This window comes from Dyella jejuensis (assembly GCF_044904675.1).
In the GTDB taxonomy this organism is placed as follows: domain Bacteria; phylum Pseudomonadota; class Gammaproteobacteria; order Xanthomonadales; family Rhodanobacteraceae; genus Dyella_B; species Dyella_B jejuensis.
The window spans coordinates 115,343-228,598 of record NZ_JADIKJ010000012.1 but is presented as its reverse complement, the minus strand read 5'-3'; the positions used below and the strand labels follow the sequence as shown (position 1 = coordinate 228,598).

Annotated in this window: 104 protein-coding genes and 1 tRNA gene (2 of these 105 only partly in view); 40 read left to right on the top strand and 65 right to left on the bottom strand. The window is 62.6% G+C overall.

Annotated features, from left to right (window positions below):
- The 4 genes from ISP15_RS12075 to ISP15_RS12060 form a co-directional block, all read right to left on the bottom strand.
- Window positions 1-671 carry the 5' portion of a class I fructose-bisphosphate aldolase gene (locus ISP15_RS12075; protein WP_404547620.1) on the bottom strand. 334 nt of this gene lie to the left of the window's left edge, so 671 of the gene's 1,005 nt are visible here — the first part of the coding sequence; it begins with the start codon at window positions 669-671; its stop codon lies off the left edge, out of view.
- A 140-nt stretch (window positions 672-811) separates the two neighbouring features.
- Entirely contained in the window at window positions 812-1,258 is a 447-nt protein-coding gene (locus ISP15_RS12070; protein ID WP_404547618.1) for an energy transducer TonB, read from the bottom strand.
- A 187-nt stretch (window positions 1,259-1,445) separates the two neighbouring features.
- The gene (gene pyk, locus ISP15_RS12065) at window positions 1,446-2,918 is read right to left on the bottom strand and encodes a pyruvate kinase (protein ID WP_404547617.1); all 1,473 of its coding nucleotides are present in this window, start codon (window positions 2,916-2,918) and stop codon (window positions 1,446-1,448) included.
- 295 nt (window positions 2,919-3,213) lie between these two features.
- Window positions 3,214-4,029, bottom strand: coding sequence for a S1/P1 nuclease (locus ISP15_RS12060; RefSeq protein WP_404547615.1), 816 nt, complete (start codon window positions 4,027-4,029; stop codon window positions 3,214-3,216).
- Between the two features lie 234 nt (window positions 4,030-4,263).
- On the opposite strand from ISP15_RS12060, the gene gap reads away from it, so the two are divergent.
- Window positions 4,264-5,277, top strand: coding sequence for a type I glyceraldehyde-3-phosphate dehydrogenase (gap, locus tag ISP15_RS12055; protein ID WP_404547614.1), 1,014 nt, complete (start codon window positions 4,264-4,266; stop codon window positions 5,275-5,277).
- 113 nt (window positions 5,278-5,390) lie between these two features.
- Complete coding sequence (locus ISP15_RS12050; RefSeq protein ID WP_404547612.1) at window positions 5,391-6,293, top strand: hypothetical protein; 903 nt, start codon at window positions 5,391-5,393, stop codon at window positions 6,291-6,293.
- A 221-nt stretch (window positions 6,294-6,514) separates the two neighbouring features.
- Here the strand turns inward: ISP15_RS12050 and tpx are convergent, their stop codons facing one another.
- The 4 genes from tpx to hppD form a co-directional block, all read right to left on the bottom strand.
- Window positions 6,515-7,015: a thiol peroxidase gene (gene tpx / locus ISP15_RS12045; protein ID WP_404547611.1), complete on the bottom strand. Its 501-nt coding sequence runs from the start codon at window positions 7,013-7,015 to the stop codon at window positions 6,515-6,517.
- Window positions 7,016-7,121: 106 nt separating this feature from the next.
- Window positions 7,122-8,105 carry a fumarylacetoacetate hydrolase family protein gene (locus tag ISP15_RS12040; RefSeq protein ID WP_404547609.1) on the bottom strand — a complete coding sequence of 328 codons (984 nt, stop codon included), beginning with the start codon at window positions 8,103-8,105 and terminating at the stop codon, window positions 7,122-7,124.
- A gap of 138 nt (window positions 8,106-8,243) precedes the next feature.
- Window positions 8,244-9,542, bottom strand: coding sequence for a homogentisate 1,2-dioxygenase (hmgA, locus tag ISP15_RS12035; protein WP_404547678.1), 1,299 nt, complete (start codon window positions 9,540-9,542; stop codon window positions 8,244-8,246).
- Between the two features lie 169 nt (window positions 9,543-9,711).
- Window positions 9,712-10,806 carry a 4-hydroxyphenylpyruvate dioxygenase gene (hppD, locus tag ISP15_RS12030; protein WP_404547607.1) on the bottom strand — a complete coding sequence of 365 codons (1,095 nt, stop codon included), beginning with the start codon at window positions 10,804-10,806 and terminating at the stop codon, window positions 9,712-9,714.
- A gap of 113 nt (window positions 10,807-10,919) precedes the next feature.
- Between hppD and ISP15_RS12025 the strand changes: the two genes are divergently transcribed.
- Window positions 10,920-11,396: a MarR family winged helix-turn-helix transcriptional regulator gene (locus tag ISP15_RS12025; RefSeq protein WP_404547606.1), complete on the top strand. Its 477-nt coding sequence runs from the start codon at window positions 10,920-10,922 to the stop codon at window positions 11,394-11,396.
- A gap of 72 nt (window positions 11,397-11,468) precedes the next feature.
- On the opposite strand, the gene ISP15_RS12020 is transcribed toward ISP15_RS12025, so the two are convergent.
- Window positions 11,469-12,926 carry a peptide MFS transporter gene (locus ISP15_RS12020; RefSeq protein ID WP_404547676.1) on the bottom strand — a complete coding sequence of 486 codons (1,458 nt, stop codon included), beginning with the start codon at window positions 12,924-12,926 and terminating at the stop codon, window positions 11,469-11,471.
- A gap of 204 nt (window positions 12,927-13,130) precedes the next feature.
- Window positions 13,131-13,979, bottom strand: coding sequence for a tryptophan 2,3-dioxygenase (locus ISP15_RS12015; protein ID WP_404547605.1), 849 nt, complete (start codon window positions 13,977-13,979; stop codon window positions 13,131-13,133).
- Window positions 13,980-14,184: 205 nt separating this feature from the next.
- Between ISP15_RS12015 and pdhA the strand changes: the two genes are divergently transcribed.
- The 3 genes from pdhA to ISP15_RS12000 all read left to right on the top strand — a co-directional run bounded on the left by pdhA (window position 14,185) and on the right by ISP15_RS12000 (window position 17,713).
- Window positions 14,185-15,270, top strand: a complete 1,086-nt coding sequence (gene pdhA, locus ISP15_RS12010) for a pyruvate dehydrogenase (acetyl-transferring) E1 component subunit alpha (protein WP_404547604.1) — start codon at window positions 14,185-14,187, stop codon at window positions 15,268-15,270.
- 3 nt (window positions 15,271-15,273) lie between these two features.
- Window positions 15,274-16,254 carry an alpha-ketoacid dehydrogenase subunit beta gene (locus ISP15_RS12005; protein WP_404547602.1) on the top strand — a complete coding sequence of 327 codons (981 nt, stop codon included), beginning with the start codon at window positions 15,274-15,276 and terminating at the stop codon, window positions 16,252-16,254.
- Between the two features lie 79 nt (window positions 16,255-16,333).
- Complete coding sequence (locus ISP15_RS12000; RefSeq protein WP_404547601.1) at window positions 16,334-17,713, top strand: dihydrolipoamide acetyltransferase family protein; 1,380 nt, start codon at window positions 16,334-16,336, stop codon at window positions 17,711-17,713.
- A 151-nt stretch (window positions 17,714-17,864) separates the two neighbouring features.
- Here ISP15_RS12000 and ISP15_RS11995 read toward each other — a convergent pair whose 3' ends face one another.
- The 4 genes from ISP15_RS11995 to fae all read right to left on the bottom strand — a co-directional run bounded on the left by ISP15_RS11995 (window position 17,865) and on the right by fae (window position 22,457).
- A complete protein-coding gene (locus tag ISP15_RS11995; protein WP_404547599.1) occupies window positions 17,865-19,262 on the bottom strand; it encodes an MFS transporter in 1,398 nt (465 codons plus the stop codon).
- Between the two features lie 167 nt (window positions 19,263-19,429).
- Window positions 19,430-20,866, bottom strand: coding sequence for an NAD-dependent succinate-semialdehyde dehydrogenase (locus ISP15_RS11990; RefSeq protein ID WP_404547597.1), 1,437 nt, complete (start codon window positions 20,864-20,866; stop codon window positions 19,430-19,432).
- On the bottom strand, window positions 20,863-21,900 hold the full coding sequence (locus tag ISP15_RS11985) for an aldo/keto reductase (RefSeq protein WP_404547596.1): 1,038 nt from the start codon (window positions 21,898-21,900) through the stop codon (window positions 20,863-20,865). Before ISP15_RS11985 ends, ISP15_RS11990 begins: the two co-directional genes overlap by 4 nt.
- A 35-nt stretch (window positions 21,901-21,935) precedes the next feature.
- Window positions 21,936-22,457 (bottom strand): formaldehyde-activating enzyme, encoded by a 522-nt coding sequence (fae, locus tag ISP15_RS11980; RefSeq protein ID WP_404547594.1) that lies wholly within the window; start codon window positions 22,455-22,457, stop codon window positions 21,936-21,938.
- 257 nt (window positions 22,458-22,714) lie between these two features.
- On the opposite strand from fae, the gene ISP15_RS11975 reads away from it, so the two are divergent.
- Window positions 22,715-23,098, top strand: a complete 384-nt coding sequence (locus ISP15_RS11975; RefSeq protein ID WP_404547592.1) for a VOC family protein — start codon at window positions 22,715-22,717, stop codon at window positions 23,096-23,098.
- A 15-nt stretch (window positions 23,099-23,113) separates the two neighbouring features.
- Here the strand turns inward: ISP15_RS11975 and ISP15_RS11970 are convergent, their stop codons facing one another.
- Both ISP15_RS11970 and ISP15_RS11965 read right to left on the bottom strand, forming a co-directional pair.
- The gene (locus tag ISP15_RS11970; protein WP_404547591.1) at window positions 23,114-24,496 is read right to left on the bottom strand and encodes a sensor histidine kinase; all 1,383 of its coding nucleotides are present in this window, start codon (window positions 24,494-24,496) and stop codon (window positions 23,114-23,116) included.
- On the bottom strand, window positions 24,493-25,185 hold the full coding sequence (locus ISP15_RS11965; RefSeq protein ID WP_404547588.1) for a response regulator: 693 nt from the start codon (window positions 25,183-25,185) through the stop codon (window positions 24,493-24,495). The genes ISP15_RS11970 and ISP15_RS11965 overlap by 4 nt, the downstream gene beginning before the upstream one ends.
- Window positions 25,186-25,349: 164 nt before the next feature.
- Between ISP15_RS11965 and ISP15_RS11960 the strand changes: the two genes are divergently transcribed.
- Window positions 25,350-25,856, top strand: coding sequence for a Spy/CpxP family protein refolding chaperone (locus tag ISP15_RS11960; RefSeq protein ID WP_404547587.1), 507 nt, complete (start codon window positions 25,350-25,352; stop codon window positions 25,854-25,856).
- Window positions 25,857-26,332: 476 nt separating this feature from the next.
- Window positions 26,333-26,746 carry a BON domain-containing protein gene (locus ISP15_RS11955; protein WP_404547586.1) on the top strand — a complete coding sequence of 138 codons (414 nt, stop codon included), beginning with the start codon at window positions 26,333-26,335 and terminating at the stop codon, window positions 26,744-26,746.
- 76 nt (window positions 26,747-26,822) lie between these two features.
- Here the strand turns inward: ISP15_RS11955 and ISP15_RS11950 are convergent, their stop codons facing one another.
- From ISP15_RS11950 to ISP15_RS11925, 6 genes are all read right to left on the bottom strand, one after another.
- Window positions 26,823-28,199 carry a tryptophan--tRNA ligase gene (locus ISP15_RS11950; RefSeq protein ID WP_404547584.1) on the bottom strand — a complete coding sequence of 459 codons (1,377 nt, stop codon included), beginning with the start codon at window positions 28,197-28,199 and terminating at the stop codon, window positions 26,823-26,825.
- A 79-nt stretch (window positions 28,200-28,278) separates the two neighbouring features.
- Window positions 28,279-29,202, bottom strand: coding sequence for an arginase (gene rocF, locus ISP15_RS11945; RefSeq protein ID WP_404547583.1), 924 nt, complete (start codon window positions 29,200-29,202; stop codon window positions 28,279-28,281).
- 140 nt (window positions 29,203-29,342) lie between these two features.
- Window positions 29,343-29,418 (bottom strand) — tRNA-Thr (locus tag ISP15_RS11940).
- Between the two features lie 35 nt (window positions 29,419-29,453).
- Window positions 29,454-30,164, bottom strand: coding sequence for an SPOR domain-containing protein (locus ISP15_RS11935; RefSeq protein WP_404547581.1), 711 nt, complete (start codon window positions 30,162-30,164; stop codon window positions 29,454-29,456).
- A 30-nt stretch (window positions 30,165-30,194) separates the two neighbouring features.
- Window positions 30,195-30,953 (bottom strand): type III pantothenate kinase, encoded by a 759-nt coding sequence (locus ISP15_RS11930; protein WP_404547580.1) that lies wholly within the window; start codon window positions 30,951-30,953, stop codon window positions 30,195-30,197.
- Entirely contained in the window at window positions 30,950-31,921 is a 972-nt protein-coding gene (locus tag ISP15_RS11925) for a biotin--[acetyl-CoA-carboxylase] ligase (protein ID WP_404547578.1), read from the bottom strand. The genes ISP15_RS11930 and ISP15_RS11925 overlap by 4 nt, the downstream gene beginning before the upstream one ends.
- 174 nt (window positions 31,922-32,095) lie before the next feature.
- On the opposite strand from ISP15_RS11925, the gene ISP15_RS11920 reads away from it, so the two are divergent.
- Complete coding sequence (locus tag ISP15_RS11920; protein ID WP_404547576.1) at window positions 32,096-32,446, top strand: hypothetical protein; 351 nt, start codon at window positions 32,096-32,098, stop codon at window positions 32,444-32,446.
- 54 nt (window positions 32,447-32,500) lie between these two features.
- Here the strand turns inward: ISP15_RS11920 and ISP15_RS11915 are convergent, their stop codons facing one another.
- The 5 genes from ISP15_RS11915 to ISP15_RS11895 form a co-directional block, all read right to left on the bottom strand.
- The gene (locus ISP15_RS11915) at window positions 32,501-33,910 is read right to left on the bottom strand and encodes an ATP-binding protein (RefSeq protein ID WP_404547575.1); all 1,410 of its coding nucleotides are present in this window, start codon (window positions 33,908-33,910) and stop codon (window positions 32,501-32,503) included.
- The gene (locus ISP15_RS11910; RefSeq protein ID WP_404547573.1) at window positions 33,882-34,568 is read right to left on the bottom strand and encodes a response regulator transcription factor; all 687 of its coding nucleotides are present in this window, start codon (window positions 34,566-34,568) and stop codon (window positions 33,882-33,884) included. The genes ISP15_RS11915 and ISP15_RS11910 overlap by 29 nt, the downstream gene beginning before the upstream one ends.
- Complete coding sequence (locus ISP15_RS11905; protein WP_404547572.1) at window positions 34,568-34,885, bottom strand: hypothetical protein; 318 nt, start codon at window positions 34,883-34,885, stop codon at window positions 34,568-34,570. Before ISP15_RS11905 ends, ISP15_RS11910 begins: the two co-directional genes overlap by 1 nt.
- 157 nt (window positions 34,886-35,042) lie before the next feature.
- Complete coding sequence (gene dusA, locus ISP15_RS11900; protein ID WP_404547570.1) at window positions 35,043-36,029, bottom strand: tRNA dihydrouridine(20/20a) synthase DusA; 987 nt, start codon at window positions 36,027-36,029, stop codon at window positions 35,043-35,045.
- Window positions 36,030-36,356: 327 nt separating this feature from the next.
- Window positions 36,357-36,644, bottom strand: coding sequence for a hypothetical protein (locus ISP15_RS11895; RefSeq protein ID WP_404547568.1), 288 nt, complete (start codon window positions 36,642-36,644; stop codon window positions 36,357-36,359).
- A 443-nt stretch (window positions 36,645-37,087) separates the two neighbouring features.
- Here ISP15_RS11895 and ISP15_RS11890 point away from each other — a divergent pair, with 443 nt between their 5' ends.
- The gene (locus ISP15_RS11890; protein ID WP_404547566.1) at window positions 37,088-37,597 is read left to right on the top strand and encodes a hypothetical protein; all 510 of its coding nucleotides are present in this window, start codon (window positions 37,088-37,090) and stop codon (window positions 37,595-37,597) included.
- A 257-nt stretch (window positions 37,598-37,854) separates the two neighbouring features.
- On the opposite strand, the gene ISP15_RS11885 is transcribed toward ISP15_RS11890, so the two are convergent.
- Window positions 37,855-38,343 (bottom strand): methyltransferase family protein, encoded by a 489-nt coding sequence (locus ISP15_RS11885; protein WP_404547565.1) that lies wholly within the window; start codon window positions 38,341-38,343, stop codon window positions 37,855-37,857.
- 55 nt (window positions 38,344-38,398) lie between these two features.
- The gene (locus ISP15_RS11880) at window positions 38,399-39,037 is read right to left on the bottom strand and encodes an HAD family hydrolase (protein WP_404547563.1); all 639 of its coding nucleotides are present in this window, start codon (window positions 39,035-39,037) and stop codon (window positions 38,399-38,401) included.
- 228 nt (window positions 39,038-39,265) lie between these two features.
- Between ISP15_RS11880 and ISP15_RS11875 the strand changes: the two genes are divergently transcribed.
- Both ISP15_RS11875 and ISP15_RS11870 read left to right on the top strand, forming a co-directional pair.
- The gene (locus ISP15_RS11875; RefSeq protein WP_404547562.1) at window positions 39,266-39,715 is read left to right on the top strand and encodes a hypothetical protein; all 450 of its coding nucleotides are present in this window, start codon (window positions 39,266-39,268) and stop codon (window positions 39,713-39,715) included.
- Between the two features lie 137 nt (window positions 39,716-39,852).
- Window positions 39,853-40,473 (top strand): hypothetical protein, encoded by a 621-nt coding sequence (locus ISP15_RS11870; protein ID WP_404547561.1) that lies wholly within the window; start codon window positions 39,853-39,855, stop codon window positions 40,471-40,473.
- 83 nt (window positions 40,474-40,556) lie between these two features.
- Here the strand turns inward: ISP15_RS11870 and ISP15_RS11865 are convergent, their stop codons facing one another.
- The 3 genes from ISP15_RS11865 to ISP15_RS11855 form a co-directional block, all read right to left on the bottom strand.
- Complete coding sequence (locus tag ISP15_RS11865) at window positions 40,557-41,687, bottom strand: FAD-dependent oxidoreductase (protein WP_404547560.1); 1,131 nt, start codon at window positions 41,685-41,687, stop codon at window positions 40,557-40,559.
- Between the two features lie 138 nt (window positions 41,688-41,825).
- Window positions 41,826-42,443: a rhomboid family intramembrane serine protease gene (locus tag ISP15_RS11860; RefSeq protein WP_404547557.1), complete on the bottom strand. Its 618-nt coding sequence runs from the start codon at window positions 42,441-42,443 to the stop codon at window positions 41,826-41,828.
- Between the two features lie 372 nt (window positions 42,444-42,815).
- On the bottom strand, window positions 42,816-43,316 hold the full coding sequence (locus ISP15_RS11855; protein WP_404547556.1) for a nuclear transport factor 2 family protein: 501 nt from the start codon (window positions 43,314-43,316) through the stop codon (window positions 42,816-42,818).
- Window positions 43,317-43,545: 229 nt separating this feature from the next.
- On the opposite strand from ISP15_RS11855, the gene ISP15_RS11850 reads away from it, so the two are divergent.
- Window positions 43,546-44,430 carry an EamA family transporter gene (locus ISP15_RS11850; RefSeq protein WP_404547555.1) on the top strand — a complete coding sequence of 295 codons (885 nt, stop codon included), beginning with the start codon at window positions 43,546-43,548 and terminating at the stop codon, window positions 44,428-44,430.
- A gap of 172 nt (window positions 44,431-44,602) precedes the next feature.
- Entirely contained in the window at window positions 44,603-45,379 is a 777-nt protein-coding gene (locus tag ISP15_RS11845; protein ID WP_404547554.1) for a ferredoxin--NADP reductase, read from the top strand.
- Between the two features lie 71 nt (window positions 45,380-45,450).
- Here the strand turns inward: ISP15_RS11845 and ISP15_RS11840 are convergent, their stop codons facing one another.
- Complete coding sequence (locus ISP15_RS11840; RefSeq protein ID WP_404547674.1) at window positions 45,451-46,026, bottom strand: protein kinase family protein; 576 nt, start codon at window positions 46,024-46,026, stop codon at window positions 45,451-45,453.
- Window positions 46,027-46,208: 182 nt separating this feature from the next.
- On the opposite strand from ISP15_RS11840, the gene ISP15_RS11835 reads away from it, so the two are divergent.
- Both ISP15_RS11835 and ISP15_RS11830 read left to right on the top strand, forming a co-directional pair.
- The gene (locus ISP15_RS11835) at window positions 46,209-46,697 is read left to right on the top strand and encodes a DUF456 domain-containing protein (RefSeq protein ID WP_404547553.1); all 489 of its coding nucleotides are present in this window, start codon (window positions 46,209-46,211) and stop codon (window positions 46,695-46,697) included.
- A gap of 97 nt (window positions 46,698-46,794) precedes the next feature.
- Window positions 46,795-48,579, top strand: a complete 1,785-nt coding sequence (locus ISP15_RS11830) for a DUF885 domain-containing protein (RefSeq protein ID WP_404547551.1) — start codon at window positions 46,795-46,797, stop codon at window positions 48,577-48,579.
- Between the two features lie 58 nt (window positions 48,580-48,637).
- On the opposite strand, the gene trhA is transcribed toward ISP15_RS11830, so the two are convergent.
- A complete protein-coding gene (gene trhA / locus ISP15_RS11825; protein WP_404547549.1) occupies window positions 48,638-49,306 on the bottom strand; it encodes a PAQR family membrane homeostasis protein TrhA in 669 nt (222 codons plus the stop codon).
- A 269-nt stretch (window positions 49,307-49,575) separates the two neighbouring features.
- Window positions 49,576-50,013: a hypothetical protein gene (locus ISP15_RS11820; RefSeq protein ID WP_404547672.1), complete on the bottom strand. Its 438-nt coding sequence runs from the start codon at window positions 50,011-50,013 to the stop codon at window positions 49,576-49,578.
- Between the two features lie 454 nt (window positions 50,014-50,467).
- On the opposite strand from ISP15_RS11820, the gene ISP15_RS11815 reads away from it, so the two are divergent.
- On the top strand, window positions 50,468-51,130 hold the full coding sequence (locus tag ISP15_RS11815; protein ID WP_404547548.1) for an energy transducer TonB: 663 nt from the start codon (window positions 50,468-50,470) through the stop codon (window positions 51,128-51,130).
- Between the two features lie 49 nt (window positions 51,131-51,179).
- On the opposite strand, the gene ISP15_RS11810 is transcribed toward ISP15_RS11815, so the two are convergent.
- Window positions 51,180-51,464, bottom strand: coding sequence for a hypothetical protein (locus tag ISP15_RS11810; RefSeq protein ID WP_404547546.1), 285 nt, complete (start codon window positions 51,462-51,464; stop codon window positions 51,180-51,182).
- A 225-nt stretch (window positions 51,465-51,689) separates the two neighbouring features.
- On the opposite strand from ISP15_RS11810, the gene ISP15_RS11805 reads away from it, so the two are divergent.
- The 3 genes from ISP15_RS11805 (at window position 51,690) to cls (ending at window position 55,340) form a co-directional block, all read left to right on the top strand.
- Window positions 51,690-52,268 carry a cysteine dioxygenase gene (locus ISP15_RS11805; RefSeq protein ID WP_404547545.1) on the top strand — a complete coding sequence of 193 codons (579 nt, stop codon included), beginning with the start codon at window positions 51,690-51,692 and terminating at the stop codon, window positions 52,266-52,268.
- A 42-nt stretch (window positions 52,269-52,310) separates the two neighbouring features.
- Window positions 52,311-53,678: an FAD/NAD(P)-binding protein gene (locus tag ISP15_RS11800; protein WP_404547544.1), complete on the top strand. Its 1,368-nt coding sequence runs from the start codon at window positions 52,311-52,313 to the stop codon at window positions 53,676-53,678.
- Between the two features lie 261 nt (window positions 53,679-53,939).
- Window positions 53,940-55,340, top strand: coding sequence for a cardiolipin synthase (gene cls / locus ISP15_RS11795; protein WP_404547542.1), 1,401 nt, complete (start codon window positions 53,940-53,942; stop codon window positions 55,338-55,340).
- A gap of 18 nt (window positions 55,341-55,358) precedes the next feature.
- Here the strand turns inward: cls and ISP15_RS11790 are convergent, their stop codons facing one another.
- Window positions 55,359-55,742, bottom strand: coding sequence for a hypothetical protein (locus tag ISP15_RS11790; protein WP_404547541.1), 384 nt, complete (start codon window positions 55,740-55,742; stop codon window positions 55,359-55,361).
- A 93-nt stretch (window positions 55,743-55,835) separates the two neighbouring features.
- Here ISP15_RS11790 and pncA point away from each other — a divergent pair, with 93 nt between their 5' ends.
- Entirely contained in the window at window positions 55,836-56,471 is a 636-nt protein-coding gene (gene pncA / locus ISP15_RS11785; protein ID WP_404547539.1) for a bifunctional nicotinamidase/pyrazinamidase, read from the top strand.
- Window positions 56,472-56,604: 133 nt separating this feature from the next.
- Here pncA and ISP15_RS11780 read toward each other — a convergent pair whose 3' ends face one another.
- Both ISP15_RS11780 and ISP15_RS11775 read right to left on the bottom strand, forming a co-directional pair.
- On the bottom strand, window positions 56,605-56,793 hold the full coding sequence (locus ISP15_RS11780) for a CPXCG motif-containing cysteine-rich protein (RefSeq protein WP_404547538.1): 189 nt from the start codon (window positions 56,791-56,793) through the stop codon (window positions 56,605-56,607).
- Between the two features lie 5 nt (window positions 56,794-56,798).
- Window positions 56,799-57,518, bottom strand: a complete 720-nt coding sequence (locus tag ISP15_RS11775; RefSeq protein WP_404547537.1) for an HAD family hydrolase — start codon at window positions 57,516-57,518, stop codon at window positions 56,799-56,801.
- A 122-nt stretch (window positions 57,519-57,640) separates the two neighbouring features.
- Between ISP15_RS11775 and ISP15_RS11770 the strand changes: the two genes are divergently transcribed.
- Together ISP15_RS11770 and ISP15_RS11765 are read left to right on the top strand one after the other, a co-directional pair.
- Window positions 57,641-58,552, top strand: coding sequence for an ion channel (locus ISP15_RS11770; RefSeq protein WP_404547536.1), 912 nt, complete (start codon window positions 57,641-57,643; stop codon window positions 58,550-58,552).
- Between the two features lie 214 nt (window positions 58,553-58,766).
- The gene (locus ISP15_RS11765; RefSeq protein WP_404547535.1) at window positions 58,767-60,962 is read left to right on the top strand and encodes an alpha-N-acetylglucosaminidase; all 2,196 of its coding nucleotides are present in this window, start codon (window positions 58,767-58,769) and stop codon (window positions 60,960-60,962) included.
- 47 nt (window positions 60,963-61,009) lie between these two features.
- On the opposite strand, the gene ISP15_RS11760 is transcribed toward ISP15_RS11765, so the two are convergent.
- The 5 genes from ISP15_RS11760 to kaiC all read right to left on the bottom strand — a co-directional run bounded on the left by ISP15_RS11760 (window position 61,010) and on the right by kaiC (window position 66,460).
- Entirely contained in the window at window positions 61,010-61,678 is a 669-nt protein-coding gene (locus tag ISP15_RS11760) for a TylF/MycF/NovP-related O-methyltransferase (RefSeq protein WP_404547534.1), read from the bottom strand.
- Between the two features lie 306 nt (window positions 61,679-61,984).
- Window positions 61,985-64,081 (bottom strand): ATP-binding protein, encoded by a 2,097-nt coding sequence (locus tag ISP15_RS11755; RefSeq protein ID WP_404547533.1) that lies wholly within the window; start codon window positions 64,079-64,081, stop codon window positions 61,985-61,987.
- Window positions 64,078-64,413 (bottom strand): circadian clock KaiB family protein, encoded by a 336-nt coding sequence (locus tag ISP15_RS11750; protein ID WP_404547532.1) that lies wholly within the window; start codon window positions 64,411-64,413, stop codon window positions 64,078-64,080. The genes ISP15_RS11755 and ISP15_RS11750 overlap by 4 nt, the downstream gene beginning before the upstream one ends.
- Window positions 64,410-64,763, bottom strand: coding sequence for a circadian clock KaiB family protein (locus ISP15_RS11745; RefSeq protein WP_404547531.1), 354 nt, complete (start codon window positions 64,761-64,763; stop codon window positions 64,410-64,412). The genes ISP15_RS11750 and ISP15_RS11745 overlap by 4 nt, the downstream gene beginning before the upstream one ends.
- Window positions 64,760-66,460: a circadian clock protein KaiC gene (gene kaiC / locus ISP15_RS11740; RefSeq protein WP_404547530.1), complete on the bottom strand. Its 1,701-nt coding sequence runs from the start codon at window positions 66,458-66,460 to the stop codon at window positions 64,760-64,762. Before kaiC ends, ISP15_RS11745 begins: the two co-directional genes overlap by 4 nt.
- Window positions 66,461-66,703: 243 nt before the next feature.
- Between kaiC and ISP15_RS11735 the strand changes: the two genes are divergently transcribed.
- Both ISP15_RS11735 and ISP15_RS11730 read left to right on the top strand, forming a co-directional pair.
- On the top strand, window positions 66,704-67,315 hold the full coding sequence (locus tag ISP15_RS11735; protein ID WP_404547529.1) for a hypothetical protein: 612 nt from the start codon (window positions 66,704-66,706) through the stop codon (window positions 67,313-67,315).
- Window positions 67,316-67,526: 211 nt separating this feature from the next.
- Window positions 67,527-67,856 carry an EF-hand domain-containing protein gene (locus tag ISP15_RS11730; protein ID WP_404547528.1) on the top strand — a complete coding sequence of 110 codons (330 nt, stop codon included), beginning with the start codon at window positions 67,527-67,529 and terminating at the stop codon, window positions 67,854-67,856.
- A 73-nt stretch (window positions 67,857-67,929) separates the two neighbouring features.
- Here the strand turns inward: ISP15_RS11730 and ISP15_RS11725 are convergent, their stop codons facing one another.
- The 7 genes from ISP15_RS11725 to ISP15_RS11695 all read right to left on the bottom strand — a co-directional run bounded on the left by ISP15_RS11725 (window position 67,930) and on the right by ISP15_RS11695 (window position 77,113).
- Complete coding sequence (locus ISP15_RS11725) at window positions 67,930-68,355, bottom strand: response regulator (RefSeq protein WP_404547527.1); 426 nt, start codon at window positions 68,353-68,355, stop codon at window positions 67,930-67,932.
- Window positions 68,300-69,703, bottom strand: a complete 1,404-nt coding sequence (locus tag ISP15_RS11720; RefSeq protein ID WP_404547526.1) for an RAD55 family ATPase — start codon at window positions 69,701-69,703, stop codon at window positions 68,300-68,302. The genes ISP15_RS11725 and ISP15_RS11720 overlap by 56 nt, the downstream gene beginning before the upstream one ends.
- A 483-nt stretch (window positions 69,704-70,186) precedes the next feature.
- Complete coding sequence (locus ISP15_RS11715; protein WP_404547525.1) at window positions 70,187-71,446, bottom strand: ABC transporter permease; 1,260 nt, start codon at window positions 71,444-71,446, stop codon at window positions 70,187-70,189.
- A 10-nt stretch (window positions 71,447-71,456) separates the two neighbouring features.
- Window positions 71,457-72,779 carry an ABC transporter permease gene (locus ISP15_RS11710; RefSeq protein ID WP_404547524.1) on the bottom strand — a complete coding sequence of 441 codons (1,323 nt, stop codon included), beginning with the start codon at window positions 72,777-72,779 and terminating at the stop codon, window positions 71,457-71,459.
- 673 nt (window positions 72,780-73,452) lie between these two features.
- Window positions 73,453-74,184 carry a TSCPD domain-containing protein gene (locus ISP15_RS11705; protein ID WP_404547523.1) on the bottom strand — a complete coding sequence of 244 codons (732 nt, stop codon included), beginning with the start codon at window positions 74,182-74,184 and terminating at the stop codon, window positions 73,453-73,455.
- Window positions 74,185-74,366: 182 nt separating this feature from the next.
- Window positions 74,367-74,870, bottom strand: coding sequence for a histidine biosynthesis protein HisIE (locus tag ISP15_RS11700; protein ID WP_404547522.1), 504 nt, complete (start codon window positions 74,868-74,870; stop codon window positions 74,367-74,369).
- Between the two features lie 95 nt (window positions 74,871-74,965).
- A complete protein-coding gene (locus ISP15_RS11695) occupies window positions 74,966-77,113 on the bottom strand; it encodes an adenosylcobalamin-dependent ribonucleoside-diphosphate reductase (protein WP_404547521.1) in 2,148 nt (715 codons plus the stop codon).
- Between the two features lie 379 nt (window positions 77,114-77,492).
- On the opposite strand from ISP15_RS11695, the gene ISP15_RS11690 reads away from it, so the two are divergent.
- The 5 genes from ISP15_RS11690 to ISP15_RS11670 all read left to right on the top strand — a co-directional run bounded on the left by ISP15_RS11690 (window position 77,493) and on the right by ISP15_RS11670 (window position 84,590).
- Window positions 77,493-78,866, top strand: coding sequence for a DegQ family serine endoprotease (locus ISP15_RS11690; RefSeq protein ID WP_404547520.1), 1,374 nt, complete (start codon window positions 77,493-77,495; stop codon window positions 78,864-78,866).
- 201 nt (window positions 78,867-79,067) lie between these two features.
- Complete coding sequence (locus ISP15_RS11685) at window positions 79,068-80,462, top strand: LysM peptidoglycan-binding domain-containing protein (RefSeq protein WP_404547519.1); 1,395 nt, start codon at window positions 79,068-79,070, stop codon at window positions 80,460-80,462.
- 36 nt (window positions 80,463-80,498) lie between these two features.
- Complete coding sequence (locus tag ISP15_RS11680) at window positions 80,499-81,215, top strand: HAD family hydrolase (protein WP_404547518.1); 717 nt, start codon at window positions 80,499-80,501, stop codon at window positions 81,213-81,215.
- A 187-nt stretch (window positions 81,216-81,402) separates the two neighbouring features.
- On the top strand, window positions 81,403-82,779 hold the full coding sequence (locus ISP15_RS11675) for a leucyl aminopeptidase family protein (RefSeq protein ID WP_404547517.1): 1,377 nt from the start codon (window positions 81,403-81,405) through the stop codon (window positions 82,777-82,779).
- Window positions 82,780-82,865: 86 nt separating this feature from the next.
- A complete protein-coding gene (locus ISP15_RS11670; RefSeq protein ID WP_404547516.1) occupies window positions 82,866-84,590 on the top strand; it encodes a M1 family metallopeptidase in 1,725 nt (574 codons plus the stop codon).
- Window positions 84,591-85,044: 454 nt separating this feature from the next.
- Here ISP15_RS11670 and ISP15_RS11665 read toward each other — a convergent pair whose 3' ends face one another.
- From ISP15_RS11665 to ISP15_RS11610, 12 genes are all read right to left on the bottom strand, one after another.
- Entirely contained in the window at window positions 85,045-87,342 is a 2,298-nt protein-coding gene (locus ISP15_RS11665) for a carboxy terminal-processing peptidase (RefSeq protein WP_404547515.1), read from the bottom strand.
- Window positions 87,343-87,348: 6 nt separating this feature from the next.
- Window positions 87,349-88,359 carry a lipoyl synthase gene (gene lipA / locus ISP15_RS11660; protein WP_404547514.1) on the bottom strand — a complete coding sequence of 337 codons (1,011 nt, stop codon included), beginning with the start codon at window positions 88,357-88,359 and terminating at the stop codon, window positions 87,349-87,351.
- A 9-nt stretch (window positions 88,360-88,368) separates the two neighbouring features.
- A complete protein-coding gene (gene lipB, locus ISP15_RS11655) occupies window positions 88,369-89,037 on the bottom strand; it encodes a lipoyl(octanoyl) transferase LipB (protein ID WP_404547513.1) in 669 nt (222 codons plus the stop codon).
- 196 nt (window positions 89,038-89,233) lie between these two features.
- Entirely contained in the window at window positions 89,234-89,524 is a 291-nt protein-coding gene (locus tag ISP15_RS11650) for a YbeD family protein (RefSeq protein ID WP_404547512.1), read from the bottom strand.
- Between the two features lie 30 nt (window positions 89,525-89,554).
- Entirely contained in the window at window positions 89,555-90,778 is a 1,224-nt protein-coding gene (locus tag ISP15_RS11645; RefSeq protein ID WP_404547511.1) for a D-alanyl-D-alanine carboxypeptidase family protein, read from the bottom strand.
- Between the two features lie 61 nt (window positions 90,779-90,839).
- Complete coding sequence (locus ISP15_RS11640; protein WP_404547510.1) at window positions 90,840-91,760, bottom strand: septal ring lytic transglycosylase RlpA family protein; 921 nt, start codon at window positions 91,758-91,760, stop codon at window positions 90,840-90,842.
- A complete protein-coding gene (gene mltB / locus ISP15_RS11635) occupies window positions 91,757-92,701 on the bottom strand; it encodes a lytic murein transglycosylase B (RefSeq protein WP_404547509.1) in 945 nt (314 codons plus the stop codon). The genes ISP15_RS11640 and mltB overlap by 4 nt, the downstream gene beginning before the upstream one ends.
- Before the next feature lie 153 nt (window positions 92,702-92,854).
- Window positions 92,855-93,970, bottom strand: coding sequence for a rod shape-determining protein RodA (rodA, locus tag ISP15_RS11630; protein WP_404547508.1), 1,116 nt, complete (start codon window positions 93,968-93,970; stop codon window positions 92,855-92,857).
- Window positions 93,967-95,991: a penicillin-binding protein 2 gene (gene mrdA, locus ISP15_RS11625; protein ID WP_404547670.1), complete on the bottom strand. Its 2,025-nt coding sequence runs from the start codon at window positions 95,989-95,991 to the stop codon at window positions 93,967-93,969. Before mrdA ends, rodA begins: the two co-directional genes overlap by 4 nt.
- A 133-nt stretch (window positions 95,992-96,124) precedes the next feature.
- On the bottom strand, window positions 96,125-96,613 hold the full coding sequence (gene mreD, locus ISP15_RS11620; RefSeq protein ID WP_404547507.1) for a rod shape-determining protein MreD: 489 nt from the start codon (window positions 96,611-96,613) through the stop codon (window positions 96,125-96,127).
- Entirely contained in the window at window positions 96,610-97,635 is a 1,026-nt protein-coding gene (gene mreC, locus ISP15_RS11615) for a rod shape-determining protein MreC (protein ID WP_404547505.1), read from the bottom strand. Before mreC ends, mreD begins: the two co-directional genes overlap by 4 nt.
- A gap of 203 nt (window positions 97,636-97,838) precedes the next feature.
- The gene (locus tag ISP15_RS11610; RefSeq protein WP_404547504.1) at window positions 97,839-98,885 is read right to left on the bottom strand and encodes a rod shape-determining protein; all 1,047 of its coding nucleotides are present in this window, start codon (window positions 98,883-98,885) and stop codon (window positions 97,839-97,841) included.
- A gap of 352 nt (window positions 98,886-99,237) precedes the next feature.
- Here ISP15_RS11610 and ISP15_RS11605 point away from each other — a divergent pair, with 352 nt between their 5' ends.
- From ISP15_RS11605 to fusA, 4 genes are all read left to right on the top strand, one after another.
- Window positions 99,238-100,173, top strand: coding sequence for a carbohydrate kinase family protein (locus tag ISP15_RS11605; RefSeq protein ID WP_404547503.1), 936 nt, complete (start codon window positions 99,238-99,240; stop codon window positions 100,171-100,173).
- A 20-nt stretch (window positions 100,174-100,193) separates the two neighbouring features.
- Window positions 100,194-100,556: a DUF1304 domain-containing protein gene (locus tag ISP15_RS11600; RefSeq protein WP_404547502.1), complete on the top strand. Its 363-nt coding sequence runs from the start codon at window positions 100,194-100,196 to the stop codon at window positions 100,554-100,556.
- Between the two features lie 5 nt (window positions 100,557-100,561).
- Entirely contained in the window at window positions 100,562-101,233 is a 672-nt protein-coding gene (locus tag ISP15_RS11595) for a M24 family metallopeptidase (RefSeq protein ID WP_404547501.1), read from the top strand.
- Window positions 101,234-101,355: 122 nt separating this feature from the next.
- Complete coding sequence (gene fusA, locus ISP15_RS11590; protein WP_404547500.1) at window positions 101,356-103,512, top strand: elongation factor G; 2,157 nt, start codon at window positions 101,356-101,358, stop codon at window positions 103,510-103,512.
- Window positions 103,513-103,572: 60 nt separating this feature from the next.
- Here the strand turns inward: fusA and ISP15_RS11585 are convergent, their stop codons facing one another.
- Window positions 103,573-103,824 carry a hypothetical protein gene (locus ISP15_RS11585; RefSeq protein WP_404547499.1) on the bottom strand — a complete coding sequence of 84 codons (252 nt, stop codon included), beginning with the start codon at window positions 103,822-103,824 and terminating at the stop codon, window positions 103,573-103,575.
- A gap of 156 nt (window positions 103,825-103,980) precedes the next feature.
- Here ISP15_RS11585 and ISP15_RS11580 point away from each other — a divergent pair, with 156 nt between their 5' ends.
- From ISP15_RS11580 to ISP15_RS11560, 5 genes are all read left to right on the top strand, one after another.
- A complete protein-coding gene (locus ISP15_RS11580) occupies window positions 103,981-105,582 on the top strand; it encodes a peptide chain release factor 3 (protein WP_404547498.1) in 1,602 nt (533 codons plus the stop codon).
- A gap of 154 nt (window positions 105,583-105,736) precedes the next feature.
- A complete protein-coding gene (locus ISP15_RS11575) occupies window positions 105,737-109,369 on the top strand; it encodes a response regulator (RefSeq protein ID WP_404547497.1) in 3,633 nt (1,210 codons plus the stop codon).
- Entirely contained in the window at window positions 109,354-110,229 is an 876-nt protein-coding gene (locus ISP15_RS11570; RefSeq protein ID WP_404547496.1) for a CheR family methyltransferase, read from the top strand. The genes ISP15_RS11575 and ISP15_RS11570 overlap by 16 nt, the downstream gene beginning before the upstream one ends.
- Complete coding sequence (locus ISP15_RS11565) at window positions 110,226-110,795, top strand: chemotaxis protein CheB (protein ID WP_404547495.1); 570 nt, start codon at window positions 110,226-110,228, stop codon at window positions 110,793-110,795. The genes ISP15_RS11570 and ISP15_RS11565 overlap by 4 nt, the downstream gene beginning before the upstream one ends.
- Window positions 110,792-111,787, top strand: a complete 996-nt coding sequence (locus tag ISP15_RS11560; protein WP_404547494.1) for a diguanylate cyclase domain-containing protein — start codon at window positions 110,792-110,794, stop codon at window positions 111,785-111,787. The genes ISP15_RS11565 and ISP15_RS11560 overlap by 4 nt, the downstream gene beginning before the upstream one ends.
- A 296-nt stretch (window positions 111,788-112,083) precedes the next feature.
- Here ISP15_RS11560 and ISP15_RS11555 read toward each other — a convergent pair whose 3' ends face one another.
- On the bottom strand, window positions 112,084-113,256 hold the end of the coding sequence (locus ISP15_RS11555; RefSeq protein WP_404547493.1) for an acyl-CoA dehydrogenase. The gene runs 1,296 nt beyond the window's last position; the window shows 1,173 of its 2,469 coding nt (coding positions 1,297-2,469); its start codon lies off the right edge, out of view — the gene reads right to left on this strand; the stop codon is at window positions 112,084-112,086.

The window sequence follows — 113,256 nt, the reverse complement described above, 5'->3', positions numbered from 1 at the left end:
ATGACCATGCTCACCTTCAGGATGGTGCCTTCCAGCAACACGTTCTGCTCGTACAGCGCATTGAACAGGCTGCGCAGCACGGCTTCGTGCACCTCGTAGCTGACCTCGATGCTGTGATCGCCGTCCATGATCACTTCCGGCTCGACCATCGGCACCAGGCCGGCTTCCTGGCACAGCGCGGCGTAACGGGCCAGCGCGTGGCAATTGGCCTCGATCGCGGTGGAGCTGGGATTGTCTTCGCTGATATTGATCACGGCACGCCACTTGGCAAACTGCGCGCCCAGCTTCACGTACTCGGCCAGGCGCTCGCGCAGGCCGTCCAGGCCTTCAGTGACCACGTCGCCCGGGAAGCCGGCCAGCGACACCGGGCCTTTGTCGACCTTGATGCCAGGGATGATGCCGTTCTTCTTCATGAGCTGGGTAAACGGCACGCCGTCCTTGGTGGACTGGCGGATCGTTTCGTCATACAGGATCGCACCCGAAATATGCTCAGAGAGGTTCGGCGCGGTGAGCAGCAGTTCCCGATAGGCGCGGCGGTTCTCTTCGGTGTTTTCGATGCCGACCGCCTCGAAGCGCTTCTTGATGGTGTTGGTCGACTCATCGATGGCGATGATGCCCTTGCCGGGCGCGACCATCGCCAGGGCGATGCTCTCGAGATCTTCAATGCTCATTGGACGACTCCGTAAAACTTTGGCGGCTGCGGCCGCAAGAGAGAGGGGTGCCGCCCCACGGGGCAGACAGTTGGAAACGCGCGATTATAGCGCCATCCGCCCGCAGCGATGCCCGAGCAACCCGCCCAGGCCGGCGCCGGTCAGCCCTGGCCGTAGCCAGGCAGCTGGCATGGAGCCATGACCTGGGCTTGCTGGGCTTTATCGTCAGGAGCGTTGAACGGCACTACGTAGTAGGTGGCCACCGGATTTTCGCCCTTGTTGGTCAGCGACGGTCCATAGCGGAATTTGGAGACCGCGCTTATCGCCGCCTTGCCCAGGTCGCTTGCCGGCACGACCTTGGCCACCTGCAGGTTCATCGGCACGCCATCGGTGCCGATGGTGTAGGTCACCGCCACGCAGCCGGGCTTGTAGATATTCGCGCCACTGTTGGGCACGTCGACCGAAATGCTTCCTTGGTTGAGCAGCACCCAGTCATTGGGTAGTTGCTGCGGCGCGACCCTGCGCGCCTGCTGGGCCAGAGCGGGCACGCTCGCGGCCAGCAGGCCGGCCACCAGCAGGGATTGCCCGAAACGGATCGACATACGCATGGCGATACCTCCGATGTATAGCGGTAAGGATGGGGGAAACCAGTCTAGGGCCTGTTCGCACTATTGGCGTAGCCCGCGTTGGCGTTGCATGTCTGTCAGCCGTGCGCTGCCGCATGGCAGGCACGCGCGATGCGAACAGGCCCAAGCCAGCCCGCGGCCATGCGAGCGCTGCCATGGGCCGGCACATCTACAGATCCCGCAGGCTTTCCACCATGCCGTCGGCGCCCACCGAGAGCAGCTTGAGCGTATTGGTGCCGCCACCGCGCCCGATGTGATCGCCGTGCGTCAGCACCACGCGGTCGCCTTCCGCCAGCTTGCCGGCGGCAAACAACTGCCGCACGGCCTCGCGCGCGGACACCGCCGGATTGAGGGTGTCATGGGTAAACTTCACGGGCTGCACATCGCGCAGCACCAGCATGCGGCGGCGTGCGTCATCGAAGGGCGACAGCGCGTAGATCGGCACGGCGCTGCGATAGCGCGACAGCCACTGCGCCGTAGCGCCCGATTCGGTCAAGGCAACGATCGCCCGCACGCCGATTTCGCCCGCCAGGATCATGGCCGCCAAGGCAATGGCCTGATCCGTGCGATCCAGATGGTGCCCATCGGCTGCCAGGTCCTCTTTGGGCTCGAACTGACGTTCGGCGCCGAGGCAGATCCGCCGCAGCGCAGCAACCGCCTTGTCCGGATGCGCGCCGGCCGCGGATTCTTCCGACAGCATCACCGCATCCGTGCCATCGATCACGGCATTGGCCACGTCGAGCACTTCGGCGCGAGTCGGGATCGGCGAACGCACCATCGACTGCAGCATCTGCGTGGCCGTAATGACGGCGCGGTTGCGTTGCACCGTTTCGCGGATGATCTTTTTTTGCAGGCCCGGCAATTCGGCGTCGCCGATTTCCACGCCCAGGTCGCCACGCGCCACCATCACGACATCGGAAGCATCGATGATTTCGCCAAGCACCGGGATGGCATCCGCACGCTCGATCTTGGCCACCAGCGACGCATTGCCGCCGGCCTCTTTCAGCAGGCGCCGCGCCTGCTCCATGTCGGCACCGGAACGCACAAACGACACCGCGAGGAAATCCGCCCCGATTTCGGCAGCGAGCTTGATATCGGCCTTGTCCTTATCGGACAACGCGGACACCGACAAACCGCCGCCCTGGCGATTCAGGCCCTTGCGATCGGACAACCGTCCGCCGATCAATACCTGGCAACGCACTTCGGCACCCACTACATCAAGCACGGTCAGCGCCACCAGGCCGTCGTCCAGCAACAGGATATCTCCGGCCTTGACGTCATCGGGCAAGCCCAGGTAGCTCACGCCGACCCGCGTTGCGTCGCCAGGCGGCGCATCCACGCGGCAGTCGAGCACGAATGGATCGCCATCGCGCAGCTCGACCGGACCGTTGGCGAAACGCTCGACCCGGATTTTCGGGCCCTGCAAGTCCGCCAGGATCCCCACTTCGCGCCCCACTTTTTCGGCTGCCTTGCGTACCGCCGCCGCGCGCGCGCGGTGATCGTCGGACTGACCATGCGACAGGTTGAGGCGTACCACGTCGACGCCTTCGGAAAGTATTTTTTCGAGCATGCCAGGCGCGTCGGTGGCGGGCCCGAGGGTGGCAACGATTTTGGTGCGGCGGGAATGGGTTTCGGTAGTCATCGCTTGAGGTTTCGCAGTCGTGCACGGAGCCTAGCAGAACTGCGCGCCAACTCGGCAACCTTGTGGCATTGCAATCGATTGCAAAAAAACATGCCTGCCGCCATGCCACAAATAGGTCGGTCCCGGAAATGGACGGATAGACGTAAATGGGGCTCGATGATCGCCGGAACCTTAGCGTGCTCGCCAGATACCAACCCCGCTGGCTGCACGCTTCGCGTCGGCATGTCCGGCGCGCGCTGTCATGCCATGTGCCACACACCCCGGCCAAGCGGCGCGCGGCGCATGAAACTCGCCATCAGCCGTTCTGCAGCGCGATATTCAGCACTTCGGCCAAGCGCCTGCCTGCTTCGCGCAGGCGCATGTCCGCCGTCGGCAATTCGGCATTGACATAGCGCTGGTCGATCGTGTGGCCGCTGGGATAGATGTCGCGCGTGATCCGGCAGGATTCTTCCGCCCACTGGGCGGCCGGGTTCTCCAGCGGCGCGATCGGCGGCGGCAGTGGCGCGAAGCCTTCGGAATCCAGTAGCGCGGCATAGGCTTTCCAATCCAGGCCGCGCGTGCCGAGCAGACCCGAATCCCACACGCGATGCAGGTTCGTGCCTTTTCCCTCGAACTGCACCTGGTAAGTGTTGCCGCCGGCATCGTCTTTGTAGCCGGCATGCAGTGGCTGATGCACGTCGCCAATGAAGTGCACCACGAATTTCAGCGCCTGCAGTCTGGTTTGATCCGACTGGCTGCGGTCGCTGAGAATGGCAATATAATGCGGTATCGCTTCGACCGCGCACTTGCCGCCCCGGCAATCGCGCGGCGGCGTGTAGATGCAATCCGGGCTGCGGAAATCGATGTAGTGCAGCGCACGGGTTTCCTTCCAAAGCGCCTGCTGCCTGGGATCATTGCGAATCTCGTCCGGCCAGCTGGCAATGTCGGCCAGCGATTGGGTGTGATCGAGCGCCAGCAAGTGTTCCACCTCTTTTTCCGCGGCAGGGCTCAGGTGTCGCTGCGCCAGTTCGGCCACCACGCTATGCCCGAGCGGCCCCCAGGCCTGGGCCGCCGGCGCGATGACCAGGGTGGCGCTCAACAAGACGGTGGCAGCGCGGCGTAGTGGAAGCATTGCAAAAGTCCCTGGATCGAGTGGGCTGGCATCTTGCCATAGCGCTTGTGACATTGATGCGGTTCACCATGCCGGGCAGCGGTGACCGGCAGGCAGGGATCTGCTCCATACCCGGCCGGACAGTCCGAATCGTCCCCGGTGAGGGTTGGCTCCATTCGCGCTAAAATGCGGGATTCGGCGGCCCATCGTGGCCGCCGCTTTGCTGCCCCATCATCCTTTGGAGGACGCTGTCCCATGGCCATCAAGGTCGCCATCAACGGTTACGGTCGCATCGGCCGCAATATCCTGCGCGCGTTGTATGAAGCCGGTCGCACCGACGAGTTCCAGATCGTCGCGATCAACGACCTCGGCAATGCCGAGACCAACGCGCACCTCACCCAGTACGACACCGCCCACGGGAAGTTTCCCGGCGAGGTCTCCGTGGACGGCGGCGACCTGATCGTCAACGGCGACCGCATCAAGGTCTGTGCCGAGCGCGATCCTTCCAAGCTGCCATGGGGTGCGCTGGGCGTCGATGTGGTGCTGGAATGCACCGGCCTGTTCACCTCCAAGGCCAAAGCGGGCGCGCACCTTGCCGCCGGCGCCAAGAAGGTGATCATTTCCGCGCCCGGCGACAAGGACGTGGATGGCACCTTCGTGTTCGGCGTGAACGACGACAAGATCACGGCCGCGCACCAGGTCATTTCCAACGCCTCGTGCACCACCAATTGCCTGGCGCCGCTGGCCAAGGTGCTGCACGACAAGATCGGCATCGTGCATGGCCTGATGACCACCATCCACGCCTACACCAACGACCAGGTACTGACGGACGTCTATCATTCCGATCTGCGCCGCGCCCGCTCGGCGACCCATTCGCAAATTCCCACCAAGACCGGTGCCGCCGCCGCGGTAGGCCTGGTGTTACCGGAACTCAACGGCAAGCTGGATGGTTTCGCCATGCGCGTGCCGACCATCAATGTGTCGGTGGTCGATCTTTCCTTCGTCGCCGCCCGCAACACCAGCAAGGAAGAAATCGACGCTGCGATCAGCGAAGCCGCCAACGGCGCGCTCAAAGGCATCCTGGCTGTCAACACCAAGCCGCTGGTATCGATCGATTTCAACCACAACCCGGCTTCCTCAACCTACGACGCCACCCAGACCCGCGTCATGGGCGGCACGCTGGTGAAGGTATTGAGCTGGTACGACAACGAGTGGGGTTTCTCCAACCGCATGCTCGACATGACCAAGGCGCTGATGGCGGCCAACTGAGCTTGGCCCTCCTTAGCCGACCGTGCGGCCACCTTAGGTGGCCGCATTTATTTTCGGGCGAGGGCAAGTAATACTTGGCGCCAACATCCAGGCTATCGAGGGGATTTGCCGCGATGAAAAGGAATGCCGCGTTTTTTTGGCTGGCAGCAGCGCTCAGCCCTTGCTATGGATATTTGCCGGTCGCCTCGGCGATGGAAAGCGGCAGCCTCGCCGCGGCGGAAACAGCACGCCACCGCCTCATGTCCGATGCGCAATGGGCTGCCTTGTTCGATCAACATCTGCCGCTTGCCGATCGCCAGCATGCCGTCGCGGCGCTGGAGCACTCTTCCGATCTGACCGATCCCCACGATCTGTACATGCTCGGCTCGCTCTACCACATGGGCCAGCGCGCGCCCGGTTCACCCGTGCAGCAGAATGCCGAAAAGGCGAGTTTGTACCTCGGCAATGCCGCGATACGCGGCAGCGTGTTGGCGATGGCGAAAATGGCGGAACTGAAACTGGCGGCGGGCCAATATCGCGAAGCGATGAACTGGGCCCAGATCTATGCGCACTATGCGCTGCTGCCGAGCAACGATAGGCAATCCCGGGAAAGCTACACCGCAGAACTGGTCCAGCGCATCATGGACCATGTGGATGATTCCCAGATGACCGCGATCATGTCGGACGTAAACAGCTTTATCGCCAATTACGACACGCGCATTCGCCAGGGCATGGCCGAAGGCGCCATGTCCGACCAGTTGCGACCGACATCCCCTCGACACCGCTATAAAGGCGCGTCCCTTGACGAGCGTGCTTTCGAAGCGGGCATTGCTGACTTCATCGTAACCTTCCGGGCCGATGGCACCGCGGCGAACGTGCAAATCATCGATGCCGTGCCACGTCCGGAAGTGGCCGGCATGTTGCGCGAGTTCGCGATCAACAGCACCGTAAAGCCGTCGACAAATAGCGGGCTACGTTATGGCTGGATGCCCATACTCATGAATGACAACCGTTATCGTGCTACCACTCGACACTGATACCGCGCGCACCGCCAACCTCGTGCGTCATGCTTGCACACGACGGCACGAGGCGGCTTAGGGCCTGTTCGTACTATTCGCTTGGCTCGCGTTAGGCCGGGTCTGCTTGCCCGCCAGACGGCGTCATTACTCAGTCATGTACGGACGTACACTCCCTCGCTCTTCCTTGTCTGGCGAGCAAACCGTTTCCGGCGCGGGTCACACGAAGACCTCAACAGGCCCTAGTTGAGCGCGTGCAGCGCTTTCTCGTAATCCGGCTCGTCGGCGATCTCGCTCACCAATTCGACATGCAGCACTTTGTCGTGTTCGTCGAGCACCACCACTGCCCGTGCAGCGAGACCGGCCAATGGACCGGAAGCGATCGCCACACCGTAATGCTTGAGGAAGTCGTGCCCGCGCATGGTCGACAACGTGACCACGTTGCTCAGGCCCTCGGCGCCACAGAAACGGGCCTGTGCGAACGGCAGGTCGGCTGAGATGCAGAGCACGATGGCGTTATCCAGTTGGCCGGCCTTCTCGTTGAAACGACGCACCGAGGTGGCGCACGTCGGCGTATCGATGCTGGGAAAGATATTCAGCACCTTGCGCTTGCCGGCGAAGCTTGCCAGCGTGGCGTCGGACAGATCCTTGGCGACGAGGCTGAACGCAGGCGCCTTTCCGCCCACCGATGGCAACTGTCCCTCGACCTCGACCGAGTGACCCTTGAGGGTGACTTGTGACATGCAAAACTCCTGGCGCTTGAGAGAAACGTATCCGGGCGAAGATAGCGCCGCCGGCCGGCTCCGTCATCCTCGATGCCCGTCTGGTTTAGCGCCCGGAGCGCAGCCTTTATGTCAAAGCCGTAATCGCCTGCTCGATCGCGCCAAAAATCGAAGCGCCGCCCTCGTCGGTAATATCGATGCGCAAGGTGTCGCCGAACTTCAGGAACGGTGTGCCCGGTTTGCCGTCGCGCAGGGTTTCCACCGTGCGCTGCTCGGCAAGACAGGACGCGCCCTTGCTGGTGTCTTGATTGGCAATGGTGCCTGATCCGACGATGCTGCCGGCCGTCAGCGGACGGGTCTTGGCCGCGTGCGCGATCAACTGAGCGAAGCTGAACTGCATGTCGACGCCGCACTCCGCTTCGCCGAACCATTGGCCGTTGAGCCAGGTGCGCATCGGCAAGTGCAGCTTCTCGCCCCGCCAAGCATCGCCAAGCTCATCGGGCGTTACCAACACGGGCGACAGGGCCGAGCGCGGCTTCGACTGCAGGAAGCCGAAGCCCTTGGCCAGCTCGGCGGGAATCAGCCCACGCAAGCTGACATCGTTGACCAGGCCGATCAGCTGGATATGTCCGGCGGCCTGCTCGGGGGTCGCGGCCATCGGCACGTCGTCGGTCACTACGATGACTTCCGCTTCCAGGTCGATACCGTAGTCCTCGCTCGGCACCACTACCGCATCGCGCGGCCCCAAAAAACCCGCACTCGTCGCCTGGTACATCAGCGGGTCGACGTAGAACGATTCGGGCACCTCGGCGCCCCGCGCGCGGCGCACGCGCTCGACATGCGGCAGATAAGCGCTGCCGTCGACGAACTCATACGCGCGCGGCAATGGCGCGGCGAGCGCCGCCATATCCAGCGCGAAGGCATTTTCCGCTTTATTGGCATTGAGCTCACCGGACAAGGCATTCAAGCGCGGCGCAACGTTCGACCAATCATCCAGTGCCGCCTGCAGGGTTGCCGCGATGCCCGTAGCCTTGACCGCCCGCTTCAGGTCACGGCTGACAACGATCAGCGTACCGTCGCGACCGCCTTCCTTGAGACTGCCCAGTTTCATGCCTTTCACTCCGTCGGCCGCCTTCATGCGCGGCCTCTATGTCATCGAGGTGGCGGCATGATCCGTATGCCTCCACGTTATTTTTCAGTAGCGCCTTAACCCGCCAGCCATGCGTTACCCGCCACGGGGCGGCGGGCATCACCGCTTGTTCGGATCGAAATGCTTGGCGATGCCCTGCCAGCATTGATAGTAATCATGCTGCAATTGCGGCGCCTCAAGCGCCTGCCTGGTCGGATGAATGACCCGGCGCGTTTCGAACATGAAGGCCATCGTGCCGGCAAGGTGATCCGGCTTGCTGACATCGGCCACGCTCGCCTTCTCGAAACTGGCTGCATCGGGACCATGGCCGCTCATGCAGTTGTGCAAACTGGCGCCACCCGGCGCGAAGCCTCCGGCCTTGGCGTCGTACACGCCTTCGATCAGGCCCATGAATTCGCTGGCGACGTTGCGATGAAAATACGGTGGACGGAACGTGTGCTCGGCCACCAGCCAGCGCGGGGGAAAGATGACGAAGTCGAGGTTGGCCGTGCCGGGCGTATCGCTGGGCGAAGTGAGCACCGTAAAGATCGACGGATCCGGGTGATCCACGCTGATCGAGCCAACCGTATTGAAGTGCGTCAGATCGTATTGGTAAGGCGCGTAATTGCCATGCCAGGCCACCACGTCCAGCGGCGAGTGATCGATGCGCGCGGACCACAGCGCCCCCTGGAACTTGGCGATAAGCTCGAAGTCGCCTTCCACGTCCTCGTAAGCAGCATGCGGCGTGAGGAAATCGCGCGGCAGGGCCATCGAATTGGCGCCAATCGGCCCAAGGTCGGGCAGCCGCAGCAGGCTGCCGAAGTTTTCCGCGACATAGCCGCGCGCTTCGCCATCGGGCAATTCCACGCGAAAGCGCACGCCGCGGGGAATGACCGCTACCTGCAATGGCTTGATTTCCAGCACGCCCAGTTCGGTGGCGATATGCAATCGCCCCTGCTGCGGCACGATCAGCAATTCGCCGTCGGCGTTGTAGAAGAAACGGCCCTGCATCGAACGATTCGCGACATAAACGTGGATGCCGCAGCCAATCTGTTCGGCCGGTCCACCATTGCCCGCCAGCGTTACCAGGCCATCGACGAAATCCGTCGGTGTCGGCGGCATCGGCCATGGATCCCAGCGCAACTGGTTCGGCGTCGCCGGCATGTCATCGAAGCGGTTATGCAAGGTGGCATGGGCGAGAGGCTCGAACGGCCGGTGCATCGCCGCCGGACGAATGCGATACAACCAACTGCGCCGATTGCAGTGGCGGGGGGCAGTGAAGGCGGTACCGGAAAGTTGTTCCGCATAGAGGCCATGCGCGACACGCTGTGGTGAATTCTGGCCAGCCGGCAACACGCCGGGAATGGCCTCGCTGGCACATTCGTTGCCGAAACCGGATTGGTAGCCCTTCGATTCCATCATCAAGCTCACTTTGCCTGGTTTTAACGCTCTCATTCCCGCGGGGTAAGGGTCGAGGCGAGGGACCCATCTTGCAAGGAAATAAATTCAACGCGAATTGCTGTCGAAGCTTGCGGCCAGCCTCATTCCCGCACCAACCCCTCTCCACCGGAGACGGGCTTTGAAAGCCTTACAGCACGCCGCGCTTCATCTGATCACGCTCGATCGATTCGAACAGCGCCTGGAAGTTGCCTTCGCCAAAGCCTTCGTTGCCCTTGCGCTGGATGATCTCGAAGAAGATCGGCCCGATGTTGTTCTGGGTGAAAATCTGCAGCAGCTTGCGCTGCTTGGTTTCCGGGTCGGCGTCGATCAGGATCTTGTTCTTGGCCAGGCGCGGCACGTCTTCGCCATGATTGGGGATGCGCATGTCGATCACGTCGAAATACGTATCCGGCGTATCGAGGAATTCCACGCCCCTGGCGCGCATCGCTTCGACCGTATCGTAGATATTGTCGGTGAAGCAGGCTATGTGCTGGATGCCTTCACCCTGATAAGCGTCGAGATATTCGTTGATCTGGCTCTTCGGATCGTTCGATTCATTGAGCGGAATGCGCACGATGCCATCGGGCGCGGTCATCGCCTTGGACACCAGGCCGGTCTTCGCGCCCTTGATGTCGAAGTAGCGGATCTCGCGGAAGTTGAACAGGCGCTCGTAGTAATCGGACCACTTCTGCATGTTGCCGAAGTAGAGATTGTGCGTGAGGTGGTCGATAAAGGTGAGACCAAAACCGGATGGGTGCTGCTCCGCACCCGGCACCGGGGCGTAGTCGCCTTCGTAGACGCTGCCGGCATCGCCGTAACGGTCGACCAGATAGAGCATGCAGTCGCCGATACCCTTCACTACCGGCGTATTCACGGCCTTGCTTTCGGCTTTGTCGCTGATCGCTTCACCGCCATTGCCCAGCACCGTGCTCAACACCTCGCTGGAGGGCTTCTTGAAGCGGATGGCGAAGCCGCATGCGCAGGGACCATGCTTGGCGGCAAAGTCGGCCGCGAAGGAATCTGGATCCTCGTTGACGAGGAAATTCACGCCGCCCTGCCGATAGACGGTGAGCGGCCGGGTCTTGTGCTTGAGTACGGCAGTGAAACCCATGTTCTGGAACAGCGCATGCAATTCGCCGCCACGGCCTGCCGGCGCGGCAAACTCGACGAACTCGAAGCCGTCGATCCCCATGGGGTTCTCGAAGGTGGTGACTTGCATGCCGAGATTGGGTTGGGCGTTCATGGCGCTCTCCTGATGTAATCAATGCACGACGACGGCCAATTCAGCGTGCCACCATCGGGATAAGCCCAACGTTATAGTTACATGTGAAACTAATTGCAAGGAACACTGCCGCAATGTCTCATCCGCGCACGCCCGCCCCCGCCGGCGCCGAACATGCTCCCCTGGAACTGGAACATTTCCTGCCCTACCGGCTGTCGATCCTTTCCAACACGGTGAGCCAGGCGATCGCGGACGACTATCAGCGCCGCTACGACCTGAGCGTGACCGAATGGCGCGTCATGGCGGTGCTGGCTCGTTTCCACGGCCTGTCCGCGCGCGAAGTGGCTGAACGAACTGCCATGGACAAAGTCGCGGTCAGTCGTGCGCTGGCCCGCCTGGTCGCCGCCGGGCGCGTGCATCGCGATACCCACGACGGCGACAAGCGCCGCTCCGTATTGAGCCTCACCGAAGCGGGCTGGCTCATCCATGACGATGTCGCCCCGATGGCCCGCGCGCGGGAGCGCGAAGTGCTGTCCAAACTGGATGGAGACGAACAACAGTGGCTGACGCGAATCCTGGACAAATTGATGGCGGACAGCGGGAAACGTTGAGATTCCCGCCAAAGGGTCTGCTGCCTGTGCGAAGGACCGCGGAGCACGCCTGTCTGGGCGTGCTCCCACCCTTCATCGCACTCCGTGCATCAGCCGGTTGATCAGCGGCGAGACCAGCAACAGCACGACGCCTGCACCGACCAGCAGCCAGAAGCTGAAAGTGAAACCGCTCAGCGCGGATGCCGCCGTCATGCCGTTTTCGCCGCTGATGTGCCCGGCCAGCAGGCCCGACAGGTTGCCGCCCTCCGCCAGCGAGAGGAACCAGCCGCCCATCGCCAGGCCCACCAGCCGCGGCGGCGCCAGCTTGGTCACCATCGACAAGCCAATCGGCGACAGGCATAGCTCGCCTACGGTCTGCAGCACGTAGCAGGTGGTCAGCGGCCAGAACGGAATCATGCCGTGCGGATCGATCAGCCGTGACAACGCATACACCAGCACCACGAAACCCAGCCCGTTGAAGATCAGGCCCAGGCCGAACTTGCGCGGAATCGACGGTTCCATGTGGCGCCTGCCCAGGAACGCCCACACCTGCGACACCACCGGCGCCAGCACGATGATCGCCAGCGGCGTTACCGACTGAAACCAGCCCACCGGAAATTCCCAGCCGCCGAACAGTTTGCGGTCGACCAGGTTTTCCGCGAGGAAATTGAACGAGGTGCCGAACTGGAAATAGAACATCCAGAACAGCAGGTTGAAGGCAAAGATAATCAGCATGGCGATCACCCGCTGCACCTGGACGGTACCGTGGCGCATCGCTTCCATGATCAGCATGACCGCGACCGCGACGAACAGCAGGCCAAGCAACCACTGCAGGCCAATCGCCCCGATCTTGGAAAGCACCAGGTACACGAGCGGCACCGCCACGATTACACCGAGGAACACCCAGAGCACCCGCAGGCGGCTGGTGGCCTGCGGCGCGGGACGTCCCACGCCGCGCAGGCTGCGCCGCCCGAACCAGAACCAGAGCAGGCTCAGCACCATGCCTACGCCGGCCGCCGCAAATACCGCGTGGTAATTCTGCTGCAGCGGCGTGTCGGTGTAGTAGCTCGCCAGCCAGCCGGTGATCAACGGCGCGACGAAGGCGCCCGCGTTGATGCCCATGTAGAACAAGGTAAAGCCGCGATCGCGGCGATCATCATTGAGCCCGTACAGCTGGCCGACCATCGAGGAAATGTTCGGTTTGAACAGGCCATCGCCGACCACCACCATGGCCAACCCATAGAGCATCGCCGTCTGGCTCGGCAGCATGATCGTGAACAGGCCGGCCGACATCACCAGTGCCCCGAGCAGGATCGAACGCTGGTAGCCGATCAGCCGGTCGGCGATGTAGCCGCCAAAAATGCCGGTCGCGTAGATCAGCGCGGTGTAGGCGCCATAGATCTTGCTCGCCCAGGCCTGGCCGGAGGGATCGCCGTGATAGAACTGCGCCACGATGTACAGCACCAACGCCCAGCTGACGCTGTAGAACGCGAAGCGTTCCCAGAATTCGGTCATGAACAGCATCCATAACGGACGCGGATGGCCGAGCATCTGCGGAAAGTCGGGCGCGTTCTCGACGCCGGCTTCAGGACTGTGGCTCACGAATTTCCCCTTGGCTTTGGACTCGACAGATGTAACCAGCCACAACCGTGCCGTCAAATGCGACGCAACATGTTTCGTTCGCCACGACACCAGCGCAGGCCGCACGCACAGGCCTGCCATGGAGCGAAGCCCTCAGGCCGTGCAGGCAGCGAATCAGCTCCCGAGCACCGTGCGCACGTCCAGCAATTCCGGAAAGAATTCCAGTTCAAGCGCCTTTTTCAGGAACGCGACACCGGAGGAACCCCCGGTACCGCGCCGGTGTCCGATGATGCGCTCCACCGTTTTCATATGGCGGAAACGCCAAAGCTGGAAACTTTCCTCCACATCCACTAACTGCTCGCACATGTGGTATTCCGGCCAGAACGTTGCACGTCCTTCATAGATGCGCTTGAACACCGGCACCAAGTCGTCATGGCGACGATAGGGCTCGCTCCAATCGCGCTCGATCCGCGCCGCCGGTACCGCATGCCCGTGGCGGGCAAGGTAGCGCAGGAATTCATCATAGAGACCCGGCGCTTCCAGTACCGCGCGCAGTTGCGCCTGCGCCGCCGGGTCGTAGTCGAAGACCTGCAACATCTGCGCGTTCTTGTTGCCCAGCAGGAACTCGATCATCCGGTACTGCAGCGACTGGAAGCCGGAAGACGGACCGAGCACGTCGCGGAATTCGAGATATTCCGCCGGAGTCAGCGTTTCCAGCACCGCCCACTGCTCGAACAGCTGCCGTTGCACCTGCTTCACGCGGGCCAGCACCTTCAGGCAGGCATTTACATCGTCGACACGCAAGTGCGCGATGGCCGAACGCAGCTCATGGATGATCAGCTTCATCCACAGCTCGGCCACCTGGTGCTGCACGATGAACAGCATTTCATCGTGCCGTGGGGGCTGGCTGAGGGGGTGCTGGGCCGTAAGCAACTGGTCCAGCCACAGATAGCCGCCGTAGGTGATCCGGCCGTTCAGGTCAAGCTCGATGCCCGCCTCGAGATCCCGCTGGTTATCTGCCATAGCGCCCGCAAACCCGCAAAAAGACTGATGTTAACCGGTTGGCGAGCACGCACGCGCGAACTCGCATGCTGCAGTGTACCTTGCGGCGCAACATGGCGGCCTGCTATCAAATGCGGTCTCATTTGGGTCCTTATGTGCGCTTGGCTCCGCTGGATGGGCCGCGCCTCCCCCGCCGATTTTTTCCTACCCCACCCGGGAGCGAGTCGTGTCCATCGCCGCCAAGTTTGAAATCGAATACCTGCAGTATCTAGACGCCGAAGGCAAGCAGGTCCGTGACGACCTGCCTGAGTTCGCGAAAAACCTCGATCACATGGTCGAGCTGTACAAGCTGATGATGTCCACGCGCGTATTCGACGCGAAGTCCGTGGCACTGCAACGTACTGGCAAGCTCGGTACCTATGCAAGCTGTCTCGGCCACGAGGCGGCGCACGTGGGCATTGGCAGCGCCATGAAGCCCGAAGACGTGTTCGCTCCCAGCTACCGTGAATACGGCGCGCAGCTGTATCGCGGCGTGCAGCCGCGCGAGGTCTACATGTACTGGGGCGGCGACGAGCGCGGCAACGATTACCAGAAGGAACCGGCGCGCCACGACTTCGCCTGGTCGGTGCCGATCGCCACGCAGTGCCTGCACGCCGCCGGTTCCGCCCTGGCGTTCAAGATTCGCAACGAACCGCGCGTCGCCGTGTGCACGATCGGTGACGGCGGTTCGTCCAAGGGCGACTTCTACGGCGCCATCAACATCGCCGGCGCGCAGAACCTGCCGCTGGTCGCCGTGATCGTCAACAACCAGTGGGCGATCTCGGTGCCGCGCAAGATCCAGTCCGGCGCACCGACGCTGGCACAGAAAGGCATTGCCGCCGGCCTGTATTCGATCCAGGTGGACGGCAACGACATCATCGCCGTGCGCAAGGCGATGGAAGATGCGCTGGAACGCGCCCGCACCGGCAAGGGCGGCAGCGTGCTGGAGCTGGTCACCTACCGCCTCAGCGATCACACCACCGCGGACGACGCCCGCCGCTACCGCGGCGAGCAGGAAGTAAAGGACGCCTGGGCCAAGGAACCGATGAAGCGCCTGCGCAACTGGCTGGTAGCCAAGAAAGTGTGGGATGACAAGAAAGAAGAAGCCTGGAAGGCCGAGTGCGACGAGTGGATGGACAACGAGGTCAACGCTTACCTCGAAACCAAGACCCAGCCCGTCACGGCGATGTTCGACTACACCTTCGCCGAAGTACCCGCGGACCTCGCCAAACAGCGCGACCTTGCGCTCTCGCTCGACAAGAAGGCCCACTAAGCCATGGCACAAATCACTCTCATCGAAGCCGTTACCCAGGCCCTTGCTTACGAAATGGCCCACGACGACAGCGTCGTGGTGCTGGGTGAAGACGTCGGCGTGAACGGCGGCGTGTTCCGCGCCACCCAAGGCCTGCAGGAAAAGTTCGGCGAATTGCGCGTGCTGGACACGCCGCTGGACGAAACCACCATCGCCGGCGTTACCGTCGGCCTGGCCGCGCAAGGCATGAAGCCGGTCGCCGAAGCGCAGTTCGAAGGTTTCATCTATCCGATGATGGAACAGATCGCCTGCCATGCCGCGCGCCTGCGCAACCGCACCCGCGGCCGCATCACCGTGCCGGCCGTGTGGCGTGCGCCTTGGGGCGGCGGTATCCGCGCGCCGGAACATCATTCCGAAGCGAACGAACATCTGTTCACTAATATCCCGGGCCTGCGCGTGGTGATGCCCTCCTCGCCGGCACGTGCCTATGGCCTGCTGCTCGCCGCGATCCGCGATCCGGATCCAGTGATGTTCTTCGAACCCAAGCGCATCTATCGCCAGTACAAGGAAGAAGTGCCGGATGACGGCGAAGCGCTGCCGCTGGACGTGTGCTTCGTGCTGCGCGATGGCACCGACGTCACCATCGTGACCTGGGGCGCGCAGGTGAAGGAAGCGCTGGAGGCCGCCGATGCGCTGGCCGAGGAAGGCATCAGCGCCGAAGTCATCGATGTCGCCACGCTCACGCCGCTGGATTTCGACACCATCGCCGAATCCGTACAAAAGACCGGCCGTTGCGTGATCGTGCACGAGGCGCCCAAGACCGCCGGGTTCGGCGCGGAAATCGCCGCGCGCCTCGCCGAGGAATGCATGTACGACTTGCTCGCACCGGTCGAACGCATCACCGGCTACGACACGCACATTCCGCTGTTCCGCCTCGAAATGAAATACCTGCCGAGCGCGGAGCGCGTGGTCGAGGCGGCAAAGCGCGCGCTCGCCCACTCCTGACGCATCACGCCACGCCATCCCGGCGCAGGCCGGGATGGCTGCAAAGAAGAACATCAAGACTGATTACGGAAACCCACTCATGGCCGACATCAAGACGTTCTACCTGCCCGACCTGGGCGAGGGCCTGCCCGACGCTACCATCGTCGAATGGCACGTAAAGGAAGGCGACACCATCAAGCTCGACGCTCCGTTAGTGTCGATGGAAACCGCCAAGGCGGTAGTCGACGTGCCATCGCCCTACACCGGCAAGGTCACCAAATTGCATGGCGCCACCGGCGACGTGATCGAAACCGGCGCCGCGCTGGCCGAGTTCGAACCCGATCCGAACGCCAAGCAGCGTGCGGAAGCCGAAGCCACTGGCCACCACCATGGCCCCAAGAAAACCGCGACTCCGGCAGCCGAGCCGAAGAAAGTCGTCGCTTCCGACGAAGGCGGCGAACTGGAGACCAACGGCAAAGCCGACCGCGAAGACGAGGGCACGGTTGTCGGCGCGATGATCAGCGGCAGCCACGTTCATGTGGAACAGGCGGCCAGCGTGGGTGGCGTAAAAGCCGTACCGGCCGTGCGCGCCCTGGCCAGGAAGCTCAAGGTCGAGCTCGCCCGCGTAACGCCTACCGGCGCAGACGGCGTAGTGACCATGCAGGATGTGAAGAATGCCGCGGCCAACGGCAGCGCCCCGCTGGGCGCAGCGCCAGCCCGCGCGGTTCCCGCTTCCGCCGGACGCCACCTGGCACCCGAACTGCCGCAACCGGAACCAGCCCGTACTGCTACCTCGCTTGCCGGCAAGCCGGTACGCACCGCGCCGCCGAGCATGCAGGCCAGCGGCCAGCCGGAACAGCTCAAGGGCGTTCGCCGCAACATGGCGCGCGTCATGGCCGACGCACACGCCAACGTGGTGCCCACCACCCTGGTCGACGATGCAGACCTGCACGCCTGGATCGGCAAGCAGGACATTACCGCACGCCTGATCCGCGCCATCGTCGCCGCCTGCAAGGCCGTGCCCGCGCTCAATGCATGGTTCGACGGCAAGAACCTCAGCCGTACCATGCATCCGCATGTGGACATCGGTATCGCCGTCGACACGGAGGACGGCCTGTTCGTGCCCGCCTTGCGTAACGCCGACGTGCTCGACGGCGCCGGCATCCGCGCCGGCATCAAGCGTCTGCGCACCCAGGTGGAAGAACGCACGATTCCGCCGTCGGAGTTGTCTGGCTACACCATCAGCCTGTCGAACTTCGGCATGTTCGCCGGCCGTTACGCCACGCCGGTGGTGGTACCTCCATGCGTGGCGATCATCGGCGCCGGCAAGCTCAGCCACGACGTGGTCGCCGTGATGGGCGGCATCGAAGTCCATCGCCGCATGCCGATCAGCCTTACCTTCGACCATCGCGCCGCGACGGGCGGTGAAGCCGCGCGCTTCCTCAAGGCATTGCTGGACGACTTGTCGCTACCGAACTGATTGCAATAAGTAGCTTGTAGAAAGCGCCCGTCCCGGGCGCTTTTTTTATTCGGCCAGATGCGAATCATGCAAGGTTCAAGCTCGCGGTCCGATGCATGAAGATCGCCGATGCGTCGTTCAAGCTTTCGATCGGCGTCGCTTCAGGACCAGCTTATCGATTCGGCGCAGCTTGCGCCTTGGCCGCGTCGTTAAGGCGCAAATGCCTGGTTTCGGGCGCCCAGGCGATAGATATCACCATCCCGATCAGCAGTACTGCTGACAGGGCCATCATTGCTGGCTGAAAACCAAAATGGGCAACCCCGACCGGCAGCAGGAAGGTGCCAACAGCCGAACCCAGGCGGCTGCATGCCACGGCCAGGCCTACTCCGCAGGCGCGGACTTCGGTAGGAAAACACTCTGGAGGAAACACGCCCACCAGATTTGAAACGGCGGACATGACCAGCGTGAACAAGGCGAACGCGGTAATCAACGCAGCGGTTGCTGATTCGGGCAACAGGCTCAAGGCCAGCAAGGATAGGCACGTGACCAAGAATGAGCTGATCAGGAATACCCGGCGCGGCAGGCGGATCGTCAGCCAGATGCCGACAACCGCACCCACCACCAAGAAACCGTTCAACAACAGATCTGCGCCACTGCCCTCGTTGAGATGGATCAGCTTGAGAATGGCAGGGAGGAAGGTGTAGATCGCGAAATAGGGAATCACCAGGCATACGAAAAAAATGCAATTGAACAGCGTGCGCCGAATCAAATCCTTATGGAACAGGCGGGCAAAGCCACCATGACGCGGTTTGGACGGCATCTTGCTGGTATCGAGCCGAACACCACGGCCAAAGTAACGTCGTACCACGGCCTGCGCCTCGGACATGCGCCCCATGCCCAGCAGCCAGCGGGGCGACTCGGGCGTCCCCATGCGCAGCAGCAGCACAATCAACGCGGGGATCCCCGCCGATGCCAGCATCCAACGCCATGCATCGGGGGCGGCATGCACAAAATGCATGCCGATGAGATTGGCAGCCACATAGCCTACCGTCCAGATCACGCTGAACGATCCCAGCAGCATGCCCCGATGCTTGCGCGGCGAGAACTCGGCCAGGATGGCGTGCCCCACCGCGAAATCACCGCCCATGCCGAAGCCGAGCAACGCCCGCAGCAGGCATAGCATCAATGCCGAACTGGCGTAGAACTGTGCGAAGGCTGCCGCCGTGATGATCAGGAAGCTGAGCAGGAATATTTTCTGCCGGCCGATCCGATCGGACAGCCAGCCGAACATGAGGCTGCCAAAAAAAATGCCGATCAGGGCCGAGCTGCCGATCAGGCCGTTCCAGACTGCTCCCAGTCCCATCTGGCTGCTGAGCGACGGCAGCGCATAACCGACCGTGCCCAAAGCGTAGCCCTCGGTAAAATGCGCGCCGAATGTCAGGCCGGCGATCTTGCAATGGAACCGGTTGAGCGGTACGTCGTCCAGGAAAATGTGCTCACGCCAGTGCCGCTTCTTTACTTGCCCACTCCGGGCTTCAGTTGTCGTTGCCTGACCATCGCCGCTCACCATGCTGCCTCCTTGCCAAACGAACGGACGTTATTGAACGCCCTCATACGCAGGCGCGGTAGCACCTGCGAGATAGGTCCCTCGGCAGAACCAGAGGTTCCACGCGACCAAGGGCACCTGCAAAAAGACGAACACGCGACCGTATACGGGCCCGCGTCCCTTGCCCTGGATTAGCCCAAACCGCCCATCATCAAGTACTTCAACTCGACGTATTCATCGAGGCCATATTTGGAACCTTCGCGCCCAAGTCCGGACTGCTTCACGCCGCCGAAAGGCGCCACCTCGGTCGATATGACGCCTTCGTTGATGCCCACCATGCCGCTTTCCAGCGCCTCGGCCACGCGCCAGCAGCGGGCCATGTCGCGGGTATAAAAGTACGCGGAGAGGCCGAATGGCGTGTCGTTCGCCGCGGCGATGGCTTCTGCTTCAGTGTCGAAACGGAAGCAGGCGGCGACCGGGCCAAAGGTCTCTTCCTGCGCAATCAGCATTTGCTGGGTGGCTTCGACCAACACGGTCGGCGGATAAAACGTTCCGCCCAGGACATGATGCTCGCCGCCTGCCAGCGCTATCGCACCCTTGGCGAGCGCATCGGCGACATGCGCCTGGACTTTGTGCAGTGCTGCCTGGTTGATCAGGGGCCCTTGCTCGACCTCGCCGGCTAGCGCATTGCCGACACGCAACTTGCGCACGGCATCGGCCAGCGCCTTGGTAAAGGCATCGTAGATACCGCTCTGCACGTAAAAGCGATTGACGCAAACACAGGTTTGCCCGGTGTTACGGAATTTGGAAGCCACGGCGCCGCGTACCGCCGCTTCGACATCGGCGTCGTCGAAGACAATGAAAGGCGCATTGCCGCCGAGTTCCAGCGAAAGCTTTTTGAGTGTATCCGCGCATTGCGCAGCCAGCAGTTTGCCCACCCGGGTCGAGCCGGTAAAAGAAAGCTTGCGCACGATATCGGAGCCGGTCAACACGCTGCCGATGGCCTGGGCGTCACCGGAGACGACGTTGAACACGCCTGCGGGAATGCCGGCCTCTTCGGCGAGCACTGCCAAGGCCAGCGCGGACAGCGGCGTTTCCTCCGACGGCTTCAACACCATGGTGCAGCCCGCTGCCAGCGCTGGTGCGGCCTTGCGGGTAATCATCGCCAGCGGAAAGTTCCAAGGTGTGATCGCGGCGACCACTCCGACCGGTTCGCGCACCACAAAAATCTTCGAATGGGGCGACGGACTGGGAATCACATCGCCATAACTGCGCTTGGCTTCCTCGGCGAACCATTCGAGGAAGCTTGCCGCGTAACCGACTTCGCCGCGTGCCTCGGCCAGTGGCTTGCCTTGCTCGCGTGTCAGCAATTCGGCAAGCGCATCGCGATGTTCGAGCATCAGTTCGCCCCATCGCCGCACCCTGATGCCGCGCTCCTTCGCGGTGAACTTTCGCCACGAAGGAAACGCCGCCGCCGCAGCGGCAATCGCCTCCTCAGCCTCGGCAGCTCCGCCCTTGGCAACGTCGACGATAAGCTCACCGTTGGCGGGATTACGAACCGGATAGGTTTCCTTGCTCGCTCGCCAGGCGCCGTTGATGTATTGCCCATTGCGCAGGAATGTACTCATGCTTTTTTCCTTGCTGCCTCGGCGAAATGATCGCGTGGCGCACGGGGATCGCGCGCGATACGGCGTCCGGCGGTGTAATCGTTGATCAGGTCGCAGGGCGTGTAGTTGCGTTCGAGTTCGTGGCGTTCTTCTTCGTCCAACCGGGTATCAAGTGCAGCGAGCGCGCTATCGAACTGCGCAGCGGAATCGGCGCCGACCAGCATGCAGTCGACGTTGTCGTGTCCCAGCACCCAGGCTTGCGCGATCTGTGCCGCCGATACGCCACGACGTTTCGCCACCCGCGCTGCGGACGCGGCAATCTCCATCGAGACCTTGTCTCCATACATCTGCGCAGTAAAGAAATCGGTCTGGTTGCGCGTGGAATCTGCATCGCCCGCAAGCAGGCCACGCGCCAGCGGACTGAATACGGACACGCCGATGCCCTGATCAGCGCAATACGGAATCATCTCGCGTTCTTCTTCGCGATAGGCCAGGTTGAGTTGCAGCTGCATATTGATTGGCTTGTGCCAGCCGTTGCGCTCGCAAGCCTGAATGATCTTGGCGAACTGCCACGTGCACATGGTCGATACGCCGATATAGCGTGCTTTTCCGCTGCGCACGATGTCGTCCAGCGCGCCCATGGTTTCCTCGACCGGCGTATTCACATCGAAGAAGTGCAGCATGTAAATATCGACGTAATCCATGCCAAGGCGCTTCAGCGAGCCATGGATGCCGTCCATGATGTGCTTGCGCGAATGACCGCCGGCATTGGGATAAGTCCCCATGTCATAGCCCACCTTGGTGGTCACCACGATCTCCTCGCGGCGCACCAGGCGCTTGAGAACGCGGCCCACCACTTCCTCGCCTACGCCGGTCGAATAGAAATCGGCAAGGTCGATAAAGTTGACGCCGGCCGCAAGCGCGTGGCGGATGATCGGCTCGCTCTGTGCTTCATCGAAGATCCACGGCTTCCAGTTCGGCGTACCCATGTTCATGGTGCCGAGGCATAGCCGCGATACTTTCAGGCCGGATTGGCCGAGACGAATATATTCCATGCGACGGCTCCTGATTGCTTCCCTGCGCCTGCGCGTCAGGCTTTTGGCGTGTAGAACGGATTGCCGACATGGGTGGCTGCGGCAAACACTTCTTCGCGCTCCGGCAAACCAAGCATCGCTGCCCGGATCGCGTTCTTGCACGCGCGGTAATTGTTTTCGTAGACCGCGTCGAGATTGTCCGCGGCGGGGTTGACCCAGTTCGCCGTAACCACCGCCCAGTCGTTTTCGGCTTCCGGCGGCAGCACGCCCTCCTTCAACGATTCCGCCACGGCCTTGGCAATGCCCGCCTGCGAAGCACCCCAGGTGGCGTTGCCGTGGAATTCGTTGGCGATCTGCGCCTTGTTGACATAAAGCGTCAACGGTTTGGTCGGGACACCTGGCCTGGCGATGACCACAAAGGGCGCATGGCCTGCCGATGGAGTGGCCAATGCGGTGGCGAACGCCTGCCCGGCCGGACCGTTGCGCGGACCCGCCAGCACATTGATATGCGCGAGATTGACGCCCGGCCCCTCGAATCCTTCGCCAATGTAAAGCGTCTTGCTTGCGGATGCGCTCATTTGAATCCTGCCATTTGGTGACATATAGAAGTTGATTGTGATGGCGTGATGGCAGGTAAATAAATCGCTGTTTCCTGATAAGAAGCATGAGGAAAACGCAGCACGTGACGTACTGCGACGCCTACAGACAGCGAGCATATTTCTTACTCGTATCGTTGCGACGCAACATGCCCAGGTCGATGCCGCATGCTCGTAGCCGCGCATCTTTCACAGCGCCGCGAGCAGACTGCCGCGGCGCATATCCGGAGGAGCCAACCATGCACCACAGCCGATTGAGCACCGTCGTACTGGACTGCCAATGCGAAAACCTCAGGCAGGCAACCGCTTTCTGGAGCGAAGCGCTTGGCAAACCCATTGCCAAGGTCGACGTTGACGGTGACGGCAGGTACGCCGAACTGGAGACCGCCGATGACGAACCAATTTTGCTACTGCAAAAGGTCGATCATCACAGTCATGTTCATCTGGATATCGAAACCGACGACCAGCAGGCCGAGGTCGCTCGTCTCGAGCAGTTGGGCGCAAAGCGGATTGCCTTCGTGCAAGGACGCTGGTGGATCATGGAGGCGCCCAGCGGTCACCGCTTTTGTATTGTGAACAAGCAGCGCGAGCAATTCGGCCCGCACCTGAATCGCTGGGAATGAGGCTTCGCGAAGCGCTCAAGCCTGCTCCTGGGCAGAGTCGACAGGCAAGCGCATGATTACCTCCAGGCCGCCACCTTGCCGATTCTGCGCAAGCGTACTGCCGCCATGCACTTGCATGACACGCTGCACGATTGCCAAGCCAAGTCCGTGCCCACCCGCGTGCGCGGCATTGCTGCCGCGAAAGAAGGTTCTGAACAGCAGCGCCAATTCGTCCGCGGGCACGCCAGGCCCACGGTCGCGAATGGACACTTGAGCCCATTGCTGGTCGATGTGCACGTCGACTTCGACGCATCCGTGCGGCGGACTGAACTTGATGGCATTGGCGATCACGTTGTCCAGCGCGCGTTCAAGCAAAATGCCGCTGCCTTGTACGCTCACCGAGCCTGCATCGATTATGTGCAGCTCGATGCCGCGCGCTTCCGCTTCGATCCGAGCCGCGCCAAGGCGCTCCCTGGCGAGTTCTGCCAAGTCCACGGATTCACGCTCCATGCCTGGCAAACCACCCTCGAGCCGCGACAGCGCCAGCATTTCTGCGGTCATGCGATCCATACGGGCGATTTCGCGCTCCGCATGCTCGAAATGGGCGGCAGCTTGCGTGGGATCGGCACTGTGCTGGGCCAGGTCCAGGATCAGGTGCAATCGCGCCAGCGGCGAACGCAGTTCGTGGGAGAGATCCTGCAGCACGCCGCGATCGTGCGCGACCAGGGTTTCGATCCGTTCCGCCATGCCGTTGAAATCGCGCGCCAGTTGACCGAGTTCGTCACGCGCGCCGCTCCAGCGCCGATCCACGCGCGTGGCGAATTCGCCTGCCGCCATCTTGCGCGTGGCGGCACGCATCGCTTCTACCGGTCGCGATACGCTGCGCGCCACCCACCAGCCGATACCGACGATCAGCAGGAGCGAAAGCCCTAACTGCACCGCCAACAGGATTTTCTCGCGCAGGTGGCGCGGAATACGCGCACGTGAACTGCTCATGGCGACCAGTTGCCGGTCATGTCCGTCGTCGCCTGTCACGTGTTGCACGGCGATATAAAAACCGGGCCACGGGTTGAGTTCGATATTGCGTCCGGCAGCCAGCCAGTTCGGCAATGACTGGCGCATCGGCGGTGGCAAGCGTATGTCACGCAATGGTTCTCCACCCTCGTAAAGCGTGGCTTCGACGCCTTCCGCGTGCTGCTGCCGTATCCAGTCGTCCAGGCCGCTGGGGCCTTCGCTCTCGTAAGCTTCATCGGCGGCCTGCGCCAGCGCCGGCCAATTGATGCCCTGTTCGGCAGAGAACGCGATGAAGCGACTGGTCAGCCAGCTACCCAGCAACAGCACAAGTAGATTGGCAATACAAAAAAAGATGAGCAGGCGCCAGAACAGCGGACTGCGGAACGGGCTGGTTGAGCTATTCATGCCTGCGCTCCGTAAGGCACCAGCACGTAACCGGCGCCACGCACGGAATCAATGCGCGGCGATTGCGCCGACGCCTCGGCCAATTTATGGCGCAGCCGGCTCACGTGCACATCGATGCTGCGGTCGAACCGCTCCAGTTCGCGGCCGAGCGCAAAACGGGTCAGCGAAGTCTTGTCGATGACTTCACCGGCACGCTGCACCAGCATCAGCAACAGCGCAAATTCGGCGCCGGTCAGGTTGAGCTCCTGTTCGCCGGCAAAGGCGCGTCGCTCGCCAGGCAGCAGACGCAATACGCCCGCGGTGAGCATGCCGACACCTTCCACGGTGTGGCGGCGCAGTTGCGCACGTACACGCGCCAGCAATTCCCGCGGCAGACATGGCTTGGACAGGTAATCGTCCGCGCCGAGTTCCAGGCCTACGACACGGTCCACCGGTTCGCCGCGGCCGGACAGCATGATCACCGGCAAACGATGTTGCGCACGCAATTCACGCAAGGTATCGAGCCCGTTGCGGCCAGGCATCATGACGTCGAGGATGAGCAGGTCCGGCCGTGTCGCCGGATCGCGCAATCGCGCAAGCACTTCTGCGCCATCGTGCACCACATCCACCTGCAACCCTTCGCGGCGCAGGTATTCGGCCAGCAGCGCGCACAGTTCGCGGTCATCGTCACCAATCAATATGCGGGACATGCAGCGTCACAACCCTCGACAAAGACGATGCCTACTATCGCATTAGCCGTCGTGAATGGCTGCCGGACACCGGCTTTACCCTTCTTTACACAATGGCAAAGGACTTAAACGTGCACCTGCTTTCCAATAGTCACCGACAACCCCCCAAGAAGCAGGAGCTTGACATGCGTAAGACTATGACCTCGATCATCCTGGCCGCGGCTCTCGGCTGCTCCGCCCTGGCGCTCGCCGCCCCGGGTGGACAGGGTGGCAATTTCGGCGGTGGCCCGCACCATGGTTTCCATGGCGGCGGCCTGTTCGCACTGCATGGCCTCAACCTCACCGACGCCCAGAAAGCATCGGTCAAGCAGATCACGCAACAGAGCTTCAGCCAGCTGAAACCGCAGTTCCAGGCAGTCCGCCAGCAGCGCGCGGCATTTGAAGCGCTGTCGCCGAGCTCGTCCGGTTACCAGGCCGCCGCCGCCAGCCTGGCCCAGGCCGAGGCCAATCTCACCAGCGCCCGGATCACTGCACGCGCCGCGGTCACTGCCCAGATTTACAACACGGTGCTGACCAGCGCCCAGCAGACCCAGCTGGCTACGCAAAAGGCGGCGTTCGAGGCTCGCAAAGCCCAGTGGCAGCAGTTCAAGGCACAACACCCGGTATCGTCGGGCACCAGCTCGGCCCAGTAATCCACAACTCGAAATACGGATAGTTGGTCCCTAGCGGACGTTCTAGCCCGTAGCAACTTGAGCGATCGCCGCTGCATCGGCGATCGCTTTTTTTATGTCGGGCATATGGCCGGATATTCCGTGAGATGGACCGTGCCACCGGGGCTTGCCGCCAAGCGCACGGTTTATCAGCACCAGCGCCTTTTCGGTTTGACCTATGGCGGACGAGAGTTGGGCCAGTCTCCACCTGAAGGCCGGCCTCCAATCGTATGGGTGCCAGTCCGCGGGCTTCGCTAACATCGGCGAAACAATGCGTTCGCGGCATGAACACGTCACTGAACGGACGCAACATTACTCAACGTTCTGCAACATCGCTTTCACGCGCGGCCTGTTGCCATGTACGGGCGGATCGATCGTGATGCGCCTCCTGCGACGTAACCCGAAACCGCGTAAGCATATGCGCGGGCGCAGGTAGCCAACAGCTCAAGGAGATTGCCATGCGTAACATGTCCATTCTGCGCAAATCCCTCTTCGCCACCGGGGTGATGATGGCCTTTGCCGCCGCGCCATTCTCCCTGATGGCACACAGCAGCGCGCCGCAGACGGCTGCCGACCAGTCCAGCAGCAGTTCCAGCAATGAAACCGTGCCGGGCAAAGTGGACGACAGCTGGATTACCACTAAGGTGAAATCCAAGTTCGCCGCAGCCAAAGGCATCAAGGCTTCGGATATCTCAGTCAACACGACTGACGGCGTCGTTACCCTTACCGGTACCGCCACTTCGATGCGCGAGAAGAACCACGCGATCCATGTGGCCAAGAACGTGAAGGGCGTGAAGAGCGTCGACGCTTCCGGCCTGACTGTGAACAGCTCAAGCTCCACCCCATCGAGCAGCTCCTCCGCCGGCCAGTAAGCTTCAAATCACGCGGCGCCGGGCCGGATGGTGACCTTCGCGGCATCCGGCCCGGCGGCTAGCCGGGTTTATCCGATCAGGATTGTTCGCTTTCTTGCGTAGCAAGCAGATCCAGCGCTTCACGCAAGTAGGCCAGTGCGGTATCGCGTGACTGTTCGTCCGCATAGTCGGGCGTGCTTGCGACTGGCTCGCCAGCCAGTTCCAGCACCAGCGAGCGCGGCAAGACGTGCAACACGGCCGCCTTGCCGCCAAGGATTTTCAGCTGCTTCTGGATTGCGCCTGCCGCCTTCGGATCCTTGAACGGCTTGGAGAGCAGCAATTCGTCGCCCTCGGCGGAAAACAAACGGAAGCGGAAACTGCCGTCGGTATCGCGGAAACTGGCGAAGCGCGGGGCCCTGCCGCTTTTTGCTACCGGTCTAGACTTGGCGGCCTGCGTGGTCGACGACGACATGGCGCGCAAGCCGATCGCATCGCGCAGCTCCGCGATTTTCGGACCGGCAACCGCGCGTGCCTTGCGTGCGCCCTCCTGCAAGATCTCTTCAATCGCGGCGGGATGCGCAATCAGCTTTTCGTAGTGCTCGCGCATTGGCGCCACGTCCGCCTCGATGCGCTCGAACAGCACTTGCTTGGCCTCGCCCCAGCCGATGCCTTCTTCCAGCGCGCGGCGGAACGCGCTGCTTTCGGCCTCGGTAGCAAAGGCGCGGAAAAGGGTAAAGAGCGAGGCACTGTCCGGGTCCTTGGGTTCGCCCGGCAGGCGTGAATCGGTAACGATGCGCAGGATCGCTTCGCGCAGGTGTTTCGCGCCACCGGCAAACAGCGGGACAGTGTTGTCATAGCTCTTGGACATCTTGCGGCCATCCAGGCCCGGCAAGGTAGCGACCTGTTCTTCGATGACCACTTCCGGCAGGGCGAAGAACTCGCGGCCATAGATATGGTTGAAACGCTGCGCGATATCGCGCGCCATCTCGATGTGCTGGATCTGGTCGCGCCCTACCGGCACCTGCTGCGCATTGAAGGCCAGGATGTCGGCGGCCATCAACACCGGATACATGTATAGCCCGGCGGTGACACCCGCATCCGGATCTTCGCCGATCTCTGCATTCTTATCGACCGCTGCCTTGTAGGCATGCGCGCGATTGAGGAGTCCCTTGGCGGTAACGCAGGTGAGGAACCAGGTGAGCTCCGGAATTTCCGGGATATCCGATTGCCGGTAGAACGTGACTTTTGCTGGATCAAGCCCGGCTGCCAGCCAGGTTGCCGCGATTTCCAGGCGCGAGCGCTCGATGCGCGCCGGATCGTCGCTCTTGATCAGCGCGTGGTAGTCGGCCATGAAAAAGAACGCATCCACCTCAGGACGACGACTGGCGGCAATAGCCGGTCGAATGGCACCGACGTAATTGCCCAGGTGCGGCGTGCCGGTGGTGGTGATGCCAGTGAGAACGCGGGTTTGCATGCGGCAGATTCGGCTCGGTGCAAAAAGGTAAAGCGACCGCGCCAGGTCGCGCGGCATGAATGGGGCAGTGTAACGGGACTCAGCCTGGGCCGCGCATCAGGGTGGATTTGCCGAACAATGATTCGACCAGTTCCACTGCCAGCTTCGCGGTCTGGTTGCGCTTGTCGTAGGCCGGATTGAGCTCGACGATATCGAGCGAACCGAGCTGGCCGGTATCGGCGATCATTTCCATGCACAGCTGCGCTTCGCGATAGGTCGGCCCGCCGCGCACGGTGGTACCGACGCCGGGCGCGATGGACGGATCGAGGAAGTCGACATCGAAGCTCACGTGCAAATGCGTGTCGGCGTCGAGGCCATCCAGCGCTTCCTCCATCGTGCGCTTCATGCCCACCTCGTCGATATGGCGCATGTCGTAGATATCCATCTTTGCCTCGCGAACCAGGCGCTTTTCGCCCTCGTCCACCGAACGGATGCCGATCTGGCGGAATACATCCGGGGTGGTGGCCGGCACGCTGTCACCGATCTCCACCAATTCGCGCGGACCGTTGCCGCACAGGCAGGCCACCGGCATGCCATGGATGTTGCCAGACGGCGTAACCTGGGACGTATTGAAATCAGCGTGCGCGTCCAGCCACAGCACCCGCAGTTTGCGGCCTTGCTCGCGACAGTGTCGCGCCACCGCACTGATCGAGCCGATCGCCAGGCAATGATCGCCGCCGAGCATCACCGGCAACCGGCCGGCCTGCAGTTCATGATGGATCGCGCCATGCACCGCGGTATTCCAGGCAATCACTTCCGACAGGTGGCGATAGCCGTCTTCCGGCGGCAGCCAGGGATTCATCGGTCCATGCAGATTGCCGCGATCGATCACATCGAGCCCGCGCCGGCGCAATTTCTCGGCCAACTGCGCCACACGCAATGCCTCCGGCCCCATCGAGGCGCCGCGATGCCCGGCACCGATGTCCGTCGGCGCGCCGACCAGTGCGATCACTTGCTTGCTCATGCTGCTTTCTCGTGTCTTTTCACCGCGATAGGCAAGTGTAGCGGGTCGAAAGAGCCGGGGTGCAGCGGGCCGTTCCGGGCCGCAGCCCGGACCCGCGGCACGCAGCAAGCCCGCGTGGCGCGGGCTTGTTCGCAAACAGATGGTGCCGACAGTCTGACTCGAACAGACGACCTACCGCTTACAAGGCGGTTGCTCTACCAACTGAGCTATGCCGGCACGTAGCCACATATTCTAACAGGCTTGCGGATGCTCTAAAAACAGCCCGTGCTGTGCGATCCGATCCCCGGATCATGGATGCGGCTGCGCCAGTCGAAATGCCCGCTGTCCACCGGCACCAGGTCCAGCCAGTATTCGGGTACGGTCTCGGTGCGTTCGCTCATTTGCGCCGGAAACCCTGCCGCGACGATTTCATCCCGGCGCTTGCGCGCATTGGCCGGATCCTTGAACAGGCCCAGCGACACGGTGTTCTGGTTGTCACCGGAGCCGACCACGAAATAATCCTGGATGTTGCGCGCGCCCAACGCCCGCGCCTGGGCCAGCGCTGCCGCGTGACTCGGGCTGACCGGCAAATGCACCCACCATCCCCGCGCCTGGGTGGTTTGCTCTTGGCGCGCGCGCATGCGCTGTACCTGAGCGCCGAGCGCACTGCGGGCGATGCGCAGGTCCTCCTGGGTGGCGAACGGGCCCAGCGCCATGCAGGCATAGCTGAGCGTGTTCTGGGATGCCGGGGCGGACGCATTCGTTGCGGCGGTCGCTAGCGGGGGCAGCGATGCCGGCGGTTTCACCGAAGCAGCATGCGCGATGGTGGCAGCCGGTGATGGCACTTCGGAAAGCAGGCGCAATTTCGGCACGCCGGGATCGGTAGCGAAATGAGCATGCGTGTCGTTCTGTCCCAATAGCAGCCATGCTCCCACGGCAATATTGAGAGCAATCAGCAGCACAAATAGCAGGCGCAGGAACATCGGCCGTTCACCGGTAGGGGACGGCCGATTCTAGGCGGATGCGTGGGGCAGATGTGAGTCCGCCCATACCAGCAGCCCGCGCAGCACGCTGTCGGCAGCGATTTCCGCGGGTACGGTCAACAATGGCAAGATTGCGGCGGCATCGCCCCCATCCAGCAATACGTGTTGCGCCTCATCGGGATGCTGCCCGGCCAGATTTTTGGTAAAGCGTTCGATCAAGGCCGCCACCGCTTGCCAGCATCCGGATACGACGGCGTCGGCGGTGTTGTCCGCGACGTCCCGAATCTGCCCAGGATGGTCCAAGCGCACGCGCGCCGTCGCCCCCAGCAAGGCTTGCTGCATCAGCTGTGGGCCGGGCGCAATCAAGCCGCCCAAGTGCTTTCCTTCGGCGCTGAGCGCATCCAGCGTAAGCGCTGTACCGATGCCGGCCAACACACACGATGCAGGTCCTTGCGCACGTGCCGCCACCATGGCGAGAAAACGATCCACGCCCAGCCGCTGCGGCTCCGCATAGGCAACGCGCACGCCGCAGCCCTCGGCTGGCGTGCGCACCCATGCCAGGTCATGCCTGAAAACGTCCGCGACGATGCGCTCGATCAGGGCTTCGCGCGAGCCATCCACTACCGATGCACCCAGCACGCGATCCGGGCGCCCGAGACCATTCCACGCCTTGGGCAGCGCCCTAGACATATCGTCTTCCCAGGCTATGGCGCCACGCGCGATCCAACCGCCAGCCGCTGCCATAGCCCATTTCAATCGCGTATTGCCGAGATCGAGCAGCAGCTTCATGTGCGGCGTACCGTGACATCGGCACTATCGACGCTGCACAGGCCCGTCGCGGTGCGTAATTGCAGCGCACCTCGCACATCGACGCCGGCACCCTCGCCTTGTAGCTCACCGGTCGCGCTGCTGACGCGGAGCGGCACGCCGCGCAGGGCATCGTACTCAGCATATTCGTCGGCGAATGCGGCAAAGCCGTCGCGCTCGAATTGCTCCAACCCTTCGACCAGGCTGGTGATCAGCGCGGCAGCCATGCGATTGCGGTCCGGAGGCTCGCCAGCCGCCAGGCTGGCCAGATCGCAGATGGGTTGACCGGCCTGCTCGCGCAGCGATTCGGTCAGCCGCAGGTTAAGCCCGATGCCGATCACGGCCGCGCAAGGCCCTTGGTACTCGCCACTCAACTCGACCAGGATGCCTGCCAGCTTGCCGCCATCGGCCAGCACATCGTTAGGCCATTTCAAACCAGCGCCGGCAATGCCCTGCGCATGCAACGCACGCAGCACGATCACGCCGATAGCCAACGACAAGCCAGAGAGCGATGCGAAGCCGGCGTCGAAGCGCTTCAAACACGACAGATAAAGATTCAGCCCCGGCGGGGATAACCAGCTGCGCCCGCGGCGCCCTCGTCCCGCCGTCTGCGTTTCGGCCAGCACCACGCTGAGATCGGGCGCCTGGGCAGTCCGGCGCTGCAGTTCGCTGGAGGTCGAGTCGATTTCCCAATGGACCTCCAGCGCGCCCAGGCGGCGCTCGATATGGGGTGCCAGTTCCGCGCGGATGCCTTGCTCATCCAGCATCTGGATCGGCCATGGCAACCGATAACCGGCGGAACCGGCCGATTCGATCGGTACGCCACGATGACGCAAAGCTTCGACCTGCTTCCAGATCGCGGCGCGGGTCAATCCAGCCTCGGCGGCCAGCCGAGAGCCGGAAAGCGCCTCCCCGGTAGCCAGGGCGGCGAGAAGTTGTTGCGATTGCATGGTCTCAATATTCCGGGGAGACGATCGGCCAGGCGTGGCCGCGAGAAAGAAAGAAGGCGGGAGCGTGGCATCGGGCGATTCTAGCGGCAGCGAGCTCGCCGCGATGGCACTGGCATCGCTCGAGGGTTTCTGGGACCATCTGGCGGATAGGCATAAAGCCTGGGGCCGATCGTCATGCGCGCCATACCATTGCTGCTCGGATATCTGCTGAGTTTCGGGGCCATCGCCAACGCGACCGCCTCGAGCATGACGGCGGATGGCGGCATGGGAGCTGCCGGAAGCGCCAGTACCGACCACAATAGCGATCATGGCGCCAGCCACGGCTCATCTTCGGCTAGCGGCGACGCCCTGAACATTCCGCACAGCGGCGCGTCTACGCCATCCGGCAACAGCCGATCCGCCAGCGGTGCCAGCACGACCGACGACACTCCGGCGCACTTTGGCGGCGACGACGCATCGCCCGGTGGCGTCTCGCACGGCTCCGGGCTGGGCTGGCAGTCGCTGCTGCCCGGTTCGATCCAGTAGCCGCCAGTTGCGCCGCGGGGCCCGTTGCTCCACTCCGGAAGCAGAAGCGCCGGATCAATTCGGCGGCAACACCACGCTGAAACGCGCACCGCCAAATTCCGCCGAACGATCAACCGTCAGTTCGCCGTTATAGGCGCGCACGATGTCCTGCACGATCGACAGGCCGATACCGTGGCCCTTGACGCGCTCGTCGCCGCGCACGCCACGCTGCAGGACCTTTTCCACCTTGTCATCTTCGATGCCGGGGCCGTCGTCCTCCACGCTCAACTGCAGGCCGGGCCGCTGGCGGCCGGCCTGCGGAAGCATCTTCACCACCAGCAATACGTGGTGCCCCGCCCACTTGAAAGCGTTTTCCAGCAGGTTGCCCATCAGTTCCAGCAGGTCACCCTGCTCGCCGTAGAACGCGGCGCCGTCCTCGATATCGAACTCGCACAGCACATTCTTGGCGGCGTACACCTTTTCCAGACTTTGCACGAGGTCTTCGGCGTATCCGGCGATGGGCACGGCGCTGGCGAACATCTGCCGGCCGGTGGTGGCCGCGCGCGCGAGCTGGTACGCGACCAGCTCGTCCATGCGCCGCACCTGGTCCAGCAGCGGCACGCGCGCCTGGGGAGAAAGATCGGTGGATGACTCCACCTGCGAACGGATGACCGCCAGTGGCGTCTTCAAGCTATGCGCCAGGTCGGCAAGCGTATTGCGGTAGCGGGTACGCTGCTCTCGCTCGCTGTCGATGAAAGCGTTGATGCGTTCGGTAAGGCCGGTAAGTTCAAGCGGATATTGGCTATCCAGATGATCGCTATCGCCACGCTCGACGCGGGTCATGTCGCTGGCCACCCTGCGCAAGGGCGTAAGGCTCCAGCGCAGCAGGAACAACTGCAACACGATCAACAGCACACCCAGCATCCCGAGCCAGCCGACCAGGCTGCGGCGGTAGACCGCCGTATTGCCTTCCAGCTCGTCCTCGGTCTGTGCCACGGTAAAGGTGAGATGCACCGGATCGTGGTCGGGCATGTCCAGCGCCACCCCGAAACTGTAGTAGTAAAGCCGGCCGAGTTCGGTATCCACCGGGCCGACGAATTGCGACTGTCCCGGCTCCAGCGGATGCAGGAAACCGAAATCGCGGCCCAGCGCGGAAGAGGATTCCCAATGGAAGTGATCGTCGCCCAGCACCACCGCGTACAGCCCCGAGCCGGGACGCGAAAACATCGGGTCCGGCGGCGTGTCGGGCATCAGCGGCGTGCCGTCGCGGCGCACGTCGGTGCCGGTAATGTAGGAAATTACATTGTCGTGCAGACGATCCTGCAATTTGTTGAGTTCGCTGGCGGCATAAGTGCGCGACAGCGTCCACCCGATGGCGCCCAGGAACGCGGCCAGCACGAGGCCGGTCGTAAGCGCCGCCCGCGCCGCCAGTGAGAACGGGCGGCGCTCTGCAGCATCATTCGTCTTCGCTGCGGGGGATGGCAAAGCGATATCCGCGTCCACGCACCGTTTCAATCGGTTTCATCGCGCCTTCCGGATCCAGCTTCCTGCGCAGGCGGCCGATGAAAACCTCGAGCACGTTCGAATCCCGATCGAAATCCTGTTGGTAGATATGCTCGGTGAGGTCTGCCTTGGACACCAATTCGCCGGCGTGCAGCATCAGGTATTCGAGCACCTTGTACTCGTAGCTGGTGAGATCGACCGGCTTGCCTTCCACCGTCACGGTCTGCGCCGTGGTGTCGAGCTTGATCGGTCCGCATGCCAATATCGGCTTGGACCAGCCGCTCGCCCGGCGCACCAGTGCGTTGATGCGGGCCAGCAGTTCCTCGACGTGGAACGGCTTGACGAGGTAATCGTCCGCGCCGTGCTTGAGGCCTTCGACCTTGTCCTGCCAACTGCCGCGCGCGGTAAGAATTAGGATGGGATAGCGCTGGCCGGCCTCGCGCAACGCCTTGACCAGGTCCATGCCCGACATTTTCGGCAGGCCCAGATCGATGATGGCCAGATCGAACGGCACTTCACGGCCCAGGTAGATGCCCTCTTCGCCATCCTGGGCGGCGTCCACGGCAAACCCATCGCGTTTGAGTCGGGCCGCAAGCGTTTCGCGCAGCGGCGCTTCGTCTTCGACCAGGAGGATGCGCATCAGTGTTTCTCCTTCTTGCTTCCGCCATTGGGGAACTTCTTGGTGGATTGTGCCGCAGGCGGCATGCGCGTGGCATCCGATGGAACGACGATGACCCGCACATGCCCCTCGGGCGTAAGCACCTTGATCCGGTATTCGACCCGGCGACCGGTACGGCGCGGCTCAGCCGACAGCACCTTGCCGCCAACCTGTTGTTGTACGCGCACCACGGCCTGGTCCAGGCTCAGGCCGCCTTGCTGGGAAGAGGATTGGGCGGGAGCCGTGCCAGCCATCAACAACCCGGCCGCGGCCATCCATGCAAGATGCTTTAAAGCCATAATCCCATGTTTGAGCGCCGGAGGAACTCCGGCCGACGCGCCATACTGCGGAATCAGGGCTGAATAGTGCCCGGACGGCCCTGCAACGCATGCTTGCGTGACAACCGCTTCACGACTAACGCCAAGGAACACGCCTGGACAGGCAACCTCCTGCGCCTCAAGCCGCAGCCCGCAACGGGGCGATGGCCTGTTCGATCAACGACCAACCGGCACCGGGCAGATGCGCACCTTCGCTAAGGCAGCGCCGGAAACCGCGCGCGCCTGGTTCGCCCTGGTACAGGCCAAGCAAATGGCGGGAGATATGCTTGAGCGCCGTGCCGCGCGCCAGCTCTGCTTCGACGTATGGCCGCATATGCTGCAGGACGCTTTCGCGTGAAGGCAGCGTCACGTCCCACAGCACCGCCTCGATCCGCGCCAGTACGTAAGGATCGTGATAGGCCGCACGTCCCAGCATCACGCCATCGACATGCATCAGGTGTTCCCGCACCGCCTCCTCGCTCGTGATGCCGCCGTTGACGATCACCACCAACTGCGGAAATTCACGCTTCAGACGATAGACGCGCTCGTAATCCAGCGGTGGAATTTCACGATTTTCCTTTGGCGAAAGGCCTTGCAGCCACGCCTTGCGCGCATGCACCACCAGGATCTCCACACCGGCCCGCAGCATGGTCTCGGTGAAGTGCTGCAAATCCGCGTAATCGTCCTGATCGTCCACGCCAATGCGGCATTTCACCGTTACCGGCACCGACACCGCATCGCGCATCGCCTTGATGCAATCGCCCACCAGCGCCGGTTCGCGCATCAGGCAGGCGCCAAAGCGCCCCGATTGCACGCGATCGGAAGGACAGCCCACGTTGAGGTTGATCTCGTCATAACCCGCCTGCGCGCCCAGGCGCGCGGCCTCCGCCAACTCGCCCGGATCGCTGCCACCCAGTTGCAAAGCGACGGGATGCTCCTGCTGGCTATGCTCCAGCAAACGCAACTGCCTGCCACGCACCAGCGCCGCACTGGTCACCATCTCGGTATACAGCCGGGCATGGGGCGACAGCAGCCGGTGGAAATAACGGCAGTGGCGGTCGGTCCAGTCCATCATGGGGGCCACCGATAGGCGAAAGTCATTTGGATCGATTTTGTGCATGGTCATAGTTTACTTGCACATTGACGTAGAGCTAATGAGCTCTGCCCAACCTATCTGCGCCATCTGCAGGAAGCGGACATTAGTCGCTCCCTTCTTGAAACATTAAACGTCCAGTTCCCCTTACCTGTTAGCAGTTTTCACACAAGGGCTAATCACGCCGGCTTCGCGTCGAAAGCAGACATGCCGAGCTTGCCGAGTAACCAGGCACGTCGCAAGGCACAAGCCATCTTTTAGGCGGCCGCAAGGTACAACGGGAGTGCAACACGGGAAGTTTCGATCAGCGAAAGTCAGGCATACCAAGGCTTTTTTAGCGGGCTCTGTCGGTTCAATCCATCATGGGGCCACCGACAGGTGCAAGTCGTCTGGATTGAAGCTACGCATACGCAACATCTTAACTACAAACAACATTACGGCGGTTTGGGGATGCGTTCTACGATAGGCATCGTCCGTTATCGAGCAAGCAGCCATCTCCCTGGCAACCATCACAACATCGATCACGGCGTGAATAACCACAACTGGCCGATCGTTTGAATATAACGCCTGCTGTTCTTCACTGTGATGTGGATGCCACGCATAAAACATGTGGTCAAGGCGATATGGTTGGGCAACAAGGCTCGCCATATTTTCCTACCCTGTCCCGAGGCAATCCAGCTGCTCGTCTGTCTCGCTCAATACAATGTGCAGCTCGTCGTCCAAGTCAATCATGGATATCACCAGCGCCGTATCGCCCTTGGCGCTTGTGACAGGCGACCCGGTTCATCGCTTCCAGATGCAATGTCGCAGGCAAACAACACGTACGAAATACCGCTCCAGGTCGTGCGTCCGAATGCATCAGAAACCAAAGCGACAACATTACATCGGATCAGCGCGCCGGCAGCGAGCCAAGCCTTGTAGCCGAGGAGAAAGTCAGGAAGGAATGCTACTGAGCCATACGCGATGCGAACGAATGCCGAGTGCATGATGCCGGCACGGCATTTCGATCCGTGATCGCTCCATCGAAGCTGAGAAGGGCCATATGGCAGACATATTCCAAGTGCTTAGGCTCCATTAGCCGCGCTTGCGACGTGATGCTTGATGAATACCGCAAAGCACTTACAGAACACGTTCAATGCGTGCCGTTCGAACCGTTCATCGTCCCACCATTCTCGGCATTGCCTCCTGATGCATTGCCAGTCGAGTTACTTCCGCTCGACGAGCTGTTGCCAGACTTGCCGTGCTTATTTTTCCTGCGTGAGGAAGAAGTGCCAGTACGCTGCTTTTGCGATTCTATGGACTTGTCTTGCGCCGAGTTGCCAGCCTGGGAAGCTTTTGGCGTTGTTTGCCCAGGATTCTGGCCGACCGCATTGCCACCAGTATTAATCCCACCGTTAGGGTCAGCGGCGTTGCCGCCACTTGTATCCTGCGCAAAAACTGCGCCTGAAGTGGCAACCGCCGCCAGTGCGAATAGAACGATCATTTTCTTCATGTTGCACATAAACAAGCACCTCGTTAAGAGCGCTACCCCAGCTAGCGAAGGCGAACGCCGCATCGACTGCATCATTTTGAGTATTAAAGCGCTTGAAGCAGTGAATTGACTGTGAGACCCAGGTGGATATTTAGGCAACGAAAAATTTTATATTTCCACCACGCATACATTCGTTCGCACGGATTCCAAAGCAATCGCCCACCTGATTAAGCCCGACACCCGGCCATGGTTATTGCTTGTCAATCGCAAGGATGGCTCCGTACAAGGCACGCGCAGCGCCAGTGCACGCAACAGTCGCAGCAACATGTCGGCCAGCCGAAAACGACGGTTGAATCTCTTCATATGGAAAAACAGTCCAAAGCCGAATCAAAGCCACCGGCGAACCTTGGATCGACAGGTCGAGTACTCCAACGGAAAACGCTGAGTCAACGCCTGCTCCTCGGCCCGGATCTGAACCCGATCAAGATAGATGGCAAAGAGCAGCACACTCAAAAACCCGATTGAACTGGCCAGATACAGCGACAACGCAAAGAGCTGCATTATCCGGCCAAGATACATGGGATTTCTGCTCCATCGATAAGCGCCCGAGCTTATGACGATCGCGGTGGCATTTAGCGTCATGGAGTTCACTGTTGTTCCTTGCCGGACGAAGAGCCTCTTCGCACTCACATCCATGAACGTACCAAGCAAAGCCACCACCAGCGCAACAGATGAGATATAAGTATTCGAGATCCAAAGCGGCCCAAGAAACTCGCAGGAAGCAAACGTGGCAAGCGCAATGCTTGCAGCCAGCAACGGTGGCGGAATCCTCATGTAATTCATCCCTGGCACTCGGTCAATCGTTGACTGGATCATGCCGGTATCGCGGATTATCCAGCCTATGGCGCGACGTTGGCATGAGTTGTCCGCTTCAGCGCCTCGGCTTGGCAAACGGCCGTCGCACGCTTGCCTGCGTTGCAAAAAAAGGTTGCCAGCGATAGTAAGGCTCGTGCGCCAGGGCAAGCAATGCGTAGTCCTCTGGAGTGTCGCCATAAGCGAACACGCGCGCGAATCGGGAGAGAGTAAAACGTTTCCTCACTAGGCGCGCCTTCTCGTCGCCAACGCATTGGCGGCCACGATAACGGCCGGTGAATCGCCCTTCATGCCGTTCCAGCGTCGAACACATGAGCTCGACGCCATGTTGCTTGCACCAGTGGCTCAGGTAAAGATCCAGGCCACCGGATACCACGACTACCGTATCGCCTCGTTGCTTGTGCCAGGCGATCCGATCCATCGCTTCCGGACGCAACGTCGCGGGTAACACATCACGCGCGAAATGCCGGCCATGCGTCTCCAGTTCTTGAGCAGGAATACGCCAGAAACCAAAGCGACAGATCACAGCTCGGATCAACGAGCCAGAAACGAAACCTGCCTTGTAGCCGGCGATGAGGGGCATGAGGAGAAGGCCGCCGAACCAGAAGCGATGCGGACGAACTGCCACGCGCATGAATGCCGGCATCGTTTCCCGATCCGTGATCGTTCCGTCGAAGTCGAACAGTGCCAGGTCCATTCTTTTCCAGAGTCCCCGCTATGGCGTAGTACCAAATATATGCGAAACCAGGCTGGATATGCCTGGGGTCGCACATGCCGTTACCGCCGAAGCGCCGGCTTCCTCAATGGCTAGCGATAAAGCATTATTAGTAGATGGTGGCGCCAATGCCTACCAAGCCGAGGAACTCCAGTCTTCAGGGCGCGGTCTAGCATCCAAGTGCTCAACCGGCACGCACTGGGGAATCCGATGAAAGCACCGCCGTACAAAGCGTTCGCTACTGCCGCATGGATTTTAGTCTCCGCCTCGGCAAGCAGCACGGCACTCGCCAGCCAAGCAGCGCAAAGCGCCGATGCGGCCGCGCTACGTCATTTGTGGAGCAGCTATCAGCAGGCCGTTGCGAACAAAGATGCCAAGGAACTGCTCAGTTTCTATGTAAACGTCAACGTACCCGTCATGGGCGGATTTGCGCCTGCGTCATATGCATTGGTCATCGCGGCGAACAAACAACCGGTTCCGCGGCTCCTTTCGGCAACCGCCAAGGAGGACGCAGCCGGCGAAAGCAAGCTGCCGCCCGATCAAACCGGAAACCTTCGCGTTTATTCCGACGGAGAGATTGGATCGATCTCGTTCGACTATGCCGCCAAGGTCGGACATGGACACATCATCTGGTCCACCGTCCGCACCAACGGGGGATGAAAATAGCTTCGGTGCTCTATTCGATAAACCTTCCCGCTGCAGACAGGAAGAACAACCAGGGATAGCGATCAATGGACCACCAACCGGTTCCCGCGCGGTCGAGTGGGACGCGCCACACGCCGAATGTGGATCGAGTTATGCCTTCTTCCCATCGCGAGCAGCTGCGCGAATTTGCGACGCATAGCCTTGCCATGGCGCTCGCGTTGCTAATGCATCTTGGTCTGCTACTGAGCGTGCTACGCCCGCCACCGCCGTGGCCATTACGCCGGAATCCTTCCGTCGCCGCAGATGGCCGTGTGTTGCGAGTCGAATTGCTACCTCGCCGAAGTTCTTTAGCAATTCCAAAAATCGCCGCAGCATCTTTTTCCTTTGTACCGCCCTTGCATTTGCCGCCAAAGCGCTCCGCCAAGGTGATTCGTGGCATGCCGATCGCGCCAGCCGTTTCAACAGCAACCGCTCGCCCTGCACCAATCCAGCCGCCGGCCGTTCCGTATGGAAACTCCCGCTTTGCGCGCACCCTCGACGAAGCGCAGGCTGCCGGGTTACCGCGGGTTCCAGGCGCCAATTTCGTTTCAACGGCGCCAGGCATTGTGGTCGCGCCAGCACCCAGCCTCAAGCAGCGGATACACGCGCTTGGAAGATGGGCCAACTGCAAGAACGCAATCTTCAAGCGCCGTATGTCAGACGGAGAACTGCTCAAGCGCGGCTTGACGCCCCAGCAGATGGATCAGGCGTTCGCGGCTTATTGCACGCCGTAATCCGCGAGCCACGGGCGATCTTTACTCAAGCCATATGCCTGAGCATCCCATTTGGTCGGTGCAAATATCGATGAGTACGCCCCTCAGATAATGTCTTTCAGCAGATCTTCCAGCTCAATGCCATTCTTCGCCTTTGTCATTACGTCATCAGGCATAGGGCCTTTTCGATTCAGATCCAGCAGCGCCTGGTTGAGATTCACAAAAGGACGCATGCGTCGCTCGTAGGCGGCGAACGCTTGCCCTGGCTGATCGGCATGGCACGCCAGCTCACGCGCGAGCACAAAGGAACCGACCAGGGCCAGGCTGGTTCCCTGTCCCGTAAAGGGAGAGGCACAGTGTGCCGCGTCGCCCGCCAGCGCAACGCGACCGGTTGACCATGCCGGCATATGTATCTGCGCGAGTTCGTTGTAATAGAACTGCCCGGCCTCTCGCATGGCTTCGATAATGCGGGGAAAGAAGCCGCCCAGGTGAGCGCATTGCGCGGCAACCATCGCCTTCTGCGCGTCTATATCGTTTCGGGATAGCGCTTCTCGTTCCGCAGCGTAACCGACACCGACACGCAACTCGTCTTGATCGCGGCTGGGATAAATGATGTAACCAACATTGCCTTCGCGATGCCCCAACTGCCAATGCTTCAAGTCGATCAAATTGGGCGTGGAGAAAAGCGCCAACACCATGCCCAAGGGCTTGACGAATGCCGCTTCGTCGTCAAAGCAAAGTTTGCGCGTATGCGAGTAGACGCCATCAGCGCCGAGGACAAAATCAAAGCTCTTTTCGAGGCCACTGGCAAGCGTAACGACCACCTCATGTTCCGTCTGATCGAGCACGCGAATGCCATCGCCGTAGAGGTATTCGACCGCGCCTCCCAGCGCCTGCATCAGCAATTCGCACAGATCGTCCCGGAAAATCTCAATGTCCTCGCTGTCGAGGCGACCGGCACTGAACGTGCGCTCTTCCGTCCGCGCAGTTTCCTTGCCGTCGGCGTCGAGCGTCGACATGCCCTGGTTGCGTGTCCGCAATGCCTCGGCGTTGTGGTGCAATCCCATTGCCTTGAGGACGTCAAGCGCAACGCCACGGATATCGATCGCCTGCCCTCCTCGCCGAAATTCCGCAGAGCGTTCCACCAGAGTCACGTCGAATCCTGCCCTGTTCAACCAATAGGCCAGCGCCAGGCCGGTGATGCCCGCACCCGATATCAACACACTCCGTTTCATGCATCAGCCTCGCCAATGGAAAGTTACGGGAATCGCCATATACCGCGACGACGTTACATCGCCGCCTTGCTGCGCGACACATCCACGCCTCGAAAGATCGATTGCCGCTTGCATGAGCCTGGTTAGTCATCGACCCCGTCACCCAAGCGCAGCCTTCGCTCGCCACATCCATGCCAGGGCCATGCCACTCGCCAAGCCTCCAAGGTGTGCGGCCATACTCACCTCGGGAGTGAAAGATATCGCCAGGCCAACGATCAAAATCGCCCTTAGCCGTCGGTAGCTGGACAACGATATCCCCGGCCGGCGCCACGTGGATACAAGACCGGCCCCCAGCAAAGCGAAAAGTGCGCCCGAGGCACCCAACTCAATCGAAGCCGGCCCATTGTGGTGAACGAGAAGAATGGCGACGCCGCCCAGGATCGCCCCGGCAACGCTGATCACCAGGGTGGCGCGCGGCCCCAGCGCACGTTCAACGACTGGTCCGCATATCCATAGCCCTAGCGTGTTCAGGCCTATATGCCACCAGGCCGAATGCAGTAGCGCATAAGTAAGCAGGCGCCAGTATTGTCCATGCACGATTCCCGTCACCGGAAGCGCCCCGAGGCGCATCAGCATGGCCTGGTTACCAGGCGCATGCGTGATCAGCTCGACAAAAAAAATCACCCATATCGCGACGAGCCACAGGGTCGTACATGGGGTGCGCCGCAGTACATCAGTCATGCGCTCGAAGCGTAACGTTTCGGCAGGGGCATGCATAAAAGTTTCCTTTTCTCGAGGAAACATGGTGCCGCACCGCTCCACCCCTATCAGCTGGCGTCAGTCATGATCTGCACCTGACGAAAGTCACCTCGCCGATGGGTTGTGGGCGACAGGTATCGCAGCCTGCCCATGCCCAGCTGCATATCGAACTGGCAGCCTGCCAGATAAGCAAGCGAGCACCTGGATCGGATGGCGAACCACATAGCGATACACGCAACAGGGCAATTGGCGAAAGAAGAGGTGCGCGCCATCGTATTCGTGGACGCCGATCAGTGCAGGCCGCCATGGCCAGGTCCCGGCCTAGCTGATCTGCTCGATCCAGCGCCAATGACTCATTCGACTCAGCGAGCATCCACCTCATCCCGCCTGCTATCCGGGCGATGCTGTTTCTTTGTGGTGGTCGTAGCTGATCACCCGGCTGAGCTGCCAGCTACCGTTGCGGTATCTCCACAGGTGGATGAATCGCCCCACCGCGTCGCAGCGGCCGGTGCTTAGCTCGCAAAAGCGGTGCTCGCCGATTTCGACCGCGCCATAGTCCTTGATGGGATAGACCTCCAGCGTGCCGGGCATAAGTTCGCGACGAAGTTTTCCGCATATGGCGTGCCGGATGCTTTCGACCATGTTCGCGCGTCCGAGCGTCAAACCGCCTTTGTCGTGGTAGAACTCGATATCCGGGGCGATATAGCGCGCAAATGTGACGAGGTCGCAATGGTTATAGGCATTGAACAGCGCGCTGTCCTGCGCGGCGATGGTGACCGTGAGCGGCGTGCCGGCTATCGCCGGATGTGAGGCCGGTCCAGCCCAGGCGAATGGTATGGCGAACATGGCGGCAAGGCATGCGACCGCCGAATGCCCTGGATGCAAGAGCATGAATATCTCCTTGTGCAAGCTTCGATGTTGAGCCTGAGCATTACCCAAGATGCGGCCACGGCATGGACGGTTGCACACCAGACAGCGCTACGGACATGCCTTGGCGGGCCCTGACGCACACTGCTGCCAGATGCCGTCAGCAGAAACTGAAGGCGAGGTGGCCCGAACGGTGCGCCATGCACGACGATGCAGGCATCATCGGCGAACTGCTTCCGCCACGGCTGTGCGCATGTCATCACGTTCCACCCTTGCACCGGTCGCGCTCGCGATTGGCGCGCTGCTGATCAGCATGGTGTCGTACCAATGCGGTGCGTCGCTGGCCAAGCATCTTTTTCCGCAGGTCGGCGCGCAGGGCGCCACCGCCTATCGGCTTGGACTCAGCGCATTGATCCTGCTGCTGTGGCGCCGGCCGTGGCGCCGCTCTGGCCGCAAGCGCGACTGGCGCGCGCTGTGGGGGTACGGCCTGTCGATGGGCGCCATGAATCTGGTGTTCTACCTGTCGCTGCGCACGATTCCGCTGGGCATTGCGGTCGCGCTGGAATTCACCGGGCCGCTGGCATTGGCCTTGCTCGGCTCGCGCCGGCTGCTCGACTTTATCTGGATCGCATTGGTGGTGGCTGGCCTGGGCTTGCTGCTGCCGCTGCGTGGATCGGTGCAGTCGCTCGATCCGGCGGGCGTGATGTATGCGCTGGCCGCCGGCGTGGGCTGGGTGCTGTATATCGTGCTGGGCAAGCAGGCCGGCGCGTCGCATGGCGCGGACGCGGTAACCCTCGGCACCTCGATCGGCGCTTTGCTGACGATCCCGTTCGGCATCGCCCATGCCGGCCATGCCTTGCTGTCGCCGTCGCTGCTGCCGTATGCGCTGGGCGTGGCAGTGCTCAGCTCGGCCCTGCCCTATTCGCTGGAGATGATCGCGCTGACCCGGCTGCCGGCCCGTACATTCAGCACCCTGCTGAGCCTGGAGCCGGCGGTTGCGGCGGTGGCCGGCGTGTTGTTACTGGACGAACAGCTCAGCCTGCTGCAGTGGCTGGCGATCGTCGCGATCATCGTGGCGGCCGCCGGTACCGCGTTGAGCGTGCGCCGGCCCGCGCTGGCCGAACCGCTGGCAAACTGAAGAGCGCGGACGCCGTCAAGCAGCCCCTAACACGAAAACCGGCCAGATCGCGTAATCTATGCGCCTGTCGCCGCGGCATGCCCGGCGCTCGTAAGGCACGGCCCCCACGCCTCCTCCCGCGAGTCATTGCTTGGCGCGGCACGTATCCCTATTGCAACCGAGAACACGAACCATGGTGGCTTTGGCGACCGAACAAGTCATTGACGTACATCACTGGAACGACAGTCTTTTCAGCTTTCGCACCACGCGCGACCCGAGCTTCCGCTTCGACAGCGGGCAGTTCGTCATGATCGGCCTGGAAGTAGAGGGCCGCCCGCTGATGCGCGCGTATTCCATTGCCAGCGCCAGCTGGGAAGAGCACCTGGAATTCTTCTCCATCAAGGTGGAGAACGGTCCGCTTACCTCGCGCCTGCAGCATCTGAAGCGCGGCGACAGCATTACCGTCAGTCGCAAGCCGACCGGCACGCTGGTGCTTACCGATCTCAAGCCGGGCAAGCACCTGTACCTGCTCGGCACGGGTACGGGACTGGCGCCCTTCATGAGCATCATCCGCGATCCGGATACCTACGATCGTTACGAAAAAATCGTGCTGGCGCACGGCGTGCGCAATATCGACGACCTCGCCTATTCGGATTACCTGCAGAACGAACTGCCGCAACACGAATACCTGGGCGAGCTGGTCCGCCAGAAACTGATCTACTACCCCACCGTGACGCGCGAATCGTTCCGCAACCGCGGCCGCATCACCGACAACATCGTCGACGGCGCCATGAGCCAGGCTGTCGGCCTGCCGCCGCTCCATCCGGATACCGACCGCCTGATGCTGTGCGGCAGCCCGGCCATGCTCGATGATCTATCCGCGCTGCTGGATGCGCGCGGCTTCCAGGCCTCGCCGCGCACGCGCGAACCGGGCGATTACGTGATCGAGCGGGCGTTCGTGGAGAAGTGATGCACGCCTGCGCGGCGTCGCCCTGGGGTCGCGGCGCTGCGTACGGCGAAACCCTGAGTCAAGCAGATGGATCAGTCGCGCACGCGCCCTTTGCCTTCGTTATCCCAATATCCGAAGATCCTGCGCGCAATCAGTTTGTATAGCCGCTTGCCGGTGGCACGCCACAGTCGCGAGTGCGGCGCGGGCGTTTGCAGCATCGCCTGCTGGCGCGCGGTGAGCGCGTGCATGCAATAGGTACGCTTGTGCTTGAGCAGATGACGCAAGTCTTCGCGCGCCAGCAGGCGGAACAGGCGACCGCGGCGACCACGGGTCCAGGCGATCTGGAAATCCACCAGGGCCGGCCGTCCATCGGTACGCACCAGCCAGTTGGGTTCTTTCGCCAGGTCGTTGTGCACGATGCCGCGGCGATGCAGTTGCGCAAGCAGGCGCAATGCATCGCGGTAATAGGACGGATCGCGCGGCTGCGCCTGCTGCATCGGCTGCCCGGCGATATAGCCGCGCAGCAATTCGCGTCCGTTCCAGCCCAGTAACGCCGGCACCCCATCGACACCATGCAGCTTGGCCAGCGCGCGCGCTTCGCGTGCGGCGGCACGCTGGGCGAAGACGCGCGCCCACCAGCGCGCGGCGCGGATATCGCGGCGGATCATCCGCACGCTATCGCGCTCGATGAGCTCGATCCGCCCAAGTTCGTCGGCTTTCAGCAGGATGGGAGCAATATCTGGCACAGGACTACCGGAAAAAGAGAGACATGCGACTTGCCGGCTGGAGGCTGGCCCATGACTATTGTGGCCGATTCGCGGCGATGCTGCCCAAGGAACGCACCCGGACCATGCCCGATATCGCCCTGTACGTACTTGCCATCGCACTGATCCTGTTCGGCCTGATCGGCACCGTGCTGCCGGCATTGCCCGGCATGCCGATGATCTTCGGCGGCATCTGGCTGGCTGCCGCCGTGGATGGCTATCGGCATATCGGCAGCACCTGGCTGATCATCCTTGGCGCGCTGGCGGCGTTCGGCGTGATGATGGATTTCGTGGCGGCGTCGCTTGGCGCCAAACGTGTCGGCGCCAGTTCGCTGGCCGTATGGGGAGCTTCCATCGGCACCGTGGCGGGGCTTTTCTTCAGCCTGCCCGGCCTGGTCCTCGGACCGTTCATCGGCGCGTTGCTGGGCGAACTGGTCTCCGGCAAGAGTGTGCTGCGCTCCACCCACGTGGGCATCGGTACCTGGCTGGGCCTGCTGCTCGGCGCGCTGGTAAAACTGGTGCTGTCGATCGTCATCGTGGCGCTGGCTGCCGGAGTCTGGCTGCTGCACACCTAGGGATGCTCTGACCAATGCCACCCTCACACTTCCGGGCCATGACACGCCGCCGGAGAAGCTTCTAAGCTCGCCCCACTTCAACCTGGGGATCTCTGTCATGAGCAAACGCCTCGCCCTGACCGCGGCGATCGCACTGGCTGTTGCCGGATCGGCGCACGCCCAATCCATGCAGACGCCCGCGTGGGTGGCGCGCAGCAATGCCGATGCCCAGACCCTGCTCGACGTTACCGCCCGCTTCACGCCCGAAGCGGCCACGCAACTGGGCATGACCGGCTATGACGGCAAGGTCACTGATCTGAAGCCCGATTCGGATGCGCGCATGCGCGCGGCATACGTCGATGCCCGCTCCAAGCTGCGCGCGACGCTGGCAACGGAGCAGGACACCAACGTTCGCCAGGATCTGCAAATCATGATCCATGCCGCCGACCTGCAGATCGAAGGCATCGAACTCAACGATAAATACCTGCTGCCCTACCAGGACGTCGGCCAGCTGATCTTCAATGGCGAATTCTCGCTGCTGCGCGACGAAGTAGCCGCCAACCGCCGCCCCTTCGCACGCGAGCGCCTGCAATGCTATGTCGGCCAGGCGCCCGGTTGCACGCCCATCACCAAGCTGGCCGAAGCGCAGACCGTCGCGCAATTGGCCAACCGGCCATTGCTCGGTCCGTACAAAGGCAACGTGGACCAGCAACTGGCCAACACCCAGCGCTATGTGCAAGGCGTGCGCCAGCTGTTCGCCAAATACAAGCTCGACGATGCGCGCAGCAAGGCGGCGCTCGATGCCATGGATGCCCAGCTCAAGGATTACGATGCCTGGGTCCGCAGCACCATCGTGCCGCGCGAACGCACCGACTTCCGCCTGCCCAAGCCGCTATATGTGTTCAGCCTCAAGCAGGTGGGCATCGACATTCCGCCGGAAGCGCTGATCAAGCAGGCCCAGCTTGAATTCGTGGAGCTGCGCTCGGCCATGCAGATGATGGCGCCGACCGTCGCCAGGGCCGAGGGTTTTTCCGCCACCGATTACCGCGACGTCATCAAGGCGCTGAAACAGCAACAGCTCGGCAAGGACGACGTAGTGCCGTGGTACCACCAGGTGATCGGCCAGATCCAGGACATCATCCGCCGCGAACACATCGTTACGCTACCGCAGCGCGAGATGCAGATGCGACTGGCTTCCGATGCGGAAACCGCCAACGTGCCCGCGCCGCACATGGACCCGCCGCCGCTGATCGACAACCATGGCGAGCGCGGCACCTTCGTGCTGACCATGGGCAATCCGTCGGGCCACGCGCATGCCGCCGATACCTATGACGATTTCACCTTCAAGGCCGCGGCCTGGCCGCTCACCGCGCATGAAGGACGTCCCGGCCACGAGTTGCAATATGCCGCGATGGTCGAACGCGGCGTATCGCTGGCGCGCAGCCTGTTCGCGTTCAACAGCGTGAATGTGGAAGGCTGGGCCCTGTATGCCGAATCGGAAATGCTGCCCTACGAACCGCCGGCCGGACAGTTCACCACCCTGCAGTTCCGGCTGATGCGCGCGGCGCGCGCCTTCCTCGACCCGATGTTGAACCTCGGGCTGATCACCCGAGCGCGCGCGCATGACGTGCTGCGCTACGACGTGGGCTTGTCCGAGGCGATGACGCGCGAGGAACTGGACCGCTTCACCTTCGACAGCCCCGGCCAGGCTACCGCGTACTTTTACGGCTACATGCGGCTGCAGCAGCTGCGCCTGGAAACCGAACTGGCGCTGGGCAAGGATTTCAATCGCCAGGCCTTCAACGACTTCATCATCGCCCAGGGCCTGCTGCCACCGGACGAGTTGGCGGAGGCGGTGCGGACGCAATTCATTGCGCAGCAGCCGCCGCAGCCGCCCAGGTAATCAACCTCGGGCACCGTCATTCCGGCGCAGGCTGGAATGACGGTGGACGTTTGGCCGCCTATATCGAAGTCGCTGGAACAACATAGAAAAACACCGCCAGGAACTGCAGCGCGCTTCCGGCCAGCACAAAGAAATGCCATACCGAATGGTGGTACGGCAGGCGACGCCACAGATAGAACGGCACGCCCAGCGTGTAGGCCATGCCGCCCGCCAGCAGCAGCAGCATGCCGCCGGTTTGCAGATGAGCCAGCAAGGGACGGAACGCCGCGATGCCGATCCATCCCATCGCCACGTACAGCAGTACCGCCAGGCGGCGATAACGCTTGAGCATGCCCAATTCCAACGCGCTGCCCAGCAAGGCCAGGGTCCACACGATGCCGAACAGGCTCCAGCCCCAGGCCCCGCGCAAGGCGATCAGGGTAAACGGCGTGTAGGTGCCGGCGATCAGCAGGAAGATCGCGATGTGATCCAGCGTGCGCAGCATGCGCCGCGCCGATTCCATGCGGATGGCGTGGTAGAGCGTGGATGCCGTGTACAGCAAGATCAGCGATATGCCGTAGACCGCGCTGGCCAGCACGTCGCTGGCAGTGCCGGTGCTGGCGGTACGCATGACCAGCAGCGCCAGCCCGATGACGCTGAGCAGGATGCCAATACCGTGGATCACGCTGCTGGCCAGCTCGTCGCCGAAACCATAGCGTGGAAGCACCGCCTCGCTTGATGCATTCATGCCAGCCATTCCCAGGCCCCGGATTAGACGGGGCGAAGCCCGCACCTTAGCGGCCCGGCCCCGGTTTGCCTATGGAAAAGCCAGGGATGCTCTGATCAATGCTACGCAGGCATCACCAGCTCTGTCTGTTCGCAGACCATAGGTTCGTTGGCGCACGCGGGGAGGGTACATGGAGCGAGGAAGCGATGCGGACAGACAGAGCCGGCCCCAACATGTTGAATTTGAAGCGATGGGGTGATGCCGCCTGCGTAGCATTGATCAGAGCATCCCTAGGGTTCGATGATGAAAGCACCGAAGGCAATACCCAGGTTCCAGCCGCGCCCCTTGCCGCTCAGCGCAAGGGAAACGTTGCCCTTGGTCAGCACCTGGCTATCGGCGCTGGCCTGCGCGCCGGCATGCGCTTCGGCGCTGGCGTAATGGCCCAGCACATCGTGGATATCGTAGACACCGGTGAAGTTGCCGCGGCCATCGTCGACCTGCGTCTTGCCGAAGGTCAGGCCGCCGCCCTCCGCGCGCAGGTGCACATTCATGCGCTGGCCGTTGTCGCAGCTGATGGTGCCGCTGCCTTCGGCCCGCTTATAGAACGCCGACCATCCCGACAACTGGAAATGCATGCGGCAATTGATATCGCGGCTGGCGTGCGCCGGCGCTGCCATACCAAACCAGGCGCAACACAGCATCGCCGCCGCCCCAGCCGATTTCATGATGCGTTTGCTTGCCATGGTGTCGCCCTCGTCATGGTGTCCGGCCGATTGTGGCAGGCGCCACTGCGCTGGACTCGTGAAGGTGGCGATCACCTGACCTGCACATTGGGCCAAGTGCCGCCTTCGCAAAATACCTGCCACGGATATCGCTTCCCCGTTATCTGTTAATCCTGCAGCCCCGCATCCCCCTCATGCGGGGTTTTTTTTGGCCTGCCATCCGCCCGACCGATTCCCCGGCCGACATCGTCGCCGCCGGCAAGGGCCAGCCACCCATCGCAGGTGCAAGGTCGATCGTCGTGATAGGCGGCGCTGTCGCCGCGCTTGCACGGGATATGGACGGCTATTGCGCAAACCGAAGCAGCCGGCATAGGCTGGAGCCGCGCCAGCACGATCCCCCGGCATCCCCATGCCGCGTGTCCGACGCAACACCATCCACATCGTCGTCAGGAGGTCGCTTATGCCGTCCGTAAGCCTGGCTGTCGTTCGTCGTGCGCATCCGGACAGGGTGCGCGTTGCCGCGCTCAGTGCGGCCATCACTCTCAACCTTGCCGTATTGCTGGTTGCCCTGCGTCCACTGGCGCCGCAGGTGACACAGGTATTCGCATCGACGAAGGTCCAAACCGTGCGCTTCATCGAGCCGCCGCCGAAAGCCCCGCCGCCACCCGATATCCAGGTGAAGCCATTGCCCCGGACGGTTCCCGTCGCCTCGCCGGTGCATGTACCTGCGGTGCAAACCGTGCAGCCGCCCGTCATGACCACCCCGCCAACCATCGAACCCTCTGACAACAGCAAGCCCGTCACCGCAACGCCAGCTCACACTGACTTGCCCATGATGGCACCGGGGGTGGTGTCGCTGGCTTATCGTTCCTCGCCGCTGCGTTTTCCGGTACAGGCGATGCGCATGCACATGGCCGGCACGGTGGTGTTGCGCGTATTGGTCGACGAAACCGGCAAACCGCTCGAGGTGGTGGTCGAGCACGGCAGCGGTCATGCGCTGCTGGATAAGAGCGCGCGCGAACAGGTGCTGGCGAACTGGCAATTCCAGCCCGCCGTGGTCGATGGACACGCGGTCAAGGCATGGGCGCGCGTCCCGGTGAGCTTCGCGCTGCAGGAGCTTTAAAAGCGTGCGGCCAAAGCACCCGCCCCTGCACGCAGGAGCGGGTGTCGTTTCAGCGCGATGCCGGCAGCGTGGCCGGCCGGCGCACGGCATGCACGATCACCCACACCAGCCCGAACAGGAACAGCGCAGGCAGGCACACCGGCAGCAGCGACAAGGCGATCACCGGCAATATCAGCAACATCACCAAGCCGCCGATAAACAACCCGATGGCGCCCGCCAACAGGCCGAACAATCCACCGATCAGGCCAAAGACCAACTTGAAGACCAGGCCGACGACCGACCCGATCACCCATAGCATTCCCACTATTACGGCTATTGCCAGCAACTCGATCATGTCCGTTTCTCCGCAATCGGCCTTACGGTCAGATGCGCCTCGCCCAGCCAAGGTTTAAGGCACGAGGTCGGGCTTAAGCATCAGGCTTAAGCATAGGCCGGCAGATCCCGGTATCCATGCCCTGGAAGTCACGGCTATTGCGAAATAGGTACCTATGCGGGTCTTACGGCCATTTAACGGGGGGCATGGTCCACTGCCGCCATCTCCGGTTTGCCTACGAAGTCTATGCGTAACTACAGACACAGTCTCAAAGCGTTGCGTGATATAGCGCTGACGCACACGCTTGAAAAAAATCCGGATCTCGCGTCGCTCTCGCGTGAACTTGGCGCCATCATTCACCGCGATGCACAAGCGCTGGCGCGTGGCTTGTCCGATCTGCGCCGGCACCATCACGGCTTGGGACGCTGGCTGTTGGCGCGGCGTGGCCGCCCGGGCGTGAGCGTGCTGGTGATGGCCTGGCCGCCCGGCTACATCTCGCCGTCGCACGATCATGCGGGTTTGTGGGGGATCGAACTGAGCCTGTACGGCGCCCTGGAAGTGGAATCGTGGTCGCGCAGCTCTACCGCCGAACCGTGGCAGTTGCGCGGCCGCGACTGGCTGGGCCCTGGCGATGCCACCTGGTTCGATGCCGAACCGCCCTACATGCACCGCTGCCGCAATCTTTCGCGGCAGGAAACCGCGCTGACGCTGCATGTCTATGGCGGCGATCTCGAGGATTACACCACCTACGAGCAGGCCGCTTCCGCACCCGCCTGGCAAGGCCTGCCGCAACGCGCAAGGATTGCCGGTCAGCTTCGCGTCTGATATCAAAACAGATCCGGTTTCATCCACGTTGCAAGGATTTACATGTTTCGACGGGTCGCCATTATCGGCGGCGGCGCCGCGGGGGCCACGCTGCTCAGTGAATTGCTGGAGCGCCCGGCAGCGCAGCCACTGCATCTGGACTGGTATACCGGAACCGGCACGCCTGGACGCGGCGTGGCTTACGGCACACGTTCGGAACGGCACCTGCTGAACGTGCGCGCGGCAGCGATGGGCATGTTCGCCAGCCGTCCCGGCGGCTTCCTGGAATACATGCAGAAACGCGATCCGACGATCGCGGGCACGGATTTCCTGCCGCGCTGCTGGTACGGCGAATACCTCGAAAAGGAAACCGCCCAGGCGCTGGCCCGCGCGAAAGAAAACGGCCACGACGTGCGCGTGGTGCCGTATGACGTCGATGCGATGGTGCCCGAGCACGATGGCGTCATCATTTTCCAGGGTGAATCCACCACCCGCGTCGACGCCGCCGTGCTGGCGGTCGGTGCGCTTACGCCCCGCCCGCTTCCGCATGTCGACGATGCCGCGCTGGCCAGCGGGCGCTACGTCACGCTGCCGTGGTCCCTGCTTGCCGACGCCAAACCCGACACCCAGGCCCATCATGTTGCGGTGATTGGCCTGGGGCTGACCGCCGTCGACGTGATCGTGGAACTTGCCGCGACATGGCCCAACGCCCGCTTCACCGCGATCTCGCGCCATGGCGTGCTGCCGGAAGTGCATCAGGCGAGCGCCTCGCTGCCGTTCGAGGACAGCGCCGAACTGGTCGAAACAATGCGCGACGCGCCCGATATCCGCACCTGGCTGCACCTGGTGCGCGAAGCGATCGGCCATACCGATGACTGGCGCCGCGTCATCGATTCGCTGCGTCCGCACACGCCGGAACTGTGGCGCCTGCTGCCGCAAGCCGATCGTGCGCGCTTCCTGCGCCACGCGCGCTGGGCCTGGGAGCGCGCGCGCCATCGCCTGCCGCCGCAGGTGGCCAAGGCGGTGCAGGCACTCGAACAGCAGGGCCGGCTCAAGCGCCTGCGCGGCCACATGCGCGGCGTGCGGCTCACCGAACGCGGTCTGCGCATGCGCTACACGTCTAACGGCAGCGGGCTGGAACAGTCGCTCGACGCGGACCTGATCGTCCAGAGCGTCGGCCTGGAAACCGATGTGCGCCAGACCCAGCATCCCCTGCTGCAGCAATTAATGACCAACGGCCACATCCGTTCCGACCCGTTTGGCCTGGGCATCGATGCCCGCCCGGATGGCCGCCTGCTGCATAACGGCCAGGCATGGCCACGGCTGTTCGCGCTCGGCAGCATGTTGCGCGGCACGTTATGGGAATCGACCGCCATGCCGGAAATCCGCCAACAGGCGCGGCAACTGGCCGACCGGCTGTTGGCCGATTGAACCACCTGCATAGCGCCAGCAGCAGCGCGAGCCAGGTACAACGTCACGCCAACGCGATGGCGACAGCGAAGACGACAAGCGCACATCGCTGACATGCAGCACTGACCAGGCCCGCAGGGGAACAGGCCGAGAGAGGGGATAATCCGGCGCAGTGGCGATCGGCCGCCGCTTCGATAAAACTCACGCAAGCGCTTCCCGCATCGCGCCCCCGCCTTCGAACGCGGGGAGGCGGCGACCCAAAACCCCATCGATCCTTTCGCCATGAGCTTTCCGCAGCTTCTTACCCTGCTTGTCATTGCGCTGCACATCACGGGCATCGTCGTGGCAACGCACGCGGTCATGCACACCCGCACCCCGCAGGGCGCGTTCGCCTGGGCACTCGGCCTTGCATTGCTGCCCTATGTCACCTTGCTGCCGTACCTGTATCTCGGGCGCAGCCATTTTTCCGGATATATCACGCTGCACCGCAGCCATCGCCAGCGCCTGTCGCAGGCTTCCGAAGGCAGCGAACTGGCCGGCTTGCCGCCCTCGTGCACGCGGTACGGCGCGCTGGCGCGGATGCTGCAGGGCACCTTTCATCCCGGGCAGCAACTGCGGCTGCTGATCGATGGCGAGGCCACCTTCGAGGCCATTTTCGACGCCATCGCGCAGGCCGAGCGCTGCGTGCTGATGCAGTTCTTCATCTTCCACGACGACGAGCTCGGCCGGCGCATGCAAAAAGCGCTGCTGGAACGCGCCGCAGCCGGCGTGCAGGTGCTCGTGCTGTTCGACGGCATCGGCAGCCATGCCCTGCCCCGCCATTATGTCGAGCGCCTGCGGCAGGGCGGCGTGGCGATCCATCCCTTCGCCACGCAACGCCACCACAACCGCTTCCAGCTCAATTTCCGCAATCACCGCAAAATCGTGGTGGTCGACGGCTGGCTGGGATTCCTCGGCGGACTGAACGTCGGCGACGAATACCTCGGCCTGAAACCGCCGCTTGCGCCATGGCGCGACACGCACCTGCAAATGAGCGGTCCGGCGGTGATGGACCTGCAACGCAGCTTCGCCGTGGACTGGCACTGGGTAACCGGCGAGTTGCCGCCGATGCTGCCGCCACGCCCCGCGCAGGGCGACGCCTATACGCTGATCGCCGCCACCGGGCCGGCCGATCCACAGGAAAGCTGCTCGCTGTACTTCACCGTCGCGATCAACGCCGCGTGCAAACGCCTATGGCTGACCACGCCCTATTTCGTGCCCGACCAGGCGGTCATGTCCGCGCTGCGGCTGGCGGTGATGCGCGGCGTCGACGTGCGCGTGCTGATTCCCTCGCGCGCGGACCATCACGCGGTATTCCTCGCTTCCACCCTGCACGCCCACGACGCTATCGAAGCCGGTATCCGCATCTATCGCTACCAGCCGGGTTTCGTGCACCAGAAGGTCATCCTGGTCGACGACGACACCGCCAGCGTCGGCAGCATGAACCTGGACAACCGTTCGTTCCGGCTCAATTTCGAGATCGGCGCATTGAACGTGGATCGCGCCTTCGCCGCAGACGTGGAACGCATGCTGCTGGACGATTTCGGCAAGGCGGTGGAAATCACCGGCGACGAATACCGCCGCGCACGCTATCCACGGCGGCTGGCCATGAACGTGGCGCGGTTGTTCGATCCGATCCTGTAAATCCGCTGCGGCAGCCGATCAATCCCCGCGCAGCGCTCCGCGCCAGTCGCCGCCAAGCACCAGCCAGCCCACGCCCGCGCCCACCAGCGCACCCACCATCTCCCAGAACACGCGCAGCCCGATACTGTCCGGGTCGTGTACCTGCGCCAGCTTGGCCTTGAGGAACTGGATCGATTCGGTCTGGCCGTAATTGAAATAGACCAGGTCCCACATGTCGCCGCTGGCGGTCAGCGCCAGCGACAGCAGGAAGGCCACCGCGAGCTGCCGCAGCGGGCTCCAGCCGGCCCGGCGGCCGATGGCGTGCACGACCAGATACAGCAGCAGCGCGGCGACGGCGCTGATGGCACCGGCTTCCAGGCCACCGGTCAGGCCATAGCCCATCCACGATTGGTCGTAATGCATCGATGCTTTTCCTGCGGCTATCCGGATTGATCGCTTGCATTATGCCGGCGATTGGCAGTGGAATCTTGCGATTCGCACCAGATCGCCACTCTCATGCACAGCCATGCCGCCTTGCTCCTTATCGATGTGCAACCGGATTTCATGCCGGGCGGCGCGTTGGCCTGCCATGAAGGCGATGCCATCGTTCCCGGCATCGAACACCTGTTGCAACGGCGGCTGTTCCGGCACACCGTGGCAACGCAGGACTGGCATCCGCGCGGCCACGTTTCCTTTGCCAGCATGCATGCGGGCAGAAAACCATTCGAGTCGATCCAGTTGTACGGTTGCCCACAAACGCTATGGCCCGATCACTGCGTGCAAGGCACGCCCGGTGCAGCGCTGCATCCGGGCATCGACTGGTCGCCACTCGACCTGATCCTGCGCAAAGGCAGCACGCAAGAGGTGGATTCCTATAGCGGCTTTCGCGAAAACCACGGCGCAGACGGCCAACGCCCCAGCACCGGGCTGGCCGGCTGGCTGCGCGAACGCGGCGTCAGCGAGGTCTACGTAGCCGGCCTGGCACGGGACGTATGCGTGCTATGGACCGCGCAGGATGCGCTGGCGCTGGGCTTTCGCGCGCACATGATCCGGGACCTCACACGACCGGTGACGCCGCAAAGCGATGAAAACACGCACGCGATGCTGGCGGCGGCGGGGATCGGCATCGTCGAGGCTTCCGAGTTGCGTTAGCGTCTTCCGTCCGAAGAATCTGGACAAGCCAGCGCACAGCGCGATGCCTGCATTTGCGTCCGGAACCTGGAACATGTCTGTCGCTAGTTTCCGGTAGCGGGGATAGCTGCGGACCAGCAAACGTGGACGGCCATCAAGCCTCATCCTCTCCGGCCACGCTCACGTGCGGCTCGTCATCGGCACCCACCCACACTTCCACGCTGATCGGCCGGCAGCACACCTGGCAATCTTCGATGTAACGCTGGTCGCCGGCCGAAGCATCCAGCAGGATCTCGATGCGCTCGCCGCAATAGGGACACTGGATATGGCGCGAAGCGAGCATGGCAGTCAGCGTCCTGCCCGCGCGGCGAGTTGCGCGATCGCGGCGGGAATGGCCGCCGGCGTGTCGACGGTCAGCATGCGCGGCGCGTCCGCCTCGCCGAGGTTGTGTTCCATCTCATGCTCCCAGGTGACGTGATAAGGCATGTGCACCCCCCAGCCGCCCAGGCGAATCACCGGCTCGATATCCGAGCGCAGCGAATTGCCCACCATCGCGAAGTGTGCCGGTTCCAGCGCGAATTCCGCGAGTACGCGGCGATAGCTGGCCGTATCCTTCTCCGAGACGATTTCGATCCGGCGGAACAGGCCGGCCAGGCCCGACTGCACCACTTTCTTCTCCTGATGGAACAGGTCGCCCTTGGTAATCAGCACCACCGCATGCCGCTCGGCCACCGCGGCAATCGCCTCGCGCACGCCGGGCAGCAATTCCACCGGATGCTGCAGTATGGTCTTGCCTGCTTCCACCAGCTGATGGATGTCGTTGGCTGAAATGCGTCCATCGGTCATCGCAATCGCCGTTTCCACCATCGACAGGGTCATGCCCTTGGCGCCGTAGCCGAACAGCTTCAGGTTGCGCCGCTCGGTAGCGAGCATGCCGGCCTGTACGCCGGCGGCGCCTACGTCCACGTAGCGCCCGAGGATGGCGAGGAAGCGCGCGCTGGCCTCGCGGTAATAGCCTTCGCTGTGCCAGAGCGTATCGTCGCCGTCGAAGCCGATGAGCTTGAGCATGAATACCAACACCTTTGCCTGGCAGGCCAGCTTAGCGCCCTCGCCGCACCGGCGCATCGCGCATGTCGTGATGCGCGAGGCGAGCGCTACAATCGACCTGGCGTCGGCGCAGGAGTCATCACATGCTGGACAAGCTGGTTCTGTCATTCCGGCGAAGGCCGCGCGTGGTGCGCTTCGGCGGCCGGCCGTTCGTCTCCGAAGGTTTGAAAGAACACTTCTGGGACGATTTCTACCATCGCGCCCTCACCATGACCTGGCCGGCGTTCTTCGGCCTGGCCACCAGCGTATTCCTGATACTCAACGCAGTGTTCGCGATGATCTACCAGGTCGATCCCGGCGGCATCGCCAACCAGTACCCGAAAGGGCTGGCCGGGGCTTTTTTCTTCAGCGTGGAAACGCTGGCCACGGTGGGTTATGGCGACATGCATCCGCAATCGATCTACACCCACCTGGTGGCGACCGTGGAGATCATCGTCGGCATGGGCAATATCGCGGTCACCACCGGCCTGATCTTCGCGCGCTTCTCGCGCCCGCGCGCCAAGATCGTCTTCGGCAAGCATCCCATCGTGCGCACGATCGACGGCAAGCCGACATTGATGATGCGTGCCGCGAACATGCGCCTGAACCTCATTGCCCAAGCCTCCGCCCAATTGCACCTGCTGCGCATGCATGCCACGCCGGAAGGTTTCCAGCTGCGCCGCATCGAGGATATGAAACTGGTGCGCGATCGCCATCCGGTGTTCGTGCTGAGCTGGAACCTGATGCATGTCATCGACGAGAGCAGTCCGCTCTACGGCGTCTCGCCGGAAAGCCTCGCCGCCAGCGAGGCGGCCGTGCTGCTGACCATCGAAGGCGTCGACGAAACCACCTCGCAATCGATGCTGGCGCGCCAGCAATGGGATATCAAGGAAGTGCGCTGGAATCACCGCTACATCGATCTGGTGCGCCGCGATCCGAACGGCATCAACGTGATCGACTACACCATTTTCGATGAAGTGCTGCCGCTGGACGACGAAGCCAACCCGCTCAGCTGAGCCGTGCCAGGCGGCGAGTAACACACCAGGCCCCAGCGCGCTGGCGGTCCGCATCGGTATCCGGCACCAGCCGTACTTCGATGCAACCGGTGGTCGCCCAGGGAACGGTTACGCGATGCCCCCGCGCGACAGCCCAGTTCTTGTCCTACAGTGCGCCAACGCCCCGGCCTGTTCCGGCGACAACCTTTCAACTGCGCGAACGGGAACGTTGACCATGCGTGCCACCCTGCGTTTCCTGCTTATCCTGGCTTGCGTACCAGCGTTGCTACCGACGGCGCACGCCGCGAGCGCGCCAGGCTTCGATACCCGTCCGGAGCAGGCGCTACTGATGCGCCTGCTGCCACACCAGGCGAACCAGTTCGAACTACGCCCCCTGCCCGCCGCGCCGCGCCACGAGCACTTTCGCATCTCGGCCGCGGACGGCCACATCAAGGTGGAAGGCAGCACCCCAAGCGCGCTGCTGTTCGGCGTCAACTGGTATTTGAAATATGTCGCGCACGTGCAGCTATCGCCCAATGGCGATCGCGTTGGTACCGCTCCGTTCCCATTGCCCACGACAGTGATCGAACAGCAGACGCCTTATGCCTACCGCTATGCATTGAACCAGAATGTCGACGGCTACACCGCGCCGTATTGGGATTGGCCGCGCTGGCAGCGGGAGATTGACGTGCTGGCGTTGTCCGGCATCAACGCGGTGCTGGTCGAGCGCGGCATGGATAGCGTGCTTTACCGAACTTTCCACGACGTGGGTTATACGGATCGCGATATCCGCGACTGGCTCACCCAGCCCGCGCACCAGAACTGGCAATGGATGGGCAATCTGTGCTGCTTCGACGGACCGATCAGCGCGGCCCTGTTGCAAAAGCGCGCGGCCTCGGCGCAACAGATCGTTGCGCGCCTGCGCGAGCTGGGCATCACGCCCGTGCTGCCGGGCTTCTACGGTATCGTGCCCAGCGATTTCCAGAACCGGTTTCCGGCAGCGCACGTCGTGCCGCAAGGCGAATGGGCCGGCTTCACCCGGCCGGGTTGGCTCGATCCGCGCGATCCGATGTTCGCCAGGCTCGCCGCCGCGTTCTATCGCCATCAACGCGAGCTGTTCGGCGACAGCGATATCTACGATATGGAGGTGTTTCAGGAAGGTGGCGATGCCGGCGATGTGCCGGTCGCCGACGCGGCGCGCAAAGTGCAGGGTGCGATGCTGGCCGCGCATCCGGATGCGCGCTGGATGATGCTCGCCTGGCAAGGCAATCCACGCCAGGACCTGTTGGCCGGGGTCGATCGCCGGCACCTGCTGATCATCGACATCGATCACGACCGGGTTCCGCGCGATCACCGCCAGCGGGATTTCCAGGATGCGCCGTTCCTGTTCGGCGGTATCTGGGCATTCGGCGGCCGCACCACGCTCGGCGCGAACACCCGCAACCTCACCGAACGGCTGCAGCGGCTGGGCCGCAGCAACGGCAACATGGCCGGCACCGCCGTCTTTACCGAGGGCATGGACACCAATCCGTTTGCCTTCGATCTGTTCACCGAGATGGCCTGGCGCAGCGAACCCGTCGACCTCGCGCAATGGACGGCCGATTATGTGCAACGCCGTTACGGCGCGAGCGATCCGCATGCATTGGCCGCATGGAACGTGTTGCTGCATACGGCCTATGGCATCCGCATCGACCAGGTGGTGTTCAACAGCGAGCGCGATGCGGCGCAGGAATCGCTGTTCAATGCACAGCCGGGCCTGTCGGTGAACCGTGCCTCGCACTGGTCGCCCGAGGCGATGCGCTACAGCGCAAAAGCATTCGGACAGGCGCTGCCCGATCTGCTGCAGGTCGCGCCGGCGCTGCGCGGCAGCGAAACCTATCGCTACGATCTGGTGGATATCGCTCGCCAGACGCTGGCCAACGAAAGCCGCGTGCTGCTACCCCGGATCAAGAGCGCCTACGAGAGCAAGGATCGCAAGCGCTTCGAAGCGCTCACCCAGCGCTGGTTGCAGCTTATGGATTTACAGGATGAATTGCTCGCCAGCGACCGTTTTTTCCTGCTCGGCGGCTGGCTCGCGCAAGTACCGCCATGGGCGTCCACGCCAGGAGAGCGCACGCGATTGGACTACGATGCCCGTTCCATTCTCACCACCTGGGGCGATCGAAAAGCGAGCGAAAGCGCCAACCTGCACGATTACGGCAACAAGGATTGGGCCGGCCTCACTCATGATTACTATCGCCTGCGCTGGCAAGCCTACTTCCGCTCGCTGGACGACGCGCTGCGCACCGGCGCACCCGCCAAGCCGATCGACTGGTTCGCGCTGGGCGATGCATGGAACCGCGGCACGCAGTTGTATGCCGATAAGCCCGTGGGCGACGCCTACACCATCGCCAGCCGGGTTGCCGCGGCGCTGCGGCTCACGCGACGCTAGGGGTTCGCCACGCCGACCGGCCATCTCAGCGCACGCGGATCGCCTCTTTACGATGGCTTGACGATCTTCCCCAACTTACTGTGGACGATGCAAATGGGTTCGCCTCTATCCTGCATGAATTCCTTATAGGCCTGGTCGGCACCATCCCAGCGCGCGACGGAAGCATCGCAGTCATCCACGACGATGATGCCGCCAGGAAGCAAAACATCATAAAGCTCGTGAAGGCTCTTCTTGATGGGCCGATAAAGGTCGACATCGAGCAGGCAGAACGAAAGCGGCCCTAGCGTGGTGAGGTCGAATTGGTTGACGTCGGCCTGGATGGAGCGCACGCGCGTGATGCCGTTCTGCTTCATGGTTCCGTCGAACCATCGCTTCTTGTTGGACTGGAAGCCTTTGAACATATCGCGGCTCTTACCTCTTTCATCGACTTCGACGCGAATATCTTCCGCAACAAAGCCGCAAAAAGTGTCCACGGCGAAATAGTCCTTCGTGATGCCCTGGGCGTCCATGTATTTATTGAGAAACACCGTGGCGGAACCGTCGAAGCAACCCACTTCGGCAATGCTGCCTTCCACATACCGGGTGGCTTCGATGCACTGGCATAGGTAGCTCAGCTGCGGGGGCGTAAAGTTATAGGCATAGCGCGGAAAGAAGTATCGGCGCAGCGGAGAGCTGAATTGTGCCTCTTTGACAAATTTCGCGACCTGCGGATTCATCAACGGACTCCTGATGTCGAGTTGACTCAAGATGTCTGCGCGAGATCGGGCGGTATGGTCGAACGCTGACAGCTGCCTGGCTTTCAATGCGAAGCCACCTGTCCCTTCACAAAAATGTCTTGCTCCTCCCCATTGCGCGGGATTGTACTCCAAAGTTTTTTGGCCGGAGGCAGGGTGGTTTTCATCCCGCTGTCCTGGATACCCTCACTTTGAGCTTGGGATAAGACCCGAATTTTGTCGAAAGCGCGTGAAGATATTCCAAGAGGCGACGCAGGCTTGAGCTTGAGCCCGCTTCTTCCGGCGGCATCAAGCGCGCGCGGCTTTCAGCATCGCCCCAACGGCGATCGATAGCTCGTTCTGGTTGAACGGCTTGCGCAGGAATTGCAGGCCTTCGAGCGTGGCATCGGAAACCAGGCGCAACGCGGTATAGCCGGAGGTCAGCAGGATCGGCGTGCCCACGTGCCGGGAGGTGAGCGCACGCGCCAGGTCGATACCGTTCATGTCGCCCGACATCACCACGTCGGAGAACACCAGGTCGATGTGTTTCCCGCTCTCCACGATATCCAGCGCACGGCGTCCGCTGTCGGCTTCGAGTACGGAGTAGCCCAAGTCTTGCAGCAGGCCGCAGGTGACGGTGCGCACGTCGTCGTCGTCTTCGACCACCAGCACCACGCCTTTACCGCGAGTATCCATGTGCGGGCGCGTATCCGTGGCGACCGCGGGGGCTTCATGGGTTCTGGGCAGGTGGATCGACACGGTGGTGCCACGGCCCGGCTCGCTCTGGATGCTCACGAAGCCGCCGGATTGACGGGCGAACCCATAGACCTGGCTGAGCCCCAGCCCGGTGCCTTTGCCGACTTCCTTGGTGGTGAAGAACGGCTCGAACACGCGCGCGATCAATTCAGGCGTCATGCCGACGCCGGTATCGGCGACCGCGACCGTGACGTACTCGCCGGCCTTCGCGTCATAGGCCGACGCGGTCTGTTCGTCGAGCGCCTCCAATACCGTGATGATGCGCAGGTGGCCTCCGCGCGGCATGGCATCGCAGGCATTGATCGCGAGGTTGAGAATCGCCGTTTCCAACTGATGCGGATCGGTGCGGCAAAACCAGCGCTGCGCCGCCGGCTCGATAGTCAATTCGACCGTTTCGCCGATGGCGCGATCGAGCAGGCTGCGGAACGTGCCAATGAGATCATCGATGCAGATCGCCTCGGCGCGCAGGTCCTGGCGGCGCGAGAACGCCAGCAACTGCTGGGTGAGCTTGGCGCCGCGCTCGACGCCATGGCGGGCCGCGGCAAGCAGGCGGCTGGTGCGGGCGTCCCTTTCCGCCCGCACATCGAGCATGTCCAGGCTGCCGCCGATCACCATCAGCAGATTGTTGAAGTCATGCGCGATGCCTCCGGTCAACTGGCCGATCGCTTCCATCTTCTGCGATTGCCGCAATTGTTCCTCGATCAAGCGCCGGTGCGTCACGTCCGAAACCACGCCGGCGATACTCACCGCGCGCCCATCCTGATAATGCGTGCGGGCTTTCAGCTGCACCCAGCGCAGGGCATGGTCGTTGCCGCGCGTGATGCGCTTTTCCAGTTGCACGGCGCCGGTACCTGTCGCCGCGGCGAATCCGCGGGAGACTTCGGCGCGGTCCTCTTCGATGAATTGCGACAGGATCGTTTCCAGCGGTTCGCCCTGCGATCCGCCGGCCAACCCGAAGATTTCCGCGTAACGCGGCGAATAGTTGATGGCGCCGTTGTGCAGGTCCAGGCTCCAATAGCCCATGCCCGCGGCTTCCAGCGCCAACTGCAGGCTGTCTTCGATCCGACGACGTTCCTTGACCTCGTTGGCCAACTGCTGGTTGGCGGCGGCCAATTCATGGCTGCGGCGCCGGCTATGGGTCAGGTCGGTAATGACCGCGCACAGCACCGGCGTCGCCGTCGTTTCCGTTTCCAGGTTTGCTACCGAAACATTCACGGGCACCGCGGCCCCCGACGCGGCCACCAAGGTGAACTCGGCTGAGCGGCCGAAATCCGTGCCGCCCTTCAGCAATTGCTCGAAGGCGATGCGTTCATCGGGTGAAAGAAAATCGATGATGCTGCCGCCGATCAGCGATTCGCGCTTGACGCCCAGCAGCGTGGCGAAACGCTGGTTGCAGTACAAGGTCATGCCATCGTCGCTGAGCGACACCGCGCCTTCCTGCATCTGCTCGACCAAGATCCGGTAAGGTTTGTCCGCGCCTTCGAGCGTGTAGACCACGCTTCCGCGCGGACCGCCGATGACCACCGCGTCGACCTCGCCGTTGCGGATCGCATCGAGGGTCTCCTCGGCTTCGAGCAACCGCTGCCGCAGCTCGGCGGTCTCCGCGTCGTCCACGCTCTGCAAGACGTTGGGGAAAAACGAGTCGTTCATGGATTTTGCGGGGACTCCGGAGGCAAGGGCGCGAGATTCAGGCCGGCCAGCACGCGCTCGCGGTCGGACAGGTCGCCGATGATCTTGCGCAAAGGCTCGGGCAGTATCTTGACCAGGGTCGGCGTGGCGACGATTTGCAGTTCCCGCGTCGCTTCGGGACTTTCGTAGACATCGATGACTTCGAGATCGTACAGGCCATGCAGGTTTTCCTCGCAGATGCGGCGCATGTTGTGGATGGCGCGTGTGGAGCGCGGCGTGGAACCGGTGATGAACAACCGCAGCTTGTACTGTGGCCGGTCCGTTTCGGCATGGTCGCCGCTGCCGGCGTTCATGCGCCTCCCCCGGCCCTGAGGCGGATATCCAGCCCGACCAGCACGCGCTCGGTGTTGGAAAGGTCGCCGATGATCCGTTTCAACGGCGGCGGCAGCCGCCGTACCAGCGTGGGCAATGCCACGATCTGGTCACCGGCGGCCAGTTGCGGCGTGATCAGCAGGTCGATTACTTCGATGCTGTAGCGTCCCGCGAGGTGTTCCTCGCAGATGCGCTTCAAGTTGGCGATGGCGGCAAGGGACTTGGGATTCTGCCCGGCGACATACAGCCGCAAGTTGAAGTTGCCGTCTTCGTCGGTTTCGATAACCTCATCGGCACTCGACGGTGCTTCACCCGGATAGTCGTGCATCATTTGCGTTTGCCTCGTATGGCCGCCATCTCAGCTCGCGTGGCGCCGAGCATGGCCTCGCGATTCTCTTCCTGTTCGATGAACATATTCGTTTCGACCTCATCCAGTGCAAGTTGGGCGCGCAGCTCTTCGATCTGGCGTTCGGTTGCCGCATGTCGGCGTTGCAACTCGCGCCGGCGCAGTTCGACTGCCTGCTGCCGGCGTGCAGTGTCTTCCCGCTCGCGCGCCTCCTGCGCCAGCCGCGCCGTGCCGGTGAGTACGCCGTCGGGACCGATATAGGCATCGATGATCTTGAAGCCATGCGAGGTAAGCTGATATTCGCGCAACTGCTTGGAATGGCCCATGCCACGCGCCTTGATCACGTACAACACGCGATTGCGCTCACCGTTGGCTTCCACATCGGCAAGGGAAATCCAGGTGTCCATCAAGGAAGATACGCTGCGCTCGCGCTCGCTCGAGGCGTCGGCCGCCGCCGAAAGGCTGGTGAAGATAGCAGTGAGACCGCGGCTTTTGCAGACATCCGCCAGTCGCAGCAGAGTGGCGTGAATTTCGTAGGAAGGGCCGCTGAATGCGGAAATGGGATCGACGATCACGGCACTCGGCTTGAACCGCTCGATATCGCGATGCATGCGCGCCAGATGCATTTCGAAACCGTAGAGGCTCGGGCGAGCCGCCTCGAAATGCAGCAGACCGCTCTGGACGTGCTGCTGCAGCTGGATGCCTACCGAACTCATGTTGCGGATGATCTGTTCGGGAGATTCCTCGAAGGCGAAGAACAGGCAGCGTTCCCCGCGCGTACAGGCCGCGTCGACGAAGGCCGCGGCCATGGTCGACTTGCCGGTGCCGGCCAGGCCGGAAATCAGCACGCTCGAACCCTGGAAATAGCCACCCGCGCTCAGCATGTCGTCAATGCCGGGCACACCGGTCGAGACCACTTTCCGCGAGACATTGTGCGCCAGGCCTGCCGAGGTGATGGGCAGCACGCTGATGCCGTGCTCATCGATCAGGAATGGATATTCATTGGTACCGTGCGCCGAGCCGCGATACTTCACCACCCGCAGCCGCCGTGTACTGATCTGGTCCTGGACCCGGTTGTCGAGCAGGATCACGCAATCGGAGACGTACTCCTCGATGCCGTAGCGTGTCAGCTGGCCTTCGCCCCGCTCGCCGGTGATGATGGCCGTGACGCCTTTGCTCTTCAGCCACGCGAATAGCCGGCGCAGCTCCGAACGCAGGATGCGGCTATCGCTAAGACCGGCAAACAGGGCTTCCAGGGTATCGAGCACCACGCGCTTGGCGCCGATCGAGTCGATCGCATGCCCGAGTCGTACAAACAATCCTTCCAGATCGTAATCGCCGCTCTCCTCGATCTCCGCCCGTTCGATGTACACGTGATCGATGCACAGCTTTTTCTGCGCGACGAGTTCTTCCAGGCGATAGTTGAGCGAGGCGACGTTGGCTTCCAGGTCTTGCTCGCGCTCCTCGAAGCTCATGAACACGCCCGGCTCGCCGTAAGTGACCGCGCCATTGACCAGGAAGGTCACGGCGAACAGGGTCTTGCCGCAGCCGGCGGCACCACAGACCAGCGTGGGCCTGCCACCGGGCAGGCCGCCGAGCGTCAACTCGTCCAATCCGGCGATACCGGTGGGTGTCTTGTACACCTGCGGGCTCGAAGGATGGCTTCCAGCCAGTGTCGTCATGAGTCATTCCACGTATGAATGGATAGTAGGGAAGGAGGCAAGCCCGGCCGGTTCAAGGCCGCGCTGCGGGGTCAGCCAGGGCTGCGCTCCATATACATCTTTGAAACACGGATGTTGCGGAGGCGTGAAAACGGACCGCGGGCCACACTGAAGTTCGGCGGCGTTCGGCCGATACGTTCATCATCCCGGCTCGACGAATATAAGGCCCGGGCATGGCTGCCACGTGATTAATTGGAAACCTGAATGATCAGCACTCAGCCCAATCTCGCCTACCTGAAAGCCGCCTGGGCGGCGCATGCCAGCATCAGCGCCGAAAATTGTCGATTGAGCTATGAACAGGCAGGCATTTCGTTCGAGCGTGTCAATCATTCGTGGATCGTGCGCAAGAACGATACGCAAGTTTCCACCATGCCGCTGCGTTACACGCGCCAGGAACTGCGCATGGGTTTCCTGGGCAGGATCGAGCTGGAAGCGCGCAAGGCAGCGGCTGAGGTCGAGGGAGTACTGCTGCGCGACCTGGATCTACCCGAAGGACATACCGTGATCGTGGAACTGGAAGCTTCCATGCGCCATCTGCGCCACAAAGGCAGCCGCGCATTGACGGTCTTGATCGCGCCTACTGACGCATCCGAGGCGGGCGAACGCTTTTGTGCCGAAATACAGGCTTTCCTGGATGCACCACGGGCCTGCCTTTTCGCCCACCGCATCCAGCCGGACGGTTATGCCGGCGCCGACCTGCTCGCGCACGCGGCCAAGCGCGAGCGTCATCCGCGGGCACCGACTTATGTCGAGCTTGCGCAGTGCATCGCAGCGACGCTTAACCATGCGCTGCATCGGAATCCAGGTTGGCACTGAGCGGCTTTACAGTTTTGCGCCATGTCGCCAGGGCGCACGCTTGTAACGGCATGCAGGTTTTTTTGGTACATGCAGATCGCAGCGTAGGCGATGAAATGACGCTGGTGTTCCCTGCCTGCCCGAGTCACACGCGCCTGTGCGCGCATCGTGCTAGCCTCGCGATCGTCTGTTTTCGCAAGCATGCCGCAACGACTTACGAGGAGGCCCCGCCATGATCCGATTCACCTGTGCGACGCTGGTTCTGCTGGCCATGGCGGGTTCACCCAGCATGGCGCTGGCGCAGACCGGACTCAACGACCTGGCGCGCAACGTCAAGGCGCTAGACAAGAACTTCGACGCGGCAGACAAGAATCACGACGGCCTGTTGAGCCGGCAGGAAGCGCAGGCCGGGCAAGTGCCGTTCATCGCCAACCATTTCGATGCCATCGACACCACGCACCGCGGCGCCGTGTCGAAACAGGAAGTGCACGACTACATCGCCAGAACGCTGAAGCGCACCGCGCGGCCGCCGGGAGCTTCGTCGGCACCATCCCAGCCATGATGGGGCTGCATGCGCCGGGTTGATCCGAGGAAACCGTGTCCCCGGTCACCCAGGCCGGCGCCGCTGCCGTCGGTCATGGCGTCTGGTTTCGCTTGCGCAAGGTTTCCACGGCCTGGATCAGGGCCTTTGCGTCATACGGCTTTTGCAGGAACACATCGTAGCGCGCGCGATGCGGCGGAAAGTGCGTTTCCGAGATCGCGCTGCATAAGATGATAGGGACGAGACGGCCGGCATCCTGGATCTTCTCGATCATTTCAAGACCGGACATCAGCGGCATCATGAAATCGGTGACAATCAGCTCCGGCTGCTCCTGCGAGAGGATCTCCAGACCTTGGCGACCGTCGATGGCGATCGTTACATGGTAGCCGTAATACTCGAGCATGGCGCTCGTTACCGCGGCGACATCAGGATCATCCTCGACCAGCAGAATGCGCAACATCAGTTCAATTCGCCGGCTCGGCGCCGGGAATCCGGATATCCGAACCGAGCGCCAGGCCATGCTTGCCGATATAAAACGGGTGAATGTGCGGATCGAAATTGCGATCGCGCATTTTCACCACCGATATGTAGCGTTGCGTAGCGTGATGACGGCGCGAAACGTTGAGCACCAATACGTTGTCCACCATCGCGGACAACTCGTCAGAAGGCATGGCAGTGTCGACTTCCAATTCGGTACTCTCCTGGGTATAGAGGACGGTGGCGCCGCAGGCACGCAATTGCAGACTCAACGCATTGATCAGGTAAGGAAGGCGACTGCGGTGCGGCAGGCTGTCACGTAACGCAATAATGCCGTCGATGAAGACGCGCTTGGCGCCGATTTCCTTGACCTGGCGCACGATATCGTGCGCGATCTCATCCACGATAAGCTCCGCCGGCGCCAGCCACAACAGGCGCAGCACATCCTGCTCCACCAAATGCTTCAGATCGAAGCCAAGCTGGCCCGCACGAGCCAGCAGGCGCGCCGGGCTTTCGTAGAAACTCAGCAACAAGGCCGGCGATTCGTGCGTGGCCTGGGCCACGAAGTGCAAACCCAGCGTGGTCTTGCCGGTGCCGGTCGATCCCAGCACCAGTGTCGCCGACTCGCCGGGCAGCCCATCGCCGAGCAATCGGTCCAGATCGCCCAGCCCGGTACTGATACTGGAAAGCTCATGCAGTGGCGGTGGCACGTTGCTGATGCAGCTTTCGATACGCGGGAACACCTCGATGCCGCGCTCGCTGATCCGCAACTGATGCTTGCCGCCCAGGATCTGCGCACCGCGATGCTTACGCACCTGGATGTTCTGCACCGCACGGTAGTCGAGTGTTTCGTTGCTGATCTGGATCCATCCATCCACCATCGTGTATTCCGGACTGCTGGCCTCGCGCGCCTGGTGGGTCAGCATCATCAGTACCGCGTTCGCCATGCTGGCAACGCCCTGCAACGTATGGATGAATGCACGGAACTCCTGCTCCGACGCTGTCGACTGCGCTACGAAGGTGCCGTCGAGCACCATCGCCGTGGCTTCGTGACGCTTGAGCTCATGCTGGATCAGCTTGTACAGGCCAGGCAGTCCTTCGCGTTCCAGCACGCCATAAGCACTGATGTATTCCATGCGCCCAGGCAAGGCAGACGAATCGAAGAAAGCCATCTGGCCTACGTAATTGAGCATGCGCGCACTGGATTCGGCCAGCAGCGACATGTACAGCGCCCGGCCGCCAGCGCGCACGTGCGCAAAGCAGAACTGGTTGGCCAGGATGGTCTTGCCGGCGCCCGGCGGACCCTGGACGATGTATGCCGAACCTCGCAGGAAGCCGCCGCCGGTAAGACGATCCAGCCCTTCCACGCCTGTCGAGATCTTTGCGACCACAGATCGTTCTCCTGATGAACCCCTTATCGTATCGCGATGATACCGGGGTATCCGGCAAGGCCAACAGTGGCAGCCAGGATGGCAAGCGCGCGTGCATGGAGGCGCGCATCGCACCATCCAGCATTTCAACGCGGCCAAAACGCCTCCCGCGCACGCCATGCGCTTGTCAGGCAACAGCGGCGCGCGCCAACGCCAGTGTATGCGCCGAAGACCGTGATGGCTGTCGGGTCGGTCGCGGATTGTTCAATGCGCTGTTCGATCAGCGAGCCGGCGTTACCTGCGCATTGCGTCGCCATCATGGCCTGAGTCATTGGCGTCCCGTGAACTGCTTCTGACACAGAGGACAACGAAACAGGATTGCGTATGGCTCGAAGTTTTGCGTTTTTACACTGCCTCGGTCGAAAGCGGCCTCGTACTCCATAACCCAAGCTGGTCACACATCCGGAATCTATAAGCGAACGATTACATGGCATTCGCTGTCGGCTACGCGGATCGCGTGGCCTCGATGGGAGCGACGCTCGACGCCCTGATCGCAGGTCCGAGGACGGCCGTCTGACCCAGAAGGAGAAGCAGTACAACGCCGCACAGCACATAAGTCACGGGGAGGCGATGCATCTCGAACTCCGTGACCATCCACAGATTGAAGCCGATCGCGAGAGCGGCGCCCAGGACGACGCCGCCTATGCTGATCAGCGCGTTCTCAACCAGGAAGTATTGGAGAATGTCGTGCCTGGTGGCCCCCAGCGCACGCCGCACGCCGATCTGCCTGTGGCGCTGGCCGACCCAGAAGCTGGTCAGTCCTACGATGCCGGCCGCCGTCACGGCGAGCAGAATCATACTTATGGCGATCATCAGTTGTGCCAGGGCGACATCGCCCTTGTAGGCCTGCTCGCGGATCTGCGCGAAGGTTCGCACGCCTGCGTTCTCGCCCGGTCCATCCGGAATCACGCGCAGCGGATCCTGCGCATAGAGTGCAGCAGGAACGCTCTTGGCGGCGGCTTCCAGGCGACCCGGTTTGGCGCGGACCACGTAGAAGCGTTGCGACTCGGTCATGTGGAACGGTAGCAAAATGCAGTTCCAGGCGATGGAATCGGAATTGGTTTGGCTGGACGCACTTTCCATTTTGTCGACAATGCCGATGATGGTGCTCGGCTTGGTGGCGCCGCCCACCATATAAACCTGCTTGCCAAGAGCGTCGCCGGCCCGGAACAGTTCGTCAGCCATGTGCTTGGTGAGGATGACGGCGGGCGGCTCGACCACGCCCAGCAGCGTGTGCGGCGTGACTTCGTCGGAATTGAAATTGCGCCCTGCAATCAGTTTTACGCCCAGCGTCGGGATCGCGTGCTCGTCCGAGAAGACAATGTTGCCAGGTACGCCGCCGCGAGCATCCGCTGTTTTCTTCAGCCCGAGTCCCCAATTGTTGTTGGAAAGGGAAAGCGTTTCCGTTTCATACGCATCTGCCACGTCAGGGAGCTTGCGCAGCGCCTGCAGATCGCTTTGCACGTCGGCGTCGATCCGCGCCTTGTCGCTGTCCGTGCTGGTGCTGAGGCCGGCATGGGATGTGGATACGAACAGGATGTCCCGTTCGTCTATCCCAGTGACACGATGAACCTTTTCAAGCCGCTCGCCGACCACGAAAAATGCGTTGCAGACGATGGCGAGCGTGAGCGCGATTTGCAGCGCGATCAGCACCGTTCCGGTCTTGTGCTTGCGCAAGGCTGCGATGACGGGATGGACGTTCATGGCGCTCTCCTCAATCGATCTTCAGCTGCATGGCAGGCCGAACCCGGCTTGCGCGCGAAATGGGATACATACCGGCGAGAATGGCCGACACGATGGCAAGCAAAAGCGTTTCGGCCAGCAATGAGGCATCGATCCGGGTCAGCACGGCCACTTCGCTCGGCAGCACGCGATGCATCCACGCGACGCCTGCCCACGTGAACAACAAGCCGAGCACGCCGCCCGCCACGCCCACGGCTGCCGCCTCGACGCCGAACTGCAAGGCGATGGCCCCGCGCGTCGCTCCCAGCGCGCGTCGCACGCCTATTTCGTTGGAGCGACGCAAGAACTTCGCCAGCAACAGGCCAATCGCATTGACCATGCAAACGATCAGGAAACACGAAGCCACCACCACCGACATCTTTGTCTCAGGCGGCACGACCTGCTCCAGATCCATCCATGCGGGCAAGTTGCGCAGGCGATAGTTCGGGGCCCATCCAAAGCGGCCGGCGAGTTGCTGGTCACGCAGGTAGCCCTCCAGAAATTGACGATACGCCAGGACTTGGGAAGCCCCATCGAGCTCTACCATGTAGGCGATCCAGGTGCAGCTGGAGCTGAGCGTGCCGGCGAATCCAGGTGCGGGCAGCGAGACGCCGCAGCCGAAATTGCCATTGGTATCCATCTGCTGATCGATGGCCGCGGTGAACGGTACGAATATGTCGTCTGGCGCACCGAAGGCATTGCTGTTGGCGAGGTCGTAGAACTTGGGTTGCGGGCGCCAGTCATCGAGCACGCCGACGACCCGATAGGTGCGGCCGTTCAAGCGAAGATCCTTGCCAATACTGTTGGCACCCCCGAATACCCGCTGATTCAGGTCGCTGCTGATGACCGCAAGCAGGGCGTGGCCCTGGTCGTCCTCGACCGACCAGGCATGCCCGTAAAGAAACGGGGCATCCACCATCTTGAAGAAGTCGGCATATACCGCGTGTCCTGACACCGAACGGGACTTCTTCGTCGGATCGTCGGGATAAACCGTTGGCGCAATGGGATACAGCGCGGACTGCGGGATATCCCCGTGGCGGCGCATCAAGGCGACCGCATCGGTATACGTCAGGATATCCGGAAGTTCCCCGTCAGCTTGACCGGATGGGCGCGAACTGGGTCCCCAGGCATCCAGTTGGGGGAAGAACAGCTTGGACGATTTCCATGGAATGGGATCACCAGACATGGCCCGGAATACGGCATACGTCGTCATGGAGGCCGCGACGCCAAAGGCCACCGACATCACCATCAAGGCCGTTAATATAGGTGCCTTGCGTAGACTACGTAGGCCGAGCGACAGATAGTAGGCAATCACGACAAACTGCTCCTTGGTTTGCTGGAACTACCGGGCGAACGTATTGCTGCGAGTAAAGGCTGACGCGAGCGACTACCCTCAAAACCATTCAATAAAAGAGCCGTCGCAGTCATTGCAACCCTCGCCTGCACCCGGCCGCCGCAACTACCTGCGGTGGATGCCAAGGCGGAACTTCAAGAGTGTTCGGATGGAGCGCTGGTTGTGACATGCGTATCACAAACCGAGTTCCCGCAGTCGCTGGGGAGCGCTTGATGATTCCCCATCACGTGGCGGCGCTTTCAATCGATCAGGGTGATATCCGCAGGTAAAGATCCAGGTGATTTTCCAGCCACCTGGCAACTGGTGCGAGACGACAAGATTTGGCGTCGCCGAAGCATTTCCCGGATTTGATCTCGCAGAACGTATGGCGACCTTCTTCGATAGTTCATCTGGACTGGAACATCAAAGGCCATCTCTTCGCAAAAGGGCTTATTGCGGATCGGTCAACAGCGACAAGCGAATGCTCCGTACAGACGAAGCTCTCAACACGACGGAAGGGCCATATCGGCGACTGTTCTCGCCTCAGCCCTGAAATCTTGCGTCAACCGGACCCGGTCGTCGCACGCCGGCGTAAACGGCGGCTCGCCCGGCGCGGATCAATCCTGCGCCGGTGCTGGCAGTGCAGTTCTTACCCTCAACCGCATTTGCTGTATCCGCAATTGAGGCACGTCTGGCAGCCATCCATCAGTACCAGCGCCTTGGTGTTGCACTTGGCGCACAGCGTTGCTCCCGGTGGAAACCCGGCGGAGTCGTTGGTGTCGGCGTCGGCGGGACCTGACTCAGTTTTTTTTTGCGCGGCGTGCTCATAGGCGGCGCGCTTTTCGGCGATGAGCGCACGCTGGCTATCGCTCATTTCCGGATCGTGGATAAGCCCGATGTTCTTCATGTGCTGCTCGATCACCGCACCGATCTCGGCCACGATGCTCGGCATGTAGACGCCGCCGGCCTTGAAATAGCCGCCGCGGGGATCGAACACGGCCTTGAGTTCTTCCGCGATGAAGGTGACGTCGCCGCCCTTGCGGAACACGGCGGAGAGGATGCGGGTGAGCGCCACGATCCACTGGAAGTGATCCATGTTCTTCGAGTTGATGAAGATCTCGAAAGGACGACGCTGCTCGTACTTGGTGCCGGCGTTGAGCACGATGTCGTTGATGGTGACGTACAGCGCGTGCTCGAACAGCGGCGACTTGATCTTGAAGGTGGAACCGATCAGCGCCTCGGGGCGCTCCAGGCTTTCGTGCATCTGGATGACTTCGGCAACCTGCACGTCCTTGGGTTCGGCGGCTGGCTGGGAAGCGGGCGTGGCCTTGTCTTCGGGTTTGACGACCTCGTAGCCCTTGATCTTTTTTTCGATCCTGATCGTCATATGCGTGATCCTGATGTGGCGGTGCGCGATGGTGTCGCTGCCTGGTGGACATGTCGCACTGGCTGAGGCGCCTGTGGCGTTTCATGGCCCGATGGGCCCTTCATCCCGGCCCTGTCTGCGCAGGGGAAAGAATGAAAAATAAAAATCCGGCCCGGCAGCTCGCCGGGCCGGATGCGTGTTGCTTACTTCTTGCGGGCGGCTTTCTTGGCGACGCGCTTGGTCGCCTTACGGCCTGCCTTCTTGCTGGCAGTGGACCTCTTTACCGCCTTGCCGGCGGTTTTCTTGCTGGCGGCTTTGCGGGCCGTCTTCTTGCCTGCGGCCTTGCGGGCCGTCTTTTTGCTGCTGACCTTCTTTGCAGCCTTGCGGGCCGTCTTGTTGACGGCCTTCCTGCCGGCTTTCTTCGCGGCGCCCTTCCTGGCAGCCTTCTTGACCGCTTTCTTGGTGGCCTTCTTCGCCGCGGCTTTCTTGGCGACGCCCTTCTTGGCGGCGGCCTTCTTGGTAGCGGCCTTCTTCACGGCCTTCTTGGCAGTGCTCTTCTTGGCGGGAGCTGCTTTCTTGGCAGCGGCTTTCTTCGCGGCGCGCTTGCGAGGAGCCTTCTTCGGCGCAGCCGGGGCGGACTCCTCGGATGCCGGCGCAGCCGGCGTGATCAGATCGTCTTGCACTTCGAAATCGGGATCGATGGACATGCGGGTATTCCCCTCCGGACGTTTGTTATGGAACTTTGACCAGTCTATTACGGTGTGAGCAAAAACGTAGCGCGAATTCGCGTTACATGCCACCACTAAAATTTTCCGTAATAGCCTTCCTTCAAAGCATCGAACAGATTGGCAGCGGTATGCAGCTCTCCGTCGTACTCGACTTCTTCATTGCCTTTGAGCTCCACAACACTACCGTCCTCTAATTCGAAGCGGTAGAGGGTGCTCTCCAGGTCAGATTCTTTCACCAGCACCCCCTGGAATGCGGCGGGGTTGAAACGGAACGTGGTGCATCCCTTGAGACCCTGTTTGTAGGCGTAGAAGTAGATGTCCTTGAACTCTTCGTACGGGTAGTCGGTGGGTACGTTGGCGGTCTTGGAGATGGACGAATCCACCCACAATTGCGAGGCAGCCTGGATATCCACGTGTTCCTTGGGTGAAATGTCATCGGCGGCGACGAAATAATCGGGCAGCCTGGTTTGGGGATCGTCACCGAACGGCATGGCCCCCGCATTGATGAGCGCGCGGTAGGCAAGCAACTCGTAGCTGTACACCTCGACCTTTTCCTTGGACTTGCGGCCCTCGCGGATCACGTTGCGCGAGTAGTGGTGGGCGAAACTCGGCTCGATGCCGTTGCTGGCGTTGTTGGCCAGCGACAGCGAGATGGTGCCGGTGGGTGCGATCGAGCTGTGATGGGTGAAGCGCGCGCCGACCTCGGCCAGCTCCTTCACCAGGTTCGGCGCCACCGTGGCGATCCGCTGCATGTAGCGGCTGTAGCGGGCATGCAGCACGCGGCCGGGAATCAGGTCGCCCACCTGATAGCCGTCGGCGGCCATTTCCGGACGCTTGCGCAGCATCTCGCCGGTGACGGTGTAGTTCCTGGCGAGCACCGGCGCGGGGCCTTTTTCCTTGGCCAGGTCCAGTGCCACTTCCCAGCCGGCCACGGCCATTTCTCGCGATACCTCTTCGGTGAACGCCACCGCTTCATCGCCGCCGTAGCGCATCTTGAGCATGGTGAGGGTGCTGCCCAGGCCGAGGAAGCCCATGCCATGGCGACGCTTGGAGAGAATCTCCTCGCGCTGCTGTGCCAGCGGCAGGCCGTTGATCTCCACCACGTTGTCCAGCATGCGGGTGAAGATCTTCACCACCTCGCGATATTCGTCCCAGTCGAAGCGGGCCTTCGGGCCGAATGGATCGCGCACGAAGGTCGTGAGGTTGATCGAGCCGAGCAGGCAGGAGCCGTAAGGCGGCAAGGGTTGCTCGCCGCATGGATTGGTAGCGCGGATCTGCTCGCACCACCAGTTGTTGTTCATCTCGTTGACTTTGTCGATGAGGATGAACCCGGGCTCGGCGTAGTCATACGTCGAGACCATGATCATGTCCCACAGATGGCGCGCACGGATGTGGCCGTAGATCTTGCAGGCGACCAGGCCGTCTTCGCGCTCGACGTAGTTTTCGTGGGTGGGCCATTCGTGCCACACGACCTTGGCCGGGTCGTCGAGGTCGATATCGCCCTTTTCCTTGACGTGCACCGGAAACACCAGCGGCCAGTCCTGGTCGTGCTCGACCGCCTGCATGAAGCCGTCGGTGATCAGCAACGACAGGTTGAACTGGCGCAGCCGGCCGTTCTCGCGCTTGGCGCGGATGAATTCCTTGACGTCCGGATGGCTGACGTCGAACGTGCCCATCTGCGCACCGCGACGACCACCGGCCGAAGAAACGGTGAAGCACATCTTGTCGTAGATATCCATGAACGACAGCGGGCCGCTGGTGTAGGCGCCCGCGCCCGACACATAAGCGCCGCGCGGGCGCAGCGTGCTGAACTCATAGCCGATGCCGCAGCCTGCCTTCAGGGTGAGCCCGGCTTCGTGCACCTTTTCGAGGATATCGTCCATCGAATCGCGGATCGTGCCGGACACGGTGCAGTTGATGGTGGAAGTGGCGGGCTTGTGTTCCAGCGCACCGGCGTTGGAAGTAATGCGGCCGGCGGGAATCGCGCCGCGGCGTAGCGCCCACAGGAAGCGCTCGAACCAGTGCTCGCGCAGCTCCGGCGTGGTTTCCACTTCGGACAGGGCCCGCGCCACGCGCTGCCAGGTGTCGTCGATAGTGGCGTCGACCGGCTCGCCGGTCTTGCTGCGCAGGCGATATTTCTTGTCCCAGATATCCTGCGATGCAGGCTGCAGCGGAATGGTGGCGGCGTCGCGACCAGAGTTTGTTGCACGCAAGGTGCTCATCGGTTTCCTGACCTCCCGGTATGGCCTCGCGGCCCCGTTGGCTTTTCTATAGATGCAACGTCAGCGGACTGGAAACGGCCCGATCAACCCGGTCACGCCCCGCGCGTGAGCCAGGCCTGGCGGTATTTCGCGAACAGCGGCAGCCCCTCCTGACGTTATTCACCCAGGCACCACTATTTGGGTAATGCGCTGGCGCCTGCACACAAGATGTTGTGGTTGCGACGAAGTCGAACGTTACCCCCGCAACCGGTGGATGTAAAGTGCTAACTGCGTCCCAGATCAAGCCGCGTTGTCTCATGTCCGGCATGCGGCGCAGGGAACCGCCGATACGGTATCGAGTCGAACAAGCCGGACTTTTCATCGCCGATCAGGAGACTTCATGCATCGCCGTTTCCTCCGCAGTTTTTGTTCGTTGTTCGCCATCGCAACGATCGCCGCGTTGCCGTTGTGCGCGCACGCCGCGCTGCCGCCGATCGTCGACGGCCAACCGCTGCCGTCGCTGGCGCCGATGTTGCAGAAGGTGACGCCGGCGGTGGTGAACATCTCCACCAAGACGCGCGTGCGGGTGAGCAATCCGTTCTTCGACGACCCGGTGTTCCGGCAATTCTTCGGGCTCAACGGTTCACCGCGCGAACAGGTGGAGCAGAGCCTGGGCTCGGGCGTGATCGTGGATGCGGCCAAGGGTTACATCCTCACCAATAACCATGTGGTGGGCGGCGCCGACGACATCACGGTTACCTTGCAGGACGGGCGCAATGTCAAAGGCACGCTGGTGGGTACCGATCCGGCGACCGACGTGGCCGTGGTGCAGATCCATGCCGATCATCTGCAAGCCTTGCCGATCGCGGACTCTTCCACGTTGCGCGTGGGCGATTTCGTGGTCGCGGTAGGCGATCCGTTCGGCCTGGGGCAGACGGTGACCTCCGGCATCATTTCGGCGCTGGGCCGGTCGGGCCTGGGCGGATCGAGCTTCCAGAATTTCATCCAGACCGATGCGTCGATCAATCCGGGCAATTCGGGCGGCGCACTGGTGAACCTGCGCGGCGAGCTGGTGGGCATCAATACGATGATCCTGTCGCCGTCGGGTGGCAACGTGGGCATCGGCTTTGCCATTCCCACGCGGATCGCCAGCGAGGTCATGCAGCAGTTGATCGCGCATGGCAAGGTGAGCCGCGGCAGCCTGGGCGTGCAGACGCAGGACATCACGCCGGACATTGCCACGCTGCTGGGATTGAAGGACAGCAATGGCGCCGTGGTGACGCGCGTGCTGCCGGGTTCGGCGGCCGATCGGGCCGGCCTGCAGGTTGGCGACGTATTGACCGCGATCAATGGCGCGCCATTGCAGAATGCCGACCAGCTCAACAATGCGCAGGGCCTGCTGCCAGCGAACAGCACGGTGACGCTGAGCGTGCTGCGCCATGGCAACACCCGGCAGATCACCGCGCAGCTCGCGCCGCAGAAGCTGGCCATCCTCGACGGCGGCAAGCTCGATCCGCGACTGGCGGGCGTGACGTTTAGCGAGCTTTCCGACCAGCAGGCCAGCCAAGGCCTGGCGGGCATCACGGTGGCCAGCGTGAATCCAAACAGTCGCGCCGCGCAGGCCGGGCTTTCCGCCGGCGATGTCATCGCGGGCATCGGCAATCGGCGCATCACCAGCCTGCGTGATTTGCAGGCCGTGGCCACGGCACGGCCACGGCAACTGGTACTGCTGGTGGCAACCGATGACGGGCTCAACTACGTGATCATTCAGTAAGCCGACGCGGAGACGGAAGACGAGACCTTCCGTCTCAATCAAGTGTTTGATGCAAATGCATGAACGCGCTTGATGTTTTCGCTTGATGTTTTGCCTCCGGACCGCTGAAATACAGCAACCCCGTCACTGCGCCTAAGCGCCGCTGGCGGCACACTCGCATTGTTTCCCTTTCGCAGGTCGCGCTTTCCTATGCCAGTACGTATGACCCGTCTGCTTTCCGTCGCCCTGATCAGCGCCGGCCTTTCCACTGTGGCGCTTGCCGCGGCAACGCAGTCGCTGACCTGGCGTGGCGACGTTGTTACCGCCAACGGGGTGGTCAAGGGCATGGCGAAAGCCTGGCAGTCGTCCGGGCATGGCAATGTGCTGATGCAGCCATTCAACACCGCGTCCGGCCTCGATGCGGTGGCCGGCGGTTCGGCCGATATCGCCGGTAGCGCACGCCCCAGTTCTGGCAGCGCCGTGGATGGCGGCCTCACCTTCACCCCGGTCGCGTGGGACGGCCTGGTGCTGATCACCAGCCCTTCCAACCCGGTGAGCAGCCTGACCTTGCAGCAGGTGCACGATATCTACTACGGCAAGATCACCAACTGGAAAGAAGTGGGCGGCAACGATGCACCGATGGACGTGTTCGCGGTAGCAAGCCCTGGCGACGGCGTGGAATATAGCCTGCGCAAACTGCTGTTCGGTCGCGGCAGCCAGCCGGTGGCGGCGCCGCGCCTGTACGTGAACACCACCCAGTTGGAACAATCGGTGATGCTCGATCCGCGCTCGTTCGGCGTGACGACGCTATCGAGCGTGGCGGGCAATTCGAAGATCAAGATGCTGCGCATCGACGGCACCGCGCCCACTGTATCCTCGGTTGCCAGCGGCACCTATCCGCTGTTCTTCCCGCTCTATCTGGTCACCAATCCCAGCAGCCCGAACGCGGCGGCGGCGAAAGAGTTCGTCGACTTCACGCAGAGCCCCAAGGGCGAAAGCGTGCTGCGCTCGCATAGCTTGGTGCCCTACGACGCGGGCAGCACGCTGATCGCGATGGATGCATCGCGCCGCAGCCGCATTCTTGCTGAAGTCGGCGCGCACGCCAGCGCCGAACCCACCCAGATGGCCGCCGCACCATCCGCTCGCTCCGCGGTTTCGCCGGCCAGCCTCGCGGCAGCTTCGCGAGCGGCCATCGCCGCGCGTGCCAACACGCCGAGCCTCAGCGACGTCAATGGCGCGGTCGTGGCCGCACCGGAGCCGACCAGCCTCAAGGGCGTGCATGGCGATGCGCTCACCGTGTCCGATGCGGCCAGCCGCGGCAGCAGTTTTGCCAAGGTCACCGCCGATGTCTACGTAAGCTACGCCAAGAGCTCGGTAGCCAAGGTTTCCACCCAGGGCCCTGGCAAAGCTGCCGAGGCCCTGAGCAAGAAGGCCGAGAGCAGGAAGATCGCCAGCAGCGCGAAGGCGCCGACCCGTACCTATCGCGTCGCCGCCGGCGAAACGCTGTATTCGATCGCCCGCAAGCATGGCGTGGACGTAGCGCAAATCCGCAGCTGGAACCACCTGAAAGACAACACCGTCCGCACCGGCCAGGTGCTGCGCATCGAAGCGCGCTGATCGCGCCGGCCCGTCATCGAGCCGGTTGATACGGGCGTGCGCATCCTCGCCATCACGATCGATCTTGACGATACCCTGTGGCCGGTCATGCCGGCCTTGCAGCGCGCGGATCGCGACCTGGACCAATACCTGCGCAAGCACTATCCCGAGGTGGCGCGTACCTGGCCGATTCCTGCCCTGCGCGAGCTGCGCGCGCAGGTGGCCGCCGAACGTACCGACCTGGCGCACGACTTCACCGCACAACGCTATCTCACCATGCAAAAGGCGTTCGACGCCTGCGGCATTACCGAGGCGCCGCTGGATACGCTGTGGAACATTTTCGCCACCGCACGCAACAGCGTCGAACTGTATCCGGATGCCCTGCCCGCGCTCGAACGTCTACGCGACATGTATCCGGTGGCCAGCCTGACCAACGGCAACGCCGACCTGGAACGCATCGGCCTGCACCTGCATTTCGCGCATCACATCTGCGCGCGCGAGATCGGCTCGGCCAAGCCCGACCCGCGCATCTTCCGTGCCGCGGCCGAACTGCTGGGCGTGGCGCCTGAAAACATTCTGCACGTGGGCGACGATCCGGAGCTGGATGTAGTCGGTGCGCGCGAGGCAGGCCTGCGCACCGCCTGGATCAATCGCGCGGGACACCCCTGGCCGGGTGCGCTGGGGCCGGCGCCCGATCTGAATCTGCGCGATCTGGCGGCGCTGGTGGATTGGCTCGAGCATCCGGTTCCCTCCCCTCGCCAGGAAGAAGGTTAAGGCTCGCCGGCAGGTAGTTGGCTGGCGCATGCGAGACACGCCTCGTGCGGTAGAGCAACGGCATAAGCGCGCGCACTCTCTCCCATAAAAGAACAGGGTGTGCAAAGGATTTTGATCGCCTCCGTAAAAGCGCGCATCATTTGCGGTCAATCCCACTCCCGCGCATGCCCCGCGCGCAAGGAACCGCATGTCTGCCCTGATCGAACTTCGTTCCAGCCGCCACGCGCCCACGCCGATCGAAGCGACGGATCCCGCCCGCCTGCCCGCCACGCGCAAAGGCCTGACTGCCGCGCAACGCAGCTGGCTGGATGACACCTGCTTCGACGCAAAACCCGGCAGCGTGTGCCTGCTGCCCGATGCAAACGGCAAACTGGCGCGCGTGATCGTGGGCGTAGAACAGCAAGACCCACTGCTCGCGCTGGCGGCCCTGCCGATGAGTTTGCCGGTTGGCGAATACGTGCTGGCACCGGACAGCGCGCCCCTGGATGCGCAGCTGGCCGCGCTGGGTTGGGCCCTGGGCGCCTATCAGTTCACCCGCTACCGCAAAGCCAGGCGCGCCGCCGCCGTGCTGGCGGTGGATGCCAAGACGCTGGCGGCGCTGCAACCGCTCGCCGAAGCCACGGCGTTGGTGCGCGACCTGGTCAACACGCCTACCGAGGACATGGGCCCGAAGCAGCTGGCCGATGCGGCCAAGCAGCTGGCCAAGGCGCACAAGGCCAAAGTGCGCGAATGGGTCGGCGACGAATTGCTGGAAGATAACTTTCCGACCATCCACGCCGTGGGGCGCGCCAGCCATCGCGCGCCGCGCCTGGTCGAACTGAACTGGGGCAAGGCTGGCGATCCCAGGCTGGTGCTGGTCGGCAAGGGCGTGTGCTTCGATACTGGCGGCCTGGACCTGAAACCGTCCGACGGCATGCGTTGGATGAAGAAGGACATGGGCGGCGCGGCCCATGCGATCGCGCTGGCCGAGCTGGTGATGCAGGCGAAGCTGCCGGTGCGGCTCACGCTGCTGGTTCCGGCCGTGGAGAATGCGGTCGCTGGTAACGCGATGCGTCCGGGCGAAGTAGTCATCACCCGGGCGGGCCATAGCGTCGAGATCGACAACACCGATGCGGAAGGCCGGCTGATCCTGTGCGACGCGCTGGCCTATGCCGCGGAACAGCAACCGGACCTGATCGTCGACTTCGCCACGCTCACCGGCGCGGCCCGCGTGGCGCTCGGTCCGGACTTGCCGGCACTGTTCGCCAACGACGATGCAATCGCCGACGCGGCGCTTGCCTGCGGCCGCGCGGTGGCCGATCCGCTATGGCGGCTGCCGCTGTGGCGTCCGTATCGCAAGATGCTCGAATCCTATCTGGCCGACTTTGCCAATGCGGGGCCCTCGCGCCACGCCGGTGCGATCACGGCGGCGCTTTTCATGGAGCGCTTCATTCCCGAAGGCATGCCCTGGTTACATCTGGATACCTACGCCTGGAACGACGGCGACCGGCCCGGCCGCCCGCGTGGCGGCGAAGCGATGGGCCTGCGCGCGCTCTTCGCGATGCTGAGCGAACGTTACGCCTAGCATCGCGTCGCAGCATGACTTCTGGCTTTGTCGCCGGGCCGTGCGACAAAGCATGATGCCGGGGCCTTCCTCACCGGTATCGCCGCATGCACGCTTTGCGTTCCAGCCTGCTCGCACTCAGCCTCGCAGCCGGCATCGCCGGCTGCGCCTCGCTCCAGACCCGGCAACCGCCGCTGACGGCGCAAACGGAAAACTCTGGCGGCATCATGCCGGCCGAACAGGCGCGCGTGCATTTCGATCATGCCGAACTGCACATCGCGGTCGATCCATCCGCGCAACGCATCGAGGCGATCGCCACCTTGACGTTCACCGCGCGATCGCCCACTGACGTGTTGCTGCTGGACCTGGATCGCAACCTGCCCATCACCGCCATCGAAGTGGATGGACGGCCACTGGCCTCCACCAGCTGGAATAATCCGGACGGCCGCCTGCGCGTGCAACTTCCGCATGCGCTGGGTACCGGCGAGCAGGTTTCAACCACCGTGCATTACGGCGGCCGTCCGCATGTGGCGAAGAAGGCGCCCTGGGATGGTGGATTTGTCTGGAGCCACACCGCCGACGGCCAGCCGTGGGTAGGTAGCGCCGTGGAAGGCGAAGGCTGCGACCTGTTCTGGCCATGCATCGACCATCCGCAAGGCAAGCCCGATCTGGTCGACCTGTACGTCACGGTGCCCAAACCATTGGTGGCGCCGGGCAACGGGGTCCTGGTCGGCATCAGCGATAACGGCGATCAACGCACCTATCACTGGCGTGCCAAACACCCTACTACCTATGCGATCTCCATCAATGTCGGTCCCTTCAAGGAACTGACCGGCCATTATCGCAGCCGCCATGGCAACGTGATCCCATTGCAATACTGGTACCTGCCCGGGGAAGAGCGGCAAGCGCAGGCCCTGTTCGCCGAGTTCCCGCGCATGCTGGATTTCCTCGAGGCACGCATCGGGCCCTATCCGTTCGGCGATGAAAAAATGGGCGTGGTGGAGACGCCTTACCTGGGCATGGAACACCAGACCATCAATGCCTACGGCAATCACTACGCGAAGGATGGCAGCGGTTTCGACTGGCTGCTGCAACATGAGTTCTCGCATGAGTGGTTCGGCAACCAGATGACCAATGCCGACTGGAACGACATGTGGCTGCACGAAGCCTTCGCCACCTACATGCAACCGTTGTACAGCCAGTCGATCAACGGCGACATGGGCTATTACAGCTGGCTGGAAAAAATGCGCCTGTCGTTGAGCGACCGCTATCCGGTGGTGTCGGGCAGCAGCAAGACCGAGGCACAGGTCTACGACGATGAACACGGCCCTGGGCTGGATATCTACGACAAGGGCGCGCTAATGCTGCACTCCTTGCGCGAACTGATCGGCGACCGCGCGTTCTTCGAGAGCCTGCGCCTGCTGGTATACGGGCGGGCCGATCCGAAACCGGGAAATTTCGCGCCGCACTACGCCACCACGCCCGACTTCATCGAGATCGTGGACAAAGTGACCCGGCGCGACCTGGACTGGTTCTTCAATGTGTATCTGTATCAGGCTGCACTGCCTGTTTTGGACGTGCAGCGCCATGGCGACCGCTTGGATCTGCGCTGGCATGCGCCGCACGACCTACCCTTCCCGATGCCGGTGGAGGTGCAAGTCGACGAGGCCTTGCACGTATTGCCGATGACGCGGGGCGAAGGCACGCTCGAACTGCCGGCGGATGCGTTGGTGATCATCGATCCGCATTCCAAGCTGCTGCGCGATCTGCCCCAGGTGACTGAATACCAGCAATGGCAGAAACAACAAAAGCCGCAGCGCAAGGCGAACTAGGGATGCTCTGATCAATGCTACGCAGGCGGCATGATGACCAGAAGGCTCGCAGAGTGTGTTGTGCGGCGCCGGGAAGACTGGCCGTCTTGCCAAGCCGCGCGGCGCACTCTGCGAGCCTTCTGGACATCACCCCATCGCTTTAATTCAACATGTTGGGGCCAGCTCTGTCTGTCCGCATCCCTTCGGCCCGTCGTCTCGACAGACGGCCAGTCTGCCTTCGCCGACGAACCTATGGTCTGCGAACAGACAGAGCTGGTGACGCCTACGTAGCATTGATCAGAGCATCCCTAGGGCTTGTTCACGCTAACGCGGGTTACGCGAGTAGGGCGAACAGGCCCTGGAAAGGCCGCGCTTGCGACGGCTCACCCTCACCGGAGGGCAAGCCACGGAACGGATGCTTCCGGACAAAAAAAAGCAGCGCCGGGGCGCTGCTTTTTTTCATGCCGTGTCGAGTTCAATGTGCGGTCGATGTTGCTGGCGCTGGCGCCGACGAAGCACCCGGCTCGACAGTGGCACTGGGCAATGACGCCGGCCCGTCCGTGGTCGCCACAGACTGGCTGTCGCCCTGCTTGCCGCCGTAAGGCAACACTTCCGCCGCCAATTTGGGATTGGCATTGATCAGGCCGATCGCGTCGAACAGGATATGTGCCGTTTCCTGAAGTTGTGGATCGGGCGCCTTCTTGGCATCCGCCTGTTCCTTCAATTCGCTCTTCAGGCTGCGCTCGCTCGGATTGAGTCCGTCGTCGAGCTGGCTATCCTCGTCCGCCTCGGCTGCATCGTTGCCGTCGATCGTCTTGTGGCGGGCCCGGAAGTCGGCCTGGATCGTATCCAGCTGCTTGCGCTCGGCCTGGCGCTGGTCGTAGTTCAACGAGATGCTCGTGCGGTCGCTGAGCTTTTTGTACTCCGCGATCTCGTCGAGCATCAGCTGCCATGCCGGCGACTTGGTATCCCGCGCCTCATGCATCTGCTGCAGCTGCGGCAGGTATGCCTTCATATCGGCGACCGGCTTGTAGTCGGCAGGTGCGATCTGCGTCCAGGGCAGCGCGTTGTCGTAGGTGGATTCGCCGAAATCCTTCTCGTCCCCGTTGGTCGGATACAGGATATCCGGCGTGACCCCGCGCAGCTGGGTGGAGCCGCCATTGATGCGGAAGAATTCCTGCACCGTCATCTTCAGCGCGCCATAGTTCGGGTTGCTGCTCGGGTCGGAGGCGAATTTGTCGAGGTCGATCAGCGTCTGCACCGTGCCCTTGCCGAAGGTCGGCGTACCGATGATCAGGCCGCGGCCGTAATCCTGGATCGCCGCGGAGAAGATTTCCGACGCCGACGCCGTACCGCGATTGACCAGCACCGCCAGCGGACCGCTCCAGGACATACCCGGATCGTCGTCGCCCTGTACCTGCACCTGGCCGCGCGCGTCACGCACCTGCACCACCGGACCCTTGTCGATAAACAGGCCGGTGAGTTCGTTCGCTTCGTACAGCGAACCGCCGCCGTTGTTGCGCAGGTCGACCACCACGCCCTGCACGCCTTCGGCCTTCAGTTCGCCGAGCAGCTTGGCCACGTCGCGCGTCGCGCTCTTGAAATTCTTGTCGCCTTCGCTGCGCGCACCGAAATCGGAATAGAACATCGGCAGTTCGATCACGCCGATCTTGCGGCTGACGCCGCCGTCGGTGATCTCGATGACCTTCTTCTTGGCGGCCTGCTCCTCGATGGCAACCTTCTGGCGCACCAGCGTAACCATTTCGTGCTTGCCATCCTGACCCTGGTCCGCCGGCACGATTTCCAGGCGCACGGTGGTGTCCTTCTTGCCGCGGATCAAGTTGACCACATCGTCCAGGCGCCAGCCGACCACGTCAGTGACCGGACCGGTCGCGCCCTGGCCGACACCCAGCACCAGGTCGCCCACGTGGATCTTGCCGGACTTGGCGGCGGGACCGGCAGGCACCAGTTCGCGGATCTGGGTGTAATCGTCGCGCGCCTGCAGCACCGCGCCAATGCCCTCCAGCGAGAGCTTCATCGTGATATCGAAGTTCTCGGCAGCACGCGGGCCCATGTAATCAGTGTGCGGATCGGTGGAATTGGCGTAGGCGGTCATGAAGGTCTGGAAAGCGTCTTCGCTATCCAGTTGCTTCACGCGATCAATGTAGCTGCTGTAGCGCTTGTCGAGCGTCTTGCGGATTTCGTCATCGCTCTTGCCGGCGAGCTTGAGGCGCAGCCAATCGTTCATGGTGCGCTTGCGCCACAGGTCATCCAGCTCGGCCTTGTCCTTCGGCCAGTCGGCGTTCTTGCGGTCGATGTTGTAGGTATCGGTGGTGTTGAAGTCGAAGCCTTGCTTCAGCAGGCTGCGCGCGTAAGTCATGCGGTCGATCGCGCGCAGGATGTACTGGTTGAAGATAGTGAACGGACCGGACAGATCCTTGTTCCAGATCGCATCGTCGAACTTGTCCCTGTACTGCGCGAACTTCGCCATGTCCTCCTGCGTGAAGAACACCTTCTCGCCGTCCAGCAGCTTGAAGTACAGCGCGTAGATCTTCTGCGACATCGCATCGTCGAGTGGCTGCGCGTCGTAGTGGAAGCGAGTGAGCAGGTGCGCCGAAATGAGCGCCGCGTCGGCCTCGCTTCCGTTTGGCTGCAGCGGCAGTTCGGAGACTTTGCGCGGCTTGGCCGCGCCCATGTCGGCGGCGGATTGCGCCGACGCGGTCACGGTGACGCTGAGGGCCATCAACAGGACGAGCAGGGGACGAAAGGTCATAGGATTTTAGGCTTGCTCGGTGACGCCGGCCGCATGAGCCTGCTGGTCGGCGTGGTAGGAAGAACGGACGAGTGGACCGGATGCGACGTGATGGAAACCCATCTGTTCGCCCGCCACGCGCAGCGATTCGAATTCGTCGGGCGTCCAATAGCGCACCACCGGATGGTGATGCGCCGTGGGCTGCAGGTACTGGCCGATGGTGATCATTTCGACGTCATGCGCGCGTAGATCGTGCATGGTTTCGATGACCTGCTCGTAGGTTTCGCCCAGCCCCAGCATGATGCCGGACTTGGTCGGCACTTCCGGATGCTGGGCCTTGAAGCGCTTGAGCAGATCCAGCGACCACTGGTAATCGGCGCCCGGACGCACTTCGCGATACAGGTGCGGCACGGTTTCCAGATTGTGGTTGAACACGTCCGGCGGAAATTCCTTGAGCACTTCCAGCGCGCGCTCCATGCGGCCCTTGCCGCGGAAGTCAGGCGTAAGTATTTCGATGCGGATCGCCGGGCTGGCGTGCCGCACCGCGCGGATGCACGCGGCGAAGTGTTCGGCGCCGCCGTCGCGCAGGTCATCACGGTCGACCGAGGTGATCACCACGTACTTCAGGCGCATGTCGCGGATGGTCTCGGCCAGGCGTGCCGGTTCCAGCGGATCGGGCGGCGCCGGGCGGCCATGCGCCACGTCGCAGAACGAGCAGCGCCGCGTGCACACCTCACCGAGGATCATGAAGGTGGCGGTGCCCTTGCTGAAGCATTCGTGGATGTTCGGGCACGATGCTTCCTCGCACACCGTTACCAATGCGTTTTCGCGCAGGCGTGCCTTGAGCTGCTGCACGGCATTGCCTTGCGGCAGGCGTACACGGATCCAGCTTGGCTTGCGCAGCGTCGGCACGGCCGTGTCGAAGCCCGCGCGATTGAGCGCGATCTTGTCGTTGCCCAGCTGTTTCTCGACGGCAGGCGTGCCGCTGACGACGCTGATTGGAATGGACTTCGCGGATGAAGCGGACGTATCGCTCATGAAGTTAAGTCAGACCGCCGCGCGAGCGGGGAGTTCGGGAATAAGGGGAGCAGCCGCTTCGGCATCGAAACCGAACTGTCGGCAAAACTCGCCGACCAGCGCATCTTCGACGTCCGACAGCCGCGATGGACCGCCCAAGTCTAGCACCTGCGTGACTGCCAGACCCTTGTATCCACAAGGGTTGATGCGGTGGAACGGATCCAGGTTCATGTTCACGTTGAAGGCCAGTCCATGGAAACTGCAACCCCGGCGCACCCGCAATCCCAGCGCGGCCACCTTGGCATCGGCGACATAGACGCCCGGGGCGCCCTCACGGCGCATGGCTTCAATATTCCAGTGCGCCAGGGTATCGATGATGGCCTGCTCGATCCGGTTGACCAGCTCGCGCACCCCCAGCCCGGCGCGGCGCAGGTCGATCAGCGGGTAGGCCACGATCTGGCCCGGGCCGTGATAGGTCACCTGGCCACCGCGGTCCACCGGCACCACCGGAATGTCACCCGGCGCCAGCACATGCTCCATCTTGCCGGCCTGGCCGAGGGTGAAAACGGGATCGTGCTCCAGCAGCCACAGCTCATCCACGGTATCGGCGGTGCGGTTGTCGGTGAAGGCACTCATCGCCTGCCAGACCGGCTGGTACGGCTGGCGGCCCAGGCGGCGGATTTTCAGCGGTTGGGACATGGGGAGAGTCGCGGGCCTGCGTGGGATGACGCCAATTTGTGGCCGGGAGCCATGGCTTGCAAGTGAAGGAAGTGAGGGGTTGCGTCCGTGCCTCGCGTTCCCGGCACGGACAGGGCGATAGCGACGCGGCTTCTTGTGCGGGACGCTTCCTCATCCCTCCCCTCTTCAGAGGAAAGGGGAAAACGCCGCGCGTGTCCTACAAAGTGAAGCGGATATCCGGATCCGCCCGCAACGCGGTATGCGCGGCGTCGTATTGCTCGCGGGTATCGCAACGGAAACTCACCGTGACGGACAGGAAGTTACCTTCGCGTGAATGCTTGTGCCGCACCGTTTCGTGCAGCACATGCAGGCCGATCTCCTGGAGGATCTGCGGCACGCGGGCCTTCAGGTCCGCGCTGGCATTGCCCATCGCGGTGATTTCGAATTCGCCGGGAAACTGGAAACCCTGGCCTTCCTGCTGCGGCTTGATCTCATCCAGGTCTTTCATCGGTTCGCTCCGCTCGCTCGCCTCATCCGGTCATTTCTTGCCGCTGCCGTGGAACCACAGCAGGATGCTGTCCCACAGCCGCTTGAAGAAACCGCCCTGGGGCGCGTCGTTCATGGCGATCAGCGGTACGTCTTCGACCTGCTGACCATCTTCGGTGATATGCAGCGTGCCGACCTGCTGGCCCTTCTTGAACGGTGCGATCAGCGTGGACGGAATGTCCATGGTGGCCTTGAGTTTGTCGTAGTCACCGGTCTTCACCGTGACCAGCACATCCTCGGGTACGCCGATCGGCAGTTGGTCTTCTTCGCCCTTCCACAGGCGCGGGGTCGCCAATGGCTTGCCCACTTCATAGAGCTTGTGCGTTTCGAAGAAGCGGAAGCCGTAGTTGAGCAAGGCGATGGCCGAATCGGCACGCGCCTTCTCGCTGCTGGCACCCATCACGATCGCGATCATGCGCTGGTCGCCGCGCTTGGCGGAGGCATCGAGGCAGAAACCTGCTTCGGCGGTATGGCCGGTCTTCACGCCGTCCACGGTCGGGTCGCGCCACAACAGGGTATTGCGATTGCCCTGCTTGATGCCATTCCACTCGAACTCCTTGATGGCGGAGATCGCGTAGTCATCCGGGTAGTCATGGATCAGCGCGCGGGTAAGGATCGCCACGTCGTGCGCGGTGGTGTAGTGATTGTCGACCGGATAGCCCGAGGCGTTGACGAAATGGCTGTTCACCATGCCCAGCTGCTTGGCGTAAGCATTCATCAGGCTGGCGAAGGTATCTTCCGAGCCGGCAGTGTGTTCGGCCAGGGCAATCGCCGAATCGTTGCCGGACTGGATGATCATGCCGTAGAGCAGGTCCTTCAGCGGCACCTGGCTGTTGAGCTTGAGGAAGCTGGTGGAACCGTCCGTGCCGGCGCCGCCCGCGCGCCAGGCGTGCTCGCTGATGTTGACCTGGTCGGTGAGGTGGATCTTGCCCGAGGCGATCTGCGCCGAGATCACGTAGTCGGTCATCACCTTGGTGATCGAGGCCGGCACCACGCGCATGTCCGGATTCTTCGAGGCGAGCACCTGCCCGGTGGCGTAATCCATCAGCACCCAAGCCTTGGCATCCACATCCGGCGGCGGCGGTACCGGCACCTGCACGGCCGCCGGAGTCGGTACGTTGGGCACGGGTTTGGGCGGCGTCTGCTGGGCCATGGCGCTGGCGCCGAACACCAGCGCGGCGGCGGCAAGAATGTGCAAGGGGCGGGACAGATTCATGGTGGGCTTACATCCAGTTGCTAATTCATTGGCGCGATGCGCCAGTTGTCTTGGAAAACGCTCAGTCTACCGCGACCTGCGGGTGCGGCAGGCCCATTTTTTCAATCTGCGCACTGACCTGGTCCGCGCTGTCCACGTCCGTCAGGGGGCCAACCCGCACGCGATGCACCAGCCGGCCGGCAATGGTCGCATCCATCACCTGCACCGGAGCGAAATTCGCCACCCGCAACTGCGCGGCGACATGCTCGGCATTGGCCGGATCGGAGAATGCGCCTACCTGCAAATAGATACCCGGACGCGGCGTTGCCGGCGTGACCACCGGCGGCGGTGGCGCTTCGCTCGCCGCTGGTGCCGACGGATCGATGCCCTGCACTTCCACCAGGCCCGTGCCCTTGGGCCACACGCCGATCTTCACGGCCGCGGCATAGGACAGATCGATCACGCGGTCCGCATGGAACGGGCCGCGATCGTTGACGCGCACGATCACGCTCTTGCCGTTCTCCAGATTGGTCACCCGCGCGTAGCTGGGCAGCGGCAGCACCTTGCTCGCAGCGGTGAATTTGTACATGTCGTAGTCCTCGAGGTTCGAGGTCTTGTAGCCATGGAACTTGCTGCCGTAGAACGATGCGATGCCGCGCTCGTCATAGCCGCGCGCCGAGGGCAACACGCTATACGTTTGGCCCAGCACGCTGTAGGGCGATTTGTTGCCGTACAGCGAGCGCGGCTCGACCTTGGGCACCGGCTCGGGCAGCTTGCTGACGTCGGGTGGCGGGCCATCCGGAACGCTGTCGCTGTTGCTTCGATAGCGGCTGCTCTGCGGCCGGCTGGTGTCATCGTTGACGCCCCCGGCATCGTAAGAGCCACCACTACCGCTGCCGGCACGCGAGGAAGACGAATAAGGACGCGCGCTGCGATGGCCGCCGCATCCGACCAGCGCCAACGCGGTCGCGAGCAGCCATGGCAAGCGCCAGGCCGTTCTCATCGGGCGGCGCTTTCCTGGTCGTTGACGCCGTCCACGATGGCCTGGGCGAGCTGGTTCACCGCCATCGCGTACATCGGGCTACGGTTGTAGCGGGTGATCACGTAGAAATTCTGGAAGGTGAACCAGTATTCCGGACCATTCGCGGCCTGGAACGTCTGCAGGCTGCTGGACGCGCCGGGGTCCAGGCGCTGCAACGGCGCGTAGCCCCAGGCTTCCAGTTGCTCGACAGTCCATTGCGGCGTGGAATCTTTCACCGACAGCGGCTTTGCCGCGACGTCGGGTTGCGCGCGCGCCGCTACCGGACCGCCGGTGACCCAGCCGTGCTTGGCAAAATAATTGGCCACGCTGGCGAGGATGTCGGGCAACGAATTTTGCAGATCGATCCGGCCATCGCCATCTTCATCGACCGCGTAATCGCGGATGCTGCCGGGCATGAACTGTCCCCAGCCCTGCGCGCCGGCGTAGGAGCCGGTGAGGCTATCGAGCGGACCGGCGAGCCGGTTGTCCGGCAGCTCCAGCAGGGTCTTGAGCTGGTCACGGAAAAAAGCGGCGCGCGGCGGGTAATACAAGCCGAGCGTGACCAGCGCGTCGAGTACCTTGTACTTGCCGGTATTGCGCCCGTAGAAAGTTTCCACGCCCAGAATCGCGACGATGTATTGCGGCGCCACGCCATATTGCGTGCCGATCTTGTCGAGCAGGGCCTGGTGCTCGCGATAAAATTCGATGCCCGCCTCGATGCGCGCCGGCGTCAGGAAGATCTGCCGGTAATCGCTCCACGGCTTGGCTTCGGCCGGACGGCTGATCGCGTCGAGGATGCTTTGCTGTTTTTTCGCGCCGTCGAGCAAGGCATTCAAGGTGGCCGGATCCTTGCCCGTATCTTTCGCCACTTCCTGCACGAGCTGCTGCTGGCCCGGATGCCCGGCCTGGGCGGCAACGGGCATTGCACAACACAACGCTGCGAGTGCGAAAAAAAATCGTCCTTTCATGGCTGGGAGCGTAACACGCTCAATCGACTTGTTCGCGGGGAAAAACAGGGAACGAACAGTGGCGACGACGCCCGTGCCAGAACGATGCGTGCAGGCACGGCATGCTCCTTAGTCATGCACCTTGCGATTGGCATAGATCGACATCAGCACACCGAAACCCACCAGCAACGATACCGCCGAGGTACCTCCGTAGCTGACCATCGGCATCGGCACACCCACCACCGGCAGCAGGCCCGCCACCATGCCGCCGTTGACGAATACGTAGACGAAGAAGCTCATGCCGATCGCGCCGGCGAGCAAGCGCGAATAAGTATCGCGCGCCTGCATGGCGATCCACAGGCAGCGACCGATGATGAAGGCGTACAGCACCAGGATCGCGCATACGCCGATCAGTCCGAACTCTTCGCAGAACACGGCAAAAATGAAGTCAGTGGTGTGCTCGGGAAGGAAATCCAGCCGCGACTGGGTGCCCTGTTCGAAGCCCTTGCCAAAGATGCCGCCCGAACCGACCGCGATCTGCGACTGGATGATGTGCCAGCCGTTGCCGAGCGGATCGGACTCCGGGTTGAGCATGGTAAGGATGCGGTCGCGTTGGTATTGGTGCATGAAATGCCAAGCGATCGGCACCATCGCCGCCGCCGCCGCGAGCAACGCGCCGATCCGCCACCAGGCCATGCCGGACAGGAACAGCGCGAACGCGCCGGCCGCCGAGACCAGCAGCGCGGTACCCAGATCAGGCTGCTTGGCGATCAAACCGGCCGGGATGGCAATCATCACGCCGACTGTCACGATATCCTTCCAGCGCGGCGGTAACTGTCGGGGATGCAGATACCAGGCCACCATCATCGGCATGGTCAGCTTCATCAGCTCGGAAGGCTGGAAACGCATGATGCCCAGGTTGAGCCAGCGATCGGCGCCACGGCCTTCGCCCAGTACCGCCACCACGACCAGCAGCACCGTGCTGCCGAGGTAGAGCCAGGGCGTCCAATTGCGCAGCATGGAAGGTGGAATGCGCGACATCAGCATGATGAAGATGCCACCCAGTACGAAGCGCGCGGCCTGCCCCCCTACCAGCGAGAGATTCGCTTCGCTGGCGCTGTACAGCGTTACCAGGCCCACGCCACATAGCACCACCAGCGCGAAGGTCAATGGCAGGTCGATGCGCGGACGCGCCCAGATGCGCCGCGCAAACCGGTGCAGCCGCGTGCGCCAGGTATCGATCATTGGGAATCGTCTCCTGCGCTCGAGCTATCCGGCGCCGGCGTATCGCCCTGTGGCGTATCTTCCGGCATGACGCCCGCGGGCTCGCCCGTGCTCGTGACCGAAGCCGGCGCGGACGCCACGCCCGACTCCGGCCAGGGCTTGTTCGGCGGAACCGCGCCACCCTGGGTCGCCAGCCATGCATCGAAAATCTTGCGCGCGATCGGGCCGGCATCATCCGCACCCCACGCCCCTGCCTCGAGCACCACGGCCACGGCAATGCGCGGATCCTCCGCGGGCGTGAACGCTTCAAACCAGGCACGGTGGCGCGCGGCAAGATAGGCCGTGTTGCGGTTCTCATTGTAGGCATCGCTGGTGCGCGAGAAACGCTCGGCGGTACCGCTCTTGCCTGCGATGCGGTAGGGAAAGCCCTGGCCCAGCTTGATCTTGTAGCCCGTCGCCAACGGATCGCTGCTGTAGATCACCATCTGCATGCCCTCGTTCACTGCTTCCCAATCCTTCATGTTCTTGATCAGGGAGGGCCCGGTGGGCGGGTTGGGCAACGGCGACGGCGACTTGCCCACCTCCGCGGTCGACATCACGACGCGCGGTGCATAAGGCACGCCGCGGCCGGCAAACGTTGCCAGCGCATGCGCCAGTTGCAGCGCCGTGACTGACCAATAGCCTTGGCCGATACCTGTAATCACCGTCTCGCCGGGGTACCAGTTCGGCTCCTTGGGTGAATGCCTGGCCTTCCATGCGCGCGAGGGCAGCACGCCGGACACTTCGCCGGGCAAGTCGACGCCGGTGGGGTGTCCGAATCCGTAGGAACCCATGAACTCGCTGACGCGGTCGATGCCCAGGTCCAGCGCAAGCTTATAGAAATACGTATTGACCGAGGCGTAGATCGCTTTATAGAGATTGGTCATACCCACGCCACCGCGCACGTCGTCGCGATAGCCGCGCGCCTGGCCCGGAATGTAGAACACGCCCGTGGAGAGTACTGCGTCCAGCGGCGTGCGCAGGCCGTATTCCAGGCCAGCCAGCCCGATGAACGGCTTTACCGTCGAGCCGGGAGGATAGGCTCCCTTCAACGCACGATTGAGCAGCGGTTTGGCGGGATCGGTGATCAGCGTTTTGTAGTCCGCCTGGCTGATGCCGTTGACGAACAGGTTCGGATCGAACGAGGGCACGCTGACCATCGCCAGCACCTGGCCATTGCGCGGGTCAATCGCCACCGCCGCGCCGGGCCTGCCCTCGAACGCATCCTGCGCGGCCTTCTGGATGCGTGCGTCGATGCTGAGATAGAGGTTCTTGCCGGGGGTGGGCGGATCGGTCTTCAGGACGCGCTGGATACGCCCGTCGGCATTCACTTCGTCCAGTTCGTAGCCCGGCGTGCCATGCAGCATGTCCTCGTAGGAGCGCTCCAGGCCGATGCGTCCGATATGCGTGGTGCCCTTGTAGCGATCGGGATCGAGCCGCTCCTGGTCGTCCGCATCGATACGGCTGACGTAGCCGACGACGTGGGCGAACAACGATCCGAATGGATACTGGCGCGTGAGATACGGCACCACGTCCACGCCAGGGAACCGCCAGCGATTGACCGCGAAGCGCGCGATGTCGTCCTCGGTGAGGCGCAATTTCAACGGTACGCTGTCGAAGTGGCGCGACTGCTTGAGCTGCTTGCGGAAAGCGTCGAGGTCGTCCTGGTCCAGCGGTACGACCCTGCCCAGTTCGGCAAGCATCGCGTTCATGTTCTGCACCTGGTCCGGCCGTACTTCCAGCCGGAAAGCCGGCACGTTGTCGGCCAGCAACACGCCGTTGCGATCGTAGATCAGCCCGCGCGCAGGCGGGATCGCACGCGGCTTCACGCTGTTGTTGACCGAGCGCGTGGCGAATTCGTCGTGATGCAGCACCTGCAGGAACACGTAGCGGCCCACCAGGGCGCACAACCCAAGCAGGATCAGCGCAAAGCCGGCCAGCGCACGGCGCCGGAACAGCTCGCCTTCGCCGCGCGTGTCCTTGAAGCGGCGCAACCGGGTCACCACGTGTGGCTCCTGGTCACCGGGCAGCGGGCAAGAACGCCAGTACCGGCCCGCGCGCGCCGCCCGGCAAGCGACGCGGAATCGGCAGGCGCGCTGTTCCTGGCGCCAATTCCCGACTTCCTGTTCGCGACCGTCATGCCAGCCTCAACCGCATCCGCAGATCGTCGAGCAACAGGAACAGGAACGGCCACAGTGCCGCGCTGACGAACGGTGATGCCCACCATAGCGCCGGTGGCGTTGCCTCTCCCGCGAAGGCCCGCACGACCAGCAGCAGGAAGCGATCGTTGAGCAGCAGCGCCAGCACCGCCAACGTCTGCTGCCACATCGGGAAGAACCGCAGCCGCGAGCGAAAACGCAGGGCGATGAACGCCAGCACGCACAAGCGCAGCGCCTGCTCGCCCAGCAGCACGCCGGTCAGCAAGTCGGCGCAGATGCCCAGGACGAACGCCACTCCCAGCGTCACACGCTGGTCTCCCGATTCGAGCGCCCAGTACAGCAATACCAGCGCTGGCCAATACGGCTTGAACGGCTCAAGCACGTGCGGCAGCGGCACCAGCATCAAGATCAGGGCAGCTCCCAACGTGCCGATGAACCACCAGAATGAGATTCGCTGACGGCTCATGTCCGCGGCGCTCCTGCTGATGACGTTGCTGCAGGCGCGGCCCTGACCGGCTGCGGCGCGGCCGGCTTGTTCGACGTGGCTGGCACGACGGCGCGCGGCAGCGCGGCCGAGGCAGCGGGTGCCGGCGCCTCATCGGCTGGCGGACCGACCGGCGATGGCGGCGGCGGCGGGCCGGCCGGCTCAGCCAAATCGTGCAGCACCAGCACTTCGTCGCTGCGATCCAGATCGGCGCTGGGCAAGGCATGGGCTTCGAGGAACATGCCGTTCGAGGCCGGATCGACGCTGCGGATTTCGCCCACCGGGAAACCCTGCGGGAAACGGCCGCCCAGGCCGGAGGTAAGCAGCTTGTCACCGACACGCACATCGGCCGCCATCGGTATCGTCGGCAGTGTGAGCTGTTCGCCGTTGCGAGAGCCGTAGGCGACAGTACGCAATCCGGTGCGCTCGACCACCACCGGCAAGGCATGGTCCGGATCGGTCACCAGCATCACGTTTGCAGAGGTGGGCAGCACATCGACGATCTGGCCCATCACGCCATGTGCGTCGATCACCGGCTGCCCGGCCTTGATGCCGTCGCGCGCGCCCAGGTTGATCATCATGCGATGCCGGAAAGCGCCCATGTCCACGCCAATCACACGTGCCATCTGCACGTGCAATTCCAGACTGCGCTGGGTATCGAGCAGTTCCTTCAGGCGCTGGTTCTGTTGCGCCACGGCGGCCAGGCGATTGAGCTTGGCATTGGCCAGCAGCAGGTCTTCGCGCAGCCGCTGGTTCTGTTCGGTCAACAGGCGACGATCGGCGAAAGCCACGCCCAGTGCGTGCATGCCGTCGACGGGCAGGCTGGCCAACCGATAGACCGGTTCGACCACGATCGCGGTGGTATAGCGCAGGCGCCACAACCAGCCATTGCGATGATCCAGCACCATCAGCACCCCAGCCAGCGCCAGGTAGAAAATCAGCCGCAACGTGCCGGCAGCGGTGCCGGCAAACAGGGGCGAGGATTCCTCGCGGCTTAGTGGCATGCGCGGACCTCATACTCGCCACGTACCAACTCCCGCTCCCCCGAAGGGAAAGGGTTGGGGTGAGGGAACGACCTTGCGGGATACCAGCTGCCTGAGCGTGCTTTTTCTAATGCGCTTCGAATCGACATTGACGCAAGCCTTGGCCCCCTCACCCTTCCCTCTCCGACGGAGAGGGAGTAATGAATCCTCGCGGGCGAGGACAGTTATTCCGGCGCGAAGAAATCGCTGCCGTGCTGGTCGATCAGTTCCAGCGCCTTGCCGCCGCCGCGCGCGACGCAGGTCAACGGATCGTCCGCCACCTGCACGTGCAAGCCGGTTTCTTCGGAAAGCAGGCGATCGAGGTCGCGCAGCAAGGCGCCGCCACCGGTGAGCACGATACCGCGCTCGGCCACGTCCGAACACAATTCCGGCGGCGTCTGTTCCAGCGCGGCTTTCACTGCCGCCACGATGCCGGCGAGCGGCTCGTGCAGAGCCTCCAGGATCTCGTTGGAGTTGATCGTGAACATGCGCGGCACACCTTCGGCCAGGTTGCGGCCGGAGATCTCGATCTCCTTGACCTGGCTCTGCGGAAAGGCGCAGCCGATCTCCAGCTTGATGCGCTCGGCGGTGGATTCGCCGATCAGCGTGCCGTGGTTGCGGCGAACGTAATTGATGATGGCTTCGTCGAAGCGGTCGCCGCCCACGCGCACCGACTGCGAGTAAACGATGCCGTTGAGCGAGATCACCGCTACTTCGGACGTGCCGCCGCCGATATCCAGCACCATCGAACCGCGCGCCTCGTGCACCGGGATGCCGGCGCCGATCGCAGCGGCCATCGGCTCCTCGATCAGGAACACGTCGCGGGCGCCGGCGCCTTCGGCCGATTCCTTGATTGCACGACGCTCCACCTGCGTGGAACCGCAGGGCACGCAGACCAGCACGCGCGGACTGGGCCGCAGCAGGCGCGAGCGGTGCACCTGGCGGATGAAATGCTGCAGCATCGCCTCGGTCATGGTGAAGTCGGCGATCACGCCATCCTTCATCGGGCGCACGGTGGCGATGTTGCCCGGGGTGCGTCCCAGCATGCGCTTGGCATCGCCACCGACCGCGGCCACGGTGCGCGGACCGCCCGGACCACGATCCTGGCGGATCGCCACGACGGAAGGTTCGTTCAGGACGATGCCCTGACCCCTTACATAAATAAGCGTATTGGCCGTGCCAAGGTCGATGGATACATCGTTCGAAAACATCCCGCGAAACTTCTTGAACATGGGTCCGCCGCGTGTCGACTCTGGCTAAAAAGTAAGCGCGCCAGTCTAGTAAGCAAACCCCCGGGCCGCAAGGACATTCTCGTTAAGAAAGGCTTGTTTTTGCTGGGGAACCCGGCCATGAACACGAAACCCGCGCGGTGCTTCGCGCGCAATCAGAGCAGCGTCTGGCCGCCGCTTGCTTTGCCCACTGCAAGGCTACGGGGCCGCAGAGCAATAGTGACGCTCGTCCGCCTGCCGTTTCCGGCGTCGTATGCCGCGCCCTGTTTCCCGTTCCCGGCTCAACCGTTAGGATGCTGCGTTTGTCGCCGTGGCCCCGCCACGCCCAGCCCTCCTATCCGGACCGTCCATCAACATGTCTGCCGTCATCTGCGGATCGCTTGCCTACGACACCATCATGGTGTTCCAGGACCAGTTCAAGAACCACATCATTCCGGACCAGGTGCACATCCTGAACGTGTCGTTCCTGGTACCGCGCATGCGCCGCGAATTCGGCGGCTGTGCCGGCAATATCGCCTATAACCTGAAGCTGCTCGGCGGCGATCCCTTGCCGGTGGCCGCGGTGGGCCAGGATTTCGCGCCGTATCGCGAACACCTGGAAAAGTGCGGTATCCGCCTCGATTGCATCCGCGTGTTCGAAGAACAGTTCACGCCGCAATGCTTCATCACCACCGACCTGGACAACAACCAGATCACCGCCTTCCATCCGGGCGCGATGTCGAGCGCGCACGAGAACCACGTCCGCAACATTCCCCAGATCAGCTTCGGCATCGTCGCGCCGGATGGCCGCGAAGCCATGCTCCAGCATGTGGAGGAATTCGCCGCGCGCGGCGTGCCATTCGTGTTCGATCCGGGCCAGGCCATGCCGCTGTTCAACGGCGAGGAATTCCGGGCGATGATCGAGAAATCCACCTACGTGATCGTCAACGACTACGAATCGCAACTGCTGCAACAGCGTACCGGCTGGAGCGCCGCGGAGATCGCCGCGCGGGTCAAGGCTTATATCGTGACGCTCGGCCCGCGCGGCTCGCTGATCCACGCCGGTGACACCACGCACGAAATACCGCCGGCGCGCGAACGCCAGGTCGTCGATCCCACCGGTTGCGGCGATGCGTACCGGGCCGGCCTGATCTTCGGCATCATGAAGGGACTGGACTGGCCTACCATCGGCCGCATGGCTTCGCTGATGGGCGCGCTGAAAGTCGAGCATCCCGGCACCCAGAACCAGCATTTCACCTACGACGAATTCGCCGCCCAGTTCCAGGAACAGTTCGGCTACGCGCTGGCCTGAACGGCGCACGGGAGAACAGCATGTCGATCGTCGCCAGCCTCGTGGTTGCCCTCATCGCGCTGATGCATGGGTGGTTCCTGGTGCTGGAAATGCTGCTTTGGGACAAACCCGTCGGATTGCGTGCGTTCGGCATCACCCCCGATTACGCAGCCCAGACCAAGGTGCTGGCCGCCAATCAGGGGCTCTACAACGGTTTCCTTGCGGCCGGCCTGGCCTGGGGGCTGCTCCTCGGCGGAGCCGAAGGGCGGCATGTAAAGATCTTTTTCCTCGCATGCGTGCTGGTCGCGGGCCTTTATGGCGGCCTTACCGCCACCCGCAAGGTGCTGTGGATCCAGGCGCTGCCCGCCGCGATCGGGCTCGCCCTGGTTCTGGTAGCGGGCTGATCGCCATGACCCTTGACCATCGTGAAGCTGTCGGAGGGCGATTCGACCCGGTCCTCATGCAGGAGGCGCGCCGGCTGAGCTGGGCAGCGTTGCACGGCATCCGCGAACGCATGCAGCCGGGCATCAGCGAGGACGAAGCCAGGGCCCAAGCCGCCGAGGTATTCAGCGACCTGGGCATGGAACGGCTGTGGCATCCGGTGATCATCCGCATTGGCCCGAACACCACCAGGACCTATCGCCAGCGCTCGCTGCCGGACGTTCGCCTGGGGGAGAACGATATTTATTTCATCGACCTCGGCCTGGTGTTCAACGGCCATGAAGGCGACGTCGGCGATACTTTCGCGGTTGGCCACGCGCCGGAACGGCAAGCCTGCGCCCAGGCGGCCCGCGACCTGTTCCGTGACGTGGCGGGCAAATGGAGCAACGAGGGCTTGAGCGGCCACACGTTGTATAATTACGCCCATGAGCGCGCCGAGGCGATGGGCTGGCGTTTCAACCATGCCATCAAGGGCCATCGCGTCAGCGATTTTCCGCACTCGGTACACCAGGGCGGCGATCTGGGCGATTTCGAGCACAACCCCTCCAGGGGCTTGTGGATCCTGGAAATCCAGATCGCGCATCCGACCGAACCGTTCGGCGCTTTCTACGAGGACCTGCTGGCCGACCCTGCGCACTGATATGGCGCAAGCGGCCAGCCAGCCTCGGCAACGCCGAATGCACATTTGAAACGTACGCTGCGGACAGTGGATGGATTGTCCGCCCCCTGTTTGACATCGACTTTTACTACGGAACCAAGACTGTGGCCCGCCAAAAACCTCTAAGCCTCTATCGCAATATCGGCATCATCGCGCACATCGACGCCGGCAAGACCACCACGACCGAGCGCGTGCTCTACTACACCGGTAAAAAGCATCAGATCGTCGACGTGCACGACACGAAGGACGGCAAGGGCTCGACCACCACCGATTACCTCGAGCAGGAACGCAAGCGCGGCATCACCATCCAGTCCGCTGCCGTGTCCACCGAGTGGAAAGGCCACCAGATCAACGTGATCGATACCCCGGGGCATGTCGACTTCACCATCGAAGTGAACCGCTCGCTGCGCGTGCTCGACGGCGCCGTGGTGGTGTTCGACGGCGTGGCCGGCGTGGAGCCGCAGACCGAGACCAACTGGCGCCTGGCCGACCAGTACAACGTGCCGCGCGTGTGCTACGTCAACAAGATGGACCGCATCGGCGCCAACTTCGCGCATTGCGTGAAGGGCATCAAGGAGCGCCTGGGCGCCAACGCCCTGCTGTGCCAGGTACCGCTGGGCAGCCACGACGAATTCATCGGCATGGTCGACCTGATCGCCGGCGTGGGCTACATCTGGAAAGGCCACGACAAGGACAGCCCGTGGGATACCGTGCCTCTGGAAGAGGTCGCCAGCAAAGTGAACTTCACGGCCACCGCCGACCAGGAATGGGTCGCCAACCTGGCCTCGCTGCGCGATGAAACCATCGAGAAGGCGCTGGAAATGGACGACGAGGCGTTCGACAAGCTGCTGCATGCCGGCGACGTCGAAACCTTCATGAAGAGCGGCGATTTCAGCATCGAGCTGCTGAAGAAGTGCATCCGCAAGGGCTGCGTGCAAGGCAAGCTGGTGCCGGTATTCTGCGGCTCTTCCTATCGCAACAAGGGCGTGCAGCAGTTGCTCGACGCCGTCATCGACTACATGCCTTTCCCGGGCGAGAACGGCGGCATCTCCATGGTCGACGAAGACGGCCACGTGATCGGCGAACAGGGCGTGCTCGACGAAGCTCCGGCGCGTGCGCTGGCCTTCAAGGTCATCAACGACCAATTCGGCACCCTCACCTTCTGCCGCATCTACTCGGGCGTGATCAAGAAGGGCGACACCCTGCTCAACGTCACGCGCGGCAAGAAAGAGCGCGTGGGCCGCATCGTGGAAGTGCAGGCCAATGCCACCAAGGACATCGAAGAAGTGCGCGCGGGCGACATCTGCGCGTTCGTCTCGATGAAGGAAACCGAGACCGGCGACTCGCTCTCCGATCCGGCCCATCCGGCCCTGCTCGAGCGCATGCGCTTCCCCGACCCGGTGATCAGCGTGGCCGTGGAACCGAAGAGCCGCAACGACATCGACAAGCTGTCCACCGCGCTCTACAAGATGGTGAAGGCCGATCCGTCGCTGCGCATGGAAGTGGACCAGGAAACCGGCCAGACCGTGCTCAAGGGCATGGGCGAATTGCATCTGGAAATCACCATCGACCGCATGCGCACCGAGCTGGGCGTGGATGCGAACATGGGCAAGCCCAAGGTCAGCTTCCGCGAAGCGTTCGGCCAGCCGGTCGAGCACACCTACACGCACAAGAAGCAGTCCGGTGGCTCGGGCCAGTTCGCCGAAGTGAAGATGATTTTCGAGCCGGGCGAACCGGGCAGCGGCGTGGTGTTCTCCGACGAGATCGTCGGCGGCCGCGTGCCGCGCGAATACATCCCGGCAGTGGAACATTCCATTACGGTGGAATCCCGCCAGGGCCAGGTCGCCGGCTATGAAGTGCTGGACTTCAAGGCACGCCTGGTTGACGGCAAGTACCATGACGTGGACTCCTCGGCACTTGCCTTCGAAATCGCTGGCCGCGCCTGCTTCCGCGAGGCGCAGAGAATGTCCAAGCCCAAGCTGCTCGAGCCGGTGATGAAGCTCGAAGTCGTGACCGAGGCCGATTATCTGGGCGATGTGATCGGCGACATCAACCGCCGTCGCGGCTCGGTGAGCGACCAGGGCCAGAAGGGCACCAACGCCTTCGTGCAGGGTTTCGTGCCGCTGGCGGAAATGTTCGGCTACATCAACTTCCTGCGCTCGGCTACCAGCGGCCGCGGTACCTTCACGATGGAATTCGACCATTACGAAGAAGTGCCGGCGAGCATGGTCGCCAAGCTGATGGAGAAGGAAGCGAAGTAAGCGTTCGCGACCAGCTCAAAGCAAGAAGCCCGGAGAGCGATCTCCGGGCTTTTTTGTGCATTATCTTTCAGCCGTATCCATGGCAAACAGGCGCGCATTCTGTGCCTTTGTGCGCTGCCGGATGATCTGGTAAAGCACATTTTCCGGCAGCGTCCACGCGCTGACCATGAAATCACAGACGCTCACCGAGCTTTCGCCGACATCGATGCTTATGTCGCGGTGCTGCCCGGTATAACCATTGCGCTCCAGGCGCTCACAGCTGTCGATCACGGTATCTAATACTTCGCGAATTAACTTCCAGTCGGTAGCCATCGGTCTCCTCACGTGCGTTTCAAAAGGCCAGTAGTCGCCAGATTCAGGCAGGCCCCAGAGCATCAAGGGCAATTACACGGCGGCGGCGCCCGGCGCCTGCGGCCATGCCGGCTTTCCACGATACAATCCCTGATTAACGTTCCAGCCGATCCGCCCATGTCCGCCCATCTCGAAGAAACCCGCCGCCGCCGTACCTTCGCCATCGTCAGCCATCCTGATGCGGGCAAGACCACGCTTACCGAGAAGCTGCTGTTGTTTGGCGGCGCCATCCAGATGGCCGGCTCGGTGAAGGGGCGCAAGGCCGCACGGCATGCCACCTCGGACTGGATGGCGCTCGAAAAGGAGCGCGGCATTTCGGTGACCTCCTCGGTGATGCAATTTCCCTATGAAGGGAAAATCGTCAACCTGCTCGACACGCCCGGCCATGCAGACTTCTCCGAAGACACCTATCGCGTGCTCACCGCGGTAGATTCGGCGCTGATGGTGATCGACTGCGCCAAGGGCGTGGAAGAGCGCACGATCAAGTTAATGGAAGTTTGCCGCCTGCGCGACACGCCGATCATGACCTTCATCAACAAGCTCGACCGCGAGGGGCGCTCGCCGATCGAACTGTTGGACGAAGTGGAATCCGTGCTGGGCATTGCCTGTGCGCCGCTCACCTGGCCGATCGGCATGGGCAAGCGCCTGAAAGGGGTGTACCACCTGTTGCTCGACGAAGTGCATGTCTTCGAGCCGGGCAAGAATTTCACACGGCAGGATTCGACCATCTTCAAGGGACTCGACGCGCCGGGACTGGAAGCCGCATTGGGTACCGAAGCGCTCCATGAACTGCGCGAGGAGCTGGAACTGGTGCAAGGCGCTTCGCATCCGTTCGAGCTCGACAAATACCTGGCCGGCAAGCTGACGCCGGTGTTCTTCGGTTCGGCCGTCAATAACTTTGGCGTGCAATTGCTGCTGGATTTCTTCGTCGAACACGCGCCGGCGCCGCGTCCGCGCGGCACCCTCAGTCGCGAGGTAGCGCCAGCAGAAGAAAAGCTCACGGGCTTCGTTTTCAAGATCCAGGCGAACATGGATCCGGCGCATCGCGATCGCGTCGCCTTCATGCGCGTGTGTTCGGGCACCTACAACGCCGGCATGAAGATGATCCAGACACGCACGAACAAGGAAGTGCGCATCGCCAACGCGCTTACCTTCATGGCCAGCGACCGTGAAATCGTGGAGAGCGCCTACCCGGGCGACGTGATCGGCCTGCATAACCACGGCACCATCAGCATCGGCGACACCTTCACCGAAGGCGAGGCGATCAGCTTCACCGGCATTCCCAACTTCGCGCCGGAACTGTTCCGCCGCGCGCGCTTGCGCGATCCCCTCAAGATGAAGGCGTTGCAAAAGGGCCTGGCGCAACTTTCCGAAGAGGGCGCAACCCAGTTTTTCCGTCCGTTGATGAGCAATGACCTCATTCTGGGCGCGGTCGGCGTGCTGCAGTTCGACGTGGTGGCGTACCGCCTGAAGGATGAATACGGCGTGGATGCCAGCTTCGAGCCGGTCGGCGTGGTCACCGCCCGCTGGGTGCACTGCGACGATGCGAAGAAGCTTGAAGAGTTCCGCGAGAAGAACGCCATGAACCTCGGTATCGACGCGGCCGGTGAGCTGGTCTATCTCGCTCCTTCGCGCGTCAACCTGCAACTGGCGCAGGAGCGTTCGCCCGCCGTCCGCTTCTCGGCCACCCGCGAGCATGCGGCTTCCGTCGACGTTTGAGAGAGGGCCGCCGCACCCGGCGGCCTTCATCAGTTCCTCACCAGAGGGACCGCTACCGCCAGCCCGAGCATCTCGCTAATCTGGCTGCCGCGACTGCCGCCCGGAGCTTGCCGGCGGCAAGGAGCGCACTTATCGCCACCTAGCGGGATTTCGCATGGCCAGTTCCAGCGTGACGTCGACTCCCAGGAAATATTCGTGGCTGGCCAACCTGCCCATCCGTCACAAGATCATGCTGGCGATCGGCCTGCTGCTGAGCCTGTTCCTGGCCAACAGCGTGATTACCCTCGATTCGCAGGATCGGCAGGCGCAAACACGCCACTGGTCCGAGCATACCTATCGGGTGCTGTTGCAGATCGAGACCTTGCAACGCACGGCGTTGTCCGGGCAAATCGGCCTGCGCGGCTTCCTGCTGACTCATCATCCGGCCGAACTTGCACGTGTCTATAGCAGTGGCAAGCTGTTCCAGGAACAACTCGAACAGCTGCGTGAGCTGACTTCCGACAGTACGCTCGAGCAACTGCGCATCGACCATATCCAGGCCCTGATTTCGCAGTGGAATCTCGAGCTGCAAAAGCTGGTCGTCGCACCCCAATCCGCCATCAAGCCAGATGACCCGCAACTAGCCGCGCAGGAAGCCCGCATCCAATCGGACTACCTGGCCCACCGAACGGTACGGGTGGAGGATTACACCGACGCCCTCGATGAAATGAGCGCTACGGAGCGTGATTTGCTGGCCGTGCGCACGCGCAAGGCGGAGTCACTGCTGCGGCAGACGCTGTATGTAAACATCGCCACCGGCTTGATCGGCCTGTCCCTGGGCCTGCTGGTGATCTCGCTCACCTCGCGCATGGTCAGCCGCCCGATCCGCCGGCTGACCGACTTGATGACCCGGCTGGCCAATCACGACCACACCATCGAGATCCGCGGGGTTGAACGGCTGGACGAGATCGGCGAGATCTCGCGCGCGCTGCAAGTATTCAAGCAAATGGTCGTCGAATCGGGACAGCAGGCCTTGCTGAAGAATCAGGCCACTTCCATTTCCGGCAGCCTGCAGGCGGCTGGCAGCCATCGCGATTTCGCCGAGCGGCTGGTGACCCAGCTTTCGCCTTTGGTACAGGCCGGCGTCGCATTGTTCTATGGCTACGATGCGGCAAGCCATCGGCTCGACCTGCTTGGCAGCTATGGGCTGCGCCTGCATAACAGCCCCGAGGCCTACATGCCCGGCGAAGGGTTGGTTGGCCAGTGCGCCGCCTCGCGGCAGCCGATCATGCTGGACCATGCGCCGGATAATTACTTGCGTATCGACTCCGGCAGCGGCACGGCGCTGCCAAACCACATCACCATTTTGCCGCTGCTGTTGCGCGAGCAGCTGGTCGGCGTGCTGGAGTTCGCGGGCTTCGCCGCGCCCACGCCCTGGGGCCAGCAATTGCTTGACGAATTGCTGCCGATGGCCGCGTTGACGCTGGAAAACCTCAATCGCGCGATAAGCACCCAGGACCTGCTCGAACAAACCCGCGAACAAGCCGATGAACTGCGTATCTCCAGCGTCACCATGCGCCAGCAGCAACAGGCATTGCGCGAAGCCAACGACACACTGCATGCCAAAACCATCGAGCTGGAAGAACAATCGCAGCGCCTGCTGGCCTCCGAAGAAGAGCTGCGCGTGCAGGCCGACGAACTGCAGGCATCCAATGAAGAGCTGCGCCTGAAAACCGATACCCTGCGCCACCAGAAGCAGCAGCTCGAAGCCCTGCAGCAGGAAACGGCGCAGAAAGCGGAAGAACTGGCGCGCGCCAGCCGCTACAAGAGCGAATTCCTCGCCAACATGTCGCACGAACTGCGCACGCCACTGAATAGCTTGCTGATCCTTTCGCGCAGCCTGGCCGACAACCGCGAAGGCAATCTGGACGCCGAGCAAATCGAATCGGCGCGCATCATCCATGATGCCGGCTCCAGCTTGTTGCGCTTGATCAACGACATCCTGGACCTGTCCAAGATCGAAGCCGGCAAGATGGAATTGTCGCTGATGGACCATCCGTTGCAGAACCTGGCGCGCAGCCTGCGCCGGAATTTCGATCACGTCGCACGTGAAAAAAAGCTCGAATACGAAGTCGCTCTCGCCGACGGACTGCCGGTCAGCATCCATACCGATCCCAACCGGCTGGAACAGATCATCAATAACCTGCTCGCCAACGCCTTCAAGTTCACCCCCAAAGGTTCGATCCGGGTCTGCATCAGCCGGCCCGCCGGCGACCTCCCCTTACCCACGGCGATGAAGGACCAGCCGCTCTTGGCAATCAGTGTCAAAGACAGCGGCATTGGCATACCGCCGGACAAGCTGGAACGCATCTTCAACGCCTTCGAGCAGGCCGACAGCAGCACCAGCCGGCAGTTCGGCGGCACGGGGCTGGGCCTGAGCATTTCGCGGCGCATGGCCGAATTGCTGGGTGGCGATATCATCCTGCGCAGCGAGATCGGCCTGGGCAGCGAATTTGTGTTGCTGCTGCCCGAGCGCAGCGAGCCGGTCGAACCGGACATTGCCGTTGCGCCTGCCACAGCGACCCGGCCGGTCACGCGCGCACTGCTGCCGACCGAAGGCGTAAACGACGATCGCGATCGCGTCGCCGCTGGTGACAGCGTCATCCTGATCGTCGAGGATGACATGGCTTTCGCACGCATCCTCTCCGATATCGTGCGGCAAAAAGGCCATCGGATGCTGCATGCGCCGGATGGCGAAAGCGGCCTTGAACTGGCTCGCCGCTATCATCCGGTGGGCATCCTGCTCGACGTCATGCTGCCGGGCATGGACGGCTGGACGGTAATCGAGCGCCTCAAGGCTGACCCGGCCACGCGGCATATTCCGGTGCATTTCCTGTCCGCCACCGACGAACCTGGGCGCGGGCGCGAGCTTGGCGCGGTCGGCTTCCTGACCAAGCCTGTCACGCGCGAGGCGATCAACGACGCCTTCGAGCGTCTGCTCCATTTCGCCAAGGGCCGTACACGGCATCTGCTGGTGGTGGACGACGACGCCAGTTCGCGCAGCGCCGTGCGCACTCTGTTGAACCAGGACGATGTGGCCATTGATGAAGCAGGGTCCGGCGAAGAGGCGCTGCAGAAGATCACCGATACCGGTTACGACTGCATCGTGCTCGATCTTGGCCTTCCCGGCATGTCGGGCATCGATTTGCTGGAAAAGCTCGCCAACAGCGGCAGTATTCCCCCGGTGGTGGTCTATTCCGGCCGCGAGCTCAGCCGCGAGGAAAACCTGCGCATCCGGCAATACACCGATAGCATCGTCATCAAGGGCGCGCGTTCACCCGAACGCCTGCTGGACGAAGTGAGCCTGTTCCTGCATAGCATTCGCGGCGCAGCAGCAACCGGACCGATCCCGACCCCAACCAGCCATGAGGGCCTGAATGGCCATCACGTGCTGCTGGTGGATGACGATATGCGCAACTTGTTCGCGCTCTCCAAAGTGCTCCGCGGCTGGGGCATGCAGGTCAGCATGGCCCAGGATGGACACAAGGCATTGCAGACGCTGGCCGAGAATCCGCACATGGAACTGGTGCTGATGGATATCATGATGCCCGGCATGGACGGCTACGAAGCCATGCGGGCCATTCGCGCCCAGCCCGCATTCGCCAACCTTCCGATCATCGCGCTTACCGCCAAGGCCATGCGCGGCGACCGCGAGCTATGCCTGGATGCCGGCGCCAGCGATTACCTGCCCAAGCCGGTCGACGTGGACAAGCTGGCGTCGATGATGCACGTGTGGCTGCGCGACTGAGCGATAGGCCGATCGTGTACTCGCCAGAGCTGGAAAACATCGAAGTGGAGCTATTCGTGCAGGCGCTGCAGCGCCGCCATGGCTATGACTTCAGCCAATACGCGCCCGCTTCGCTGAAGCGCCGCGTGCAACAACTCGCCGAGCAACTGGAATGCAAGACCGTCAGCGGCCTGATCGAACGGGTGATGCACGAGCCATTGCTGCTGCCGAGCGTACTGGAGGGGCTCACCGTGCCCGCGTCGGACATGTTTCGCGATCCGCCCATGTTCCGCGCCTTGCTCGAGAAAGTGTTTCCGCTGCTGGCCTGCTATCCGCAGATCAATATCTGGCTGGCGGGTTGCGCGCATGGGCAAGAGGTCTATTCGCTGGCGATACTGCTGGAAGAGGCCGAGCTCTACGAGCGCTCGAAAATTTTTGCGACCGACCTCAGCGAGTACGCCCTGCAACAGGCCCGCGAGGGCATTTACTCGACGCGGGAGGCACAGCAATGGTCACGCAACTACCACGCTTCCGGAGGCAGCCGCTCCCTGGCCGACTATTACAGCGCGCGCTATAAGCTGCTGAAGATCGATCAGCGCCTGCAACGTCACGTCACCTTTGCTGCGCATAACCTGGCGGCTGACGGCGTGTTCTGCGAAGCGCACCTGATCCTGTGCCGCAACGTATTGATCTATTTTTCCAATCCCTTGCAGGATCGCGCGCTCTCCCTGTTCCGGGACAGCCTGGTGCGCGGTGGATTTCTGTGCCTGGGCCTGCGCGAAAGCCTGGATTACGCCAGTTCCGCCGAGGATTTCTCACCTTTCGACGAACCGATGCGCATCTATCGTCTCAGCGGCCAACCGGATCATCTCAAGCCATGAGCACGCCAGCCGCCCTGGTCATCGGTTGCTCTGCTGGCGGCGTGGATGCGCTCAAGGCGGTGATAGGCGGCCTCGACGGCCGGCTGCGGCAGGCCATCCTGGTGTGCTGCCACAGCCGTTCCGATAGCATGAGCCTGCTGTGCGAGGTACTGGCGCGTGTTTCGGCGCTGCCCGTAGTGGAAGCGGCCGAGCGCCATTCTGTGCAGTCCGGCGTCGTGCAACTGGCGCCCAGCGGTTACCATCTGCTGGTGGAAAACGATCTGCATTTCGCCCTGTCGATCGATCCGCGCGTGAATTACGCGCGGCCGTCCATCGACGTCATGTTTCACTCGGCCGCCGAGGCATGGCGCGAAACACTGGTCGGCGTGGTCCTCACCGGCGGCAATGCCGATGGTGCCGACGGCCTGCGGCGGATTCGCCAGCTCGGCGGCCTGGCCGTGGTGCAGTCCCCCGCCGATGCGGAAGCGCCGGCCATGCCGCAGGCAGCGCTGGACGCTGCCGGAGCGGATCACTGCGTTGCCCTTGCCGATATCGCCCCTTTGCTTAACCGCCTGTGCCTGGCATGACCATGTCTCCTCCCAAGATCCTGGTGGTCGATGATACGCACGCCAATTTGGTGGCGATGCGCCGGCTGCTGGCCGACTGCGGCGCGCAACTGGTCGAAGCCAGCAGCGGCAACGAAGCGTTGTCGCTATGCCTGGACCAGCAATTCGCGCTCATCCTGCTCGATGTGAACATGCCCGACATGGACGGATTCGAAGTGGCGGCGCTACTCAACGAAGCGGACCAGCTACGCGACACCCCCGTGATTTTCGTCACTGCCGCTTACGCGGACGATCTGAACCGGCTCAAGGGCTACCGTTCCGGCGCGGTCGACTACATCGCCAAGCCCATCAATGACGTGATCTTGCAGTCGAAAGTGCGCGTATTCCTGGAGTTGCACAGTGCGCGCATGCAACTGCAGCAAGCCATGGACGAACTGTTCGCACGCAATGAGCAACTGCACGCGGAAATCGCCGAGCGCCAGCGCATCGAGGCCAAGGTGCGCCATCAGGCAACCCATGACATGCTGACCGGCCTGCCCAATCGCGTGCTGTTCCATGATCGGCTGCGTTCGGCGATGCAGCGCGGCCCACGACAGGACCAGCATTTTGCGCTGGCGCTGGTGGACATCGATGGCTTCAAGGCAGTGAACGATACGCACGGCCATCCTGCCGGCGACGCATTGCTGCAAGCCATTGCCGCGCGCCTGAACCACCACGTGCGCGTCCACGACACGGTCGCTCGCCTTGGCGGCGATGAATTCGCACTTATCTTCGAGAACGCCAGTGATCTCCCGGCGTTGATGGAGCGTTGCCAGCATCTGTGCGATACGCTTGCACAGCCGTATCCGCTTCACGGTCAACATGGCGATATCGTTGCGCATGTCAGCGCCAGTATCGGGATCGCATTGTGGAATGAAGCCGTCGATTCCGACGAAGCCCTCATTCAGGCCGCGGACCGTGCGCTATACCAGGTCAAGGAAAACGGCAAGAACAGTTGCGTGCTGGCGTCCTGAAAACCTCGGTGGGCAACTTGCCGGCTTCTGCGTGGCATAGGGCGCTGCGCTCGTCGCAGGCATGGCCCTAGCCTGCTGCGGGGAACCCCAAGGGAGCTACATGTCGGGAAACGTCGCCTTCAGTACCCCGACCACAGCGACGACATGGCGGCGCTGGCTGTTGTATTCGTCGCTCACATATCGTCATTTTGCCGTATTGGCTTTCGGCATAGGCCATGACAACAACGACGCGCCTACCGCACGCTCCGCTGGCGGCGGCCGAAGCCGCCGCCGGTCAATGAATCCGTAGTCGGCGATTACGCCGCATCGGCCAGTTTCTTCAGGTCGTTACGGGTGATCGCCGAGCGCAATTCTTCCGGGTTGAAATCGTCCACCGAGATGAACTCGAACACGCCCTCGCGCACACGCTTGAGCAAGGCTGCCTCGCTGGCGTCGATCACGCCAGCGCGCACGGCTTCATCCAGTTGCCCAGCGTAGTCGCGCGAAGTGAACTGGCCGGCCTTCTGCGCCTTGCCGAACTTGCGTTCGACCGGCTCGGCCGCGATCACATCCGGCAGCAACTGGTTCATGCGGCCGACGGTGTTATTGGCGGTCGGCGTGAGGTATGCCCACTCCAGCAGTCGATCGCGGGCTTCGCCGGGCGCAGTAATGATCGCGGCGACTCGGCGGCCAAGGCGATCCGAAGGCGGCACTTCGCGGCGACCGAACGGAAACACCAGTACGTGCAGCAGCCACGCCACCGGACGCACCGGGAAATTGCGGATCGCGCCATCCAACGCCATCTGCGTGCGCCACATGCATTCGTGGAAAGCCCAGGCCAGCAATGGACGATCCGCTTCAGGCCGGCCGGTATCCTCGTAACGCTTCAACATGGCGCTGGCGATGTACAGATAGCTCAACACATCACCGAGGCGCGCCGACAGCTTTTCCTTGAACTTCAGCTTGCCGCCGAGCACACCCATGAAGGTATCGGCGCACAAGGCCAGCGCGGCGGAATAGCGATTGAGCTTGCGGTAATAGCGTCGCGTATACGCATCGCCAGCCGCCGCGCCGATGCTTGCTCCGGTAATGCCAAGCACAAAGCTGCGCACAGCGTTGGAGATGCCGAAACCGATGTGTCCGAACAGGGCGCGGTCGAACGTGTTCAAGCGTTCGTGGTAATCGGCAATCGCCAACGCCTGCATTTCCTTCAGTACGTAAGGATGGCAGCGGATCGCACCCTGCCCGAAAATCATCAGGCTGCGCGTCATGATGTTGGCGCCTTCCACCGTGATCGCGATGGGCACGCCTTGCCACGCGCGGCCTGCGTAGTTCTTGGGCCCCAGCTGAACGGCCTTGCCGCCATGCACATCCATCGCATCGCCTGCGATCGCCCGCCCCCATTCGGTAGCGTGGTACTTGGCGATGGCCGAAGGTACCGCCGGCTTTTCGCCGCGATCCACCGCGGCAGCCGTGGCACGCGACAGCGC

Excerpts from the sequence above, each read along its gene's own strand:
- ISP15_RS12070 (WP_404547618.1), bottom strand. The coding sequence starts at position 1,258 with ATGCGTATGTCGATCCGTTTCGGGCAATCCCTGCTGGTGGCCGGCCTG.
- pyk (WP_404547617.1), bottom strand. The coding sequence starts at position 2,918 with ATGACTACCGAAACCCATTCCCGCCGCACCAAAATCGTTGCCACCCTC.
- ISP15_RS12060 (WP_404547615.1), bottom strand. The coding sequence starts at position 4,029 with ATGCTTCCACTACGCCGCGCTGCCACCGTCTTGTTGAGCGCCACCCTG.
- gap (WP_404547614.1), top strand. The coding sequence starts at position 4,264 with ATGGCCATCAAGGTCGCCATCAACGGTTACGGTCGCATCGGCCGCAAT.
- ISP15_RS12050 (WP_404547612.1), top strand. The coding sequence starts at position 5,391 with ATGAAAAGGAATGCCGCGTTTTTTTGGCTGGCAGCAGCGCTCAGCCCT.
- tpx (WP_404547611.1), bottom strand. The coding sequence starts at position 7,015 with ATGTCACAAGTCACCCTCAAGGGTCACTCGGTCGAGGTCGAGGGACAG.
- ISP15_RS12040 (WP_404547609.1), bottom strand. The coding sequence starts at position 8,105 with ATGAAACTGGGCAGTCTCAAGGAAGGCGGTCGCGACGGTACGCTGATC.
- hmgA (WP_404547678.1), bottom strand. The coding sequence starts at position 9,542 with ATGGAATCGAAGGGCTACCAATCCGGTTTCGGCAACGAATGTGCCAGC.
- hppD (WP_404547607.1), bottom strand. The coding sequence starts at position 10,806 with ATGAACGCCCAACCCAATCTCGGCATGCAAGTCACCACCTTCGAGAAC.
- ISP15_RS12025 (WP_404547606.1), top strand. The coding sequence starts at position 10,920 with ATGTCTCATCCGCGCACGCCCGCCCCCGCCGGCGCCGAACATGCTCCC.
- ISP15_RS12020 (WP_404547676.1), bottom strand. The coding sequence starts at position 12,926 with ATGCTCGGCCATCCGCGTCCGTTATGGATGCTGTTCATGACCGAATTC.
- ISP15_RS12015 (WP_404547605.1), bottom strand. The coding sequence starts at position 13,979 with ATGGCAGATAACCAGCGGGATCTCGAGGCGGGCATCGAGCTTGACCTG.
- ISP15_RS12005 (WP_404547602.1), top strand. The coding sequence starts at position 15,274 with ATGGCACAAATCACTCTCATCGAAGCCGTTACCCAGGCCCTTGCTTAC.
- ISP15_RS12000 (WP_404547601.1), top strand. The coding sequence starts at position 16,334 with ATGGCCGACATCAAGACGTTCTACCTGCCCGACCTGGGCGAGGGCCTG.
- ISP15_RS11995 (WP_404547599.1), bottom strand. The coding sequence starts at position 19,262 with ATGGTGAGCGGCGATGGTCAGGCAACGACAACTGAAGCCCGGAGTGGG.
- ISP15_RS11990 (WP_404547597.1), bottom strand. The coding sequence starts at position 20,866 with ATGAGTACATTCCTGCGCAATGGGCAATACATCAACGGCGCCTGGCGA.
- ISP15_RS11985 (WP_404547596.1), bottom strand. The coding sequence starts at position 21,900 with ATGGAATATATTCGTCTCGGCCAATCCGGCCTGAAAGTATCGCGGCTA.
- fae (WP_404547594.1), bottom strand. The coding sequence starts at position 22,457 with ATGAGCGCATCCGCAAGCAAGACGCTTTACATTGGCGAAGGATTCGAG.
- ISP15_RS11975 (WP_404547592.1), top strand. The coding sequence starts at position 22,715 with ATGCACCACAGCCGATTGAGCACCGTCGTACTGGACTGCCAATGCGAA.
- ISP15_RS11970 (WP_404547591.1), bottom strand. The coding sequence starts at position 24,496 with ATGAATAGCTCAACCAGCCCGTTCCGCAGTCCGCTGTTCTGGCGCCTG.
- ISP15_RS11965 (WP_404547588.1), bottom strand. The coding sequence starts at position 25,185 with ATGTCCCGCATATTGATTGGTGACGATGACCGCGAACTGTGCGCGCTG.
- ISP15_RS11960 (WP_404547587.1), top strand. The coding sequence starts at position 25,350 with ATGCGTAAGACTATGACCTCGATCATCCTGGCCGCGGCTCTCGGCTGC.
- ISP15_RS11955 (WP_404547586.1), top strand. The coding sequence starts at position 26,333 with ATGCGTAACATGTCCATTCTGCGCAAATCCCTCTTCGCCACCGGGGTG.
- ISP15_RS11950 (WP_404547584.1), bottom strand. The coding sequence starts at position 28,199 with ATGCAAACCCGCGTTCTCACTGGCATCACCACCACCGGCACGCCGCAC.
- rocF (WP_404547583.1), bottom strand. The coding sequence starts at position 29,202 with ATGAGCAAGCAAGTGATCGCACTGGTCGGCGCGCCGACGGACATCGGT.
- ISP15_RS11935 (WP_404547581.1), bottom strand. The coding sequence starts at position 30,164 with ATGTTCCTGCGCCTGCTATTTGTGCTGCTGATTGCTCTCAATATTGCC.
- ISP15_RS11930 (WP_404547580.1), bottom strand. The coding sequence starts at position 30,953 with ATGAAGCTGCTGCTCGATCTCGGCAATACGCGATTGAAATGGGCTATG.
- ISP15_RS11925 (WP_404547578.1), bottom strand. The coding sequence starts at position 31,921 with ATGCAATCGCAACAACTTCTCGCCGCCCTGGCTACCGGGGAGGCGCTT.
- ISP15_RS11920 (WP_404547576.1), top strand. The coding sequence starts at position 32,096 with ATGCGCGCCATACCATTGCTGCTCGGATATCTGCTGAGTTTCGGGGCC.
- ISP15_RS11910 (WP_404547573.1), bottom strand. The coding sequence starts at position 34,568 with ATGCGCATCCTCCTGGTCGAAGACGAAGCGCCGCTGCGCGAAACGCTT.
- ISP15_RS11905 (WP_404547572.1), bottom strand. The coding sequence starts at position 34,885 with ATGGCTTTAAAGCATCTTGCATGGATGGCCGCGGCCGGGTTGTTGATG.
- dusA (WP_404547570.1), bottom strand. The coding sequence starts at position 36,029 with ATGACCATGCACAAAATCGATCCAAATGACTTTCGCCTATCGGTGGCC.
- ISP15_RS11895 (WP_404547568.1), bottom strand. The coding sequence starts at position 36,644 with ATGGCGAGCCTTGTTGCCCAACCATATCGCCTTGACCACATGTTTTAT.
- ISP15_RS11885 (WP_404547565.1), bottom strand. The coding sequence starts at position 38,343 with ATGATCCAGTCAACGATTGACCGAGTGCCAGGGATGAATTACATGAGG.
- ISP15_RS11880 (WP_404547563.1), bottom strand. The coding sequence starts at position 39,037 with ATGGACCTGGCACTGTTCGACTTCGACGGAACGATCACGGATCGGGAA.
- ISP15_RS11875 (WP_404547562.1), top strand. The coding sequence starts at position 39,266 with ATGAAAGCACCGCCGTACAAAGCGTTCGCTACTGCCGCATGGATTTTA.
- ISP15_RS11870 (WP_404547561.1), top strand. The coding sequence starts at position 39,853 with ATGCCTTCTTCCCATCGCGAGCAGCTGCGCGAATTTGCGACGCATAGC.
- ISP15_RS11865 (WP_404547560.1), bottom strand. The coding sequence starts at position 41,687 with ATGAAACGGAGTGTGTTGATATCGGGTGCGGGCATCACCGGCCTGGCG.
- ISP15_RS11860 (WP_404547557.1), bottom strand. The coding sequence starts at position 42,443 with ATGCATGCCCCTGCCGAAACGTTACGCTTCGAGCGCATGACTGATGTA.
- ISP15_RS11855 (WP_404547556.1), bottom strand. The coding sequence starts at position 43,316 with ATGCTCTTGCATCCAGGGCATTCGGCGGTCGCATGCCTTGCCGCCATG.
- ISP15_RS11850 (WP_404547555.1), top strand. The coding sequence starts at position 43,546 with ATGTCATCACGTTCCACCCTTGCACCGGTCGCGCTCGCGATTGGCGCG.
- ISP15_RS11845 (WP_404547554.1), top strand. The coding sequence starts at position 44,603 with ATGGTGGCTTTGGCGACCGAACAAGTCATTGACGTACATCACTGGAAC.
- ISP15_RS11840 (WP_404547674.1), bottom strand. The coding sequence starts at position 46,026 with ATGATCCGCCGCGATATCCGCGCCGCGCGCTGGTGGGCGCGCGTCTTC.
- ISP15_RS11835 (WP_404547553.1), top strand. The coding sequence starts at position 46,209 with ATGCCCGATATCGCCCTGTACGTACTTGCCATCGCACTGATCCTGTTC.
- ISP15_RS11830 (WP_404547551.1), top strand. The coding sequence starts at position 46,795 with ATGAGCAAACGCCTCGCCCTGACCGCGGCGATCGCACTGGCTGTTGCC.
- trhA (WP_404547549.1), bottom strand. The coding sequence starts at position 49,306 with ATGAATGCATCAAGCGAGGCGGTGCTTCCACGCTATGGTTTCGGCGAC.
- ISP15_RS11815 (WP_404547548.1), top strand. The coding sequence starts at position 50,468 with ATGCCGTCCGTAAGCCTGGCTGTCGTTCGTCGTGCGCATCCGGACAGG.
- ISP15_RS11810 (WP_404547546.1), bottom strand. The coding sequence starts at position 51,464 with ATGATCGAGTTGCTGGCAATAGCCGTAATAGTGGGAATGCTATGGGTG.
- ISP15_RS11805 (WP_404547545.1), top strand. The coding sequence starts at position 51,690 with ATGCGTAACTACAGACACAGTCTCAAAGCGTTGCGTGATATAGCGCTG.
- ISP15_RS11800 (WP_404547544.1), top strand. The coding sequence starts at position 52,311 with ATGTTTCGACGGGTCGCCATTATCGGCGGCGGCGCCGCGGGGGCCACG.
- cls (WP_404547542.1), top strand. The coding sequence starts at position 53,940 with ATGAGCTTTCCGCAGCTTCTTACCCTGCTTGTCATTGCGCTGCACATC.
- ISP15_RS11790 (WP_404547541.1), bottom strand. The coding sequence starts at position 55,742 with ATGCATTACGACCAATCGTGGATGGGCTATGGCCTGACCGGTGGCCTG.
- pncA (WP_404547539.1), top strand. The coding sequence starts at position 55,836 with ATGCACAGCCATGCCGCCTTGCTCCTTATCGATGTGCAACCGGATTTC.
- ISP15_RS11780 (WP_404547538.1), bottom strand. The coding sequence starts at position 56,793 with ATGCTCGCTTCGCGCCATATCCAGTGTCCCTATTGCGGCGAGCGCATC.
- ISP15_RS11775 (WP_404547537.1), bottom strand. The coding sequence starts at position 57,518 with ATGCTCAAGCTCATCGGCTTCGACGGCGACGATACGCTCTGGCACAGC.
- ISP15_RS11770 (WP_404547536.1), top strand. The coding sequence starts at position 57,641 with ATGCTGGACAAGCTGGTTCTGTCATTCCGGCGAAGGCCGCGCGTGGTG.
- ISP15_RS11765 (WP_404547535.1), top strand. The coding sequence starts at position 58,767 with ATGCGTGCCACCCTGCGTTTCCTGCTTATCCTGGCTTGCGTACCAGCG.
- ISP15_RS11760 (WP_404547534.1), bottom strand. The coding sequence starts at position 61,678 with ATGAATCCGCAGGTCGCGAAATTTGTCAAAGAGGCACAATTCAGCTCT.
- ISP15_RS11755 (WP_404547533.1), bottom strand. The coding sequence starts at position 64,081 with ATGAACGACTCGTTTTTCCCCAACGTCTTGCAGAGCGTGGACGACGCG.
- ISP15_RS11750 (WP_404547532.1), bottom strand. The coding sequence starts at position 64,413 with ATGAACGCCGGCAGCGGCGACCATGCCGAAACGGACCGGCCACAGTAC.
- ISP15_RS11745 (WP_404547531.1), bottom strand. The coding sequence starts at position 64,763 with ATGATGCACGACTATCCGGGTGAAGCACCGTCGAGTGCCGATGAGGTT.
- kaiC (WP_404547530.1), bottom strand. The coding sequence starts at position 66,460 with ATGACGACACTGGCTGGAAGCCATCCTTCGAGCCCGCAGGTGTACAAG.
- ISP15_RS11735 (WP_404547529.1), top strand. The coding sequence starts at position 66,704 with ATGATCAGCACTCAGCCCAATCTCGCCTACCTGAAAGCCGCCTGGGCG.
- ISP15_RS11730 (WP_404547528.1), top strand. The coding sequence starts at position 67,527 with ATGATCCGATTCACCTGTGCGACGCTGGTTCTGCTGGCCATGGCGGGT.
- ISP15_RS11725 (WP_404547527.1), bottom strand. The coding sequence starts at position 68,355 with ATGGCCTGGCGCTCGGTTCGGATATCCGGATTCCCGGCGCCGAGCCGG.
- ISP15_RS11715 (WP_404547525.1), bottom strand. The coding sequence starts at position 71,446 with ATGAACGTCCATCCCGTCATCGCAGCCTTGCGCAAGCACAAGACCGGA.
- ISP15_RS11705 (WP_404547523.1), bottom strand. The coding sequence starts at position 74,184 with ATGACGATCAGGATCGAAAAAAAGATCAAGGGCTACGAGGTCGTCAAA.
- ISP15_RS11700 (WP_404547522.1), bottom strand. The coding sequence starts at position 74,870 with ATGTCCATCGATCCCGATTTCGAAGTGCAAGACGATCTGATCACGCCG.
- ISP15_RS11695 (WP_404547521.1), bottom strand. The coding sequence starts at position 77,113 with ATGAGCACCTTGCGTGCAACAAACTCTGGTCGCGACGCCGCCACCATT.
- ISP15_RS11690 (WP_404547520.1), top strand. The coding sequence starts at position 77,493 with ATGCATCGCCGTTTCCTCCGCAGTTTTTGTTCGTTGTTCGCCATCGCA.
- ISP15_RS11685 (WP_404547519.1), top strand. The coding sequence starts at position 79,068 with ATGACCCGTCTGCTTTCCGTCGCCCTGATCAGCGCCGGCCTTTCCACT.
- ISP15_RS11675 (WP_404547517.1), top strand. The coding sequence starts at position 81,403 with ATGTCTGCCCTGATCGAACTTCGTTCCAGCCGCCACGCGCCCACGCCG.
- ISP15_RS11670 (WP_404547516.1), top strand. The coding sequence starts at position 82,866 with ATGCACGCTTTGCGTTCCAGCCTGCTCGCACTCAGCCTCGCAGCCGGC.
- ISP15_RS11665 (WP_404547515.1), bottom strand. The coding sequence starts at position 87,342 with ATGACCTTTCGTCCCCTGCTCGTCCTGTTGATGGCCCTCAGCGTCACC.
- lipA (WP_404547514.1), bottom strand. The coding sequence starts at position 88,359 with ATGAGCGATACGTCCGCTTCATCCGCGAAGTCCATTCCAATCAGCGTC.
- lipB (WP_404547513.1), bottom strand. The coding sequence starts at position 89,037 with ATGTCCCAACCGCTGAAAATCCGCCGCCTGGGCCGCCAGCCGTACCAG.
- ISP15_RS11650 (WP_404547512.1), bottom strand. The coding sequence starts at position 89,524 with ATGAAAGACCTGGATGAGATCAAGCCGCAGCAGGAAGGCCAGGGTTTC.
- ISP15_RS11645 (WP_404547511.1), bottom strand. The coding sequence starts at position 90,778 with ATGAATCTGTCCCGCCCCTTGCACATTCTTGCCGCCGCCGCGCTGGTG.
- ISP15_RS11640 (WP_404547510.1), bottom strand. The coding sequence starts at position 91,760 with ATGAGAACGGCCTGGCGCTTGCCATGGCTGCTCGCGACCGCGTTGGCG.
- mltB (WP_404547509.1), bottom strand. The coding sequence starts at position 92,701 with ATGCCCGTTGCCGCCCAGGCCGGGCATCCGGGCCAGCAGCAGCTCGTG.
- rodA (WP_404547508.1), bottom strand. The coding sequence starts at position 93,970 with ATGATCGATACCTGGCGCACGCGGCTGCACCGGTTTGCGCGGCGCATC.
- mreD (WP_404547507.1), bottom strand. The coding sequence starts at position 96,613 with ATGAGCCGTCAGCGAATCTCATTCTGGTGGTTCATCGGCACGTTGGGA.
- mreC (WP_404547505.1), bottom strand. The coding sequence starts at position 97,635 with ATGCCACTAAGCCGCGAGGAATCCTCGCCCCTGTTTGCCGGCACCGCT.
- ISP15_RS11610 (WP_404547504.1), bottom strand. The coding sequence starts at position 98,885 with ATGTTCAAGAAGTTTCGCGGGATGTTTTCGAACGATGTATCCATCGAC.
- ISP15_RS11605 (WP_404547503.1), top strand. The coding sequence starts at position 99,238 with ATGTCTGCCGTCATCTGCGGATCGCTTGCCTACGACACCATCATGGTG.
- ISP15_RS11600 (WP_404547502.1), top strand. The coding sequence starts at position 100,194 with ATGTCGATCGTCGCCAGCCTCGTGGTTGCCCTCATCGCGCTGATGCAT.
- ISP15_RS11595 (WP_404547501.1), top strand. The coding sequence starts at position 100,562 with ATGACCCTTGACCATCGTGAAGCTGTCGGAGGGCGATTCGACCCGGTC.
- ISP15_RS11585 (WP_404547499.1), bottom strand. The coding sequence starts at position 103,824 with ATGGCTACCGACTGGAAGTTAATTCGCGAAGTATTAGATACCGTGATC.
- ISP15_RS11580 (WP_404547498.1), top strand. The coding sequence starts at position 103,981 with ATGTCCGCCCATCTCGAAGAAACCCGCCGCCGCCGTACCTTCGCCATC.
- ISP15_RS11575 (WP_404547497.1), top strand. The coding sequence starts at position 105,737 with ATGGCCAGTTCCAGCGTGACGTCGACTCCCAGGAAATATTCGTGGCTG.
- ISP15_RS11565 (WP_404547495.1), top strand. The coding sequence starts at position 110,226 with ATGAGCACGCCAGCCGCCCTGGTCATCGGTTGCTCTGCTGGCGGCGTG.
- ISP15_RS11560 (WP_404547494.1), top strand. The coding sequence starts at position 110,792 with ATGACCATGTCTCCTCCCAAGATCCTGGTGGTCGATGATACGCACGCC.